Origin of the sequence: Pleomorphomonas sp. PLEO (genome assembly GCF_041320595.1) — a bacterium.
In the GTDB taxonomy this organism is placed as follows: domain Bacteria; phylum Pseudomonadota; class Alphaproteobacteria; order Rhizobiales; family Pleomorphomonadaceae; genus Pleomorphomonas.
In genome coordinates this window covers 4,768,963-4,884,305 of the sequence record NZ_CP166625.1, presented here as the reverse complement: position 1 = coordinate 4,884,305, position 115,343 = coordinate 4,768,963, and the positions used below count along the sequence as shown (strand labels likewise).

Genomic DNA, 115,343 nt, shown 5'->3' with positions numbered 1-115,343 from the left:
GCAAGTGTCACCAGACGCAGCCCCGGTTCGGTGGCACGGGTATGATGGGTAATCGCAAGCGGACCACCATAGAAACGCGCCGTCGTCACCACCGCGATTCGGCAGCGGATGGTCTCGCCATCGGTGATCACGGTCACGTCGCGTCCCGTCCTGGCCAGTGCTAGCGTCAGACCGCGCCAGCCATAGGCGAGCTTGCCCCACCGCCGCTTGAAGGGCGCATCGACGGCGTGGACGATATCGGCGTCGAAGCCGGCCGATACCATCAGTGAGAAGGGGCGATCCCCTACGGTCCCGAGATGCAGTCGTTCCGTATGACCGGCGGCGATGCGCTCAGCCAGCTTTTCGGGGGAGAAGGGCAGGCCGAGTTCGTGCGCCAGCACGTTGGCGGTGCCGAACGGTAGAATGGAAAGGGCAGGGCCGTCGCCGCCGCGTCGGACGATGCCGGTAATGGCTTCGTTGATCGAGCCATCGCCTCCGCCAACCACCAATGTGCGCACAGACGGCGAAAGCTCGGCGGCGATATCGGCAAGCTCGCCGGAATAGCGGGTGAGCCAGATGTCCGACCTGAGACCGAGCCGGTCGAGCCGCTCGGCTAGTCGCATCAGGTGGCGGTAGTTGAAATTACCGGCCACGGGATTGGCAACGACCAGGATCGGCGCAGCTTCATGCGGCATCTGCGCCTCCGTCGGGTGGTCTGTACCCAGGCTTGAACGGTGCCATGCCAAGGCGGGCAAGCTCGTCGGCCCGCTCGTTCATGTCATGGCCGGCGTGACCTTTTACCCAGTGCCATTCGACGCTGTGGCGCTCGCGGGCTGCCTCGAGCCGCTGCCAGAGATCGGCATTCTTCACCGGCTTTTTATCCGAGGTCTTCCAGCCATTCTTCTTCCAACCGAAGATCCAGCCGGTAATGCCGCCCTTCACATACTGGCTGTCGGTGTAGAGATCGACGGCGCAGGACCGTGTCAACGCCTCGAGCGCCGCGCAGGCGGCGATCAGCTCCATGCGATTGTTGGTGGTGAGCTGCTCGCCGCCGCAAAGCTCCCGTTGCTTGTCGCCATAGACGAGGATCGCTCCCCAGCCGCCGGGGCCAGGGTTTCCCGAACAGGCACCATCGGTATAGACAGTAACGCGCTTTTCCCCGGTCATGCGCCGGTTCCGGTAAGCTCGAGGCCGTAGGCGCTGGCGGTTGTGGCCGTTCGGTGGAAGCGTAGCTTCCGATAATATTCGAGCGGATCCTTCTTGCGGACAAGCGCGCCGGGCGGCGTCATCAGCCAATCATAGAGGCGGGTGAGCAGGAAGCGTAGAGCGGCCCCTCGGCATAACACTGGCAGCGAGAGGATTTCGATCTCGGACAACGGTCGGCCGGCGGTGTAGCCGGCGAGCATCGCCCGACCCTTGGTGATATTGAAGGCGCCATCCGGTTCGAAACACCAGGCATTGAGGCAGATGGCGAGGTCATAAACCAGGAAGTCGTTGCAGGCGAAGTAGAAGTCGATAAGGCCGGACAACCGCCCCTTCAGGAAGAACACATTGTCGGGGAAAAGGTCGGCGTGGATGACGCCTTCGGGCAGACCCTTTGGCCAATTCGCCTTGATGAAGGAAAGCTCGGCCTCGATTTCACTACCCAGCCCGGCGAGCACCTCGTCGGCGCGGTCCGCGCTGCCGGCGTAGAGCGGCGGCCATCCGTCCGGCCCTAGGCCGTTGCGACGGCGGATGGAAAAGCCTTCGCCAGCCTTATGCAAACGGGCGAGCGCCTCGCCCACTTGGCCGCAATGACTGACCTCCGGGCGCTTCACCCACATGCCGTCGAGAAATGTGACGACGGTGGCGGGACGGCCGGCAAGGCGGCCGAGCGCATGGCCGTCGCGATCGCGCACCGGCTGGGGACAATTGATGCCACGACCGGCCAGATGATCCATCAGGCCGAGAAAGAAGGGCAGGTCGGCCTCGTTCACTCGCTTTTCGTAAAGCGTCAGAATAAAGCGTCCTGCCTCGGTCCCGAGCAGGAAGTTAGAGTTTTCGACGCCCTCGGCAATCCCTTTGCAGGAAACCAGTGCACCGATGTCGTAACGTGTCAGGAAATCGGAAAGTTCCTCGTCGGAAACATCCGTGTAGACGGCCATTCTAGAGCTCCGGGCCGCTCTGGTCGGCCATGTCGCGCAGCGGGCGCGGAAGGGTGAAGGCGATGGTTTCCTCGGCCGTCCGCACCGTTTCGACGGATACGTCGTAACGAGCGGCGAAAGCATCGATGATCTCTTCGACCAGTATTTCCGGCGCTGAGGCGCCAGCGGTGATTCCCAGCGCTCCGATGCCGTCGAGCGCGTCCCAGTCGAGGTCGGACGCTCGTTGGATCAGGAAAGCACGCGCGCAGCCCTCGCGGGCGGCCACTTCGCGGAGGCGCTGTGAGTTGGACGAGTTCGGCGCGCCAACCACCAGCATGGCATCGACTTTCGGCGCCACTTCGCGCACGGCGACCTGCCGGTTGGTCGTGGCGTAACAGATGTCGCTCTTGTGCGGCGGCACGATATCTGGAAAGCGAACGCTGAGCGCCTCGACGATTGTCCGCGTATCATCGACCGAGAGTGTGGTCTGGGATGTGTAGGAGAGCACCGTCCCGGCCGGGAAACTGAGCTTGCCGACGTCATCGACTGTCTCGATCAGCGTCACCGCGCCCTCGGGCAGCTGCCCCATGGTGCCGATGACCTCGGGGTGTCCGGCATGGCCGATCAGGATGACGTGCCGCCCCTTTTTGTGATGAATCTCCGCCTCGCGGTGCACCTTGGTGACCAGCGGACAAGTGGCGTCTAGCTGGAAAAGATTGCGAGCCCGGGCGGCGGCCGGCACTGAGCGCGGCACGCCGTGCGCGGAAAAAATGACCGGTTGCTCCGTTTCCGGGATCTCGTCGAGTTCTTCCACGAAGACCGCGCCTTTGGCACGAAGCTCTTCGACCACGTATTTATTGTGGACGATTTCGTGCCGCACATAGACCGGCGCGCCATAACGGGCGAGCGCCAGATCGACAATCTGGATCGCTCGATCGACGCCGGCGCAGAAGCCGCGCGGCGCGCAGAGCAGGATCTTGAGCTTCGGCAGCGACACCCGTGGTCCCTCTTGCTGGAGAAGCGGAATAGAAGTGTTTGCCTGGGGACTGTCAAGGGAAAGGCGGCGATCCCCAGGGGCAATTGCTTGAAACCAGGGTCGCGTTGTTGCTGGTGCCGCCCAGGACTGCGCGGAGAGCATTCCTGGATAGGAATCGCCTCGAAATGCGTCTAGCACAGCGGAGGCGAAGGGTCGGGCACCTATGATAAATGACCGGCGTGGAACGAGTCGCCAAGGCCGGGGCCGCGTGCTATGGAAGCGGCGAAGCGGAGGTAACGCTCTCATGATTTCTGTTGGGTTCAGCGGTAAGATTTTGTCGGCGTTGGCGCTTGTCATGACGCTTTCGGCCTGTTCCTCGGGCAGCTTCTCTCCCCGCTCGTTGGTCTCGGGTGGTCCCGATCCCAAGGCGGAACAGGAGACGCTGGAAAAGTTTGCGCCGGTCGCCGTTTGTCCGGACGTGCAAGTGCGCGACGGTACGCAAATGCTGGCGGTGTTCGAGAAGGGCAAGGAGGGCGATTTTAGCGCTGTCCGCTTCCAGGGCACCATCCGCAAATTCGCCCGCGAATGCCACACCGATGCTTCCGGCACCACCACCATCAAGGTGGGCGTGGCCGGCCGCCTTCTTGCCGGGCCCAATGGGGCAGTTGGTGCCGCGACGTTGCCTGTGCGCGTCGTGTTGGTCCGCAACGGCGATGAGGTGCTCTACTCCAAGCTCTATCCGCAGAACATCACGATTGCGCCGGGCGCGGCCGCGGCCGACTGGGACTTTGTGGCATCGGATGTCGTGGTTACAGGCGACAAGAGCCAGGGCAATTTCGTCATCTACGTCGGCTTCGACGAGAGCAAGGACAAAAAGAAGAAATAGGCCTGCGATCAGGTGCTGGCCGAAGTTGCTTGAAATTCCGCTGCTGGCAGGTCATGCTAGTGGGTGTTCGGGATAGTCGTGCCCGGACGCGGAGCTGCAAGGCTCCGAGACGCTGCGCGGGAGAGACCAACGGTGGTTACCGTTGGCGCCGAAGGAGCAACCGCCCCGGAAACTCTCAGGCAAAAGGACCGCTCGCAGCGGACGACGCTCTGGAAAGCAGGCGAGGCTCAGGCTTCGGCTCACCGAAGGAGTAACCTGGACAAGGCGTCCGGGGAAATCTCTCAGGTTTCGTGACAGAGGGGGCGCGGACATGACGAATCCCGTCGTCCGCCCACCTCTATCCGGAGCTGACGCATGACGACGCCCGTCGATGCCGACCACGACCCGTATTCCGCCGCCGTGCCACTCAAGACGCCGCTCCATGACGCTCATGTGGCGCTTGGTGCACGTATGGTGCCCTTCGCCGGCTACCTGATGCCGGTGCAATACGAAGGGATTCTTGCCGAGCACGCCCATTGCCGCGCGGCGGCCGGCTTGTTTGATGTTTCGCACATGGGTCAGGCCACGCTGCGTGGACCCGACCATCAAACGGTCGCTCGTGCTCTCGAAGCATTGATACCGGCTGACATTCTTGGTCTTGAGCCGGGCCGACAGCGCTATTCCCAACTTCTCAACGAACGCGGCGGTATCCTCGACGACTTGATGGTTCATCGTGCCCATGGCGCCGAAGGTACGCTCGGTCTCGTCGTCAATGCCGCCTGCAAGGTCGCGGACTACGCTCACATTGCCGCCCGGCTGCCCGATGGCGTCTTGCTTGAAATCCACGAGGAGCGGGCTCTGCTCGCCTTGCAGGGGCCGGAAGCGGTCAACGTGCTCGTTTCGCTTGGCGCCGACGTCGCTGGCTGGGACTTCATGGATGTCGGCTCGGCGAGCATTGCCGGTATCCCGGCCTTCCTGTCCCGTTCCGGCTATACCGGCGAGGACGGTTTCGAGATTTCCGTCCATGCCGATACGGTCGCCGGTCTTTGGGAAATCCTGCTGCGTGATCCCCGGGTTCGGCCGATCGGTCTCGGCGCCCGCGACTCGCTGCGTCTAGAAGGTGGGCTCTGCCTCTACGGCCATGACATCGACGAGACGACGACGCCGGTCGAGGCCGGTCTGCTCTGGTCGATCCAGAAGCGCCGCCGTGAGGAAGGTGGCTTCCCCGGCGCCGATATCGTTCGTTCGCAGATTGCCGAGGGTGTCGCGCGCAAGCGCGTCGGCATCCGTCCGGATGGACGGGCACCGGCCCGCGACGGCGCTGAGATCGTCGACGAGAACGGCTATGCCATCGGGGTCGTAACATCGGGCGGCTTTGGCCCGACGGTGGGTGGCCCCGTGGCGATAGGCTACGTCGCCGCCGTTCACGCCCGGCCAGGCACGCGGGTGGGACTGATGGTGCGCGGCAAGGTGCTGCCCGCCGAAATCGTTTCTCTTCCCTTCGTTCCGGCACGCTTTCATCGCGCGCCCAAGTAAGAGACCGTTTGGAAATTCGCTCGGGGGAGTCGGCTGGCACGGCTTTCGAGAACCGGAGCGCAGCGGACGTTAGGGTCCGTGAGCACCGTAAGCACAGAAAGCTGGGTCAGACGGCCGCCGGAGTAGAATTTCAGGACGGTCTGTAAAACCTCCAGAGACAGCGGAACAAGAGCATGACCAAGTATTACACTGAAGAGCACGAGTGGATCGCCGTGGCCGGCAAGATCGCTACCCTCGGCATCACCGATTATGCGCAGGCCCAGCTCGGCGACGTGGTGTTCGTCGAGGTGCCGACCGTTGGTCGCAAGGTGAAGAAGGGCGAGGAGACGGCCGTCGTCGAAAGCGTCAAGGCGGCGAGCGAAGTCTATTCGCCGGTCACCGGAACGGTCGTCGAGACCAACGAGCCGCTCGCCAACAGCCCGATCACCGTCAACGAAGACCCGGAGGGTGCCGGCTGGTTCTGTCGGATCGAGTTGTCGGACCCCGCCGAACTCGAAGTTCTCATGGACGAGGCCGCCTACAAGGCTTTTGTCGAAGGGCTTTGACAGTCCAAGGCATCTTGTCGAAGCGTCGCGTCCGCAGCCTTCTACGGTGACGGCTGTCCCGGCCGGGGATGATCCCAGAAGGTGGTCGTCGCCGGTCGGACGTGGACGTTGCACGCCAGCAGAGGCGACTGCCGCCTCTCGAAATAACAGCATCGTTTGATTAGGCTATTGGAGCCCGTTCCATGCGCTATCTTCCTCTTTCCGACGCTGATCGGAACGATATGCTGGCAGCCATCGGCGCCACCTCGATCGACGACCTCTTCGCGGACCTGCCCGCGGCGAAGCGCCTTGCGGGGTTGCCGAAGTTGCCCCCGCACGCCAGCGAGCAGGCGGTTGCTCGCCGTCTCGGCGCCATGGCCGCGAAGAATATGCCGGCCGGATCGGTGCCCTTCTTTATCGGTGCCGGCGCCTACCGGCACCACGTACCGGCCACCGTCGATCACCTGATCCAGCGCTCGGAATTCCTGACGAGCTATACGCCTTACCAGCCGGAGATCGCCCAGGGGACGCTGCAGGTCCTGTTCGAGTTTCAGACGCAAGTCGCCCGTCTCACCGGCATGGAAGTCGCCAATGCCTCGATGTACGACGGGTCGACAGGGCTGGCCGAGGCGGTGCTGATGGCCCATCGCATCACCCGGCGTGATCGGGCGGTGTTGTCCGGCGGCGTTCATCCGCACTATCGCGGTGTGGTCGAGACGGTGACCCGCTTCCCAGGCCATACGGTGGAGAGCCTGCCGCCGGACCTTTCGGGTACCGAGGATATCCTCGCCGCCATTGACGAGACGACCTCCTGCGTCGTCGTTCAGTCACCATCCTTCTATGGCCATCTCTACGATCTCAAGCCGATCGCCGAAAAGGCACATGCCGTCGGCGCGCTCTTGATCGCCGTCTTCACCGAGGTGGTGTCGCTCGGCCTGATCGAGCCACCGGGCGCGCAGGGCGCCGACATCGTCGTTGGCGAGGGACAGTCGCTCGGCAATCCGCTCAGCTTCGGCGGTCCCTACGTCGGCCTCTTTGCGACGCGCCAGAAATATGTTCGCCAGATGCCCGGCCGTCTCTGCGGCGAGACGGTGGATGCCGATGGCCGGCGCGCCTTCGTCCTGACGCTGTCGACGCGCGAGCAGCACATCCGTCGTGAGAAGGCCACGTCCAACATCTGCACCAACGCTGGCCTTTGCTCGTTGGCCTTCTCGATCCACCTGACGCTGCTGGGCGGCGCGGGGTTGACCAAGCTCGCCCGTATCAACCACGCCAACGCGGTGAAGCTCGCCGATGGGCTGGCCACGCTGCCGGGTGTCGAGTTGCTCAATCGCGCTTTCTTCAACGAGTTCGCCCTGCGCTTGCCGAAGAGCGCCGTCGGCATCGTCGAGGCTCTGGCCGCCAAGGGCATCCTCGCCGGCGTGCCGGCGAGCCGGCTCGAACCGAACCGACCGGAGCTTGAAAACGTGCTGGTCGTCGCCGCCACCGAGGTCAACACCGACGATGACAGGGCGGCGCTGACGACGGCCCTGCGGGAGGCGCTGGCATGACCGATAGGCGACCGACAGAGAGCGGTGAGCCGTGGGGCAAGGAAAATTTGCCTGTCGCTCAGCGCCGCTTCTTCAGCGACTGCCCGGCGAAGACGCCAAGCCGCTACCGCAGTTTTCTGCTTTCGACGCTGTTCACCTTTGGAGGTGACCAATGATCATGAATAACGTGGGCCGCCCGACCGCGCCCGTCGCCACCGGCACGGACGCTGCCACATCCACCTTCACGGGCAATCAAGGGCTCGCCATCGAGGAGCCGTTGCTGTTCGAGGTCGGCCGTCTGGACATCACCGGTGTCGATTTCGATGACGTCGATACCTTCGAGCCGCGCCTTGGCGGCCTCGGCCGGACTGCGCCCGTCGATCTTCCTGGCCTCACCGAGCCGGAGACGATGCGTCATTACGTTCGCCTCAGCCGCCAGAACTACGCCATCGACCTTGGCCTCTATCCGCTTGGCTCCTGCACCATGAAGCACAACCCACGCCTCAACGAGGTGATGGCGCGGCTGCCGGGATTTGGCGACGTGCACCCGCTGCAGCCCTTGTCGACGGTGTCGGGCGCAGTCGAACTGGTCGCCGAGCTTGGTCGCTGGCTGCTGGAACTCACCGGCATGGCTTCGGTCGCGATGAGCCCCAAAGCCGGCGCCCACGGCGAGATGTGCGGCATGGCGGCGATCAAGGCGGCGATCGTCGATCGCGGCGAGGCGCGGGACGTGGTGCTGGTGCCCGAATCGGCCCATGGCACCAATCCGGCAACGGCTGCCCAGCTCGGGTTCCGCGTGGTTGGCGTGCCGGCGCGCGCCGACGGCACGGTCGATCCTGAGGAGGTCAGGAAACGCCTCGGGCCCGACGTGGCAGCGATCATGCTGACCAATCCCAACACCTGCGGCCTGTTCGAGCGCGATATTGTAGAGATTGCCGAGGCGGTGCATGCCGCTGGTGCCTATTTCTACGCTGACGGGGCGAACTTCAACGCCATCGTCGGCAAGGTTCGTCCGGGCGACCTTGGTGTCGACGCCATGCACATCAATCTGCACAAGACCTTCTCGACGCCGCACGGCGGCGGCGGTCCCGGTGCCGGTCCGGTCGTACTTTCCGATCGCCTCGCGCCTTATGCGCCGGTGCCCTTTGTTCGGTTTGGCGAGGATGGCGCGGCCGAATTCGTCGAGACGCGCAAGGCGGCCAGCGAGCGGGGGCTGAAGCCATTCGGCCGCATCACCGCCTTCCACGGCCAGATGGGCATGTTCGTCAGGGCGGTCGCTTATATGATGAGCCACGGCGCCGACGGTCTCAGGCAGGCGTCGGAGGACGCGGTGCTCGCCGCCAACTACGTCAAGGCATGCCTCAAGGACGTCATGACGGTCGCCTTCCCGGAGCGGCCCGCCATGCACGAAGTGCTGTTCAATGACCATTTCCTGGAAGGGACCGGCGTCACGACTCTCGATTTCGCCAAGGCGATGATCGACGAGGGGTTCCATCCGATGACCATGTATTTCCCGCTGGTCGTCCATGGCGCTCTGCTGATCGAACCAACCGAGTCGGAATCGAAAGCGAGCCTTGACCAGTTCATCGGTACGCTGAGGCATCTTGCCGAAAAGGCAAAGGCGGGTGATGTCGCTGCCTTCAAGGCGGCGCCACAGCTGGCACCGCGCCGCCGTGTCGACGAGACACTAGCGGCCCGCCAGCCGAAGCTCACCTATCAGGGCTGACGAGACGCGGAAACGGCGGCCGAAGTCGCCGTTTCCGCCTGAAAACCGCGCCAGATCCAATGTGACGGCTTGCCAGACGGACCGTTTCGAAGCACCCTCCCGGATACCCTTTCTCCGGGAGCACGCCTATGGCGATCGGCCCGCTGCCGCCGGTGATCAGTGAAATCCAGGCGAACTCCGGTCAGCCGGGAAAGACGCTCGCCCAACAGTCAGCGGCAAGTTCGCTTATCGACCTCCAGGCCGCGGCAACGACCGAACCGACAACCGCCATCCTTCCAGAAACCACTTTAATTGAAAAAGCTGTGGCCGAGGCGCTTGGCCACCAGGGCGGGTTGGCGCAACTTTACGCCACGCTGACCGAGCTCGCTGGCGCTTCTGACTTGCCTGACGCGGTGAAATCGGCCGTCGAGACCATAATGGCCTTCCGCCTCGGTGATGGCGACGTGACGCCAGCGCGGGTAGCCGAGGCGATCCGTTCGTCGGGCGTATTCCACGAGGCGGTGGCAGCTGGCAAAATGGCTGCGTCGCCGCCGCCGGCCGTCCGGCAGGCGCTCGCTGGCGCAACTGGGGACGGGCGATTGGCGACGGCACCGCCTGCGATATCCGCCTCTGTGCCGGCGACCTCGACTACCGCCTCGATGCCGGTTTCGTCTGCCGCACCTTCGCCGTCAACCGATGTAAGCCCTCGCCCAAATCTCGGCACATCGGCATCAGCCGCTCAAGCCTATGGGCGACAGAGAGCCATGCCCGCGCCAACCGCCACGACGATCACTTCTCAAGTCTCAAGCGTTGTCAGTGCCGTCGGTGCTCTCACCCTATCGAGTGCTCCGAACGAAGCGGTCGTGACCGTTCCGGCAGCCGGCACCGTAGCGCCGTTGGCAACCGCTTCAGTGACTTCCAAAACGGCCGCTGTCCCGCTATCGAGCAACGCCGTGGCCGCGGCGCCGACAACGGTGGCTGGAGAAGCACCGCCGAGTGTCGCTGCGACAACGCTTGCCTCCACAGCACCCTTGCTGTCAGTTGCCGGAAACGCGCCTGAAGGGGCGGCATCCATCCCTGCTCAAATAGTCTCGACCGGCGATGGCGAGGCCGTGGCCGTGCCGTCGGCCAGCGGCGGTGCTGTGCCTTCCTCGCCCTCAACCTCGCCTGGAAGTCCGGCGATGGCCGCCGTTGCCGGTCGGCTTGCTGATCATCCGGCAGCGGTTTTCGAAGGTCTCGCCCAACCAGCAGTGTCGCACCCGGCACGCGCTTCCGAACCGTCGGGGTCTGGTGCACCAACTCAAATCGCACCGACAGTTCCGTCAGCTCCGGCCGCCGGTACATTGACCTCTTCGCGCTCCTTCGCGCCATGGACACCCGGCCGACCGCTGACGCCCACGATCTCCGCGATTGTCACGGAGGCACCGACCGGGACGTCCACCGCTGCCGACCATCCGGCCTCGCCTTCGGTGGCTGTTGCCGCCGGTAGCGAAGCGGTTGTTCCTCGTCCTGCCGGCGAACGAGCTCTCTTTGTTCCTTCCGCCGTGGAGAACTTGCCGAATTCGCCACCGGGATCGGCGGCGCAGCGAGTGCCGACCGGCCCGGCAGTGACGGTCAGTCCGGCAACACCTGTCGCCGCATCCGACGCGCTAGCGCAGCAAGGCGTCACCCCGTCTTCCGGCGTGCAGGCTTCATCGGCGCCGCCTCAACCGGGAACTGGTGCGGCACAGGAAGTTGCACAGTCCGCACCGCAGGTCGCGCCGCAGCCCCGTCCGGTTGCGCCAATCGGCGTCGAGATTTCCGGGGCGCCCGCGCCGCAGGTCCCGCTACGAACGTCCCCGCCAACCGCCGCGCCATCGCTGACGGCCGGCGTCGATCTCAAAGGTGCGCTGGAGATGTTGCGCCGCGAACTGACCGTCTGGCTCGGTCGCAACGCTGACGTGATGGCGAGCCTTGAGGGGACTGGTGATGACGCGGCGCCTTCGCGCGCTGACCGCCCGGCGCCGCCGCGCAAGAGTGGTCCAGTTCGTGGCCAGCCGGCGGTGCCGCTTCTCAATGACGAGGAGAGTGAGGCGGTCTCGACCGAAACGATGGCCGGTCGCGCGCTCGGCGAAACGGAACGTTCCTTGTCGCGCGTCTTTCTGCATCAGGCGGCATCCGCCGAGAGCCGAGAGGCGAAAGTTGCTCAGCCAACGCCGGTGTTGATGCTGGAAATCCCCATTGTTGGGCCGAATGGCACCTCGATTGCCCAGCTTCGCATCGAGCGCGACGACCATGCGCCGAACGAGCCCGGCGCACCGCCGCGCCGCGTCTTTCAGGTGGATATCGCCTTCGATATTGCCCCCCTTGGTTCAGTCGCCGTTCGCGTTGGATTGATGGATGGGCGGCGTGTTGCGGTGGGCGTCTGGTGCGAAAGCGACGACGGCCTGGTCCGGATGGAGGCGGAGCGCGAAAATATCGTACTGGGCCTCGAGCAGGAGGGCATGGTCGTGGCCGGCGTCGATCTTCACCGAGGACATCCGTCCGAAGGCCACGACGAAATGGCGATTGCGCCCAGCCATCGCTTGGATCTTCAGCTATGAGCGACAAGGACATCCGCAAGGCCGTGGCACTGCAGTATGCAGCGCCGGGAGCGCCGAAAGTGGTCGCCACTGGCAAGGGCGCCGTCGCTGAGGCGATCGTCGAGAAAGCTCGGGAGGCCGGCGTGCCGGTAGAGGAGAACCCGGCACTCGCCGATGCGCTGTCGACGCTGAAACTCGACGAGACGATCCCTATCGATCTTTACAAGGCCGTCGCAGCGGTGATCGCCGCCGTGCTGCGGGCGGCAAAAAAGGCTTGATGATGCCGAGGCAGGGACGGACATGACGGCCTGAGGGGCGCCCCGAACATAGCTTAAGTGAGTGGTGGCGGCGATTGCGTGGCCAGCGGTAAATGCCTAGTATTGCTTCGATTTCATGAAGGGCGAGGTTTAATTTCTCGATGCTGAAGTATCTTCTTGTCGCTGGTTTTCTTGCGCTCGTCGGACCGGCCAACGCTGCCGATGCCACAACGCCGGTACATGCCATTATGGACGTGGCAACGGCACTTTGGTCCAACACCGACGGTGAGGTGGGCGACTATTTCGACGAAGCCCACATCGGCAACTTCAGCAAGAACACGCGGTCCCTTTATACCGAGGCGACCAAGCACCCCGCCTATGACACGGAAGATGGGGTGGGCAGCCCCTTCGACTATGATCCGATCATCCTCGGGCAGGATGGTTGCCCGTTGGAAGGCCTCACCCTTCAAGTCGGGAAGACGGACGGAGCGGCCACCGATGTCGTCGTCCGTTTCAAGCGTTTCGCCTGCATGGAGGACGCCTCCGACGAGGAGCGCAACGCTGTTTCAGAACTGCACTTCCGGGTGATTTCGGAAGGAGGCCGGCCGGTGATCGCCGACGTCGTCTCGGGGGAGGGGAGCGACCGCTATTCGCTCGTCGAAGCGCTGAAGGAAATTCAGGCACAATGACACCGACACTTGATCGAGGCTTGTGGCAAGCGAACGATCAAGTGTCAGTCAGTGTCACGAACTGCCATTCAAACGCCTCGACCGTCCCAGCTTCCCAAAGCCTCGATCACGGCGAGAATATCGGCGTGCCGGCGAACCACCGTTTCAGCGCCGGCGTCCATCAGGGCCTCGGCATGTCCTGGCCAAGAGTGTGCCCCACCGGTAAAGCCGATCGCTCGCATGCCGGCGCGTACGGCGGCTGTGACTCCGGCAAACGAGTCTTCGATGACGATCGCTTCGGCCGGGTCGACCCCGAAATCCTGGGCAGCATGGAGGAAGACGTTGGGGTCTGGCTTGCCTTTTCGAGTTCCAACTTCGCCTGCCGAGAACACGTAGGGTTTGAAACGGTCGTAGAGCCCGGCGCTGGTGAGCGCCCGCTTGAGATAGGCCGAGTCTGCGTTGGAGCCGATGCAACGCGGACCGTCGAGCGCATCGAGCAATTCGGCGGCACCGGGCACCGCCTTGACGTGCACGATGCGCCGATCGAATTCCGCCTGGATGCGCTCCTTGATGCGGCCGCTAACCGGCAGTCCGGTCTCTTCGGACAGAATCGCTTCCATCTCACCGCTGGCGAGGCCCGCGAAGCGGGACGTCACTTCATCGGCGGTAATGGCGAAGCCCTCCTCGTTGAGCACTTCCGCGGTAACCGCGGAGGAAATGATCTCGGAATCGATAAGCACGCCGTCGCAGTCGAAAATAGTGAGCATCAGATAGTCCAGGTTCGGTTCGGCCCGACAGGGCCGGAGCTTGAGTGGAAATGGCGGGAACCTATTGGAAGGCCGTTTCCATGAAGGAGCGCAGCTTGCGCGAATGCAGCCGCTCCGGTGCCATGTCGCGCAGTTTCTCCATCGCGCGGATGCCGATCGTGAGGTGCTGGCTGACCTGTCGCCGATAGAAGGCACTCGCCATGCCCGGCAGCTTCAGTTCGCCATGCAGGGGCTTGTCGGAGACACAGAGCAGCGTGCCGTAAGGCACACGGAAACGGAAACCATTGGCGGCAATCGTCGCCGATTCCATGTCGAGACCGATGGCGCGCGATTGCGAGAAGCGCTGCACGGGTTCGCGCTGGTCGCGCAGCTCCCAGTTGCGGTTATCGATGGTGGCAACGGTGCCGGTGCGCATGATGCGCTTGAGTTCGAGATCCTTGAGGCCGGTGACCTCGGCGACCGAGCCTTCGAGCGCCACCTGGATTTCGGCCAGCGGTGGAATCGGGATCCACAGCGGCAGATCGGCGTCGAGCACATGGTCGTCGCGCACATAGCCGTGGGCAAGCACATAATCGCCGAGTGCCTGGCTGTTCCTGAGGCCGGCGCAGTGTCCGAGCATCACCCAGGCATGCGGACGGAGAACGGCGACGTGGTCGGTGATCGTCTTGGCGTTCGAGGGACCGACGCCGATGTTGACAAGCGTGATGCCGGAGTGGTCCTCGCGCACCAGATGGTAAGCTGGCATTTGCGGCAGGCGCTGAAGTTCCTCGCCCTCGGTCGGGGCTGATTCTCCGAGCGGTGTCACCTGATTGCCCGGCTCGACGAACGCAATGTAATCGCTTTGGCCGGAAGCCATCATCTCGCGAGCACGGGCGGCGAATTCGTCGACATAGAACTGGTAGTTGGTGAAAAGCACGAAGTTCTGGAAGAACCGCGGCGAGGTTGCCGTGTAGTGCTGCAGACGGTGTAGCGAGTAGTCGACGCGCGGGGCGGTAAACGGGGCAAGTGGCAGAGGGTCGCCGATCTTAGGATCGAGCGTGCCGTTGACGATGGCGTCGTCGGTCACGGCGAGATCGGGCACATCGAACATGTCGCGCAATGGACGCGGCAGCGTGTCCATCAGCGCGCCCTCGACATAGGCTCCCTCGTAAAAGGCAAAGTGCAACGGGATAGGCAGCGAACTTTCGCCGACTTCGATCGGCGCGTCGTAGTTGCGGATGATCACCGTCAGCTGGTCGACAAGATAGGCGCGGAACAGTTCGGGCCGCGACACGGTAGTCTCATAGACGCCGGGACCACTGAACTGGCCGTAGGAGAGACGCGAGTCGGCGCGGCCGTGCGTGTCGGTCGACACTCGGATGAGGGGGTAGTAGGCGCGAATGCGCCCATCGGGAACGGCACCCTGTACCACTGCCTCGAAGGACGAGCGGAGGAAAGCGGTGTTGCGGGCGTAGATCTCGACCAGACGATCGACGGCGGCTTCAGCGTCGCGGAAGCTCGTCATGGGAAGGCGTGGAGGACTATCAATGAAAACGGGAGCCGGGCGCTCGGATGCGATCATGTCGGTCTCTTGCGGTACGTGCCCGTCAGGTTGCACACCCTCGGGCTAGTACCGCAAGGTCAATACCACAAGATGACGGCGAAGAAAGTCCCGTTTGTTCGGTGCGCGGGACAATCGCCTGAAAGGCGCGCCAAGCCAATCCCGGCGGCAGACGCCTCCTCAGCCAAGGTCTGGGCGGCGGCCATTTCGGATCATCGGGACATGCGGACCGGCGCTTTCGTCAAGTCGCCCGAGAAGGCGAACATCATCATGCACCTCGACGGCGCGGGCGTAGGGCGCAAAACCCATGTGCATATAGAAGGGCAGGGCCTGTGGACTGTCGAAATGGCACGTATGCAGCCAAAGACGCTTCATACCCGGTCGCCCAAAGGCAAGGTCGATCGCCTCATCCATCATCCAACCGCCAAGGCCGCTGCCGACTGCGTCCGGGACCAGGCCGAAGAAGGAGATCTCTGTCTCATGCGGCTCGGAGAGGTCCATTTCGACGATCCCCATGCGTCGACCATCCTTCACGGGGCACCACGAGCGCATATGCGGCGCGGCGAGCTTGGCTTCGAGCTTCTCGCGCGACATCAAAAGGCGTGAGCTCCACAGCCACTCCCAGCCGATCTCCCGGTAGAGATCGAGGAAGGCGCTGGTATCCCAGCGGTCGATGGGCTCCAGCACATAGCCGGACGGTGCCGGACGGCGCGGCTTTTCGGGGCGCTCCTGCATCTCGAGAAACGTGACGAGATTCGCTAGCTTGCCAGGAGCGAGGGGGTGATAGCCGTCGGGGAGAAAGGATGTGTCAGTCATGGCTTCCGTATTTAGCGGAAGCGCCCGCAGGCCGGAAGGGTGGGCATTCGGAATCCGAAGACGAGCCGAATAGTTTGTCGACCTTTACGCCGCCTGCCGGGTGATGGCGCTATAGGCGGCATTGATGGTGGCCACCCGTTCTGTGGCGACGCGAATGAAGTCGGCCGGTAGGCCGCGCGCCTGAAGGCGGTCGGGGTGATGCTCGGAAACGAGCCGTCGCCAAGCCTTCTTCACCGACTCGTCGTCGGCGCCCGGTGGTAGACCGAGCACGGCATAGGGGCAGCGCGCATCCTCGCCGACGTGGCGTGCGAAGACGCGATGGAAAGCCGCCTGCGGCAGTTGGAAGATGGTCGCCACCGTCTCGAGGAAAGCGAGTTCAGCCTCGTGCAGGCTGCCGTCTGCGGTGGCGATCACGAACAGACCATCGAGGATATCCTCGAGCGTCTCCACGTCAGTCTCATAGAGTGCGTGGATCCGTTCAGCATAATACTCGTAGCCGGCGATGTCCTGCTTGGCGAGATTGAAGAGGCGAGCGACGTGGCGCTTTTCTTCCGGCGGCACCTGGAAAAGCCGCTCGACAACGGCCACTTCATCGGCGGTGACGACACCATCCGCCTTGGCCATCTTGGCAGACAGCGCGATCATGGCAGAGGTGAAGGCGACCCCGCGGCGTGCTTCTGGCGACAGCGTTTCACGCAGCACGTCGACCACGCATTGGAAGACGCAGGTAACCGCATCGGGAATGCGGGAGATGACGGCTGAGAATTGCTGCCAGAAGGTCATGATGGAGGAACCATACGGCATAACCACTATCCTGGCGAGGCCGGAGGCGGCCGATCACGTCCTTAACACTAGGATTTGACCGGTTCGGTCAATGAAACCACCTGCCGGCAGGGTGTACTCGGTCAGGGCGCCGGCACAAATTCGATGTGCCCGCCGTCGAGCCGGAAATAACCATCCTGCGACACGGGCAATGCTAGCATTTCTTCGTGTCCAAGGCCGGCGTGAAGGCCTCTCACCAGACGGCTGATGACGCCGTGGGTAATGATGACGGCTGGCGACTCCGCCTTTGCGTACCACGCGCCGACGCGGGCGAGCACGACGTCGAGCGTCTCTCCGCCCGGCGCCTGGAATTGCCAATCGATCGGGCGGATGGATTGGTCGCTGCCGAAGCGAGAAAGAATGTCCTCTCGCGTCAGCCCTTCCCAGTCGCCGAAATGCACCTCCATCAGGTTTGGCTCTTCGACGATATCCATCGCCAGTGATCGTCCGATCAGTTCCGCCGTGGCGCGGGTGCGGCCGAGCGGACTGACGTAGGCGCGGATTGGTTCCGCGCGTAAGCCAATCTCGCCGGCAAGCGCCTTGCCAATGCGTGTCGCCTGGTCGCGGCCAAGGTCGGTGAGTGGCGAATCGAACTGCCCCTGGAAGCGGGCCTCCGTGTTCCAGATCGTTTGGCCGTGTCGTACCAGATAGAACATGCGAGGGGTCCAGTGCGGTCTGTCAGGCGATCCTGACGCGGTTGATGAGGTGAACGGCGATGCCGGCGATCAGCCCCCAGAAGGCGCCGGGGATGCCGAGGAATCCAACACCGGAAGCCGTTACCAGAAATGTGACGACGGCCGCTTCGCGCGTTTCGGGCGCCGATAGTGCCGTCGACGTGGAGGCGCCGAAGGCTCCAAGCAGCGCAAGGCCAGCTACCGCCTCGATGAGAACGGGCGGCGCGGCTGCGATGAAGGCCGTGGCGGCACCGGAGATCAGTCCGACGACAACATAGGCCACGCCGCAGACGACGGCCGCCCAGTAGCGGTTGTGTCTATCGGGGTCTGCGTCCGAGCCGGCGCAGAGAGCCGCGGTGATGGCCGCGAGATTCACCGCGTGGCCGCCAAACGGTGCTGCGAGAAGGGTGAAGGCGCCGGTGTTCCGCAGGATGGGGCCGAACGCCGGTCGATAGTCGTTGGCGTTCAGCACGGCCATGCCTGGGATATTCTGCGCCGCCATGGTCACGACATAGAGCGGCAACGCTGTACCAATCAGTGCGGCGAAGCTGAAATGAGGAACAATAAGCAGCGGCGCTGGCACCAGCCCGGCCGTTACGGCTTCTGGAATGGGTGTTGTCAGAGCGATAATAATGGCGGCAACGATAACGGCGGCCGGTACGGCTAGCACCTTGCGCCAGAGGCCGACGATAAGCCACGTCAGCACCACGGCAAGTCCGGCGACCGGCGAGATGGCCACCGCTTTTACTGGTGCGAGGCAGAGCGTCAGCAGCACGCCGGCCAGCATCGCCGAAGCGATTGGCGTCGGAATGGCAGCGACCGCCCGGCCGAGTGGTTTGACGACGCCCGACAGCATCAAAAGAGCGCCGGTGATGAGAAAGGCCCCAACCGCATAGGAATATCCGCCAGCAACGGCTCCTGAAGAAGCAAGGAGAGCCGCGCCCGGGGTCGACCATGCCACTGAGATCGGCATGCGGAACCTGAGGCTGAGAAGGATGCCGGAAAAACCCATGGCAACGGTGACAGCCATCAGCCCAGAGGCAACTTCAGCAGGTGATGCGCCCGCGGCTGATAAACCGCGCACGACGACGGTAAAGGCGCCGCCGAACCCGACAAAGGCGGCAATCAGGCCTGCGGCAATGGCGTGCGGCGAAGGACGGGACGACATGGGGTGATTCCGGAGAAATGTTTTGGACGAGCTGCGCCATCCAATCGGAAAGATCCTCTGCCATCAAGCCCCAGGGCTCCGACGGCATCGCTCATCGGTTCTGACGCGAGGTGGCGTCTTGAAGCCAGTCGCTCGATTCTCTTTCGCCTTGGCGTCCCTTGCTCTGCCGATTCCCCTAGGAGAGATTCGTCGTCGGTGAACGGTCCGCTTGGCTCCGTGGCTGTGGAAAGCTCGTTTGCTCCCTAGCCGTTTGGTTATGAGTAAGTTCCCTGGGGTCTGTGGAAAATTGACGGATGCTAATGGGTTGGAAACCGACAATTTCCTTTTGAAGCAGCATCTTAACCCTTCATTAATCTTCGTATTGCCGGGGGTAGGGAGGGGAGTGACAAAACTGCAACATGGATTTTCGATTAGCCGTCGAGGGCGGATTGCCAGCGTCTTTACCGTTGAAGACCGGCTCAGGATCGGCCATCACTATCACCGTGAGATTTCGGGAGACGGAACTCACCGCCAAGTGAAGTCGATCTGCCTGGGGTGGTTAGGCGGCGGACCAAGGCGGCAAAGAACCGGAACCGGTTCCACGCCAGAGATGATAACGGTCAGGCCGTTTGTTGTCAGGCAGGGAAGGGTTCTTTCTCTAGATGACTTTTGGAGGTCAGGAAATGAACATGAAGACGCTGCTCGGCACCGCCGCCGGCCTGATGGTCGCCACGGGCGCTTACGCCGCCGACCTGCCGGGCGATGCTGCTCCGGCCGCTGTTGACTACGTGAAGGTTTGCGACGCCTACGGCGCCGGCTTCTTCTACATCCCCGGCAGCGAAACCTGCCTCAAGATCAAGGGCCGCGTCCGTGCTGGCGTGACCTACACCAACAATGGTGGCAGCACGAACAATGCTGCTGACAACGTTGCTCTCCGCGCTGATGCCTACGTTGGCTTTGATGCCCGCACGGCTTCGGACCTCGGCACCGTTCGTTCGTACTTCGAAATCGAGACGAACTCGACCAACGGCATCAACCTCAGCCAGGCCTTCATTCAGGTCGGCTACGTGACGGTTGGTCGTCAGGACGAAGTCGCCGACGGCGACGGCCTCTATGGCATCAACGACTCGACCTGGGGCCCCGGCGACTTCACCGCTGTCGGCGCCAGCGTTCTGGTTGACAACCTCGGTGGTGGCTTCTTCGTTGGCGCTGGCGTTTACAGCAACGACGACAGCAACAGCCGCCCGACCATCTGGTCGGCTGGTTCGCAGGCTGGCCTGCAGGCTTCGGGTATCGTCGGTATCACCGGCCAGTCCTGGGGTAGCTTCGACGTGTCGGGTATCTACCGGACCTATGATCACGACGATAACGACATCTTCGGTGTCAAGGCGACTGCCAACCTGAAGCTCATCGACAAGCTGTCGCTGCGCGCTTGGGCTGCCTACACGGATGGTGGTCACGGCACCCGCCTGACCAACCTCGCTGGCAAGGCCTCGGATAACATCACCGATCTGGCTCTGGCCGCTTCGTATCAGGTTACCGATCCTCTGGCTGTGTACGCCGGCGTTCGTTACCAGATGGTCGATGCTTCGACTGCCAGCGCTGCCGATGACTTCATCTACGGCAACCTCGGCGTTGACTACGCTCTCGCCCCGGGCCTCAACCTGCAGGGTGAAGTTGACTACGGTTCTCAGGACGACTGGAACCAGTTCACTGCCGTTACCCGCCTCGTTCGCGTGTGGTAATATCATTCCCTTCGGGGTTTGAGGAAAAGGCCCGGCTTGTCCGGGCCTTTTCTATTTGAAGACTGCTGGTCTTGTGTCACTGGCCACGACTTTTTTTGCCTTATTCGTCATTTGTTTGGCGACTGTGCTCCCCGGGTAATTGCTTTTCGCAATTGCCATTTCGTATTCTTCTTTCCGCGAACGGACGCGGTGGACGTCCGGGCTTCCGGAGACGGGAAGATGGTTCGCTGGCAGATCTCGGCGATACTCGGAGTGGCTGCGGCGGTTGCCGTCACAGCGGCGGCACTTATTACCAAGAAGACAGACATCTCGATCGATCTTGGAACGCGTAGCGGGCAGGTATTGGCCGGTGAAGCGACCAGCTGGGCGTCCGTCGACATTCGTGGTCGTGACGTTTATCTCCGGGGCGATGCGCCGTCGGAAGAGAATCGCCAACTGGCGATAGAACGGTTGGGCCGGCTTTACGGGGTCCGTATGGTCGATGCCTCCGCGGCCGGGCTGTTGCCCGAGATTCGCCCTTATGTCACGGCGCTTGAGCGCAATGGCGATACGGTTGTCCTGACAGGCGCCGTGCCATCGCTGCCTGACAGGGCGCGTATTCTCGGCGCCTTGGCGACCGCGGCGCCAGGGCTCGGCGTTGTCGATCATAGCCTCTTGGCGCGTGGCAAAGCCGACGATCGCTATTTTGACGTTCTGCGCCCTCTCTATGGCGTGCCGGCTCTCCTTTCGCATGGCAAGGTGACGCTGACCGACAAGGCTGTGGCCGTCGCGGGTGAAGCGATCAGTAACGCTGCCTACGATCGGTTGAAGACGTTTTCGCCCGCGCTGCCGGAGGGCTACAGCTTGGCTGTGAGCGTATCGCGGCCGCTGGCCTCGCCTTTTGTCTGGTCGATTGACCGCGACGACAGTGGCGTTACGGTTTCCGGCTTTGTGCCGGATCCGGCAACACGGAATACCCTGCTCGACGTTGTTCGACAGGCAATCGGACCGCGTAACGTATTCGACAATCTCGATTATGCATCAGGCGCGCCGGATGGCTTTGCCGAAACTGCCGCCGCGGCGGTGGATTATCTTGATCTTTTGGCCTCGGCGCATATCGCGCTCAATGACCATGTGCTTGTCGTGTCCGGTCGAGCTGCGAGCCCGGAGGCTTACCGAACGCTCAATGCCTATCTCGAGACCTGGAACCCGCCGGGTTTCGTCCTTCAGAAGTCCATTGCCCTGCCGATCGTCGAGCCCTTCACGCTGGCCATCTCCAAAAGTCATGGCCGCGTGACGGTTACCGGCTTCGTGCCAACGGACGATGCGCGGGGCGATATTGCTGATGCGGCCCAAGCTGTTGCAAGCAATAAACCGGGCGATAGCGAGCCGGTGGTCGAGACGACGCTTGCCGATGGTGCCCCCGCCGGGTTCGACAAGGCCGCCCAGTTTGCGATCGGCCTTCTTGCCAAGCTTGATGAGGGGACCGCGCTCTTGTCGGGCACTCATCTGACACTGTCGGGAGCAGCGGCGACATCGGGTGATTTTCTCGAGCTGGAAGCTGCCATCGCCAATCCGCCGGCCGGCTACGATGTCGGCAATGGCGTCACTCCGCCAATGATCACCCCTTATGTCTGGTCAATGGTCAAGGACGCCGACCAACTGACCATTGCAGGCTCTGCCCCGTCGGAAGCCATTCGCGGAGCCATCCGCGCGGTCATCGACGGCTCGTCGAACGATCTCGGCCTCGTCGATCGGTCTGGTCTCGGCTCGGGTCTTGATCCGGCCATCGACCTGGTCGCCGTGGCACGTAAGGCGGTGGCGATTCTGACCGAGCTCGATTCTGGCGAAGTGCGCCTCGTTGGCAATGCTCTGTCCGTGACTGGCAAGGCGTCGACGACGGAAGGGAGCACGACGATCGGGACCGAACTTGATGCCCTCCCGACTGGCGTCATAAAAGGAAACATAGAGATCTCGGCGGCGACCGCGTTTCGCTTTTTCGTCGAACGCGGGCTCGATACCGTGACTCTCGATGGCGATCTTGCGGACGACGCTATGCGCAAAGCGTTAGCCGCGGCCGCCGACCGGGCATTTGGCAAGGCCGACATTCTCGATTCGTCGGAGGTGGCCAAGAGTGCCCCGGCAGGCGCGCGCGACGCGGCCTTGTTTGCGATCCGCGCCGCTTCGCTTCTCGCCAAGGGCAACGTCAGTATCGAAGGGACAGTCATCAGAGTAACGGGCAGCGCCTTCACGGCCGTTGGTGCGGCGCGCCTGTCCTCCGAGCTCTCGGCGGCGGTACCCCCTGGCTTCAGTTTGGAGATCGCTGTCAACGCCATGCCGGCTGAGCCGCCGCTCGAGGCTGCCGCCTGCGCAGAAGCCATTGGAGCGGTGCTCCTTCGAACGCCGGTTCGCTTCGACGACGGTGCTGCCACGGTTGCTTCAGACAGCCGCGGTGTGATTGACCGGCTCGGAGCGTTGGCGCTCCGCTGTCCCGCGGCCCGTTTCGTGCTAACCGCGACGGCAAGTGGCGCCGACGCAGCTCGCGCTCAGACTCTCGGCGAGGCGCGTGCCCGCAGCATAGCGGGTGTCTTTGCGGAGATTGGCATTGATCCCGCTCGGCTGACGGCTAATGGCGCCGCCGGCGTGGCGGACGGACTTTCCGTTGTTTTGGCTACGCCGTGATCAGGAGGTCGCGATGCTTTATCTCGCTATCACGCTCTGGCCTTATCTTTTGATCGCCTTCGCAGCCGGGTTGATCATCGGCTGGTTTGGCTCCGATCGCATCGAGACCTAACCTCTTAGATCGTCGATTGCTTTCCTTCCTGTGGGATTCACCATGGCCATTCTGATCATCGAGACCTTCCTCCTGACGGCAATAGCCGTTGGTGCCGGCGTTCTTGTTGGCGTCCTGGTCAAGCAGTGGTTTGGTCGCCGTACGGTCGGCAACGAGCGCCTGACCGAGGTGATGGCCGCCGCCGCCGAAGCGGAAGAGGGTTACGCGATCGACAGCCGAAAGACCGAGGAGAGGCAGACCCCGCCATTGGAGGAAATGCCCGAACCCGCGATACCCGTTCAGGCCGAATTTGAAGCGGAGATTGCGGGACCGGCGGTTGCCGAGGTGTTGACCGGGCCTGCCGCCGAAGTTTCCGCTGGGCTTGATCGCATCGCCGCCGCCGATCGGTTGGGCGAACGGCCGCCTGCTTTGCCGGGAGCCCGCTCAGGTATCGCCGACGATCTTCGCCGTATTCGTGGCATTGGCCCTCAGAATGCGACACGACTCAACGCGCTCGGTATCTATCATCTCGATCAGATTGCCGCTTGGACGCCGGCCGAGGCGCGTTGGATTGGCGCCTATCTGGCCTTTCCCGGTCGCATCGAGCGCGAGGACTGGACCGGTCAGGCAAAGGCGCTGATATCCGGCGATGGCGCGGAGAGCGCCGAGGTTTGATCTTTCTGTTGCGTTGAGGGGCTGGGCACAGGCTCCGAACACCCGTTTTGCTGAAGTCGAGGCAAGGGAGACTGCTTTATTCCGCGTCTGGGATTACGGGTCCTTGCGGCACGGTCTTCGGTTTGCGAAGCAAGAACACCAACGGCAGCGCAGCGATCGACACATACATCATCAGCTTGAAGTCATCGACATAAGCAATCATCGTTGCCTGAAGCGTTGTTATCTGGTCAAGGATTGCGACAAACTGGCTGGAGCCGGTAGTCATGCCAACCGCATGGGCTGTCGCGTTGAGGCCAGGCGAGAAGGCTGTCAGCCGCTCGCCGAGCACGGCGTGGTTGACCTGGATATTCCGGGTTAACACCACCGATACAACGGAAATGCCGATCGACGAGCCTATGTTGCGCACGAGGCTATAGAGCGCGGCGCTTTCGGTTCTGAGCTGCGGGGGTAGTGTTGCAAAACCTACCGTCGACATCGGCACGAATACGAGGCCGAGTCCGAAGCCCATGAGTATACCGCTGTGGATGATGGGCCATGAGTCCATGTCAGCGGTAAAGCCCGTCATCTGCCAGAGCCCCCAGGCGGTCAATCCAAGCCCGACCACGATGATGAGGCGAGGATCGACGATGCGCAATAGGCGTCCAACCAGGAGCATGGCGATCATTGTACCGATACCGCGCGGTGCCAGAACAAGGCCGGTGGTAACCGTCGGATACCCCATGATGCGCTGCAGAAGCGGCGGCAACAGCGCGGTGGTCGCAAGCAGAACGACTGAGACCGAAAAGCTGAAGATGCTGGCCGCGACGTAGTTCCGGTCGCGGAAGATCTGGGGCGGAATGAAAGGATGTTCGGCTGTTGCCGAATGAATGACGAAGCACCAGAGCGCTGAAACGGCCAGCGCTGTTTCGAGGATGATTTCAGGCGAGGAGAACCAGTCGAGTTGTTCACCGCGATCGAGCATCAGCTGCAAGGCGCCGACGAATAAGCCGAGAAAGGCAAAGCCGACGAAGTCGAAAGACCGGGGATGGCGCGGCGAGGCCGGCATGGCAAAGGCGATGCCGAAAAAGGCGAGCAGGCCAACCGGAACATTGATGTAGAATACCCATCGCCAGTCGAAGCTGTCGGTCAGCCAGCCGCCCAGCGTTGGTCCGAGCACCGGTGCTACCATGATGCCGGCGCCCCATAACGCCATCGCCTGCCCATGCCGCTCGCGCGGATTGATGTCGAGCAGGACAGCCTGCGACAACGGGGCGAGCGAGGCGCCGAATACGCCCTGAAGCACGCGAAACGCCACCATCTCGGTCAGGCCGTTCGCCAAGCCGCACAGGCAAGAGGCGAGCGTGAAGCCGGCGACCGAAATGAGGAATAGCCGGTTTCGGCCGATAGTATCCGCCATCCAACCGGTGAGGGGCATGACGATGGCCGAGGCGACGATATAGGAAGTCAGCACCCAGTTGATGGTGTCCTGCGCCGCGCCGAGGTTGCCTTGCATCGACGGCAGGGCAACGTTGGCGATCGTCGTGTCGAGCACCTGCATGATCACCGCCAGCATGGTGGCAAGTGACAACAGGCCGCGATGCGGCACATTGGTGAGATCGGCGGCGGCTGTCATTTGATCGCAAGCTTTTCCGGCGCGGAAGCGATCCCCAGCGTGTCGAGAGCCGTGCGAAGGAAGGCAGGGAGTGGCCGGATGAAGCCTGTGTCGACATCCACGCCGACGCTGAGGCCAGCTTTCAGCGGCATCGAAGTTGGCTCGTCGAGGGCGATGCGGACGGGTATGCGTTGCACCACCTTCACCCAGTTGCCCGTAGCATTCTGGGCAGGAAGCAGTGAGAAGATGGCCCCGGTGCCGCCGCCAAAGCTTTCGACGTGGCCTTTGATCGTCGTGTCGGGGTAGGCATCGAGCGTGAGTTCGGCCGCCTGCCCGCGGCGCATGTGACCGAGGTCGGTCTCCTTGAAATTGGCCTCCACCCAGGCACTGGTGGTGTCGATGATGGCCATTACCGGGCTGCCGCTGGCTATGTACTGACCGATTTGCAGGTTGCCCACCTGACTGGCTGTGCCGATGGTCGGCGCACGAACAAGGGTGCGCTTGAGATCGAGCCGGGCGCTGTTTTGCGCGGCCAGAGCGCCAAGCACGGAGGGATGCCTGTCTGTCTCGATGTCGGCGTTACCACCGAGGGCGACAAGGGCATCGGTCACGCCTTGGTCGGCCACGGCCACCGCCTGCTGCGCAAGGTCGAGTTCATGGCGGGCGCTGTCGTATTGCGCCTCAGTGTTGTTGCCCGTCGTCCGGAGCTTCTCTTGCCGGCCGAATTGCACGTCTTGGAAGGCAAGAGTATTGCGCGCCGTGTCGGCTTTTAACTGAGCGTCTTTGAGACGCGTGCGCAGTTCTTCCACTTGCAGACGGGCGAGCGCCACGGCGCCATCGGCCTTCTCGAGGGCGATTCGGTAGGTGGCATCGTCGATACGGAAAAGAACGTCGCCGGGCTTCACCGCCTGATTCTGGCCTACAAGCACCTCGGCGATACGTCCCTCCACTTCGGGTGCAACCAGCACCTTGTTTTGCTGCACATAGGCGTTCTCGGTGGAAGCCCAGCGGCTGCCGGTTATCCAATACCATCCCCCCGCCGCAACGAGCGCAAGCGGTAGGGCCGCCATCAGAGGATAACGGATGAAGCCGCGCTGGCGTGATCGGCGGGCGCGGGTGGCCGGAGCGGAGGCAACGGGAGGTATCGTGTCTTGACTATCGGACATTCTGATCAGTCTTTCTGGTCCGGCGTGGTCCGGGCAGCTTCGATGTCATTGGTTGGAACGGGAAATGGCGCCGGAGGTTCCTCGCCGGTAACGGCGAGAAGGTTGGCGTGTATATGGCCGAGCAGCCGGGAAAGGATGGCCTCCTCTTCCGACGTAATGCCGTCAAGGGCTTCGCTGAACAGCGCCTGCGCTGCCGCCTTCATACGTTCGAGCCCGGGGCGCGCCGCCTCGGTCATGTGGATGAGCCGGGCGCGGCGGTCGTTAGGGTCGGGCCGACGCTCTACGAGGTTGAGCGCCTCAAGGCGGTCAACCATGCGGCAGATGGTGATCGGCTCCACGCCAACGAGATCGGCGAGGGTCGCTTGATTGATTCCCTGCCGCTTGGCGACGCGGGCGAGCACTTGCCATTGCGCGCGCGACATACCGGTTGTCTCGGCGAAGCGGTCGAAACGCTTCTTCACGAGGCGGTCGATCTCGTGGATCAGACCTCCGACGGTGGGAGTCCAATTGCTCATGCGATGAGCGTATATAGTAAGCGTGCTTATGATGATAGATGCATATCGTGAGCTACGTAAACTCACAGTAAGCTTGATGCGATAGACCTGATACCGCCGGATCGTCGGAAAAGGCGCGTTTCAGCCCAACCAGCCATGTTGGCTCTTGCCATGCCGGGCTGTTTCCCCTATATCCCGCGCCATTCCACACGCGGGGGCCGCGGGTGCGCTTTGGCGTTCCCTCCGGTCGGTTTGGGCAAAGTTTGCCCGGCTGATTCCCTCGCGGAGGCCAAACCGGAAAAAGGTAATATCCCATGGCTCTTCCCGAGTTCACCATGCGCCAGCTGCTTGAGGCCGGCGTTCACTTCGGTCACCAGACGCATCGCTGGAACCCGAAGATGAAGTCCTACATCTTCGGCTCGCGTGCCAACGTCCACATTCTCGACCTCGCCCAGACCGTTCCGCTGATGCACCAGGCGCTGAAGGCGGTGTCCGACACTGTCGCTCGCGGTGGTCGCGTGCTCCTGGTCGGCACCAAGCGCCAGGCCCAGGAAGAGATCGCTGAGGCAGCTCACCGCTCGGCCCAGTATTATGTCAACAGCCGCTGGCTCGGTGGCATGCTGACCAACTGGAAGACCATCTCCGGTTCGATCCAGCGCCTGCGCAAGCTTGATGAGACGCTCAACTCCGAGCAGTCGGCTCGTCTCACCAAGAAGGAGCGTCTGGTGATGACCCGCGAGCGCGACAAGCTGGAGCGCGCGCTTGGTGGTATCAAGGACATGGGCGGCACGCCCGACCTGATCGTCGTCATCGACACCAACAAGGAAAAGAACGCCATCGACGAGGCGCGCCGCCTGGGTATTCCGGTTGCCGCCATCCTCGACTCCAACAGCGATCCGGATGGCATCACTTTCCCGGTTCCGGGTAACGATGACGCTGGCCGTGCCATCACCCTCTATTGCGACCTGATCTCGCGCGCTGCCATTGACGGCCTGTCGCGCGCCATGGGCGCCATGGGTGAAGACATCGGTGCCGCCGAGCAGCCGATGGACGAACCGGCGCTGGCCGATGTGGCGGCCGCCTCCGAGGCCACCGCCTGATCCACGCTTCGGCGGTATCTTGCCGACGCTTTTAGGGCGGGTCCTCGAAGGGGTCCGCCCGACCTGTTAGGAAGCCCGCCTGTTGGCGGGCGGTTTGAATCGCGAATGCCAAGCCGGTGTCGGGTCGCCGCCAAGGGCTGCCCCTCATCCGTTCATCGGCCCGTCAGGACGGGTCGCTATTAATCCGGTTGCGGGCGTTCGAGGTTTCACGAGAAAAGACGAGGGTCACATGAACATTTCTGCCACACAGGTGAAGGATCTCCGCGAGAAGACCGGCGCCGGCATGATGGACTGCAAGCACGCCCTGGCCGAGAACGCCGGCGACATCGAAGCTGCCATCGACTGGCTGCGCGCCAAGGGCCTCTCCAAGGCTGCCAAGAAGGCTGGCCGCGTCGCTGCCGAGGGGCTGGTTGGCGTTGCAACTGGCGACAAGATCGCCGCCGTCGTTGAGGTCAACTCCGAGACCGACTTCGTCGCTCGCAATGAGGCCTTCCAGGCGCTGGTGCGTGCCGTGGCCGCCGTTGCCGTTGACAAGGGTGGCGACGCCGCCGCCATTGCTGCCGCCACCTACCCGGGCAAGGCGCATTCGGTCGAGGCCGAGGTCAAGGAACTGATCGCCACCATCGGCGAGAACATGGGCTTCCGTCGCGCCGCCGCTCTAAAAGTGTCGGCCGGTGCTGTCGCCACCTATATCCACTCCGCCGTTACTGACGGCCTTGGCAAGATCGGCGTCCTCGTCGCGCTTGAATCGACCGGCAATGTCGATGAGCTGATCAAGCTCGGTCGCCAGATCGCCATGCACGTCGCCGCCACCTCGCCGCTGGCTTTGTCTGCCGAGGAGATCTCGGCTGATGTCGTCGAGCGCGAGCGCGCCATTTTCACCGAGCAGGCCAATGAGTCGGGTAAGCCGGCCGCTGTCATCGAGAAGATGGTCGAGGGCCGCATCCGCAAGTTCTACGAGGAATCGACGCTGCTGAAGCAGGCCTTCGTGATTAACCCCGACCTTACCGTCGAGGCCGCCGTCAAGGCCGCCGAGGCGACCGTCGGCGCGCCGATCAAGGTCACCGGCTTTGTGCGCTTTGCCCTCGGTGAGGGTATCGACAAGGGCGAGAGCGACTTCGCGGCCGAAGTGGCTGCCGCCGCCGGCCAGGGCTGAGCGTTATTTTGCCGTGATTCCGATGAGGGCGCCGACTAGTTCGGCGCCCTTGTCATGTCCGCGCATCAATCGCATGACTACAGGCGTGATTAAGCCGGTCATGGGGGTTTTCAATGGCGCCGATGCGCGTTAGTTGGAACGGATTGGGAGCCTTTCCTTTTCCTAGAATCACCTTTTCTCGCTAAGTCGGAGTTTTGCCCATGACCGAGCTCAAGTACCGCCGTGTCCTGCTCAAGCTGTCGGGTGAAGCCCTGATGGGCGATCGGGGTTTTGGCATCGATCCCAAGGTGGTCGATCGTCTGGCCGGCGAGATCGTCGAGGCGCATGGGTTGGGTATTCAGGTTGGTGTGGTGGTCGGCGGCGGCAATATCTTCCGCGGCGTTTCGGTGGCTGCCGATGGCGGGGATCGGACGACCGGCGACTATCTTGGCATGCTTGGTACGGTGATGAACGCACTTGCCATGCGCACGGCCATCGAGCGGCTGGGGGCCCCGGCTGTCGTGCTGTCGGCCATTGCCATTCCGGCCCTGTGCGAAACCTTTACCCAGCGTGAAGCGATACGGCACTTTGCAGCCAACAAGGTGATCGTCTTCGCGGCCGGTACCGGCAATCCGTTCTTTACCACCGACTCGGGCGCTGCGCTTCGCGCCGCCGAGATGGATTGCGATGCGTTGCTCAAGGGCACGCAGGTTGATGGTGTCTACACGGCCGATCCTAAGAAAGATCCTACCGCGCGCCGCTACGAACGCCTGACGCATCAAGAGGTTCTTTCGAGAAACCTGCAGGTCATGGACGCGGCGGCGATTGCTCTTGCCCGCGACAATAAGATTCCGGTAGTGGTGTTCTCCGTTCACGAGCATGGCGCATTCGTCAATGTTCTGAAGGGCAAGGGTGTCTGCACCGTCATTGACGGGTAACAACAGCAGGCGCCGGCGGCCCGCCGCTCATCCGTAGCGAAAGGGCCGTACGGTGCCGGTCAGTTCTGGAAGGTTGGCAAGATGGCCGAAGAAGAATACGACATCAACGACCTGAAGCGCCGCATGCAGGGCGCGCTCAGCGTCTTCAAGAACGATCTCGCCGGCCTCCGCACTGGCCGCGCCAGTGCGAGTCTTCTCGATCCGATCGTCGTTGTGGCCTACGGCAGTACCATGCCGCTCAATCAGGTGGCGACCGTGTCCGTTCCCGAGTCGCGCATGCTCTCCGTCCAGGTCTGGGACAAAAGCATGGTTCACGCCGTGGAAAAGGCGATCCGGGAATCGAACCTTGGGCTCAACCCGATCATCGAAGGCACCCTTCTGCGCCTGCCGATCCCCGAGCTCAACACCGAGCGCCGCAAGGAACTGGTGAAGATCGCCCATAGATATGTGGAGGCGACCAAGGTCGCCATACGCCATGTGCGCCGCGATGGTCTCGACGAACTGAAGGATCTTGAGAAAGAGGGCCTGATTTCCGAGGATTCTCTGCGCATCTATTCCGACCGCGTGCAGAAGGTCACCGACGAGGCAATCACCGAGGCGGACCGAATGCTGGCCGCCAAGGAACAGGAGATCATGCAGGTCTGATCCGAAACGGCGGGCTGGCGGATCTTCGGGCTTTTAGGGGGGGCAAAGCGGACATGATGCGGCTCGGATCGGTGCCGACGGAAAAGCCTCGGAAAGTGGGCTTGCCGCGCCATGTCGCGATCATCATGGACGGCAATGGTCGCTGGGCGCGCTCGCGTGGCCTGCCGCGCGCCGAAGGACACCGGCGCGGGGTCCAGTCGATCCGTGACATCGTCAGACACGCCACTGATATTGGCATCGAGTGGCTGACGGTTTTCGGCTTTTCGTCGGAGAATTGGTCGCGGCCGGCCGATGAGGTCAGTGAGCTGATGGGGCTCTTGAAGCTTTTCATCCGCCGCGATCTTAACGAGCTGAGACGTGGTAATGTTCGGGTACGCGTCATCGGCGGTCGCGACAATCTCTCCGGGGATATCGCCGGGCTCCTGATCGAGGCCGAGGAGAAAACCGTCGGTAATACCGGTCTCAACCTCGTCATTGCATTCAACTATGGTAGTCGTGACGAGATCGCTCGCGCAACACGAACCATAGCCGTTGAGGTGGCTTCCGGTCGTCTCAGGGGCGAGGATGTTACCGCGGACCTTATCGCAGCCAAGCTCGACACCGCCGGCATGCCCGATCCGGATCTGATCATCCGAACCAGCGGCGAGCAGCGACTTTCCAACTTTTTGTTGTGGCAGGCGGCTTACGCTGAATTTGTTTTTGTTCCGGATTACTGGCCCGATTTCGACGGAGCCGCATTTGATCGGGCGATTGACGAGTATCTTGCCCGTGAGCGACGCTTCGGTGGATTGCCGCAGAAGGGCGAGACCGTATGAGTGCGCCGACTCCCGCGCCCGGAAAGGCCGGCTCCGAGTTGATTTTGCGAGTGCTGTCGGCCATCGTGCTGGCCGCTCTAACCGTGGGAACGCTGTGGGCTGGTGGTTGGGTCTTCGCTGCGCTTTCCGCGGTTGCCGCCGTGCTGATCCTGCGCGAATGGATGGCCATGAGCGGACCGTTCGCCTTCCGTGCCGCTCCCTGGGCGCTGATGGCATTCCTTGCCGTCACGGTGATGATGGCCCGCGAGCAGCCGCTCCAGTCGCTTGCCTTTTCGGCCTTGGTGGCGGCAGCGCTGATGTTGGCGCGGGTCACTGAGCCACGCGTCGCCTGGTTGTCGCTCGGCGTGCTCTATGCCGGCGTGCCGGCAATAGCTGTGGTCGCTCTGCGCGGGGCGGATACGCAGACCTTCGCTTCAACCGGCGCTGTGGCGGTAATTTTCGTCCTCGCGGTCGTCTGGGCAACCGATACTGCCGCGTATTTCTCGGGCCGGCTGATCGGCGGGCCGAAGCTGGCTCCACGCTTCTCCCCAAAGAAGACTTGGTCGGGCGCAATCGGTGGCGCCGTTGCCGGTGTTATCGCTGGAAGTCTTGTGGTGGTGGCTGCGAATATCGGCTTCAGCGTGCCGGTGGCTCTGGTCGCGCTGTTGCTTTCGGTGGTAGGGCAGGCGGGCGATCTCGCTGAATCCGCCATGAAGCGACATTTCGGCGTCAAGGATTCTGGCGTTCTCATTCCGGGCCACGGTGGAATCATGGATCGCGTCGACGGCCTCGTGGCAGCTTTGGCCGTGGCCGCAGCCATCGGCCTCGGGCGCGACTGGCTTGCGGGCGTAGGCATTGCCGGCGGTCTCCTCATCTGGTGATAGCGATGACAGCGAATATGGACCCGGGCCCTGGTGCCGGCGGATCGGCGAGCCCGGCCCCGAGACGGCTTTCGATTCTGGGTGCTACCGGGTCGATCGGTCTCAACACGCTCGACCTGGTCTCTTCGGAGCCTGGGCGCTTTGAGATCGAAGCCCTCACCGCCGGGCGCAATGCCCGTGAACTCGCTGAACTCGCGGTCCGTTTCTCTGCCCGGATCGCTGTTGTCGCCGATCCCGCCGCCTATGCCGAGCTTCGCGACCGCCTCGCCGGGACCGGTATCGAAGTTGCGGCCGGTTCCGAGGCGGTAGCCGGCGCCGCCGCCCGTCCGACTGATATCGTCGTATCGGCGATCGTCGGCTTCGCAGGGCTGGCGCCCAGTCTGGCCGCGCTCGGTTCAACACGGATTCTGGCACTTGCCAACAAGGAGACGCTGGTTTCCGCGGGTCCCCTATTCCTGGGGGCGGCAACGCGCGCCGGCACGCGCATCCTTCCGGTCGACAGCGAACACAATGCCATTTTCCAGGTCTTCGAGGCCGAAAATGCCGACACTATCTCCGAGGTGATCATTACGGCCTCCGGCGGACCATTCCTGAGGACGCCAAAATCGGAACTGGCGGCGGTCACGCGCGAGATGGCGTTGCGGCATCCCAAATGGAGTATGGGGCCAAAGATCACCATCGATTCGGCAACGCTCATGAACAAGGGACTGGAGCTGATCGAGGCCTATCGACTTTACCCCGTCTCGGTCGACCAGCTTTCGATATTGGTCCATCCTCAGTCGGTGGTGCATGGTCTCGTTCGCTACAAGGACGGTTCTCTGCTGGCCGAACTCGGAGTGCCCGACATGCGCACGCCGATCGGCTACTGCCTCGCCTGGCCCGAACGTCGGCCGACGACGGTGAAGCCACTCGATCTTTCGGCGGTTGGGACGCTGACCTTTGAAGCCCCCGATCGCGACCGCTTCCCCTGTTTGCCCCTTGCAGAAGCGGCGATGCGACGAGGCGACGGGGCACCCTGCGTGCTCAATGCCGCCAATGAGGTTGCCGTCGAGGCTTTCCTTGCCGATCGCATCGCTTTCCTCGATATCGCCCGTGTCGTCGAAGCAACCCTCGGCAAGATTGATGGGGAGGGCGGTCTTATGGAGCCGGATTCGCTGGCCGAAGCGACGGAACTCGATGGGCGGGCTCGCAAGATTGCCTTGGCCTGCCTATAGTAGGACAGGGCGGAGCGTCCATTGAAGCGACATAGCAGCGTTCGGCGCCAAGTGGTGCCGCGCGCGCAGCGCGGAAAGCCAAGGGCCGGAAGTCGCCGTTGGCTGAGGCAAGCTGGATCACGAGAGGATGAGGCCTTGGATTTTCTCGCGACAACGGGCAGCACGCTGGTCGGGACAGTCATCCCCTTCCTGATCGTATTGACCGTGGTGGTCTTCGTTCACGAACTTGGGCATTTCTGGGTGGCGCGCCGCGCGGGCGTCACCGTCAGCGTCTTCTCGATTGGCTTTGGGCCAGAACTCGTGGGCCGGATCGATCGCAAGGGCACGCGCTGGAAACTGTCTGCTATTCCCCTTGGTGGCTATGTGCGTTTCATCGACGACGCCAATGCCGCCAGCGTGCCGGGCGAGAAGTCGTCTGATCCTGGTGCGTTTCAGTCGAAGAGCCTTGTTGCCCGCGCAGCCGTTGTCGCTGCCGGACCGGCCGCCAATTTCCTTTTTGCAATTGCGGTGCTAGCGGTCCTTTTTTATGCCTTTGGCAAACCGATGATTGCGCCGGTCGCCGGTACCGTCGAACCGGGGAGTCCTGCTGCCGAGGCTGGCTTTGTTGCCGGTGACCGCATTCTTGCGATTGACGGCGACCCGGTCGAAAGTTTTGCCGACATCCAGCGCGTCGTCATGTTGCAGAATGGCGTCGAACTGGCCATCGATATTGACCGTTCGGGCGATCGCTTGACGTTGCACGCGACGCCGCGCTCCCGTGAGATTGTCGATGGCTTTGGCGAGAAGCAGACCGTACCGGTTCTCGGCTTGAGGCAGACCAATCCCACCGTCGAGCTGCGCAGCTTCGGGCCGCTCGGTGCGGTGCATGAAGCGGTGCGCGAGACTTGGTCGATCGTCGATAGCACACTGTCCTCGGTGGCCGGCATGTTCTCCGGACGGACATCGACGACGCAGATCAGCGGTCCTATCGGTATCGCTCGTGTCAGCGGCCAGGTTGCCGCGATGGGGCTTATACCTCTTATTAACCTTGCTGCCATTCTGTCGATTTCGATCGGTCTCATTAACCTCTTCCCAATCCCCATGCTGGACGGTGGACATCTGGCATTCTACGTGATCGAGGCGTTGCGTGGACGGCCGCTGCCGGAGCGGGCTCAAGAGATCGGCTTCGGCATCGGGTTTGCTATCGTCTTGGGACTGATGGCCTTTGGCGTACTGAATGATATCGCCAAGATCGCATCGGGTTAGGCTTCGCAAGTGACCTTCGGGTCACGCACGGCATGGAAAACGGCATTAGCCATGGCAAGGTCGCTTGCGCATCGTGGCAAAGACTGTAAAAACCTCTTGATCGGAATCTGTAATAAGGGTTCCCAATCGGCTTTGGCCGCAGAACTTCGGGTACGAGATTAAATGCGCTCATTCAAGGAATGGACGAAAGTCGTCGCCGCCGCCGCTGCCTTGCTTGTCGCGGCACCTTTGTTGGGCGGATTTGTCCCGGATTTGGGCGCAATCTCAGCCGAGGCGGCGCCCGCCGGTCGAGTGACGGTGGTTGGCAACACGCGTGTGGAGCCCGAGACCATCGCTGCCTACATCAAGGGTACGCCAGGCAAGCCGCTTAGCGCCGCCGAGGTCGACGAATCGATCAAGGCGCTTTTTGCTACCGGCATGTTCTCAGACGTGCAGGTGAGCCAGTCCGGCGGCCATGTTTCGGTGAAAGTGGTGGAAAACCCGGTCATTGCCCGCGTCGCGTTCGAGGGCAACGATGTTCAGTCCGACGAAGTGCTGAAGGGTGTCGTTGAACTTCAGTCCCGCTCGGTGCTGACCCAGGGCAAGGTCGAGTCCGATACCCAGCGCATCCTCGAACTCTATCGCCGCAGCGGCCGCTATGACGCCACCGTCGAACCCAAGCAGGTCGATCTTGGCAAGGGGCGTGTCGATCTCATCTTCCAGATCAACGAAGGTCCGCGCACCGAGGTCAGCCAGATCACGTTTGTCGGCAATAAGACCTTCTCCAATTCTCGCCTTTCCAACGTCATATCCACCAAGGAATCCGGGCTGTTCGGCTGGTTCAAGACGTCGGATAACTATAGCCCGGAGAAGCTGAACGCCGACCAGGAAGCGCTTCGCCGCTTCTACTACAATCACGGTTATGCCGATTTCCGCGTCGTCTCCGCTACTGCGGATTTCGACCGACAGCAGAACTCGTTTTTCCTGACCTTTACCGTCGATGAGGGCGAGCGCTACAAGTACGGCGACGTTAAGGTCGAGACGACGCTGTCCGACATCAATCCTGAAAATCTCAAGGCGTTGGCTCTGACCCGCACCGGTGACACTTATTCGGCCGCTGATGTCGATAAGTCGCTGGAGGCAATAACCACGGCTGTCGCCGCCAAGGGCTACGCCTTCGTGCAGGTTCGTCCGCGTGGCGATCGGGACTATGCCAACCGCACCATCGCCGTCACCTATTTCGTTGACGAGGGTGCCCGGGCCTATATCGAACGCATCAACATCATCGGCAACGATCGTACGCGGGACTATGTCATCCGTCGCGAGTTCGATATCGGTGAAGGCGACGCGTATAATCAGGTGTTGATCGAGAAGGCCGAGCGCAAGCTGAAGAACCTCGGTTACTTCAAGACCGTTCGCATCTGGTCGGAGCCGGGCTCGTCCTCTGACAAGGTTATCGTCAACGTTCAGGTCGACGACAAACCGACGGGTGAAGTCAGCATTGGTGCCGGCTATTCCACATCGAGCGGCATCCTGGCCGAACTGTCGATCACCGAGAAGAACTTCCTCGGTCGCGGCCAGTATGTGCGCGCTTCGGTTTCCAAGGGCATTACCACTGACGGAAACTCTGGCGACTCGTCCTACGAGCTGTCGTTCACTGAGCCCTATCTGTTCGATCGTCGACTCGAGGGTGGCTTTGACGTCTATCGGCGTAATTACAGCAACTCCGATGACAGCGTTCATCCGTACGACGAGACCAATACCGGTGGAAAGATTCGCTTCGGTGTACCGCTGAATGACGATACGATGTTGGGCCTGTTCTACGAAGGCTATCAGCAGGAAATTTCCGGTGCGGATGCAAAGTATAGCAAGTTTGTCACCAATGGAGATCGCTTCATCTCAATCGTTGGTACGAGCCTGACGTATAATACGATTGACGACTTTGCTTTCCCGCGCAACGGCGTCTACGCGCAGATCAAGCAGGAGTTTGCTGGTGTCGGTGGGGACGCAACCTTCCTTCGCACCACGGGGCGCGTCGAGTACTACAAGGAACTGGTTGAAGATTGGGATTTGATCGGTCACGTCGGTGCCAAGGGCGGCGCTATGTTCGGCGTTGGCGATGATGTCGCTTACATCGATCAGTTCCAGGTTGGCGGGTCGATCATTCGTGGCTTCCAGTCCAATGGCATTGGTCCGCGCGATCCGGCGACGGGTTACGCCTTGGGTGGTCAGTATTACGTTGCGGCCACCGCCGAGAGCCTGTTCCCGATCCCGATGCTGCCGCAGGAATACGGCGTCTGGGGCTCTCTGTTCGCCGACGCCGGTACGCTGTGGTCGTCCGACAATCCGACCGCCGGTGTCGACAACGGTCTTGCCCTGCGTGCCTCGGTTGGCGCCGGTATAGTGTGGCAGTCGCCATTTGGCCTGCTTCGCGCCGATTTCGCCTATCCGGTCGTGAAAGAGGACACCGACAAGACGCAGATCTTCAAGTTCTCTGGTGGTACCAAGTTCTGATACTGCCCTCGTTTGAGCTATCAACCGCCGCGCCCAAAGCGCGGCGGTTTTGTTTTGTGGCGTCGGTTTGAGAGAGTCCAAGCGGTTTGGAGGTTTGCTCCGCCGCGCGGCTCAATATCCGAGGCGAAACGACGAATTCGATGCCTCGCAACGCCATGACCGCAGAACAACTCATCCTTCCGGGTTGCTTGCCGCGCGCGGTCGGTTGACACCGGGCCGGCGCAGTGGCTAATGCCTTCCGTTCCGGGAAGATCGCAGCCGGCCGCGACGGAATGCCGGGCGGCCGTCGAGTTTGCGGTGCTTGAGCCGAAACGGATAAGGAAGGCGCGCGTCTGTTGCGGTTTGTGACCGGATGGACGGGCGAGTGTAGTCATGACCGATCCAGTATTCTTCGCGCCTTCTGGCCGGCTCACTCTTGCCGAGATAGCCCGTATCGCCGGTGGCGAGGTGGTGCGCGGCGACGCTGAAGTCACCATCGGACGCGTCGCGCCCCTCGATCAGGCTGGTCCGGGCGACCTCTCCTTCCTGGACAACCCTCACTACATCGCCGTTTTCCGGGAGACGCGGGCGTCGATCGTCCTCTGCTCCGCCGCCCATGCTGTCGACGCTCCGGAGGGGGCAGCCGTCGTTGTGGCGCAGCAGCCGTACAGGTCCATGGCGCTGATCATGCAGGCGCTGTTTCCCGATGCTTTCCGCCTGAAGGGACCGTTTGGTGAGGCAGGAATATCGCCCGAAGCGAGCATCCATCCCACCGCCCGCCTTGAAGATGGCGTAACCGTCGAGCCTGGTGCCGTTATCGGCGCCGGGGCGGAGATCGGGGCCGGCACGGTTGTCTCGGCAAATGCCGTGATCGGGAGAGGCGTGCGCTTCGGCCGCGACGGCTATATCGGTGCCGGCGTCACGCTGCAGTACGCGCTTGTTGGCAACCGTGTCATCATTCACCCAGGTGCCTGCATAGGGCAGGACGGCTTCGGTTTCGCAATGGGCCCGCGCGGTCATCTCAAGGTGCCGCAGATCGGTCGTGTGGTGATTCAGGACGATGTCGAGATTGGCGCCAACGTCATGATCGATCGCGGCTCGAACCGTGACACGATGATCGGTGAAGGCACCAAGATCGACAACGAAGTGCAGATCGGACACAACGTCGAAGTCGGCCGTCACTGCGTGCTCGTGGCGAAGGTCGGTATTTCCGGCTCATCCAAGCTTGGCGACTATGTGGTTGTCGGTGGCTATAGCGGCATTGCGGGCCATCTCACGGTCGGCCAAGGCGCGCAGCTTGCTGGCGGATCGATGTTGAAGGACGATATGCCCGCGGGAGCGCGCTGGATCGGAACGCCGGCCAGGCCAATCCGCGAATGGACAAAGGAACAGATGGCCCTGAAGCGGGCCGCGAAGCAGACGACGGGAAGGGACGAAACGTGAGCGAGACCGATACCGCAACGGCACCGGCCGAAACCGGAGCGTCAGGCAAGGGCACCCTGGGCGTCATGGACATCCAGGCGCTCCTCAAGGCGTTGCCGCACCGTTACCCTTTCATGATGATCGACCGGATCATTGAGATCGATGGCGACAATTCAGCCATCGGCATCAAGAACGTCACCATCAACGAGCCACAGTTCCAGGGGCATTTTCCCAACGCGCCGGTGATGCCCGGCGTGTTGATGATCGAGGGCATGGCTCAGACGGCCGGTGCCATCTGCGTTCACGCCTCGGCCGACGGTGCCGCCCCGAAGCTGGTCTACTTCATGACCATCGACAAGGTGAAGTTCAGGAAACCCGTCGGCCCCGGTGACGTGGTGGAATATCACGTTCGCAAGCTGAAGAAGCGGGCCAACATGTGGTGGTTCGAGGCGACCGCGATCGTCAGCGGCATTAAGGTGGCCGAGGCGGAACTCAGCGCCATGTTGGTGAATGCCTGACGGCTCCCCGTTTGCCGGTATGCCGTAATACGCTGAAACATAAATTGCGGCCCTTCGCCGGCAACGGAAGCTATAGGGAAACGAGCGGCCACCTGCCGCGTCGCCGCCGAGGATCATCCGCATGCGCACCATTCATCCCTCCGCTGTTGTCGACCCGGCCGCCGAGATCGGCGAAGGCGTCAGCATCGGCCCCTTTAGCGTCGTCGGCCCGAATGTCAGGCTCGGCGATGGTGTGGTGTTGCATGCTCACACCGTGGTGGATGGACGTACGACGCTTGGAGCCGGCGTCACCGTTTTTCCGCATGCCACGGTCGGCATGGTGCCGCAGGATCTCAAATATCACGGCGAGCCGAGCCGACTTGAAGTGGGCGAGAGGACAGTGATCCGCGAGTGCGTGACGCTGCATCTCGGAACCGAGGGCGGCGGAATGCTGACGTGTGTGGGGTCGGGCTGTCTTTTGATGGCCAACGCCCACGTCGCCCACGATTGCGTGGTCGGCAACAACGTTATTCTGGTCAACTGCGCCACGCTCGGTGGCCACGTTCACATCGGCGACAATGCCATTCTTGGAGGGCTCAGTGCCGTGCATCAGTGGGTGCGCATCGGTGAGGGCGTGATGGTTGGCGGCATGACCGGTGTCGAAAACGACGTCATTCCGTTTGGTATGGTGACAGGCAACCGCGCCCGCCTTGGCGGCTTGAATCTGGTTGGCCTTCGGCGCGCCAATTATCCGCGTGACGATATCCATGCCTTGCGCAATGCCTATAAGCTGTTGTTCGAAGGCAATGACCCGTTGTCTGTACGTCTCGGCCGTGTTTTGGAAACCCATGGTGGCAGTCCGCTGGTCGACCGCATGATCGAATTCATCAAGGCAGGCGGTGATCGCGCCATCTGCACACCGCGAAGCCGGGATGGCGAGGCCGAATGAGCTTGGTAACCGCCGCTCCCAACAGGCCGACCTTGGGTGTCATCGCCGGCGGTGGTGGCGTTCCCGCTGTTGTGGCGCGAGCGGCTGAGGCGGCTGGCCGACCCGTCGTTTTATTCGGCATCGTCGGCGAAGCCGATCTGGATATCGAGGCCTTCCATCACCACTGGCTGCGCTGGGGCGAGATCGGCCGGCTGTTCGATCTCCTGGCGCGCGAGCGTGTCGGCGAAGTCGTGATCTGCGGTGCTGTCAATCGGCCGGACTTTTCAGCGATCCGCGTCGATCTCGGTGCCGTGCTGAGCCTGCCCAAAATCCTGTCGTTGATGGTCGGCGGTGATGACAGCGTGCTGAAGAATGTGGTTCGCTTCCTTGAGGATCGGGGCTATCGGGTCGTCGGCGCCCATCAGGTGGCGCCGGAACTGGTGGGAGGTAGCGGCAACCTCGGACGCTATAAACCCAATGATGACGCCGATACCGACATTGCCAAGGGTGTCGAGGCGTCGCTGGCCCTCGGTCGTCTGGACATCGGTCAGGCGGTGGTGGCGATCTCCGGCCGTGTCGTCGCCGTCGAGGGCATAGAGGGCACGGATGAACTTCTGCTGCGTGTCGCCGACCTTAGAAAGCGCGGTCGACTCAAGGCGGCGCACCGCTCCGGCGTGCTAGTGAAGGCGGCCAAACCTCAACAAGATCTGCGCGTCGATCTACCGACCATCGGTCCGCGTACCGTTGAAATGGCTTTGGCCGCCGGTCTTGCCGGCGTTGCCGTGGAGGCCGGCCGGGTCATGATCGTCGATCGACCGGCCACCCTCACCGCCGCCGACGCGGGCCGGTTGTTCCTGCAGGTTCGGCCTTTTCCGGACGGCGTGTCATGAATGGATATCCGCCGCTCCGGGTCGCCATAGTCGTTGGCGAGGAATCCGGTGACCAACTGGGTGCGCGGCTGATGATCGCCCTCAAACGACTGGCGGAACGGCCGCTGGAGTTTTTCGGCGTTGGTGGCGATCGGATGGCCGCCGAGGGCATGTCGAGCTTCTTCCCCCTCCATGATATCGCCGTCATGGGGTTCGCACCGGTGGTCAAGCGGCTGCCGCTCATCCAGCTTCGCACTGCCGAGACCGTCGGCGCCGTCATCGCCGGCCGGCCGGACGTATTGCTCATCATCGATAGCCCCGACTTTACCCATCGCGTGGCGCGTGACGTCAGGGCGGCATTGCCGAGCCTGCCGGTCATCGACTATGTCTGCCCATCCGTATGGGCTTGGCGGCCCAAGAGAGCCCTCAGGATGGCCGCCTACATCGATCATGTGCTGACACTCCTGCCGTTTGAACCGGCTGTCCTTGCTCGCCTTAAGGGGCCTGAAGCCACCTATGTTGGCCACCCGCTGATTGATCGGCCTGAGTTGCTGACGCCGGCGCCGGGCGAGCGTTCGCCGTTTGATGGGGGCGAGCCGCCGCGGCTGCTTGTGCTGCCCGGCAGCCGCTCTGGCGAGATCGATCGTATGCTGGCGCTCTATGGCCGTGTACTCGATGTCCTGTCGGCGCGTGGGCTGATGTTCGTGCCGGTCCTTCCGGCTGTCGAGCGGCTCAGAGAGCGTATCGAAAGGGAAACGGCCGGTTGGGCAGTGCGGCCGAGGATTATCATCGGCGAAGACCAGAAATGGGCGGCGTTCCGGTCGGCGCACGCGGCGCTTGCCACGTCCGGGACTGTGACGCTGGAGCTGGCACTCGCCGATGTGCCCGCTGTGATCGCCTACGCGCGCGACCCGTTGTTCCGCCTCATCTCGGAGATTGCTCGTCGCATTCCGGGGCTTGTAAACCTCACCATGTTTGGTCTCGCCAACATCATTCTTGGCGAGAAGGCGAGTCCGGAATTCCTCGATCCCGATTTGGAGCCGGAGCGGCTTGCCGATGCGTTGGCGCCTCTCCTGTCTGACACCCCAGTTCGTGCCGCGCAGCTCGCCGCTTTTTCGCGTCTGCGCCACATGATGGCACTTCCGAACGGCCGCCCCGCCGCCGAGACGGCGGCGGGCGTGGTGTTGCGGCTCGCCGGCAACTGAACTTTTTACACTTCCTTCAATGAGAAAACCCCCGACGTTGCCGTCGGGGGTCGGGTCTTGTCTCGTTCGATGACGCGGCGTTTAGCCGCGCTTGTCGAGCTCCAGATAATCGCGCTGCGGCGCGCCGAGGTAGAGCTGACGCGGACGACCGATCTTCTGGCTCGGATCCTCGACCATTTCCTTCCACTGGGCGATCCAGCCGACGGTGCGGGCGACGGCGAACAGCACAGTGAACATCGAGGTGGGGAAGCCCATCGCCTTCAGGGTGATGCCCGAATAGAAATCGATGTTCGGATAGAGCTTCTTCTCGATGAAGTAATCGTCGCTGAGCGCGATCCGCTCGAGTTCGACAGCCACGTCGAGCAGCGGGTCGTCCTTGATGCCAAGGGTCTGCAAAACCTCGTGGCAGGTCTGCTGCATGATCTTGGCGCGGGGATCGTAGTTCTTGTAGACGCGGTGACCGAAGCCCATCAGGCGGAACGGGTCGTTCTTGTCCTTGGCGCGAGCGATAAATTCAGGAATGCGGTCGACGCTCCCGATCTCGGCCAGCATGGTAAGCGCCGCCTCGTTGGCGCCGCCATGCGCCGGTCCCCAAAGGCAGGCGATGCCGGCGGCGATACAGGCGAAGGGGTTGGCACCCGACGAACCGGCAAGGCGGACCGTCGAGGTCGAGGCATTCTGCTCATGATCGGCATGCAGGGTGAAGATGCGGTCCATCGCCTGAGCGAGGATCGGGTTGACCTTGTAGTCCTCGGCCGGCACCGCGAAGCACATGTGCAGGAAGTTGGCCGCGTAATCAAGGTCGTTCTTCGGGGAGATGAACGGCTGGCCGATCGAATACTTGTAGGCCATCGCAGCGATCGTCGGCATCTTGGCGATCATGCGATGCGAGGCGATCATCCGCTGGTGCGGATCCGAAATATCGATCGAGTCATGATAGAAGGCCGACAGCGCGCCAACCGTACCGACCATCACCGCCATCGGATGAGCGTCGCGACGATAACCCTGGAAGAAGCGGGTCATCTGCTCATGGATCATGGTGTGACGGGTGATGTGGGCGTCGAACTGCTGCTTCTGCGCCTTGGTCGGCAGTTCTCCGTACAGTAGCAGATAGCAGGTTTCCAGATAGTCGCCCTCAAGCGTCAGCTGCTCGATCGGGTAGCCGCGATAGAGCAGAACGCCCTTGTCGCCGTCAATATAGGTGATCTTGGATTCGCAGGCGCCGGTCGACGTGAACCCCGGATCGTAGGTGAAGTGGCCGGTCTTGCCATAGAAGGCTGAGATGTCCATCACGCTCGGGCCGATGCTCGCGTCCTTGAGCGGGAACTCATAGGTCTTGTCATCGATGGTGACGGTCGCGTTCTTCGTGGTCATTCGGTCGGATCTCCAGCAGGTGATCGGGTGGACCAGGCCAATGAGGGGTAGGACAAAGCGATTACGTTTACGTAAACTGCCGGCCAACCTCCCAGTTGCATGTCGTTCTTCACGTAGCGGAAAATCCCTACTCCGGCAAGCCGTCGAATTGGTGGTCAGCCTTGCCATTTCGGCGGAGGCTCGGAACCTCATTCTGGGGCTCGAGTTATTGTTTCGGTGTGGTTTTCAGCGCTTTGATCGACGTGTCTGGGTGTGCGAATAAAGCAAGTTTTCGCCCGTTCACTCACCTCCTCGCAAGGATGTGAAAACCCCGCCGCGGTCTGACCGGGCGGGGTTGGCAATTTTCTTAAAGAGTTTGCTTGCTTCAGTCGATCAGCGCATCGCGAATGCGGCCAAGCGCCTCATCGCGGCCGAGTACGGCGAGCACATCGAAGATCGGCGGCGAAGTGGTGCGCCCGGTGGCGGCGGCGCGGAGCGGCTGCGCCACCTTGCCGAGCTTGAGGCTGGTCTCGGCGGCATAGGCGCGTACCACCTCCTCGGTGGAGGTTGCCGTCCAATCGTCCAATGCGACCAGCCGCGGCAACAGGTCGGTAAGCGCCGCTTTGCCCGCCGGATCAAGCAGGGCAGCTGCCTTCTCATCGGGGACCAGAGGCCGGCTGGCGAACAGGAAGCCGGCATTGTCGATCAGCTCGAGGAGCGTCTTGGCGCGCTCCTTGAGGCCCGGCATGGCGGCGGCCAGCTGTGCCTTCTTGCCGTCGTCGAGCTTTGCCTTCAGAGCCGCGCCTTGGGGAATGTGGTCGAGCAAGGCGACAACGTGGCCCACCAGCTCATCATCCGGCATCTGGCGGATGTAGTGACCGTTGAGGTTCTCAAGTTTGCCGAAATCGAAGCGCGACGGAGAACGACCGATACCCTCGAGGTCGAACAGCGTGATCATCTCATCGGTAGAGAGGATCTCAGCATCGCCATGTGCCCAGCCAAGGCGAACAAGGTAGTTGCGGAGCGCCACCGGCAGGTAGCCCATGGCGCGGTAAGCCTCGACGCCCAGCGCGCCGTGGCGCTTGGAGAGCTTGGCACCGTCCGGTCCGTGAATCAGCGGGATGTGCGCTACCTTTGGCATGATCCAGCTGAGGGCGTCGTAGATGATCTTCTGGCGCGCCGTATTGGTGAGATGGTCGTCACCGCGGATGATCTGGGTGACGCCCATGTCGTGGTCGTCGACCACCACGGCATGCATATAAGTGGGCGTCCCGTCCGAACGCAGGATGATGAAGTCATCGAGATCCTTGTTGGGGAAGGTGACGGTGCCCTGAACCGCATCCTCGATCACCGTCTCACCGTCCAGCGGCGCCTTGATGCGCACCGACGGCTTGACACCGGCCGGCGCCTCGGACGGATCGCGGTCGCGCCAGCGGCCGTCATAGCGCGGCGGCAGACCATTCGCCTTGGCGCTCTCGCGCATCTCGTTGAGCTCATCGGGCGTGCAGTAGCAATAATAGGCCTTGCCGGCGGCGACGAGTTCACGCGCGACGTCGGCATGACGGTCGGCACGCTGGAACTGCGAGATCGGCTCGCCTTCCCAGGTGAGGCCCAACCAGGTCAGCCCGTCGATAATCGCATCGACCGCGGCCTGCGTCGAACGTTCGCGGTCGGTATCCTCGATGCGGAGCAGCATCTTACCGCCATGTCGCTCGGCATAGAGCCAGTTGAAGAGCGCCGTCCGCGCGCCTCCAATGTGCAGAAAACCAGTGGGGGACGGCGCAAAACGCGTGACGACGGGTGTGGACATCGACGATAGTTCCAAAAATGTCAGGTTGGTCCGGAAGGGATGGCGGATCGTCGCCGGCCGGACCATTGCGTGGACGGCGTCTTACAGGAAAGCCGTACGTTTCGCAAAATAAGATCGCGGCGCGGACAGAGTAAGTAACGAAATAGGCGACGACTGTGACGGTCCGGGCGGAGATGAAGAGCGAGACTCCTGTCCGTCACCGGCCAACAGCCGGTGCGGGATGGCGCCATACGCTATCCGCTCTGCGAAAATCCTTTGTCCAGGATCTCGACGACGGCCGCGGCTTCCTGTGGTGGCCGGTGGCCGCCGCCGTTGGCGCGGCCTTTTATTTTGCTCCGGCCAGCGAGCCTTCGTCGATCGATCTGGTGCTGGCCGGCATCGGCGCTCTCGCCGCGCTTGTGCTGATCGCCCGTCGCCCCCTCGCAGTCTCACACTTGGCGATCTTCGTCGGCCTCGCCTGCCTCGGCTTCCTGCATGCTGGGCTGATGACTCGTCTTGCTACCCACCCGATATTTCCGTTCGAGCGGACCGTGACGATACGCGGTCATGTCGTGGCGGTCGAAGATCGGGGAAAGGGAGCTGCCCGTCTGCTTGTTCAGCCGGTCGAAATTGAACCGCGTCCCAAGAGCGGCCTGCCGCCGCGTGTTCGTGTGACGATGCGCGGCGAGGTGCCGGTGCCAGGCGAAGCGGTTACCATGCTCGCTCGGCTCGCCCCACCTATGCCGCCGCCGCTGCCGGGTGGTTATGACTTTGCCCGCGTCGCATGGTTTTCCGGAGTTGGTGCCAGCGGCTTCACCTATGGCGCGGTCAAATCGTGGCCGGAGGCACCTCCTGCCGACACTTGGCTTACCCTTCTGAGCGGCATCGAGACTGTGAGAGTGGCGGCGGCCGGCCGCATCCGCGCCGCGCTTCCCGGCGACACCGGTGCCATCGCAGCGGCTCTGATTGTCGGCGACCGCGCCGGCATATCCGACGCCACCAACGAGGCGATGCGCATCGCCGGCGTTTCGCATGTGCTGTCGATCTCCGGCATGCACATGAGCCTGGTTGCCGCCTTCCTGTTCGGCGGCATCCGCCTGATGTTGGCGCTGATACCGCCGCTGGCGCTCACGCTACCGATCAAAAAGATCGCCGCCATGCTGTCGATGCTGGGCACCGGCACTTATTTCGTCGTGTCGGGTATGGACGTGCCGGCAGAGCGCTCGATGATCACGGTGGCAGTGTCGCTTTTGGCGATACTGATCGATCGCCGCGCCCTGTCGCTTCGCGTTATTGCCGTGGCAGCCCTCGTCACGCTGGTGCTCTCGCCTGAGGCGGTGATGGAGCCGGGTGCGCAGATGTCGTTTGCCGCCGTGGTCGCGCTGATGGCAGGCCTGGAGGCATGGCGCACCAGGCAGGGCGAGCCGATGGATGGAGGCGACGTCAGCTTGCTTGCTCGCATGGCGCGCCGCTTCGGTCTCTGGCTGGTGGCAGCCCTGGCGGCGACCGTGCTGGCTGGCCTCGCTACCTTGCCGATGGCCCTTTATCATTTCGGCCGTCTGGCACCACTCGGCATGATCGCCAACCTTGTCACCGAGCCGCTGGTATCATTGCTGATCATGCCAATGGCGCTGGGCGCCGCGTTGATGATGCCACTTGGCCTGGAGGGGGTGCCACTTACCGTTATGGGCGCTGGCATCGATGCGATGATCGCCGTTGCCCATGCCGTTGCCGAATGGACACCCGGTGGGGGCCTTTATGGCCGCCCCATGGGCTGGACCATGCTCGCCGTTGTGGCAGGTGGCCTCTGGATCTGCCTGTGGCGTGGCCGCAAGCGTTGGCTCGGGCTTGTCCCGGTGCTCGCTGGCCTCGCCTTCGTCGGTGCCGGTTCGCCCCCAGGGCTCATCGTCGCTGGTGACGGCTCGCTGGCCCTTGTGCGACAGGAGGATGGAACATGGCACAAGGTCGGCGGGAAAGGTGGCTTTATGCTGGGAGTCTGGATGGCGGCCGTGGGAATCGACCCGGGCGAAATGCTCGATCTTGATCGCGATGTCGCTTGTGATCCGGAGGCTTGCCTACTGGAAGCCGTGGCTGGACGGCCGTCAGTGTCGGTCGTCAGTCGACCGCTCGCCTTCGGCGACGATTGTGCCACTGTGGCGATCGTGGTGTCCGGGCTGGAGGCGCCGCCATGGTGTCATCCGGAAGTCACGCTGCTCGACGGGAGCAGGCTCGCCGAAGCGGGCACGCTCACCTACGAAATCCAGAGGAACGATAACGGCACGTTGCGTTTGCGGGAAACCGGCCGGGTGCTCGGCTTTCCTCGCCGGCTATGGCTCGCCCCGGCGCGCTGAGGCTACGCCTCTTCTTCGTTTTGCACGGCGAGCATCGTCTCTGTGCAAACCCGGTTGCGGCCAGCCCGCTTGGCAAGATAGAGGGCGGTATCGGCACGTTCGATCAGCGAGACGGCCGTATCGCCCGGATGGTAGGTCGCGACTCCGACCGAGACTGTGACGAAACCAAGAGTTTCCCCGGTGGAGCGCTTCTTGAGCTCCTTCTCCTTGACGCTCTCGCGGATGCGTTCGGCTATTACCTCAGCTCGTGAAAGGTTTGCCTTCGGCAGGATGATGGCGAATTCCTCACCGCCGTAGCGGCAGGCAAGATGATGCCCCTTGATCGCCTGTTTGACGGACAGAGCCACCAGGCGCAGCACCTGATCGCCGGTCTGATGGCCGAAGCTGTCGTTGAACGACTTGAAATTGTCGATATCGGTGATGAGGAGTGAGAGGACTCCGTCCGTCTCGGCGGCGTTGGCCACGGCCCGCTCCAGCGACTGGTCGAAATGCTTGCGATTGGCCAGCGTCGTCAGTTCATCGGTCAGGGTTTCGAAGCGAAGAGACTCGAGGCTTTCCTTGAGTTCGGAGATCTGCCTCTGACTGTCGGCGAGCTGTCCCTCCAGCTCGCGGTTGACCTTCTCCGTCTCGTGCGTTGCAACCAACAGTTCGCCAACGATTCCCTGCAGCCGCGAAAGGTCGGGTCCGGCGGTCAATTCCGTCGAGGCTCCGGACAGCGTGCCGGCATAGGTGGCATTGGCGGCCATGGTCTTGTTCACCGCCGCCATGACGCCTTCGATCTCGCCGGAAATACGGCCTCCCACATCCTCGATCCGATCGGAGAGACGTGAGGGAGAGATGAACTGGTTGTAGATGGCGTTGAGCTCGACCGTCTCGATGCGGCCTTTGGTGCGCAGAATGTCGTTCACGGCACGGTTGAGGGCGTGATTGAATCCTGCACAATAGTTGTACCAGAGCTCGTAGTTTCTGGGATAGGCGGCATTCTCGTTGCGCCGCAGCTGTGCCACGGCTGCTTCACCATAACCGATTGTCCGCAGAAACTCTTCCCGGTGCGTCATGGTCCCGCCCACTGCCCTCGCATCCCTTGCACGTTGATAAACGGTAGGCATGAATTGAGCGTTAAGCAAAGGTGCATGCGTTTGGTAAAATTCGAGCTTTCCGGTCGCGGCGAAGCGCGACGCGGCTGATTTTTCCGACTAGCAGATGCGATTTGCGACGCCGTCCCAAACGAAAACGGCGGCTAAAGCAGCCGCCGTTCGATGGAAGATCCGATATATAAATGGTCAGTTCGCGGTTTTGGCGATCCGCACCGGTCGCAGCAAGAAGGCCGGGACATGATCACCGAGCCCAACGACGGCTGGGCCGTCATCGACATCGCGACGGGGCATGGGGCGCGGACGCTCGCCAGCACGGACAGGCTGCCGCTCGGCGCCTCTTTCCAATCTCGGCTCACGCTCGGGTCTCGGCTCACGCTCGGCTCTGGCCTCGCGCTCCGGCCTCGGCGCGCGCTCCGGCCTTGCCTCCTGTTCGGGCCTGGGCTCACGCTCTGGCCTGGCCTCGCGTTCGGGTCGGGCAGCGCGGCTGCGACTCGGGCGCGGTGCCTCTTCGGTCGAGGCTTCGGCCGTTTCAGTTGGTACGGCTTCCTGGCGGGTGCGGCGCGAGCGAGACGGCGCCCGGGCTTCTTCGCCATCCGTCGTCTTGGCACGAGAGCGGCGCGGCTCCTTGCTGCTCTCGGCACCCTTGCGGCCGCGTGACCGCTTGCGCGCTTCCGGATCGAAAACGATAGGGTCGCCGATCCATTCGATGTCGGTGATGATCAGCTTCTCGATGGCGGAGAGATGCTTTTCGTCGTCTTGGGTGACCAGCATCACAGCCGTGCCTTTCCGGCCGGCTCGACCGGTACGACCGATGCGGTGGACATAGTCCTCGGCATGGATCGGCACGTCATAATTGAAGACATGGCTGACATCGGGGATGTCGAGGCCGCGAGCGGCGACGTCGGAAGCAACAAGCAGCGTCAGCGTGCCCTTCTTGAAAGCATCCAGCGTTGCCATGCGGGCTCGCTGATCCATGTCGCCATGCAGTGCCCCGACGTTGAAACCATGCCGGACGAGGCTGCGGAACACCACCGCCACGTCGCGCTTACGGTTGCAGAATACAATGGCGTTCTTCAGATCCTCGGCGGCGGCGATCTGGGCGCGCAGTGTCTCGCGCTTCTCAAAATCCTCGGTGCCGGAGACTGTGAGACGCTGGGCCACCGTCGTAGCGGCGCTCGCTGGCTTCGAAACCTCGATCTGCACCGGGTTGTTGAGGAAGTTCTCGGTCAACGCCTGGATCTCTGGCGGCATGGTCGCCGAGAAGAACAGCGTCTGATGGTTCTTGGTGACGAGCTTGCAGATGCGCTCGATGTCCGGAATGAAGCCCATGTCGAGCATGCGATCAGCTTCATCGATCACCAGGATCTCGACACCGGTGAGCAGCAGCTTGCCGCGCTCGAAATGGTCGAGCAATCGTCCGGGCGTGGCGATCAGCACGTCAGCACCGCGATCGAGCTTACGCTCCTGATCATCGAACGACACGCCGCCGATCAGTAGAGCGATGTTCAGCTTGTTATTGAACGAATACTTGACGAAGTTCTCCTCGACCTGCGCAGCGAGCTCGCGCGTCGGCTCGAGGATTAGCGTACGGGGCATACGCGCACGGGCGCGACCGCTCTCAAGGAGCGTCAGCATCGGCAGCACAAAAGCGGCGGTCTTGCCAGTTCCCGTCTGGGCGATGCCGATGACGTCACGGCCAGTGACAGCGTGCGGAATGGCTTCCGCTTGGATTGGCGTCGGAATCGTATAGCCAGCCGCTTCAACAGCCGCCATTACGTTGGCGCTCAGTCCGAGATCAGAAAAATTCATGTGGTGTGCGGTCTCTTGGATTGAGGATTCGAACACTGAGGCAGGCGAATCCACGCGCTTCCGGGTCGAGTTTGTATGATCCGGATATCGTCGGAGACCATATGTGGAATCGACGGTATGTCAATCAATTCCTGCCGAATTCAGCGTTTATTGTTACTTCAATCAACTCGGAAGCGGTCCCTGAGGCTTTCAACGTACGTTTCGGTCCGTTTGGACGCCAGATGAACCTAGCCATCACTCCGTCCGCGATAGTTAAGCGGCCGATCTTCTTGGCAGGGAAGGAGTTCTACGTGCTCTCTCCTAGGCTCAGGACTCATTGATTGATCCAGAAGATGACGGTGGCTGCGATGCAGATCGCTGACATGAAGGTGTGGGCGCAGCGATCATAGCGTGTGTGGATTCGCCGCCAATCCTTGAGCCTGCCGAACATGATTTCGATCTTGTGGCGCTGGCGATAAAGCGCGACATCGTGGGGGATCTGGATCTTACGGTTGCGCCTTGAAGGGATGCAGGCGGCAATCTTGCGCTGTGCAAGTGCCGCGCGGAACCAGTCGGCATCGTAGCCTCGGTCGCCGAGCAGGGCCTTGGCCCTGGGCAGGGCGTCGATCATGAGCGCCGCCCCTTTGTAATCGCTCATCTGGCCTTCGCTCAGGAGCATGACCAGCGGCCTGCCCTTTGCGTCACACACGGCATGGAGCTTCGAGTTCAGGCCGCCTTTGGTGCGTCCGATACGTCGGGGAACAGCCCCTTTTTGAGCAAGCTGGCTGCGGTCCGGTGCGCCTTTAGGTGGGTTGCATCGATCATCAGTTGGTCGGGTTTCCCGCCCTTTGCGGCGAGCCCGGCGAAGATCTTGTTGAACACGCCGAGCCGGCTCCAGCGGATGAAGCGGTTGTAGATCGTCTTGTGCGGACCGTACTCAGCAGGTGCGTCGCGCCACCGCAGGCCGTTGCGGATCACGAAGATGATGCCGCTGATGATCCGCCGATCATCGACGCGCGGAACCCCGTGTGACAACGGAAAATAGGGCTCGATCCGGCGCATCTGCGCCTCCGACAGCCAGATCAGATCACTCATCGCAACGCCTCCTCACGCTGCTATTGAATCAACCAATCTTTGCGACCGCAACCAATTTAATAGGTCCTGAGCCTAGAAGGGGCGATGAGCGGCACGAAAAGGATGGTCGAGCGAGGCTCAAGATATCACGCCGACAAAGTAACAGCCGCCAGGTTTTTCCACGACTGGTCATAAGAAAAACTGCCGATGTTGGAGGGCTCAGCCTTCCAGCAATTGACAACACCATTTGCCGGCGGCGCGATGATTGGTCGCGCTGCCAGCCCAATCGCACGCCGTGGGGCGGCATCTTGACGTCAGATGTCCAGATCCTCGGCGAACTCGGCGTTCTCCTGAATGAACTGGAAGCGGCCTTCCGGTTTGTTGCCCATCAGCCGCTCGACCGAATCCGCCGTCCGCTCCGCCTCGTCCTCCACCATGACGACGCGCAGCAGCGTGCGCGTCTTCTTGTCCATGGTGGTTTCCTTGAGCTGCGAGGGCATCATCTCGCCAAGACCTTTGAAGCGGCCGATCTCCGGTTTCTTGTTCTTGAAGGTGGTGCGCAGCAGCTCTTCGCGGTGGGCATCGTCGCGAGCGTAGATGGTCTTGCCGCCATGGGTCAGGCGATAGAGCGGCGGCACTGCGAGATAGAGATGGCCGCCACGGATGAGCTGCGGCATCTCGCGGTAGAAGAAGGTGATCAAGAGCGATGCGATATGGGCGCCGTCGACGTCGGCGTCGGTCATCACGATCACCTTGTCGTAGCGGAGATCGTCTTCGTGATAGTGCGAGCGGGTACCACAGCCGAGTGCCTGCAACAGGTCTGACAGGAGCTGGTTGGCCGTCACCTTATCGCGGCCGGCACTCGCGACGTTGAGGATCTTGCCGCGCAACGGCATTACCGCCTGACTGGCGCGGTCACGCGCCTGCTTGGCGGAGCCGCCGGCCGAGTCACCCTCGACGATGAACAGTTCCGACCCTTGAGCGGCGTTTTGTGTGCAGTCGGCGAGCTTGCCCGGCAGGCGCAGCTTGCGCACCGCGCTCTTGCGCAGAACGTCCTTTTCCTGTCGGCGACGAAGGCGCTCGTCGGCGCGCTCGACGATCCAGTCCAGAAGGCGTCCCGATTGCTGGGGTGAAGCGGTCAGCCAGTGGTCGAAGGCATCCTTGACCGCCGTCTCGACGATGCGGGCCGCCTCGGCGGTGGAGAGCTTGTCCTTGGTCTGGCCGACAAATTCCGGCTCGCGCACGAAGACCGAAAGCATGGCGCCGGCGGACGTCATCACATCCTCGGGCATCACCTGAGCCACACGCTTGTTGCCGGCCATCTCGCCGTAGGCCTTGAACGAGCGGGTGAGGGCGAGGCGCAGGCCTTGCTCATGGGTGCCGCCATCCGGCGTCGGGATAGTGTTGCAGTAGGAGTTGACGAAACCGTCGCCCGCGAACCAGGAAACGGCCCATTCGACGGTACCGTGACCGCCAGTGCCGAAGCGGCCGGCGAACAGGTCGTCAGCGACGCGCTTTTCGCCCTCCAGCGTCTCGGCGAGAAAGTCCTTGAGGCCTCCCGGAAAGCGGAACACCGCCTCGGCCGGTGTTTTCGAACCCTCGACCAGCGACGGATCGCAAGACCAGCGGATTTCGATGCCACCAAACAGGTAAGCCTTGGAGCGGGCCATCGTGAAGATGCGCGCCGGCTCGAAACGAGGGTCTTTTCCAAAAATCTGTGGGTCCGGCCTGAAGCGCACCTTGGTGCCGCGCCGGTTCATGGTCTCGCCGAGGCGCTGCAAATCGCCCTGCGGTACGCCACGCGAAAAGCTTTGCTTGTAGAGTTGGCGACCACGCGCCACCTCGACATCGAGCCACTCGGAAAGGGCGTTGACCACCGAAACACCTACGCCGTGCAAACCACCGGATGTCTCGTAGACCTTGCTGTCGAACTTGCCGCCGGCATGCAGGGTGCACAGGATCACCTCCAGTGCCGATTTGCCTGGAAATTTCGGGTGCGGATCGACCGGAATGCCACGACCATTGTCGTTGACGGTGAGGAAGCCGTCGGCATCGAGCCGCACTTCGATCCACGAGGCGTGGCCGGCCACCGCCTCGTCCATCGAGTTGTCGATCACTTCGGCGAACAGGTGATGCATCGCCTTGTCGTCGGTGCCGCCAATATACATGCCGGGGCGCCGGCGTACCGGTTCGAGTCCTTCCAGAACCTCAATGGTCGATGCGTCATAGACCGCTTCCACCGGCGCGGCGGCCTCGACACGGGGACGCGCTGGCTTGGGCGCACGAACGGGCGCCGCCACCGGGGTCGCCGTGCTCGCCGGCGGGGGGAGTGTTCCGAACAGGTCGTCCTTTTCCATGCGTTCCGTCTTCGTCCATTGACCGGCATCCCCGGCCATTCCGCCGCCCGCCGGGAAGGGCGGAGCTGATTCGCGCGCCCCGCAGTTTGCCACGCTGGCAACGGGAGCGCCAATCTCGTTCTACATGTGTTCCGGCTCATGCACTGTCGACCCAGATGCCATCGACGCCGTTGAGGCGTTCTTAACCCTGGTGGCGGCAAGCTCCGGAACGTTCATTGGTGGTTTGTCATGCGTCGAAACCAGTATCAAGATGCCGTGCTCCGAGAACTCGGAGCCGTCCACACCCGTGCCTTCGTTGCCGGCCACCGCCTCGGTGGCATGCGGCGCCATCTTCAGGAGGTCGCGGCCGAGCCCCCGCTCACCGGCGGCATCTTCGCGCTGCCAGCCGTGCTGGTGCTGCTGTCGCTGACGTCGCTGGTCTTCCTGCTCGCCTGATTTTGCCGCTGGCAATCGTCGCCGCGAAGCGCTAGGGAAACCGCCCCCAGTTATTCGGAGAGCGGTCATGGCAGCGGCAGGCCTCGATTTCGGCACGTCCAATACTACGCTCGGCGTCGTTACCGACGGCCGAGCCGATATGGTGCGCCTGGAAGATAACGAGGATACGCTCCCGAGCGCCATCTTCTATCACCAGGACGGTTCCATTTCGGTTGGCCGCGCCGCCATTGCCGCTTATATCGGCGGCGAGCACGGTCGCCTGATGCGGGCGCTGAAATCGGTGCTTGGCTCGGCGTTGATGGAAGAGACGACGCTGGTCGGCAAGAGCCGCGTCAAGTTTCGCGACGTGCTGAAGCGCTATCTGGCGGAAGTGAAAAAGCGGGGCGAAGCGGTGGCGCGCGCGCCGCTCACCCACCTCGTCCATGGCCGCCCCGTGCATTTTGTCGACGGCAACGCCGAGGCCGACCGTCTCGCGGAGGCAACGCTGCATGCCATTGCCCACGATCTCGGCTTTCAAGAGGTTTCTTTCCAGTACGAGCCGATCGCCGCCAGCCTCGATTATGAACAGCAGCTATCCCGCGAGGAGCTGGCGCTGATCGCCGACATTGGCGGTGGCACCTCCGACTTTTCGATCGTCCGTCTCGGACCGGAGCGAGCAAAGAAAGCCGAGCGCGCCTCCGACGTGCTGGCCAACGACGGCGTCCGCATCGGCGGCACCGACTTCGACCGCCACCTCAGCCTCGGTACGGTGATGCCGCTCCTCGGCTTCCGGTCCAAGCTTGCCCGTGGTGAGATCGACGTACCTTCGGTCTACTATCACGACCTCGCCACATGGTCGGCGATCAACCGTCTTTACGAGCCGCGCATTCATCGCGAACTCATCGACCTCGAAAAACGCGCAGCGGAGCCAGATCTCATTCAGCGGCTGATGCATGTGGTCGACGACGAGCGCGGCCATAGCCTTGCCATCGAGGTGGAAGCGGCCAAAATTGCCGTTGCCGAACAAGGCGCTGTTACCGTTGCCTTCGAGTGGCTGGAACGGGGCCTTTCCACCCATGTCGACCACGCTGGTCTCGTTCGCCATACCGGCGACCTCGCCAGCCGCATCGGCGCCCGCGTCGATACCTGTCTTGCAGAGGCCGGTGTCGCTGCCAACGATATCGACGCGGTGTTTTTGACCGGTGGCTCCACGCGGCTCGAGCACGTGCGGACCGCCATCCTGGCATCGGTACCGGAAGCGCGCGTTGTGACTGGCAACGTCTTCGGCTCGGTTGGCACGGGGCTCGCCGTTGAGGCGGCGCGCCGTTACGGCTGATACCAAAAGTCGAGCTTGCAGGCGCCGCGGTCGGGGTGCCTGATGCCCCGGCCCGATGGGGAGGGGACGCATGAAAACCTTTTGCGCGGCGGCGCTTGCCGCCATCCTGGCGACGCCGGCGTTGGCCGGCGATTGTCAGGCCTGGAAAGCCGGCATCCAGCAGGACGAGGGCGGGCCGACGATGACCGCTTCTATCTGCTCAACCGACCGACCGGATGACGTCTTGCTGATCACCTGCGGTGGCGAGGACAAGATCGGCTTGCGCTTCGTACCCGCCGTTGGCGACGATTTTCCGCCGCATGGCGACATGAACTATCGCTCACCCTTCGTTTTCGCGAGCGGCCAGCTCAGCGCCGAAATCACCCTCCGCTACGAAGCGATGGATGGGGTCATGGCGGCGACACCGCGTCGCGACAGCGCTCTTGTCCGTCTCCTGAAATCAACGGAACCGCTGACCGTCACTGACAAGACCGGTGTGCTGCCGACCGCGACCTTCCAATTGAAGGGATCATCGAAGGCGATCGGCAAGGTGGAGCGGGCCTGCTACAGCTGATCGCTCAGGCGTTCCCTGCGAATATGGCGGCGTCCTTCACCTGCTCTTCGCTCGGATGGACGCCAGTGTAGAGAACGAATTGCTCAAGCGCCTGCAGCACGGCGACGTCAGCGCCGGAGATGCGCTTGCGCCCAGCTACCTTGGCCGCTCGCATGAGAGGGGTCTCAACCGGCAGCGCCACTACGTCGAATACCGTTTCCGCCGCTTCGATCGCAGAGGGTGGGAAAGCCAGCGTCTCCGCTTCCGCGCCACCGGCCATGCCAATCGGTGTGGCGTTAATGATCAGCGGTGCTGTCAATCCCTCGGCGGTTGCTGTCCAATCGAAGCCGTAGAGGTCGGCGAGCATTTGGCCAGTTGCCGCGTTGCGCGCGATGATCACTCCAGAGCGATGGCCCCGGTTGCGTAACGCCGCCATCACGGCCTTGGCCATGCCACCAGAGCCGGCGAGCAGGAAGGGGGTTGAAGGGGCGATTTCCGCATCGTCCAGCAAGTCTAGCACCGCGCTGTAATCGGTGTTGTAGCCGGTCAGCCAGCCATCGTCGTTGACGATCGTATTGACGCTGTCGATGGCCGCCGCTGATCCCTCGATATGGTCGAGAAGCGGAATAACCGCCTCCTTGAACGGCATGGAGATGGCGCAACCGCGAATGCCCAGCGCCCGAACACCGCCGATCGCCGCCGGCAGATCCTTGGTGGTGAAGGCTTTATAGATGTAATCCAAGCCAGTCAGTTCATAGAGCCTGTTGTGAAAACGCGAGCCGAACTTTCCCGGCCGACCAGCCAACGACATGCAGAGTTTCGTCGATGGGCCGATGGAGGATTTGTCGGGCATGTTCTGGTCTCCCGTTGGAAAGTCCGGCGATCATAAGCGCGCGGCGGCTTGACGGAAAGCGGCGGGCGACAGGCTATCCCCCGTACCGCAAAGAAAAAACCGCCCGGCCTTGCGGCGGGCGGTTCGTTGAAACCGGACGCCTGAGAGGCGTCCGGTGTTGTCCAAGGACGCGCCTCAGACCGAGTAGTACATGTCGAACTCGATCGGATGCGGCGTCATCTCGTAGCGCATGTTCTCTTCCATCTTCAGCGCGATCCAGCTGTCGATGAAGTCGTCATCCATGACACCACCGGCCTTCAGGAAGTCGCGGTCGGCGTCGAGCGAGGCCAGGGCTTCGCGCAGCGAGCCACAGACGGTCGGGATGGACTTCAGCTCTTCCGGCGGCAGGTCGTAGAGGTTCTTGTCCATGGCGTCGCCGGGGTGGATCTTGTTCTTGATGCCATCCAGGCCGGCCATGAGCAGCGCGACGAAGCAGAGATAGGGGTTGGCTGCCGGATCCGGGAAACGGGTCTCGACGCGCTTGGCCTTCGGGTTCGTCGTGTAAGGAATGCGGCAGGAAGCCGAGCGGTTACGAGCCGAATAGGCCAGCAGGACCGGCGCTTCATAGCCCGGTACCAGACGCTTGTAGCTGTTGGTCGACGGGTTGGAGAAGGCGTTGATCGCCTTGGCGTGCTTCAGGATACCGCCGATGTAGTAGAGGCAGGTCTCGCTGAGGTCGTTGTACTGGTTGCCCGCGAACACCGGCTTGCCATCTTTCCAGATCGACTGGTGAACGTGCATGCCCGAACCATTGTCGCCGAACACCGGCTTCGGCATGAACGTGGCCGTCTTGCCGTAGGCGTGGGCAACCTGATGGATCGCGTACTTGTAGATCTGCAGGTGGTCAGCCATGCGGGTCAGCGTCGAGAACTTCATGCCGAGCTCGTGCTGGGCAGAGGCCACCTCGTGGTGATGCTTCTCGACGACAACGCCCATCTCGGCCATCGCCGAGAGCATCTCGGAGCGCATGTCCTGCAGGCTGTCGATCGGCGGCACTGGGAAATAGCCGCCCTTGGTGCGGACGCGGTGGCCGAGGTTGCCAGACTCATACTCGGTGTCGCCGTTGGTCGGCAGCTCGACCATGTCCAGCTTGAAGCCCGTGTTGTAGGGTGTCACCGAGAAACGAACGTCGTCGAACACGAAGAACTCGGCTTCCGGGCCGAAGAACACGGTGTCGCCGATGCCGAGCGAGGCAACGTAGGCCTCGGCTTTCTTGGCGATCGAGCGCGGGTCGCGGCTGTAGGACTGGCCGGAGACCGGGTCGACGATATCGCAGACGATGACCAGGGTGGTCTGAGCGAAGAACGGATCGATGAAGGCCGTTTCCGGATCCAGGATCAGCGTCATGTCGGATTCGTTGATCGCCTTCCAGCCGGCGATCGACGAGCCGTCGAAGGCGGTGCCATTCTCAAGCATATCCTCGTCGACGAGGCCGATGTCGAACGTGACGTGCTGCCATTTGCCGCGCGGGTCGGTAAAGCGCAGGTCAACGTACTTGACGTCGTTGTCCTTGATCATTTTCAGAACATCAGCACCAGTAGTCATTTGCCCTTCCTTTCAGGGTTTTCTGGTCTTGTGGGGTGCTTCACGGCCGAATGTATGATCCGCCGGGATCCCCCAATTTCTCTGTATCGTTCTTTGCTGCCGGCCCGGAATCCGGGCACCGCGTCAAATTGCGTCGTTGCCGGACTCGCCGGTACGGATACGTATGGCATCCTCCACCGGCGACACGAAGATCTTGCCGTCGCCGATGCGGCCGGTCTGGGCAGCGTTGCGGATCGCATCGACGGCCTTGGCGACCATGTCATCGGTCATGACGACCTCGATCTTCACCTTCGGCAGGAAGTCGACAACGTATTCGGCACCCCGATAGAGCTCGGTATGGCCCTTCTGACGGCCGAAGCCCTTGGCTTCGGTGACGGTGATACCCTGGAGCCCCACTTCTTGTAGAGCTTCCTTCACCTCGTCCAGCTTGAAGGGCTTAATGATAGCCTCGATTTTTTTCATCGACCCCTTGTCTCCGTTGCTCCTGGCGCCGCGCGAGGCGATTTTTCCACCCTGCGCCGACCGAGACGCACCCTCTCAAGCATTCGACGTGCCAGTTCCGTCCCCTGCCGGTTCCTGGCGAAAAATGAGGCGACCACCGAGCGGTGAGCGACAAACATATCGAGGAATGCCCAACGGAGCGGCCTAAATATTATGCAACTGGAGTCCAATTGAGCAGAGTGCTGGGCGGTTAGGTGAATCTTCAATGGTTCGAGGTCGGTTGTCGGGGCTCCTCCAACCGCAGTTCCACACCGCATTTGTCGCATTCCGCCCAAGGGTGTAGACGGAAAGCGGCTGTCGATAGACGGAGCGATGGGCTCAAAAAGTCGAGGGAGCGAACCGGATGCATGGCGAACTACTGCTCACCCCGGCCGAGATGGGCCGAGCTGACGCTCTGACCATTGCCGGCGGTGTTCCCGGTGAACGGCTGATGGAGAGCGCGGGCTACGCCGTCACCGACGTCATCTGCGCGCGCTTCAGCCAGGGTACCCGCGCCGTCGTGCTATGCGGAATGGGCAACAACGGCGGCGACGGCTTCGTCATCGCCCGAGTCCTCAAACAGCGCGGCTTCATCGTGCGTGTCGCTCTCGCCTTGCCGGAGGGGATGACCGCTCGTGATTTGAAGGGCGATGCCGCTGGTGCCGAACGAGCTTGGCGCGGCGAAACGCTTCCGGCGACGCCAGACCTGTTCGATGACGCGGCGGTGATTGTCGACGCGCTCTATGGCGCCGGCCTCAGCCGCGACGTTTCCGGCCGCGATGCCGAGCTGATCGCCGCCGTCAATGCCGCCCGTGTCGAGGGGGCTCGCGTTTACGCCGTCGATCTGCCGAGCGGCATCGACGGCCGTACCGGCGAGATAAGGGGAACGGCGGTCGTTGCCGATGAAACCGTCACCTTCTTCCGCCGCAAGCCCGGGCATCTGCTCCTGCCCGGACGGACGCATTGTGGTCGGGTACGGCTCGCTCAGATCGGGATCGGTTCCGAGGTGCTGGCGGAAATTGGCCCGATGACGGCCGCCAATGGGCCGGCAGTATGGACCGGATGCTGGCCGGACTCCGCTGTCGACAGTCACAAGTACAGCCGCGGCGCGGCATTGGTGGCATCGGGACCTCTCACCTCCTGCGGTGCTGCCCGCCTGGCGGCCGAAGCGGCGCTCCGGGCAGGGGCCGGCATCGTCACCGTGGCAACGCCTCCGGACGCCATTGCCACGGTCGCCGCCTGGCGAGCGGCTTTCGTCGTCAAGCTAGCCGCCGACATGACGGTCCTTGCGACGCTCCTTGCCGAACCGCGTCTGCGTTCGGCGGTGCTGGGGCCTGGTCTCGGTCTTGGCGATGAAGTGTGGCTGGCGATCCGCGCCGCGCTTGAGGGGAATGTGGCGTTGGTACTCGATGCCGATGCCATCACTCAGGCCTCGCGCCGTCCGGACGAGGCTTTTGCTCTGATGAAAGCTCGCAAGGTCGGCGTTGTTCTCACACCGCACGAGGGCGAGTTTGCCCGCCTCTTTCCTGATATCGGCGGTTCCAAGCTAGACCGCGCTCGAGCGGCGGCTGCGCAGTCTGGCGCTGTCGTGCTTCTCAAGGGTGCGGACACGGTGATCGCCCATCCGGATGGCCGCGCGGTGATCAATGAGAACGCGACGGCGACTCTCGCTACGGCTGGTTCGGGCGACGTTCTGGCGGGGATCATCGGCGGTTTGCTGGCTGGGGGGCGCCCGGCCTTCGAGGCGACCGCGCTTGCGGCATGGATGCATGGCGAGGCGGGACGAATCGCCGGTCGAGGATCGATTGCCGACGAAATCGTGGCGGCGGTGCGTGAGGTGCTTGCCAAAGGGCGCCCAGAGATTCCCGGAGATTGAGGATCGCCGGCATGGCTTTCTCGAGGAAAACCGCCGTTGCCCCGGAAAGTCCAGGTATTCTGCCGGACAGACGAGGCAGCAAGCCAAGTCTCGCTCAATGAGAGGTGTCAGGGCGCGGACAGATATAGCCTGATCCCATCGTCAATTTTGGGGTCGCTTTGTCGGAGCCTTCGGATTTTTATTCTGTCTTCGGGTCTCAAGAAATGGCGGTTTTCTCTGCCTTCTTGGAAGGACTTTGGGGGGCTTGGCACAAAACTCCAAAAAAAAGCCGGCAAGGGGTTTCCCTTTCTCCGGCAACTCGCTATATACCGCCCGTCGCCGCAAACACGGCGCGTGACGCGGGGTGGAGCAGCCCGGTAGCTCGTCAGGCTCATAACCTGAAGGCCGCAGGTTCAAATCCTGCCCCCGCAACCATCTTTACTTGCGATTGACCCCGCCCTCCGGCGGGGTTTTTCGTTTGTGCGGAAAGCGTAAGGATTCCAGCAAGATCGCCGCGAACGTCGATCTCGACCTTGCCGTCCACCGGCGTCAGGATGATGTCCTCGACCAGCGATCGGATGATGTCGGCAGCCTCCATCCGCTTCTCCTCGCAATCGTCCTGAAGGGCATCATGGAGTTGCTGCACGCGCAGCCGATACTGCTTCGCCATGGCCGGATGCAGGAGCGGCGGAGGTTCGTCGGCCGTCGCCAGAAAAGAGGCGAGCTCCGCCTTGCGCGCCCGGAGCTTGTCACCGCGCTCCTTCACGGCGTCGATCGAGATTGCATCCTTGAGATAGAGATCCATGAGGCGCTCTTCCTCACGGCCTATCCGCTCGATTTCGGATTGGGCAGCATCGATGTTGGCGCTGCTCGCCATGCGTAGCCGGTTCATCTCCTGGGTATAGGCGTCGCAGAACTCGGCAAAGATCTTCGGATCGAGCATTCGGTTGCGCAGCGCGTTCAGCACCCGCGACTCCAACTCGTCGCGCCGGATGTTCACACGGTTGCCACAAGTACCCTTGTTGCGAGCTGTGGCGCAGCCGATCAGGGTCGTCGAGATCGCCGAATAACCGCCACCGCAGCAGGCGCATTTGGTCAAGCCCGAGAAGAGGTATCTGGGACGACGGCGGGCGTTGATGGCCGCAACATCGGCCTGACCGTTCTCGTCGCGCTCGATCTTGTTCTTAGCCTGTCGCTCCTTCACCGCCTGCCAGAGATCGTCCTCTAGGATACTCAGTTCGGGCGCCTCCTGGGTTACCCATTCCGACTCGGGGTTGGGGCGGGCCTGACGCTTGCCGGTGTCCGGGTCCTTGACGAAGCGCTGGCGGTTCCAGACGATCTTGCCAACATACATCTCGTTGTTGAGAATGCCGTTGCCACGTTTCGGGTTGCCGTTGATCGTACTGAAGCCCCATTCGCCACCCGAGGGAGCGGGGACGCCCTCCTTGTTGAGAACGAACGCAATGGCTTTTGCCGATTTGCCGGCAGCGTAGTCGCGAAAGATCCGGCGGACGACCTCGGCCTGGACCTCGTTGACGGCGCGATCGCCGCGAATGGGTTCGCCATTGCCGTCGAACTTCTTGACCACGTCGTAGCCGTAGGAATTGCCACCTCCGGACTTGCCGGCCTCGACGCGGCCGCGTTGACCGCGACGAGTCTTGTCGGCCAGGTCCTTGAGAAAGAGCGCGTTCATGGTGCCCTTCAGGCCGACATGCAGATGCGACACTTCCCCCTCGGAGAGGGTGAATATCTTCACGTCGGAATAGGACATACGCTTGAACAGGCCGGCGATATCCTCCTGGTCGCGCGACAGCCGATCCATTGCTTCGGCCAGAATGAGCTCAAACCGACCACGCGTCGCATCGGAGATCAGGGCCTGGATGCCGGGGCGGAGAAGAGAAGCGCCGGAGATCGCGTGGTCAGTGTATTCCTCGACAATATGCCAACCCTGTTTCTCAGCATCGAGCCGGCACAGGCGGAGTTGGTCGGCGATCGAGGCATCGCGCTGGTTGTCGGAGGAATAGCGGGCGTAGATCGCGACCTTCATGGAACGTCTCTCCTCAGCGGGAGCCGTCCGAGCTCCGCTTGGTTCTCTGCGCCTCGAAGGTTTGACGCGCCAGCTGCCGGCCGAGCAGGCGGGCAAGTCGGACGAGGCGCGGGTCCGGATCGCCGCGCGGTGTGAAGGTGAGTTCCGGCGTGTCGGTAAGCATCGCTTCGAGCAACTCTTCGCGCTCGCGTCGCGTAATCGTCACCTTCGATTTGCGGGGCTGTGGGTTCATACCCCGCACGATTCATGCGGGATGGAAGACAAGCAACTGAATTCAAAGAGAAATAGTCGGTGGTAATGGGAATAGATGCGCGTGCACCCGAAAGCGCCAGCGCAGAATGGGATACGCTGGCATAGCGAAATGACCTATGAGAATTCCACTCCCGGCACATTTGAGCCTCTGTGCAGCGCTCCCAATATGATCTCTCTGTCAGGGAAGGTCGAGGGCACAATAGCGTATCGCGTTTGGCTGCGGAGAGCGAAAAATACGCGATGACCGTGGACATTGTTCGCCAGATCGCCCTCACGGGTTTTGTAGGGTGACAATTCTATCAGAAGCAAACTCGACCCACAGCCGCTCGCTGCCGTAGGACTCCGTCCTAACAGGCTGTTGAAAAAGGCCTCGCCTCGTCAATACTGGCATGATTCACTCTGTCCGAACGGTGATTTGGAGGGTGGTGGATGCGGGGTGGAGACGAGCGGAGCGGCGAGCTTTTCAGCTATGTCGATCTTGAGGCGCGGGTTCGGCGGGATCATCCGCTGCGGGTGATCCGGGAGATCGTGAACGCGGCCCTGACGAGCCTGGCAGCAGATTTTGCAGCGCTTTACTCGCCGATCGGGCGGCCCTCTATCCCGCCGGAGAAGCTGTTGCGGGCGATGCTGTTGCAGGCCTTCTATTCGATCCGCTCGGAGCGGCTTTTGATGGAGCGGCTGGAATACGACCTTTTGTTCCGCTGGTTCGTCGGGATCGGCGTGGACGATGCGGCCTGGGATCATTCGGCGTTCTCCAAGAACCGCGACCGGTTGCTGGCAGGGGCCGTCGCGGCGAAGTTCCTCAGGGCGGTTCTGGCGCAGCCCAAGGTGAACAAGCTTCTGTCCACCGATCACTTCTCGGTCGACGGGACGCTGATCGAGGCGTGGGCCTCGATGAAGAGCGTTAGGCCCAGAGACGGATCGGACACGCCGCCTTCGGGTGGTGGTGGCCGCAATGCCGAAGCCGATTTTCATGGGCACAAGCGGACCAATGATACCCATGTCTCCACCACCGATCCGGAGGCGCGGCTCTACAAGAAGGGCAAAGGCAAGGAGGCGAAGCTGTGCTTCATGGGGCACGGCTTGATGGAGAACCGCCACGGTCTTCTGGTCGATGCCAGCCTGACCCAAGCCGATGGCCATGCCGAACGGGTGGCGGGCCTTTGCATGGTCGAACTGCGTGCCGACCGGCCGGAGGCGATCACGCTGGGTGCCGATAAGGCCTACGATAGCGAGGACTTCGTCAACGAGTTGCGGTCGATGAACGTGACGCCGCACGTGGCCCGGAATACCAGCGGGCGAAGCTCGGCCATCGACGGGCGCACGACACGGCATGAGGGTTATGGTGTCAGCCTGCGCATTCGCAAGCGCATCGAGGAAGCCTTTGGCTGGATCAAGACGATCGGCGGGCAGCGCAAGACCAGGTTCCGGGGCATCGACCGCGTCGGATGGGCCTTCACCTTCTGTGCCGCCGCCTACAATCTGGTGCGGTTGCCCAAACTCCTGGCGGTACCCACATGAGCGTGCCAACGGACTGCCAGTTGATCGGCCGCTGGCGCATCATCGAAGCCGACATCTGGGATCGCGATTATCTCGATCTGTGTGGCCCGGCCACAATCACCATCGGGGCCAACAGCCGTGGCGAAATCGCCTTCGGCGCCATGCAGGCCAACCTCGAACTCGGCTGCAGCCGCTCGATGGTCGTCTTCACATGGGCCGGATCAGACGAAATGGACGAGGTCACCGGCGACGGTGACGCCGAATTGCTCGACGATGGCTCCATCGAGGTCACCTTCGCCTATCACAACGGCGACCAAGCCACCCTCAAAGCCATTCGGGTGACTTCTTCAACAGCCTGCTAAACCCAGTCAGGCAGCGCAAGCCGATCAGGTATTTTGAGACTTTCCAGCGGAGGATGCGCTGCGCTGCTGTTTTCTACAAGTTTCCGAATGCGGCAGTTTAGTCGTCCCATTTCGAGCACAAGAACCTCGTCGAGTACCTTCGGGTACACGAACCTTTCAAAACGGAGCGGTTCATTATCCAGCTTTCCTTCCTTAGCAAGCTCAAGCATCGAAAAATGCAAAGCCGCCCGCGATAGGTAAGGTAAAATCGCGGCATCAACGAGCCCCGATTTCTCCCGAATTAGTGTCCGCAGTACATTTCCGTTGTCTACTAGACTTTTCACAATAGCCTCGTCGGACGGCGATAGAGTCTCGCGCCATACCGGGTCTAGGAGCCTCAATAATGTGCGCATGGCAGGATCACCGTGGTGGGCCTTGAACTCACGCGCGATTAGATGGTTCTCGTCAGCGACCTGCTGAAAACGCCCATAGAATTCATTGAGTCTGGTCTGAATTTCTTTGATTTCTAGTTCGTTAGCCTTCTGATTAATGCTGGCAACAGTATTGGAGCGCCCAACCCATGCGCCTATTAGCGCACCGCTCAAACCGGCTAACGCAGCCACGATTGGCTGGAGTAATGGCTCCCACCAAGGTTTGGGCGGCGCGTTCTCTTTTTGCGACGCATTTGTCTGCTCAATGGGCACGATCTGTGGCTGCTGTCCTGTTGTAGCCGTATCGATCTGCGGGCGATTATCCTTGCTAGTATCCGGTCGCTGTTGCGTTACGGCGAGTGTGTTATCGGGCGTCTGGGCGGTCTGAGCGAGGACGTCTCCTGAGAAGGTCAAGATGCTCGCAATCACCAACGCTAGCAATCTCATTCACCCCTCCCGTAAGCATCGCTGTTGCGTTTTGCCAAACAGCTAATCCATGTACTATTATCGCTGGGTTCAGTGATTTGCGCACCTACCTTCAGGTCCAGTACGGCAAATCCTGCTTCTTCGATCCGGCCTCTCCATTCATCCTCCTCGTAGTAGGTAAATAACCGACCGTCGACATCTCGGAAGCTGCCCCGGCCCGCTTTGACAGAGCTAAAGAAGACGCCGAGCGGTCTAACAATTCGAGCCACTTCCAGAAGAGCCGGGGATAACTCTCGAGCCCCCAAGTGAAGTAATGAGGCAGATGCCCACGCAGCGTCGAAGGAGGCCGCCGCAAAGGGAAGGGAACTCAAGTCTCCGATGACGACTGGGCAGTGTGACACCCCAGCTGCGATCTCAGCAAGTTCTTTGGATACGTCGAGACCAATCGGTCTGAAGCCCAGCCGAAGAAGCGAGGTCAAATCGCGCCCGCTTCCGCAGCCAAGATCGATTACTGCGCCGCCGGGTTTCACAAATTTGGAGAAGGGTATAAGCGCATGGTCCATCGAGCGAGCGGACGTCGATCGCGAGTAATCGAGAGCGTTTTCTTTATAGAAACGCTGAGTATCGCGATCGATCATCACACTTTCCCGACCTGTGTTGCCCGTAACGACAAATTCACCGCCTAACCTCCAGAACTCGGCTCACAACGTTTGCAGCCCAAACCCGAGCCCTGCCTATGGTTTTTTGCCATAAATGGGCTTGGATCGAATCAGATAATACGGATAACGCGTGACAGATAGTTAAGACACTAGCTTTCGCAAGGCGCCCTTCGGCCCTGATATCGCTTACGGGGAACGCTTCGATTCCAGGTGGAACGTCCACTTGCTTGCACGGTTCAACTGATGTCAGAGACTGACACGCATCCTACCTCCCTGGAAACCCAGCGATCCGGCCCGGTATCCTCTCCCGCGCTACGCACGGGCGTGCTCGGGGCCGTATTCCGCGACACAACCTCCTCGTATAAATTCTTCTGGTTGCTTGCGATCGTTGATCTGCTGCCGGAATTTGATCGGCCATTGCCTACAGCCCAGTTGGTAAAGGCGATGATCACCCGCGCATGGGCGGCAGTAGCTCTTTTCCGTTTGTCGTTGGGCAAGGTCGACCGACTGCAGGACTGCGTGCGCGCGCTCCATGCTAGTTCGGGCCTGCAGGGGCAAACTTCGGCCGCGCAGCTCTCTCGAGCACTCAACGCTTGGCCGGCACTCCACGATTGGGTTGACGAGCTTGCCCGCTTTGTGCCCGGCCGCTTCTTGGGCAGTTGGTTCCCTCAGGCGGCACGCGCAACCCCATACGATCGACGCGGCTCGCGCGAACTCGTGGCAGTCTCGGATAATGCCTTTGGCCGAGCTGACAGTGGCCCCTACCGGCTAATCGAAACGCGCGATGCGATACTGGTGGAGCTCGCTCCAGGCTGGCGCGATTGGCTTGAGGCGAACCGAACGCTTGTAATCGGCTTCGCCGAGCAGCAGCTCACGCGGTACCTTCAGACGCGCAACCCAAATGTTCCCGGCATCGTCAACAAGCTCGAGCTGCCGCGCCGTCGCTCGCTTGGCTTGGCTCATACGTGGTGGGCTGAGATCATCGCTCATGATGCCGAGGTGGCATTAGCGGACATATTCAGCGGCAAGACGCTCGACGACCGTTTCGAGGTTGATCATTTCTTGCCCTGGTCGTTCGTAGTCCATAATGAATTTTGGAATCTGGCACCAACCGCGCCTGAGGTGAACCGCAACAAATCCGACCACCTTCCGGCACTCGACCTTTATCTGCCGCGACTCGCCACGTTGCATGCCGGCATTCTCCGCCGCCCCGGCCTTCCGCGCGGTCTAGCCCAGACCTATGCTGAATTTCTCGGCGTCGACCCGTCGCAACTCATCGAGCTTACTCCGCAACGGATTAAGGACCGCTATCAACAAGTAGTCCGCCCCCTCGCACAAATCGCCGTAAACCAAGGATTTCCAACAGATTGGCAATATCTCTACAGCGCGTGATACACGGAATTTATCACCGATGGTGGTGGCAAGGCAAAGAATCTGCTAACGTCACTAAGGTGTAAAATGAAGGGTAAAGCGTGAACAAAGTAGCGGCGGGTTCTCAGATGTACCGCTTTGGCGGGCACCAGAGCTTCGCGCTCCGGACCGCGTGGCTGCCCAAGGCTGCGCAAGCGGTACATGAGGGCGATGACGTTTTCAGCGATCCTTTGCATGGGGTAGTTCGGTTAGGCCTTGGCAAGAACATGGTTGAATCGCTGCGAGTTTGGATCGAGGCCTATGGAATCGCCAGCCGTAAGGACGGCAAGTGGACGCTGACATCGCTTGGCGAGGCATTGCTTGGCCCCGGCGGCTATGACCGGTTCCTAGAGGACGAACAGACGCTTTGGCTGCTCCACTGGAACATCTCCACTCTACGCGAAAATCCGTTCTTCGCCTGGGAGTTACTGATCAACCGCTGGAGCGAGCGGTTTTTCACTACGTCCGAAGTCATGATCGCGTTTGCACGCGAAGCTGAGCGCGCTGTCCGACCGCTATCGAGTGTCAGCGCTCGACAGCATTTCGATGTTTGGCTGCATACCTATTTGCGTGGCCGCAATGGCAGCGGCGAGGAAGGGATTGATAGTCCCCTGTCGTCGCTCGGGCTGATCACGCGCGCTGGCGACAGAGAGACCGCGCAGGGTCGCCGCGAACCAGTCTTTGCTTTTGATCTTGATCCCAAACCAATGATAAGCGACGCTTTATTCGCCTATTGTCTACACGACTGGTGGAACAGCACCTTCGAATTCGAAGAGACCGTTTCGCTTTCCTCAATTGCTTTTGGCCATGGCGCACCCGGTCGTGTTTTCCGCATGCCTGAAGATGAGGTGCTGGCGCGTGTGATGCGATTGGCAGCGGACCGCAGTCCTCGAATTGAGCTCATTGAGAGCTTCAACCAATTTGTGTTGCGTCGCCCCGCGAGCCCGCCCGCGACGCAGTTACTGCGTGATCTGTTCCGCCAGCAATCCGCTGCGGAGTTGATCGATGCTTGATGCCGGAACCCGCCTCCCGGACCCACGCTTCGCGGCCCTGCTGCAGGTGCGCCCGCACCACCTGCGCTCAGTACAAATCGAGCGCGATTTCGCCGACCCCCACGCCAGTCTCTATTATGTGGTGACGCCGTTCATACGCGCCACCGCACAACGGTTGTCCGACGGTTTTCGCAGTGGCTCGACGCAACGCGCTTGGCGGCTGACCGGCGACTATGGCTCGGGTAAGTCGAGCTTCGCACTGGCGCTCGTGCGGCTTGGGCTGGCCGAGAAAAAGCTGCTGCCCCAAGAGTTACAGGACTATAGCGCCACGCGGCGGCTTGAGCCTGTGCTCGTGGTAGGCGAGCGCGAGCCAGTAGGCCAAAGCGTGCTGCGCGCGTTGCGCGCCACGGCTAAGCGATGCTTCGTGCACATCCCACGCACTCTTGACATCGCGCTCAATGCGGCACCCGAACCACCTAATGTGGTGATGGCGCTGGACGCGCTACGCGCCGCGCTTATCGCGGACGGCAAAGCGGCTGGCCTACTCGTAATTCTCGATGAACTTGGCAAGAATCTGGAATTCGCCGCAGCCCAGAATGAGACGGACGATACCTATCTTCTGCAACATCTAGCCGAGTTCGCTGCACGCAGTGGTGATCAGCCGGTGATGGTGGTTGCGATTGTGCATCAGGCTATTGCCGGGTATGCGAGGCAGCTGACCAGCGTGCATCGCCGCGAGTGGGAGAAAGTGGCGGGCCGTTACGAGGAGGTGGTGTTCTCACCGCCTCTCGAGCAGGCCGCAACGCTAATCGCCGCCGCGCTAGACGTGGATGTCAACGCTTGTTCTGCGCAGTTAGTGCGTGCTGCTGAGCGCACCATGGCGAGCGCGCTCGACCTGAACTGGTATGGCAGCGGCGTCAGCCGGGCCCCGATGGTCGACCTTGCACCGGCATTGCTTCCACTCGATGCGACCGTGCTGCCCGTGATCAGCCGAGCAATGCGGCGCTTCGGCCAAAATGAGCGGTCGCTGTTCGGCTTTCTCTCCTCCAATGAGCCGTTTGGGCTCATGGCGCATGCCCAGCGGCCAGTAGACGGTTTCAGACCGTATCGGCTGCACGATTTCTACGACTATATCACCGCCAATTTCGCCAGCCTGCTCGGCTCGGGCGCGCAAGCCACACGCTGGAATCAAATTCGGGAGATCTTACGCTCGGCCGAGACGCGCTCGGAGGACGAGGAGGCCGTGCTCAAGACGGTGGCACTCCTCAACCTCATCGATGACCCATCGCTCGCCCCCACGCGCGAGGCGGTGCTCCTCGCTGTGGCCGGTGTAGACAAGCGTGCGAACGACCGCGGCATGGCGGCGATCACACGGCTCTCGCATGAAGCGCGCATCCTTTATGATCGCGGTGCCGCAGGCGCTTTGTGTCTGTGGCCGCATACCAGTGTTGATCTAGACCAGGCCTTTGCTGCGGCCGAACGGTCGATCGGTCCGATCGACAAGACGTTCGACCATTTGAAGCGGCTGGTGCGCACCGATCCTATCGTCGCGCGGCGCCATTATGTCGAGCGCGGTGCGCTTCGACATTTCGAGCTTATCTGCCTCGACAGCGCTCGTTTCGAAGATGAGGTCCAAGCGGCAATCGAACCCAACACACATGCTCCAGATGGACGAGTTGTACTGCTGCTCTCCGCCACCGAGCAGGCGCGCGAAGATGCCTGGAACCGGCTTTCGCACTGCACCCTTCCCAAAACGACGGTCGTAGGTCTGCCGCGCCCCACGGCTGGTTTAGACCCGCTCCTGCGCGATGTGCTCGCTTGGCGCTGGGTGCGAGATCATGTCCCGGCGTTGGCCGGCGACCGCATCGCCCGCACTGAGGTTTCGCGGCAGCTCACACTCGCCGAGGAACGTCTCGCCCGCACTCTCGGCGGCCTGCTCGATGTACGCGGCAGCGCTGCGGCCGGCATTCGATGGCGCGATCGTGATGGTGAGCGCCAGTTCGCCTCGTCGCGTAGCTTTATCTCGCATCTCTCCGATCTGTGCGATCGCGCCTTCTCGCTGTGCCCACGGGTCAGCAACGAGCTCATCAATCGCCGGACCTTGAGCACGGCTGCTGCGCGCGCGCGCAGTCTGCTGATCGAAGCGCTCGCTACCAACGCCGATCAGCCCGGCCTCGGCCTGCCAAGTGAGAACACCCCACCCGAGCGCGCGATCTATCTGTCTGTGCTGCAGAAGGGCGGTATCCATGTTCAGCGTCGGGGCCGGTGGGAAGTTCGCATCCCGGAAGGGGATGAGGACCGGCTCAATTTCGCGCCTTCACTCAACGCAATCGCGCAAATCCTCAAGACCGCGGACAAGCCAGTGGGCTATGAAGTACTGGCAACCCACCTGCGCGGTGCGGATTTTGGCATGCGTGACGGGCTCATCCCTCTGGTGGTCGCAATCTATCTGCGTGCAAACTGGCACGAAACCGCAGTCTATGAGGACGGTACTTATCTCGAGCAGGTGGGCGGTCCCGAATTTACCCGCATCACCAAAGAGCCCGAGCACTTCGAGTTTCAGCATTGTGCGATCGAGGGGGTGCGGGCTGAGCTTTATGTCCAGCTTGGCATGGCGCTCGAGACCCGGCTAAGCGAACGTCCGGCGTTGCTCGACATCGTTCGGCCGCTGATGGCCTTCGTCGGCAAACAGCTCCCTGACCATTCGCGTCGAACCCGCCGTCTGTCCCCCGCGACGCTTGCTGCGCGCAGCGCTCTGCTCAGCGGACGCGACCCAAGCGCCCTGCTGTTCACTGATCTTCCCAAGGCGTTCGATCTCGAAGCTATTAGCCTGCAAACGCTTCCTGGAAGCGAGGCGGTGGCCCGCTATGTGAAGGCAATGGCCGGGGCGATCCGCGAACTGCGCGACGCCTATCCACTCCTTCTCAAGCGCCTCGCTGCTGCGCTCGGCGCGACGCTTGAGACCGATGAGGAGTTGGAAAAGCTACGCCCGCCAGTCCTGCTACGCGGGCGTGCGCTTGTCCCCGCGCTGGTGGAACCTGAACTGCGCGCGTTCGTGCTGCGGCTCGCCGATGAAAAGCTCGACGACCCCGCTTGGCTCGAGTCGATTGCTAGCTTTGTGGCCCGCAAGCCGCCCGAACGCTGGACCGACAGCGACGAAGAGGAATTTCACCAGCGGCTCACCTTCTTCACCCGGCGCTTCCGTCAGGTGGAGACAATCCACTTCCCGGGCCAGGGCGATGACGACAGTGCCTATCGGATCGCAGTGACCTGCGCCGATGGACGTCAGATTGAGCGGATCTTCCGCACCACTGCCGAGCAGGAAACCGCAATCAAGCACGCCGAGACTGAACTCGCCCCGCTGCTGGAGCGCACAGGTCGGATCGGACGGATTGCGGCTGCGCGGTTGCTTCTGGCCGCCGCGGGCGACGAAGACGCAGACGTAGAGACTTCACCAAAAACAGGGTCGACATCGTGATCAATTGGGACGGCCCCTCGGTTCGCCATATTCTGAGCCTTTCGGGCGGCAAGGACAGCACAGCGCTTGCCATCCACTTGCGCGACCGCGTGCCCAATATGGAATATATCTTCCATGATACAGGCAAGGAGCTGCCCGACACGGTTGCCTATATTGAGCGGCTCGAATCCTATTTAGGGCAACGCGTAATCCGCACTACGACGCGTCAAGGGTTCGACGACATCCTTCGCACCAAGGGGGGCGTGCTTCCCTCCGGGCGGCGGCGCTGGTGCACCGATTACCTCAAGCTTAAGCCGTTCGAAGCCTATATCGGCGACGAGCCCTGTATCAATTATGTCGGCATTCGAGCCGATGAAGATCGAGTGGGCTACATCAGCCACAAGCCTAATATCCGTGCGGTCTTTCCGTTTCGCGACGATGGGATCGACTATGCAGGCGTGGTGCGCATCTTGACCGATTCTGGACTTGGCATGCCACCCTATACTGAGTGGGGTCGGACCCGCTCGGGCTGCTTCTTCTGCTTCTATCAGCAGAAGATCGAGTGGGTACGCCTAAAGCAGCATTATCCTGAGCTGTTCGAGCAGGCCAAGGCCTATGAGAAGCCTAACCGCGTTAACGGCCAAGTCTTTTATTGGACCGACGAGCCGCTAGATCAGCTCGAGCGGCCCGAGCGTATGGCGGCGATTGAGGAGAATTGGGAACGCAGCCAGGAGCGCAAACGCGCGCGGCGCACCCAGCGACCGCTTGTCGACGTGCTGGGCGGCCTGGAGACCGAGCCCACATCACGCGAGGGCTGCATGATTTGCCAACTATGAGCAATTTATCTCGAGGGCATGCCACGCCGGGCGAGCGCTGGATTTCATTTCTGCGCAGCTACGGTCCGATCAACAAGATCGAAGGCATGTACGCCGAGACCGTGTCGCTGCAGGCGTACGCTCACGGCGTAGATCCGCTTGCCTTCAAGCATCCCGAGGCGGAAATGCTCGCGAGAGCGATCGTGCCGGCAGAGGGGCGGCTCACCAACGTTATCCTGACGGGCACCGCAGGCGATGGAAAAACAAGCCTGTGCAACGAGCTGTGGTACCGGCTGACCGGTGACGAGAGTCGAAAGGCCGGGCGGGATCGCAGAAATTACGGTAAGGTTGCGCTCGATACGCCGGATGGCCAGCGTACACTTCACTTCATCTTTGAATTCAGCGGATTTACGCCCGAACAACACCAGCCCTGGATGCCTGGGCAGATTGACTTGCTCGACCGCTTCGCGCAGTCGGTGTTTGATCCTGAGCCACGCGAGTATTTCGTGCTCGCCGCCAATGACGGCAAGTTGATCCAAGCATTCAATTCACTGCCGAATGGCGCCGACACGCGGCTCAAACCCCTGATCGAGGTGCTGCTCACTCGCGACCACCGCAGCCAGGCGGGCGCAGCGTTACTGTTTCTCAATCTGAGCCGCATGTCGACGCGAGTGTTGCTGGAACGCGCGCTCGATTGCCTACTCGACCGCGCGGAATGGGTCTGTTTTGACGACGAGGCGAGCGACCCTGCGTTTAGCTCCGCGTCGCCCCTCACGAGAAACTTTCAGCTACTCCATGAACCGCGCATCCGAGAACGGCTGCAGGCGCTCGGCGAGTTGTGCGACAGCAATGGCTTTCACGTCTCAATCCGCGAGATCCTTCTGCTCCTCGTAAACAGTTTGCTTGGCTACAAGGGCGGCGACGGGTTGGCACGCCCCGATGCACTTCGCGACATGGTGCGCGACGGCCGGCATCATGATGCGTGTCTTTACGACAATCTGCTCGGCGCCAATCTTACCGAAGCGCAGCGCGAGCGCTTCGCAGTCTTTCGCTTCCTAACCGGGTTTCGCATCGGTCTCGAGACGAGCAATGCACTCGATAATCTTCTAGTGTTCGGACAGAACGACAGCAATTTCCAGCCGCATTATCAACGGCTGCTAGCCGACGACACGCAGTATGGCGCCAACCCAGGGTTCGAACGGCTGCGCGAAGCCTATCTTGAGGCCGAGGATGACCGCAGCGCGGCAGTTGAGTTCCATGACGGCCTGATCGCGGAGCGTCGGCGATTATTCTTCCGACTGACCGAGGAGGATCCGAGGTTTGATCCTTGGCAGTTAAGTGTCTTCCAGTCGGCCGGCGCCTATCGAAGCCAATTGCTCGCTCCCTTGCGCGCGAACCGCGCTATCAATCCGACTCTACTTGCCCGGCTTGTCCAGGGGATGAACCGTGTCTGGACCGGCATGCTTGCCGGCTCTCTCGACCGGCTCTATCTCACCACTGGCCTAGACTTCACCACCGCACGAGTGAGCGATCTCTATCTCAGTGACGTTCCGATCGAAGTCGATTTTCACGGTGCAGGACTGCGCATAAGCTTCGATCCTGATCGCCATGTTCCAGTCCTGCATGTCCATCTGCGCCAGGATCACGACGCCGCGCTGCCGCTTACTCTGATGCGGTTCGAATTTCTGATGCGCGTGGCAAACGGCGCTCTGCCTTCAAGCTTCTCGAAAGAATATTATGAGGATATAATCTCATTCAAAACTCGAGTGCTTTCTGACTTCTACCGGATCAACCAGGGTCGTTCGGTGCCGCTATCGATCCTAACTACCGGCCCAGATGGCGCGCTCGCCACGAGGCAGCTTGGGATGCGGCTATGAACTTTCTGGCGCAAGGCAATCGGGCCAATGTGGCCAGTGCATCGGGCGCGCCTGGACAAAGCACCGTCTGGTTGGAAGAAGCGCTGTTCGGCCACCGCCTGTGGCCCCGCCAGACGCCATGGCTGCTGTTCCTGGAATTTTTGAACGTAGCGGAGGCCTTTCATCGCACCGATGCCGAGACAGCCTTCGCGCCGCGTGCGCCCGACACGCTCCATCCCTACAAGATGCGCTTCCGCTTGGGCTTGCGTGCCATCCTCTTCACCAATGATGAAATTGAGCGGATCGCAGCAGCGCCCGTTGACAGCGAGAGCCAATGGGCCGAATGGCTCGAAACGATGCAGGGCCTGAGCGCCGGCACCGATTTTGGCTACCTGCGCGACCGCTTCAGCAGCTTTCGCGACTTCGCCGAATTGGTGGGTCTGGTGCGTCAGACCACACTTGAGAATGAATCGAACCGCCGCAGCTCGTCGCGCTTCATCTTCCCATTCGGCGTGGACGCGCTCTTCAGCGACGCCATTTATAACGAGAAGACTGGCGCCGTCAGTGCCGACTTCAACAATTTTGGCCGCACCGGGGAAATCCTTTACATGATGGCGAGTCGCGCCGAGCGCGGCGCCGACCTCCGCGCGCCGTTCGCCGCGCTGTTCGATCCCACTCAGCCCAAGAACCAGCTGATCGCGCGGCTTTCCGCACCTAGCGACGATGATCCCAACCGTGACCAGAAGGGCGAGACTTATCTCCCCTACCGACAACATCCCGCGTTCAATCGATTGGCGGAGGACTGGCTCGCGATTTTCGCGCTGGACCTTCCCGCGCAGGATGCGTTTGCGCATCTCGTCCCAATAGGGGCGTTCCACGTGGTCCTCTATCAGCTCGAGACTGCTGCGGCGCTGGCAGGGCGTGCCGTGCGGCCTCCACTGGTATGCGAGCTCATCGCACTAAAGCGGGAATTCGTGCGCCAGCGCTCGATCATCTCTTATCAGGATAATGACAGCCTGACACTGCGTGCGCTCGATGCGGCGATCGACAGGTTTGTGGAGGAACCGGAATGGGTGGCGCTGCTAAATGACGACGTCTCTGATCAGGAACGCGCCGATCGCGCCTCAGACCTGATCGAGGCGCGCTTCCATTACCGTGATCAAGCAAGCCGCGGCGCCGCGCCTCACGACCTCATCGCCAATCTTCGCCGCGAAGTGGAAGAAAAACATGAGGTGGGGGCTGGGCGGGTTCACAGCAGCTATTCACGGCAAATCGGTCTCGCCTCGTCGCGTGGCACTAACCGCATGCGCTACGCGCCCAATGATGCGCTGCTCAAGACGCTGGTCATAACCCGTGTCGCCCAGCGTCTCGAATTCAAACGCTTTCTCGCCGACCTCCACGAACACTATGGCCTTGTATTCGGTGAGACCGAAGCACGCGCCGCGCTCGACCCTGTCGAATTCGACGCCGCGGCATTCGAACGCAACCGTGCTCGACTTGAGGCGCGGCTCGCCAGTATGGGGCTGTTGCAGCGTCTGTCAGACGGCTGCGCCTATGTTGTAAATCCCTTCTCGGTGGAGCGCTGACGTGATCGATGGTCTGAACCTCATCGGCCGCGTGGGTCGCGACATCATCCGTGCAGGGATGGATCGCGCGTTCCAGGATCGCGGCACAGCCCGCTATGTCCTCTATGGCCTCGAGCATGCCGAGATGGCGGCGATCGTCCTTGCCATCCAGGAGGACAAGGGCCTATGCCAGCGGCTAGACATCTGCCTCCCGGCTTATGCCTTTGCCGATGTAGAGGGAATCGCGCCCGAGCACCTTACCGAAATCAACACCACCGATCTGCGTCACGCCGAATGCGACAAGGAAGCGCGGCTGCTAGTGCTGCTCGATGAATCACAGGCGCAATCTCTTTCGCAAGTGGAACCACTCGACGCGGGTACTCTGCTTTCACTCGATCATCTCGACCTCTGGTTTGGTCATAGCGGCGCAGCCGCCGAGATTCTCGACGAAGACCGTGCGATACAATGGCGTGCCGCAATTAAGGCGCTGGTGGAGCTCGACCGCGTATCGATGCGCCAGTTGGCCGACTATCTTGTGGCCGTGGCAGGCAATCTCCGCGCCGGCGCCCCCTTGCCTGCCGCGCTCGGCAGTGCACTCCCGAAATTGCATCTTCCACGCTTCGACCAGCTATTCGACGATATTTCGCCCGCAAAGCGCGGTCATTATTCGCAGTGGCGCACGCGCTTCGTTGCGCACTGGAAGCGCGATTGTTACGTCTACAAGCGCGATCAAAGTCAGACTCCCTTTTCCACCACGCGGCTGCGCGAAAAACTCGACGGCATGTCCACGGTCCTGCCGGGCAGCGTTTATGCCGTGCTAGCCGCTTATGTCGATGCGCCGCCGGGTATCGGTCCTGCGTCCTTCGCTCCATTCGAGCTCGACTGGCCCGATGTTCGACCATTCTTCGAGGAGGCGCAGCGTGCCGATGCCAAATCGATCGGCGCAGAGACCCGGGCTTTCTACAAGCTGGTGCGTGAAGATCGGTTAACCCAGAACGAGTGGCGTTATCTTGACGAGCTCGCCGATGAGCGCGGCCGAAACCCGAGTAAGGATGAGCGAGACGAAGAGTTCTACAGCGACCACATTGTCGAGATTCGTCAGGAACCGCGACTTGCTGCATTGTGGGACCGATTTATTTTCGGTCCTGAAGTCCCTTGTACTGATATTATCGAGGGGCTGCTTCAATGCGTGCGCCGGCTCTATCGCCCGGCCGCCCCTGGGCGACAGACTCTAGTAGTCGAGGCAGTGGAGGACGAGAAGCGAGCCTTTCTTTCGCTCAACGAGGATATCTGCGCGATGTTCGCCGCGCGTTATCGCGGGCTCGAGGCGGCTCTCGAAGGCTTGGTGAGCTTCAAGCGCGTGCTTGCGTTTCGCCATGACAAGTTCGCCGAAGAGATCGCTGGCCGGCGGCGGGGCGCGCAGAGTACCGCGCGCAAGGCGCGGCAGTTGCGTTTCAAGGTGCGCGTAGAGGAAGATGGCAGTAGTGGTGCCTCGATTCGGCTAGTATGGGAAGGATCGCTAGACGCCGTAGGCATCGGCCTCGCGAACGACCTTGAGCGCCTGCAAGACAACAGAGCGCGAACCACGTTCGTGCGGTGTTCTGCTGGCTATAGGCAGCGCGCCCGCGGCGGTCAAGCCGGGATCAATCTGCGGGATCTTTCGGGGCTCGACCCGGCTGCCCAACGCAATCGCGGGTCGTTCGTGCCTGCGAGTTCGCGTTGCGAATCGCTTGCGCTGAACTGGCGGCGGGCGCTCGGCGAGGCTCGCAAGGCTGGTGTGCTTGAGATGGGCGCGGCCGATCAGCTCGCCAGCGCTTTCGACGCTTTTGAGCAGGCCTATAAAGCCGCGCTCGCCGACTGGACTTCGCTCGGCGTCCATTCGCCGTCACTGACCGCTCAGGCGCAGGCCTACGGCGCGCTCATCGAAGCCGTCTGTGCACACCTTGCCGGTCACCCGATCGTGGTGGAAGGCCTGCTGCGACCCTTGTTCGAAATTGGCGTGGCACCGATCCAAGGCGCGACCAGCGCTCGCTCATCGGTCATCCTTTGCCCGTGGCATCCGCTGCGCCTCGAGGCGCTCCACTCCCAGCTCGCAAAGTTTCGTCGCGCGCTCGAAGCGCTGTTTGCTCCACAAGCTCCCGAGTTCGCCGACGGCGGCGCGCTGTTCTTCGAGGAGCTCTCGCGCAACCTTCGCTATCCCGCGTGCCCCGATGTCACTATGACTTGGCCGGGCGCGCAGCCCGTACTCATTAGCGAGGTGGATGCGCTCCACGGCTATTCGTTGCTTGAACGCCCGGTTACCCGCGCCGGCGCTAGCGCACCGAGCAACGAGAACGTGCTCCCCACCGCGCGGCAGATCGCTGATCTTGCGCAGGTCTATCTCCAGCTCCAACCGCACGAACGCGACAATCTGTCGATCGTGCTATTCAATTGCGACGCCGCCGCCTTGCCCCAGGCGGTGGTAGATGCGGTTCGCAAGGACGCCGAAAAGGAAGGCGAAGAGGCGATGTGCCAAGTGGTGCTGCGGCACACCGATGGCAAACAGCTCCGCGCGCTGTACCAGCAGCTCGTCCACCGCGAACTCCAACAGGACGGCCTGCACGCGAGCGAAGCGGCACGCGATTTCATGTCACGGCTACGCATCTCGATACTGGTCAACGAGCAACGCCCGTCGCAGACCAGCGAGGGTCCGCCGTTCGATATCGTCTTCTGCCACGATGTGATCTCCCGCCAGGCTGAGCTCGGATGGTCGGATGTGCCACGGATCGAACGACCGGCGATCGACATCGACCCGGCGCAATGGTCGCGGCGCAAGGCGATCGGGCGTTTCGACCGCGACGCGGTGTTGCATCTTACCTGCCCTGTGCAAACACGAGCGGGCTGGAACTATCTCGATGGGCTGGCTGTGCTCACCGACGCAGGGCTGGCGCTTGCCGCGCGCGAGCGCGGCTTCTGCCGCGTACCCGATCGGCGCACGGTGCTCCAGTCTGACGAGACCCGGCAAGTGCTCGACGAGACACATCGGCTCGGCACGTGGGTCGTCAATTTCGACGACCTGCTCGACCGGCGGCAGCTTCTCAACAGTGGTATCTCGGTCATTTGTTACAAGCACGCCACCGGCAGCAATCGCTCGCTGATCATTTCGTCAAAGGCATCCGACACACTGCTCCGCGCGACCTTATGCAGCCGGTTGCGCGGGGTTGATGCCAACTACGATTCCGAGACCGCCGGCGCGCTCGCCGGCAGGCTTATCGACGACGCCAATTCAGTATCTGGCGATATCGTCCTGCGCGCGGCGCGGCGCGGGACAAGTGCAGGTGAGCTAATCGGCGTTGTCCTCAGCAAATATCTGGTGGATCATGAGCTAGGCGCTCGGCCGCGGGCATGGCTGTTCCTCGACGATTATGCGAGTTGGCTCGGCCAAGTGGAAGGTCGGATGGCTGATCTGCTGTGCCTCGCTCCCTCGACCGACATTGACGGCAACCGTTTCCTCGACGTAATCGTCACCGAGGCCAAGTTTGTCTCCACGACTAAGCTGCGCGATAAGGCCGATCACAGCCAGATCCAGCTCAAGGCTAGCCTGCGGCGTTTCGAGAAGGCGCTGGCGGCCGACGGCGAGCCAGCCGACGCCGCGATTTGGAGGGCACGACTGGCCGAGATGCTGCAGGACGCGCAGCGCGACGGCACAAGCCTCGATCCGAGTTGGCGCACGGCAATACGGGACGGCGAATGCACAATCCGCGTAGCGGGCTACAGTCATGTCTTCAGCCACGGCTTTGCTGACGCCGAGATCGGCTCGGCCGACCACGTGATCGGCGTGGAGGGGACGCAGTCGGGCTATCAGGAGCGATTTACGCCCGCCACGGTCCGCGAAATCATGCGGACCTATGCTGACAATCGCGATCCCACTCCTCTCCGCAAGCAACTTGGGGCAATTTTGCTCAACGAGACTCTGGAGCGCCGGCGGCCGCAGCAAACGCAGGCGCCATCCATTCCCGATCCCGCCTGCGCTAGCGAGTTGACTGAACCCGTCACTCCGTTCGGAAGCGGTAAGGTATCGGAAGCGGCCGTTCCGCCCCCCATTCTGGATTTCGCTCCTGGAGCGGACGCGACTCAAACATCGCGATCCTCGCTAGACTTCAGGGCATTGCTCCAGCTTTGGGCGCAAGACCGGCCCTCGCAAGAAAGCGACACGCTATGGCTCGACGATACGGCGCAGCGCTGTCGTGCAGCGCTGCTGCGCTACGGCATGTCGGCTCGGCTTGAGCAACGGGTGCTCACCCCCAATGCAGCATTGCTACGGTTCCGAGGTTCAGACGATCTCACAGTGGCGAAGGTCGAGAACAAGCGCGAAGAGCTTGAGTCGACCCATGGCCTGGAGCTGATCGGCGTGCGGGCCGAACCTGGGTTCGTGGTGGTCTCGATAAAGCGACCGCATAGGATGACGCTCGGTCTTCCCGAGGTCTGGGCTAGCTGGGAGACGCGTAACGATGCCGCCAATGCAAGGCTGCTGATCGCCATCAAGGAAGATGACGGCAGTCCATTGTTTCTCGAACCGGAGCCCGCACCACACACGCTCGTAGCCGGAAGCACCGGCAGCGGCAAGTCTATCCTCATCCAGAACATCATTCTCGGGATAGCTGCCACCAACCGCCCCGACCAAGCCCGCATCATCCTCATCGATCCCAAGGCCGGCGTTGATTATTTCGCTTTCGAAACGCTTCCGCATCTCGATGGGCCAATTATCGATCGGGAAGAGGACGCGCTCACCCGACTCGATACGCTAGTGGCCGAAATGCAGCGCCGCTATTCGCTATTCAAGGAAGCGAGAGTCTCGAACATCGCCGCCTACAACAAGGCGGCGAGCGAGCCTTTGCCGCTCATCTGGCTGATCCACGACGAGTTCGCCGACTGGATGCAGCTCGATAGCTACCGCGCGGGCGTGGAAGCAGCGGTCAACCGGCTCGGTGTGAAGGCGCGTGCGGCAGGCATCTATTTGATCTTCGCAGCTCAGCGCCCCGACGCCAGCGTCTTCCCAATGCAGTTGCGCAGTAACCTAGGAAACCGTCTCATCCTGCGGGTAGACAGCGCCGGCACCTCAGATCTCTCTCTGGGCATTAAGAATGGTGGGGCCGAGCGCCTGCTCGGGAAGGGCCATCTCGCCGCGATCATCGGTGGCGGGACCACGCCGATTTATGCGCAAGTTCCGTTTATCGACACCGACCGTCTCGAGCAGTTGGTAGCGGTGTTGGTGCGTGATCTAGGGTGACTCGCATGGAGATTAGCGCCTATCTAGACAACAATGCGACAACCCGCCCCCACCCTGAGGTGCTGGAGGCGATGCGCTACTACCAGGAGACATTGTTCCTCAACGCCTCGTCAACTGCCGGCGAGCTCCTCGGCGCGGCGCGACCGCTCGATGATGCACGTATCGCGATGCTCGACCTGCTTGGCGGCGTGACCGAGGCCGATCAGATCGTCCTCACCTCGGGAGCGAGTGAGGCCAATAGCTGGGTCATGTTCGGCGCGCTCGCGCCGGCATCACACGCGGTGACTTGCGCAAGTGAACACTCGTCGATCCTGACTGCCGCGCGATCAGCGCAGGCGCGCGGGCAGCAGATCGATGTTCTGCCGGTCAATGAGCATGGTGTGGTCGACCAAGAGAGCCTAGCTACAGTCCTTCGGCCAGAGACGCGTCTCGTCTCTATCCACCTCGCCAACAACGAGACCGGAGCGATCCAGCCACTCAGCGCCCTTGCAAAGGTGGTCCGGGAGCTGTCCCCGGGGGCTTTACTCCACACCGACGCCACCCAGGCGGTGGGCCGCATTCCGATCGATCTCGTCGGCGCGCTCGCGCAGGTCGACCTTCTCTCCTTTTCCGCTCATAAATTCCATGGCCCCAAAGGGATTGGCGGGTTGTTCATACGCGACGGCGTGGCAATCAAGGCGCTGATTTCGGGCGAGCAGGAAAAGGGCCTTCGTGGTGGGACGTCGAATGTGCCGGGGGCGGCCGGCCTGGCGGTCGCGGCACGCCTGGCTACGCTGGGGCTTAGCGAAATGGCAAAGGTGGCCCAGCTGCGCGATCAGCTCGAAGCGCGACTTCTGGCCTTGCGGCCCGATGCGATAATCCATTCGCGCTCGACGGTACGCCTGCCGAACACGAGTTCGATTGCCTTTCCCGGTGTCGCGGCTGACGATGTCACCGAGCAGCTCGCTCTACGCCGCATCTGCATTGCCACCGGATCAGCCTGCACGGCGGGCGCTACCAAGCCGTCACACGTACTGACAGCGATGGGTGTCTCCTTCGACGATGCGCGCGCTACGCTACGTTTCAGCTTCTCAGTCCAGACGACCCAGGACGAGGTTGATCGAACGATAACCGCAATCGAGCCCTTGCTACGCTCTACTCAATAAGCCTCAACCGCGATCAGCGCCAGCATTCCTGAGCGTCGAGGGCAATTCGAAAGAGATAAAGCCGCGCATATTCAAAGAAGGCGCGCCATGCGGTGGCTCACCCTCCGATACTTTTGCGCAACATCAAACGTGGTATTCTGTTCATTCATCTCCCTAGCTATTTGGCGGTTAGTGCCAGGAGATAGGGTCTGATGACCGTGGTGACCGTTCCTCGTTCCGCCTGTCGGGCAATCCCACTCGGCGCCGTCTTGCGCTGACGCAGTGCTTCCTGAAGGCCTTCGATAGCCACTGACAGGCCAATCTTGTTCCGATACCGGAAACAATTGGCGATCGTCCTTGCGACGCCGAGGACCTTCACAGGTAGCCCCTCGCCAAAATGGGTTTCAACACTCTCCATCAGCAGACGATCTGTGAAACGTACCATCCGAATGGGCGTGCCTTTGGGTTTCGGAGACCAGTCCTTCTGACCCACGGCGAGCCTAACCTGCCTCGGCAGTTGATCGGTCAACCGCATGGAACGCGACGGCGAGGAGCTTCAGCTCGCGCGAGGACTTTTTTAGTTTTCCGACGCGCCCCTCGACGTTCACCACAGCCTTGCAGAGGTCGCCAAACGATTCCCAAGGGCGTCGTTTGCCTCGTTTCCACCGTGGCGTTCCATGGGCTCATGGTGGCGGTTGTTACGCCTGCTTCGCGCAGCTCTGCCAGGCGCGAAATTCCGCGCGCGGTCAGCACCTAATGGGTGATCTGGCGTTGGGACATGACGCGCTCCGCGATACGAAAATTCGAAATACAGGACCTATTATCCGAGGATTTGCATCATTCTTCGTATTGCAAACAAAGGGACCAGATCACAGGAGGCCGCCGCTTTACGAAACGCGTTCGCCTCAAGCGGACCTGAGCAAACAGCAACGACCGACCTTCGGATCACTTCTACATCCGCACCGTGAGGGAGGCCTTCCCCTGCGCCCAAGCCCCCTAGTCTCGGCCGCCTCCTTCTGTGGGGCGGCTGCCCCGCAACGCCCCGCTGAGAGTGAGAGAGGGGATCGGTTTTCAGTGACGGGTTGAAAGTTGGAGAAGAGATCTCCGACGCCTGTCATGGAGTTTGGTCCCATGAACATGCCGGTTCTCGATGCACACCGTGACACCAGCAGCGGTTACAAGGTCGATGTCGGCCGTGGCGAGCGGGTCGGCCGCGTCTCGTCGGAGTGGTTCTCGCGTCCGACCGACGAGCGCTACCTCTCCCTGTCAGAGTTGGCCCACGCGGTCCGAGACCGCACCGAACGCAGCCAGACGCGGGTGATGGAGAGCGCGCTCATCCACGTTGAGGCAAACCGCAATGATTCAGGGCGACTGGCCCTTATCCTGCCGGGCACGGACACTCCTATCGCGCCGACGCACTGGTCCTTCGGGCAGCTCGCCAGCCTGGTCGGAGCGCCCGTCGCCTATCTGCGCCAGCTTCCGGCTGCACTTGCCGGCATCAATCTGCAATACGGCCTGACCTCACACCGCGGCGAGCAGATCAAAACACTCGAAACCGACGACGGCCGCTTCGAACTGCGCGCCGTCACCGGTCCGGACTACGGCCGCATCTACGACCACGAACTGGTCGAGGCGGTGCAGCGTCTCGCCGGCAACGGCACTGGTGATACGCGGTGGAAAATCCCCGGCGTGCTCGACTGGTCCACCGGCGTCTACAACCCTCGTATTGACATCACCAAGGACACCACAACGCTCTATGCCAGCGATCGCGATGTGTTCCTGTTCCTGGTCGACGACCTCAACCCTATTGAGGCCGGCAAGCTGCCCGACGGCTCGCCCGACCTCTATTTCCGCGGCTTCTATTGCTGGAACTCGGAAGTCGGCGCCAAGACGCTCGGCATGGCGAGCTTCTATCTTCGCGCCGTGTGCCAGAACCGCAATCTCTGGGGCGTCGAGGAGTTCGAGGAGATCACCATTCGCCACTCGAAATACGCCGCCTCGCGTTTCGCCTATGAGGCGGCACCGGCGCTCCTGAACTTCGCGAATTCCTCGCCGGCGCCCTTCGTCAAGGGCATCAAGGCGGCGCGCGAGCGGATCGTGGCGAAGACTGACGAAGACCGTGGCGACTTCCTGCGCCGGCGTGGCTTCTCCAAGTCGGAGACGGCGAAGATCATCGACACTGTGCTTGCCGAGGAGGGGCATCCGCCGGCGAGCATCTTCGACTTCGTACAAGGGATCACGGCCGTCGCCCGCGACAAGCCGCATCAGGACGCCCGTCTCGACATGGAGGCGAAGGGGAAGAAGCTGCTTGATCGAGCCGCCTGAAACCCGCCGAACCGGCGATACGGCTTTCTGAATCTCCGGTTCGGCGTATCCGTGCCTTTCCGGCTTCGTGGCGCCGTCCTCAGAGAAAGAGGGCGGCGCTTCGCTTCGTGACGGATTGGGTTCGAGAGAGAGGCTCTCGGCGTCCGTCACGGAGTAGGTTCCATGGCAACTGCCATTCAGAAGATCACCCTCGCGTCGTCTCGCGATATCCCCTTTAACAAGCTGGTGCTCAGCCAGTCGAACGTCCGGCACGTCAAGGCCGGCGTCTCGATCGAGGAACTGGCCGAATCCATTGCTCGGCGCGGCCTCATCCAGTCCCTGCACGTTCGTCCCGTCCTCGACGCCCAGGGTAACGAGACCGGCATGTTCGAGGTGCCCGCCGGCGGCCGGCGTTATCGTGCACTGGAATTGCTTGCCAGGCAGAAGCGTTTCTCTAAGACAACGCCCGTGCCCTGTGTTGTCGGTGATGCGACGAGCGACATCCTAGTCGACGAGGTTTCGCTCTCCGAGAACATCGACCGCGCGCCGCTGCATCCCCTCGACCAATTCCGGGCGTTTCAGGCCATGCGCGACAAGGGCATGACCGAGGAAGCGATCGCCGCCGCTTTCTTCATCGGCGTCAACGTTGTGAAGCAGCGCCTGCGCCTTGCGTCCGTCTCACCCAAGCTGCTCGACATCTATGCCGAGGACGGCATGACGCTGGAAATGCTGATGGCCTTCACCGTCTCGCCGGATCACACCCGCCAGGAACAGGTCTGGGAGACGGCCCGCGATGGCTGGCAGAAGGAACCATGGCAGATTCGGCGCATGTTGACCGAGACGACGGCTCGCGCGTCCGACAAACGCGTTGTCTTCGTCGGAGTCGACGCCTATGAAGCCGCCGACGGCATCGTGCTGCGCGACCTGTTCCAGTCCGACGATGGCGGTTGGCTGCAGGATGTTGGTCTGCTCGATCGCCTGGTCGCAGAGAAGCTGAAGACGATCGCCGACGAGATCGCTAATGAGGGCTGGAAGTGGGTCGAGGCCGCCGTCAGCATCCCCTATGGCGTAACCCACGGCCTGCGGGCCCTTGCCGGCAAGCCGCTCGACATGACCGAAGAGGAACAAGCGACGCGCGACGCCTTGCAGGCCGAATACAACCGCCTGTCCGAAGACTACGAGAGCGCCGAAGAGCTGCCGGAAGATGTCGACCAGCGCCTCGGCGAGCTCGAGATGGCGATGGAAGCGCTCGATAAGCGACCTGTCCGCTATGACCCGGCCGAGATCACCATCGCCGGCGCCTTCGTCACCATCGATGCCGATGGTTCGCTGTCGGTCGACCGTGGATATGTCCGTCCCGAGGATGAACGGCCGGTGGAGTCCGAGGGCGACAACATGCAGGACATGGTGCAAGGCGAGACCGTCGAACCCGCCGCTCCCGCCATCCCGCGCGCCGTCATCACCACCGACGGCCAGCCGGCTCAGTCCGACGATGAGGAAGAGGATGGCATCAGGTCGCTGCCCGATCGGCTCGTCACAGAACTGACCGCGCATCGCACACTGGCACTGCGGGACGCGGTGGCGAACCATCCGCATGTCGCCATGACGGCCCTGCTGCATAAGCTGGTGTCAGATACCTTCCTGCACCGCCCGGCGACAGGCGTGCTCGAGGCCAATGTCCGGCACGTCTATTTCTCCGCCGAGGCCGAGGGGTTGAAGGACAGTTCCTCGGCGAAGTCCGTTGCCGATCGGCACGAACGCTGGAGCGACCACATTCCAGCCGATGACGATGCCCTGTGGAATTGGCTCGTCGCGCTCGACGACGACAACCGTATGAAACTGCTCGCCCATTGCGTCAGCTATGGGATCAACGCGCTCTATGAACGACCGAACCCCTACGGCGGCTCCGGCGTCAGCGAGCATGGGCTGAAAGTCCGTCTCTCGCAGGCCGACCGGCTGGCGCGGGCGACGAAACTCGACATGGTGGAGGTCGGATGGCGGCCGACAGCCGCCAACTACCTTGGCCGCGTCACCAAAGCGCGCATTCTTCAAGCCGTCCGCGAGGGGGCCGGCGAACGGGCTGCGCAACTTATCGACCACATGAAGAAGGGCGACATGGCCAAGGAGGCGGAACGCCTTCTTGCCGACACCGGCTGGCTGCCGGAACAGTTGCGCATCCCGGCTGCGGACTCGTCTGTCGTGGAGACGGCGGCGAGCGACGGTGAATCGGCCATGGGCGAAAACGACACTTTGGAGAATGATGACTTGGCCGACGAAGCGCACCAAGCGCTGGCGGCCGAGTAATCCAACCCAGGAAACCCCGCGACCACTGGCCCGTCAGCAATGGCGGGCCTTTTCTTTGGAAGTGCGTCATGGTGGAAAAATCGCATGATCTGGCACGCCGTCTTGCCGACCACGCCGAAGCGGTATGCCGGCACTATCTCGACGCTGGCCGTCGTCAGGGCAACTATTGGCAGGTTGGCGATGTCCGCAACTCACCCGGCCGCTCGATGTTCGTGCGACTGAGGGACGGCCCCAAAGGTCCGGCTGGCAAATGGACCGACGCCGCCACCGGCGAGCATGGCGATCTGCTCGACGTGATCCGGGAATCCCTCGGTCTCATCGACTTCGCCGATGTCGTGGAAGAGGCCAGGCGCTTCCTCAGCTTGCCGCATCTTGAACCGGAGCCGACATCGAGGCGGCACCGCAGCACATCAGCGCCGTCAGGTTCGGCAGAAGCGGCACGGCGGCTGTTCGCCATGTCGCAGCCGATCGGCGGCACGCTCGTGGAAACGTATCTGCGCCATCGCGGCATTACGGCTTTGCACGCAACCGGAAACCTCCGCTTTCATCCCCGATGCTATTATCGGCCCGATGAGCACAGCCCGACCGAAGTCTGGCCGGCGATGATCGCCGCCGTCACCGATCTCGACGGCAGGATTACCGGCGCGCATCGCACCTGGCTCGCACTCGACGGTTCCGACAAGGCACCAATCGACACGCAGCGGAAAGCTGTGGGCGATCTCCTCGGGCACGCCGTCCGCTTCGGTATATCTGACGAAGTCATGGCGGCAGGCGAAGGCATCGAAACTGTCCTCTCAGTTAGCGAAGCCATGCCCACCATGGCGATGGCAGCCGCTCTTTCCGCGGTCCATCTCGCCGCCATTCTATTCCCGGCGGCACTCCGACGCCTCTACGTCGTCCGCGACAACGATCCAGCCGGCGATGGAGCACGGGACAACCTGATCGAACGGGCGAACGCGGCCGGCATCGAGGCGATCGCGTTGTCGCCCAAGCTCGGAGATTTCAACGAGGATCTCCGCCACCTCGGCATCAATGCCCTCCGGGCCAACATCCGGGTTCAACTCGCCCCGCAGGACGTCGCCCGCTTCATGATGCAGGCAGCGTGACCGGAAACGGGGAAGAGGCGGTGGGGACCGCCGCCAACATGCCCGTCCGAATGCACCAGCATCGGAGAGGACCGCGTCCGGCCTTCGAGAGGGCGATCGGCCCACGGCCGGGTCGGCCCGGCAATGGCGGCGGCCGGCTATTTTCCGGCGCGGCCTTTGGGCCGCTTTCCATCGCGAGGCAAAATAGCCGGCCTCTGCCATCCTCCGCTGACGCTCCGGCCCGGTCGCGTGCCGCGTCCGGGTGCAAGGCCGTCCCGCCCGTGGGCTTTGTCGCCATGAAGGCCCGCGACGGTCGCGGTCCATCCGATGGAGCACCCTAATGAGCGAGTACGATGACTTTGAGCCTCATCACGGCTCTTCTCCAACCGACCACGTTCTGCAGGAGCTTCAGCTCTACGGCTACCGCCCCTTTGAGGAGGAACCCGATCCCCGGCCGCTCCCCGAAGGCAACCATGTCGCCGGTGCCATCGCCGACATCTTCGACGCCCTGATCTCGACACTCGCCGACACCCGCCTCGAGCCGGACCTCGACGATCTCCTGTGGTCGACCGTCAATCTCTTCCACCGCGCCACCGACCGGATCGAACGCGAACTGGACGACAACGAACAGGCGCAGCGTCGCAACCAACGCGAACAGGACGGCAGCGAGGTGAAATCGGTCGAACTTGAGCGCCTGACCGCCGAGGGCCAGACGCTGATCGAACGCCGGAACGCCTTCGAACTGATGCGCGACCAGGCCGCCGATCACTTCGAGCGTCACACCGGATCAAGCTGGCGCCCTCGCACCGGCTCGATGGTCAACCATCGCAACCTGACCGCCGCAATGATCGACAGTCGCGATTTCCTCGCCGCCAAGCGTCGCGCCGAGACCGAAGTCTTATTACCGGCCGGGCCGAAGATCGCCTTCACCGGCGGCGACAGCACTGATCACAACCTCATCTGGGCCAAGCTCGATCAGGTCCATGCCAAGCATCCCGACATGGTGCTGCTGCACGGCGGTTCGCCGAAAGGCGCCGAGAAGATCGCTGCCCGCTGGGCCGACCATCGCAAAGTTCCTCAGGTTGCCTTCAAACCCGACTGGACCAAACACGCCAAGGCGGCGCCGTTCAAGCGCAATGACGCGATGCTGGCCGTCCTGCCAATCGGCATCATCGTCTTTCCCGGTACAGGCATTCAGGACAATCTCGCCGACAAGGCCAGGAAGCTCGGTATCCCGGTCTACCGTTTCGGAGGCGGCGCTTGAGCGCCGCCACTACGGCACAGCCAACCCAAGCTCGATCCGCTTCTTCTTCGACACCCCCTTCGAGACGATGGAGTGCGATGCACGGATATAGTCCCGCAGCGCACCGTCATCGAGGCCGGGCTTGGCGAAGTGCTGGATCCACTTCATCCCCCGGGATGCAAGATAAGGTGCGGGACGCAGTCCCGGCTGCTCCTTGAGTATCTCGTAGGCGATGTCGCTCACTTTGAAGGTGAAACCTGGTTCGTCACCCTGCCACCCCCCGATCGCGAAGACCTTCCCGCCGACCTTCCAGACATGCGATCCACCCCACTGGACCACATAGCTCGTCGCCGGCAGCGCGCCGCAGAACGCGTTGTACTCTTCGTAGGTCATGCACACTGTCTCCGCCCGAGCCTCGATCGATTGGCCCCTCTTGCGCCGCCGGTAGCAGGTTCCTAGGTCCGCATGACGGCGGCGCCCTCGGCCTGGCTGTAAGTCTCGGCCGAAAGATCCTGCACCGAGGATATGCCGCGCCCGAGCCAGAAATCGCGGAACAGCCGGCGGCGACCAAGCGCCGTCGACAGAGTCTGTGGCCCAGCCATGAATCCCGGCCGGCGATAGGGCTTCGTTGCCAGATAGCCGCAGATCTCGGCCATCGCCACGTCGGCATCGCAGGTGATCGCCGGTACGCCGTCGATCTGGCTGTCGCGGGCCAGAACGAACATCGGTGGCGTTCCTGGCCCGAGACGGGAGTCGGTCAGCATTTCGTCGCGAAAGGCGGTGCCGCAGAGCAGCACGGCGTCGATCTGCCGTTGGTCGGCGCTGAGCAAGGCATGGATATGGTCGAAGTGCGTGTTGATGTTGATGATGCTTACGACGAGTTCTTCCGATTGCATGATCTCGGTCAGCGCGGCGATCAGCGGCAGCTTGTGCGGATTGCTGAAATCGTCGACGAAGGCGGCCACCTGACGGTAGCGCTATGGCGCCGACGCTCAAGCCCGGCGATGCCGTCTTTGTGCTTCCGACAATCGGCTACGAGGGGGAAGGGATATATCTGGTTGAAGACGGGGGCGACATTCCGAGCCTTTTCAGGGCAATGACTGCGGCAACCCGCGAGGAGATCTGCCTGTCGTTCGACGCTACACTGCACTCCGCATTTACGATGCCGCGAGACAGGTTCAACGAGCGGGTTCTTGGGTTGGTCGTGGCGGAGCTCAGGGTGACCCAACCAAGCAAAGCTGGGAAATTGTAAAAAAATTGTGATCAATGAAAATGAGAACCTATTTTGACTAGTATAGAAACTCACAGGAATAGTTTAACTCCGCCGAACCAAACGTTTCTGAACTAGCGAAAATTACTGAGAACTCGAATCGTAAGCAGTTAAACGCATTGCGTCTCCTCGAACTTCGTATGGTTTCTTTAGCCCTAGTTTTCCAGGTGCTTTTCCCACGTAAGTCGCAAATAAATGATTATCCATGTACGATATATCTAAAGTATAATTACGCCTATCGCACAGTGTGATTAAAATATCAAGTAATCCATATCCGTTTGGCTCGATGTCAAACAAACTAAGTTCCCTATCTGGATTGTGGTCTAGCGCTGAAGACGGCGTGTGCTCCAACGTGGTGCACTTGTATCGGAATTTATCCCCAAAATACGAGATATCCATTCTAAGTACACGTAGATATTCTTTTATAACCGTATATTGTAAATCGACAATTGATGGATATCCGGTAAGAGTGAAAATTGGGCAAAATATTTGTTCTCCTGAAATAAGTATATCTGATACTTCTTGAGCTGTGCGCCATTTGTTGTTTATACGAATGCGTATTGTATCTGTGATATCGCCGGCGAATATTGATGTAGTACTTGAAATTAAGTTGAGCGTTTTCGGGGCGAAATTGGCCTGAGTTGCTAGGTGTGCTTGGAGAGACGCCCATTTTGCCAAGGCATCAGCGGGTGCGAGAATGGGGCCTACATGGCGCGTCGCCCCTGTTGGGACGTGGTCAATGACTCCGGACCACTTTTCTTCAACAGAGCCAAATGTTAACTCTGTCCGAAGCCCCCCAACGGTGGATAGTGAGTAGCCGACGGAGCCAATTATGCAGGCAGCGCCAAACTGAGGGTGTGTATCGCAAATCAGCCTAATATGTTGCGACATTTTCCCCATGACGCCATCATAGTCCTGATCTAAGGTATTTGTGAGCGAAGATCTCTCTTTATCATTGAAGGCGTCAATATAAACTCGTCCAGGAAATATGCTGAGAAGCCAAGAAGTCAGATCGCCTTTATGCCAGTCGCGCTTGTGAACGTTCATCTTTCTCCCTGACTCCACGACGAAAATATCTACGTCCGCCATCGGACATAAAGCGCCAATCGCCTCGGGTAGGGATACAATGTACTCTTTGAGAGAGAAACTAACGGTGCGTAACTTATCAAATGTCGTGCGGTTAACACGGAGACGGACTCGAGTTGATATGCGAGCGCCCGGTAGTTGCTCGCCAGTAGTTTTTAATATGGGTCTGTTCAAGAGGCCATTTTTAAACTTTAGCGTCAGGAACGAATCAATTCCTGAGTCAAAGTTTCGAGAGGTAACTGATACATCGCTTGAAATCATGAATACTGAAAAGAATCCAATCCCGTAGCGACCAATTCGCGGAGCTCTTCTTGCCATTAAGCCGGGGCGCTCTTTTCTCATCAAAGTTGACCCGGCATAGCTAGCGCCGAAATCGATGAGTGGTCCGGTAAGTACAGCTTCAGACATTCCGATGCCGTCATCATCAACAATTATGAAGATGTGCTCACCATCCCCGTCTGGCTCAACTTGAATTGTTATCGAACCTTGAAAATCATCGTCCAATTTTCGCCGCTGTTGAATAGCGTCGATACTGTTTTGAATTAGCTCACGTAAAGCAACGATTGGATTATAGCCATAAAGTGCGGCGCCACCAAACATTGAAACGACGTGAGACACGTTTGAAATCCGTACCTCCGCAGATATCGGTCTCCATCCGTCAGTCAATATTTGGCTTGAAATCCTTTCTGTCGATGAAGCATCGCGGATGTGATCAATGGCGAAGGGGGCAAGGCGAAGGTCACGAAGTAATTCATCCGACTTTTTAAGCTCGAGGTCCGCGACTGCGAGGGCGTCTCTGGCAACCCACCATGCGGCGACGTCCTCCTCGGAAAATGATTTTGTCGACGTGAAGCAAAGCGCTTTGGGGTCCTCTGGAAGGACAAACGGTATCGATAATCTGTTTTGACCCACCCAATGATCACGAGAAACACCACGAATATTTAGTAAAGCAAGTAGGAAGTCTGGCGCACGTGATTGGTCAACTTGAACGGCATCTGCACACCGAAGTAAGCAGGCTAGCACGATCGGGCGCACACTCCACTCGCTAGGCATGCCATCAAGAGCGCCTTTAAATTTCGGAAGCTTTTCAAGGTCAGAACTGTTCCAGTGATGACTTGCGGCAATCAGGCCGATGATCTCGCCGCAATGGTGCCTAAGCCTCTCATCCTGCAGGAGGTGGCGTTCTTCGGGGCCTGATCCGACTTTTAGCCATGCTAGACTGGTGGCTCGCTGAGCATGGAGTTCTCGAAGCGTGTTAAAGAGAATTTCATCCTGAGCCGAGTTGGGAATCTTCTCATCCCAATTGTGCTCATGTTTGTGAGCCCAATCTGCCTCTGCATCCTGCCAAATAACGTTAGCCTGAATTTCAGACAGACCACCCGGAAATGCGGCTACGGAATTTGCTGCGTCGTGAAGCAAGATAGCCGAACCGAATACAAATGCCTCAAGTGGAGTGATCAAGTAATTCGGCCCAGCGATTACATCCGCACGCTGCCATAGTGAAAAGAAATGCTTCTCGTCGTGGAGGGTTAGGGATGGCAGCGTTCTGGCTATCTGGGCCGATAACTTGCAAGCGTTCTGCCAGAAAATTCTATATTCAACAATCAGTTCGTCGAGTAGGGCGTGGGAATAGGGCTCCCATCGGGTCTTGTCCATGGCTCGTGCCCAGAGGCCAACATTTTCCCACTGCACTTCACACCTCCAATTACGAATGAGCCTCGCTGGCTTGGGGCGGTTCATCGACTAGAAGACGGATCTGGTCACTTCATTCTCAAAGGGCGTATCAATTGGCTTGTGCCTACCTCATATCGCTAAGCTGGAAAGGCGCGGGTTACCCCGCGCCTCCCTGTCGGTGCCGCTAGACGGCAGGCGGGATTTCAGCGAAGCGCTTTCCCGTCTTGATCTCGCTGATCCGACCAGGGTTCACGTCGAAGTCGGCCGCAATGCGGTTCAAGAACTCGCCCTTACGGATACGAGCTTTGATGATTGCGGCATCCTCTGCCGTGAGCATGTAGGACGGGGCTCGATCGCCGCGTCGCGGCGTCTCAGGTTCAGCCATAATGGTTATCCTTTGTAATGGCTGTTGGCTGAACCAGCTTGCATGGGATACCCAAATCAGTTTATCACCAATTTGGTTATCCAAAGAGCGACGGTAGTTCAGACAAACGTCGCTGCTGATCCAATTCAAACGGCCTAGAGTTGCACCTCTAGGCTGTTCGTTTTTTGCGAATCAGCCAATAACCGATTGAACTCTTTGTGTTGTGTAACCACAACCCCGGCCGGATTAACCCTACAGTTTTCAACAGACACTACTGACGAACGATGTCAGTTGTTCACTATTTGTTCTGAACGTATATTCGGGACATGGAAGACGAGACCATCATCCTCACGGTCACATTCAAAGCCGCCCTACTGGAGCGCTGGCAACACCTCGAATTGAGCTGTGAAGCCTGCGGGGTGTCCGTGCGCTTGCGTGCCCCACATCTGATACGCCGATATCACCTACATCCCGATGCGACGGGGCTTCCTCTACCTCGTCGCCGTAATGGATTGGGCGAGCCTGCGGGTATTGGCGTGGCGGCTGTCGAACACGATGGATGCCGACTTCTACATCGCCGCGGTCGAGGAGGCCATGGCGAGACATAGGAGACCAGAAATCTTCGACACGGACCAGGCAGCCCAGTTCAGCGGCCCACGGGTTTACGGAGCTCCTGACCGATGCAGGTATACGAATCTCCATGGACGGGCGGGGTCGGCGGATGGACAACGTCTTCATCGAGCGGCTATGGCGTTCGATGAAGTACGAGTGCATCTATCTCCACGCTTACGAGACCGGCTGGGAAGCCCGTGCCGGCATCGGACGGTGGATCGACTACTACAACTTCGAACGACCTCATTCGACACACAGTGGGCGTACACCCGTCGAGGTCCACGTGGAGGCCGGCGACATCAGACTGGCGGCGTGACGGACCATCGGCCCAAGCTTACGAAGGCCGACAAGCTGTCCAGTCCGGTGGAGCCACCTCACTCATGAACAATGCGTGTTCAGGCACTCGGCGCGGAGCTTGCCGTTGAAACTCTCGATGAAGCCCGTTGTCCGTTGGCTTGCCGGGCCGTGAGAAGTCCGGGACGACGCTCTTATGGTCGGCCCAGAGGTCGAGATCCCGACTGACGACTCCGAGTACTGACCGATCCGGATTGTCTTCGGGTAGCCGACCTCGGCGCGGACGGGCTCGAGCGTTGCAACAAGATCTTCGGCCCGATCGCGAGTTCCGAGGTCACCGTCTCTGCAGTGCCCGTAACGCGACAACAACGTCATCGAACGGGAACTTCTTCCCCTTGATATCCTGGTAGTCTTCGTGCCCCTTGCCGGCAATCAGGAGGATACCCGCCTTCGGTAGATTCGAAACGGCTTGGGAGATCGCGACGTCACGAGGAGCTACCGAGGCAGCTCTTCTTTCCGCTCCCGCTTCAACGATGCCACCCATGACCTGGGCGCGAATAATACCAGGATCTTCACTTCGTGGATTATCGTCTGTGACGAATATCTGGTCCGCTAGTTCTCCGGCGACCCGACCCATTCGCGGACGCTTTCCTACGTCGCGATCGCCGCCAGCACCAAAGACGATCGAGATTGGTCTTCCAGGAAACGCCTCACGCGCGCCAGTTAAAATCGACCGCAGTGCATCGTCCGTGTGAGCATAATCAACATAAACACGCCCGCACGTGTTGGTCTCCCCAACGAACTCCATCCTTCCTCGCACCGGCCGGACGCGACCCAGCGCAGCCACAGCTTCGCCAAATGATACGCCTGATGCGACTGCCATTCCGACAGCCAGCACCGCATTGTATCGCTGAAACGCGCCATACAACGGCATTGCGATTGCCACAACCTCCGGGCCGTGGTGCATTGTCAGTTCAACCCCGACGTCACTTTGGGTCGCCGATGCTACAAAGAAGTCGGCTGTTGCGTGCTCACACGAGCAGGTCAGTATTTGGACATCCGGTCTCTGTGCCGATATCGAAGTGATCAGATCGACGCCGTAACGGTCGTCGATATTAACAACAGCAACACCCTCCTTCTTGAGGCGATCGAGGAAAAGCATCCGTTTGCATTCAGCGTATCTCTCGAACGCCCCTAGATCGTCGTCCATAGTCCGCTTCTTGCGGTTGTAGCTGTGGTAGTTCAGGTGATCCCGTGTAAGGTTGGAGAAAGCGGCGACATCGACCTCAACGCTCGACAACCGCTCCTCGTTTAGCCCTTGGCTCGAAGCCTCAACAGCGAGGTACGAGCGTGTGTGCTTCTCCGCCACTGCCTTAAGTAGCTTGCAGAACGCGTCGGGTTGAGGAGTGGTCAGGCCTGTTACAAGACAATTATGAGGCTCATCCGAAATCAACCCCAATGTACCGAGGGAGTATGCATCTCGCCCGACGGCCCGCCAAATGTCGCGTAGGATCGATACGGTCGAGGTCTTGCCATTGGTGCCTGTTACCGCAGCAATGTGGTGGGGTCTCTTCTGTATAAAGCGAAAGGCGACCTGCGCAAATGCGAGCTCAGGGTTCGCAACCTGCACAAAAATCACCTTTGACCGAGCGTAATCATCAACAGGAAGGTCGTCAAGGTTGAGGCCTGGCTCAAATACGACAACCTGCGCTCCACTCTCTATCGCGCTCGCGATGAACCTTGGGCGATCATCCTTTGGAACATCCCCGCTCGGTGTTGGGGCCTTGGCCTCAAGCGAGAAGAAGATGTCGCCGGGATCCACCTTTCTGCTATCCATTGTAGCGCCATACAAAATTAACGCCTGTGCCTTTAGCGTTGATGTTACGTAAATCGGATCAACAATGTCGACAAGTTCAGCAAACGTCATTTTGATCCCTCCGGACCGGCGCTCTTTCCACTAGAGATCCCCTAAGGGACCACGACCTCTTCGGGGCGTTCATGGGACAGGAAATCGAGATGACTCATCGAGTATCCATAGGCCCCGGCTAAACCGACGACAAAGATGTCGCCGATACGTGCGTGCTGAATAACGATCGGCTCCGCAGTAAGCTTGTCGGCCGAGTTACAAAGCGCCCCTCCAATGAACGCCTCCTCGTCGACCACCTCTTCTTGCTCCTCAAACACAGGCGGACGACCGATTGAGACGATAGATGTGGGGTGATTGATCTTTAGCGCGACAGGTCGTCGGAAGTGATGCGAGCCACCCTGACAGACGACCTGCTTAACCCCCAAGCTCGACTTGATGTCGAGTATCTCGCTGCAATACCAGCCACTATCAGCCGCCAGATAGCGCCCCAACTCGAGGACAAATTGTCGATCTTCATAGCCGTATCGTGCGATAAGGGCCTTTAGTCCTGAGGCATACTCAGGCAACGAAAAGTCAGCCCCGGTTTCAAGATAGTCGATGCCGAATCCTCCACCGAAATCGATGACCTTACAGAGGTCGACATGGTGTCGTTCCGAAACTACGGAAGCGAGTTCAAACACCCTACGGCAGTTCTCCAGTAGATCGCTGGCGACCAGCACGCCGCTCGCCGAATAGACGTGAAGACCTTGTACGCTAAGGTTACTTAAGGCAATTATAAGATGCAGTTTGTCGAGGAACTGGTTCTGATCTATCCCAAACTTCGAACTGTCACCGGAAAAGGTCGCTTGGGCGCCGTGAACCTGAAAATTTGGATTGACGCGGATAAGAATATTCTGCGTAGTTCCCAACTCGGAACAGATGCTGTTTAGCCGATGGGCCTCGGTCAGAGACTCGATGTGGACTAACCGGATGCCGGTTGTTGCCGCCCATCTTAGTTCTTCTGGCGACTTTCCTGGCCCCGTGAACACAATCTGCTTAGGTGAAAATCCGGCCTCTATAGCCTTTTTTCCTTCTCCTATACTCGCGATCTCAACTCCCCCGATCCCGGCATCCAAAGCGGCTCGCAGGAACGCTGGGTGTGGGTTCGCCTTCATCGCGTAAAAAATCTCAACGCGTTCCGGGAGGGCGCTTCTGAGCCCCGCGATCTTCGACACCATAGGAGTCAATTCGTAGACATAGAAGCTTCGTCCCGAAGATCCGCTGGCTGCAATGTCCCGAATGACCTTTTCAATATTGCTTGATAGTCTCATTTGCGGTCTCCCGGCGTTGAATTATGATGACGTATCGTCGTAAGCCTCCAATTCCCGTCTCATTAGGTCGTCCAGAGTGCCTCTACGCTCGATTACTCGCAGATGGCCGCTTTCTTCAATCAGGATGGACGCGGGAAGATTCATGGAGTTGTACTCACTCTTCATTGAATGCGAGTAGGCACCAACTCCGGCCATTACCATGATGTCGCCAACACGTACTTCCGGAAATACTCGCGGAGCCAAAGTTCCATCATTCTCGGCGGTGACGGTGAATACATCGCCTGATTCACAGAGGTAACCGGCAACAACATAGGGCTTGCTTACGGCCCGAGAAACCCCGTCGCGCGGTACAAACCGGATCGGATGGAATGCTCCATATAGGGACGGGCGGATATTGTGATTCAATCCTGTGTTGACAATTACAAAGTTGTAACCGGCCGAGCGCTCGTCAGGGTCGGTCGTCTTTACTGCTTGCGCTTCGGCGAGCAATACCCCTGAGCCGGCCACCAAGAAGCGGCCCGGTTCGATTTGCAGGTCCACCTTTCTTCCTATCTGGCGAGAGAACTCGTCCATGGAAGCCGAGAGAGCGTTCCCCCACCCCTCTAGTGGCATTCCGTCATCTTTGTCGTCATCGTAAATTACTGGAAAGCCGCCGCCCAGATTGACAATCTCTAGGTCGGGAAACCGCTTTGCCATTTCCAGCGTTTTGTCCTTGATGAACAGCCATCGGCTCAAGTCCGTTCCGGAGCCGATATGCGAATGCACTCCGACGACCTTGATTCCGTTCTCTGCGGCGACGCTCCTCGCATCGTCAATTTGCGTGAAATAGATCCCGTGCTTGCTGCTGGGCCCTCCAGTGTTGGTCTTATGGTTAGCCCCATGCCCTTCGCCAGGATTAAGTCGCAGTGAGCATCTGGTGGCACCAGCTCGGCCGAGGAGCCGAATCTGATCGATCGAAGTACAGTTTACGAGAATGCCGCGCTGGACGAGCGTGCTATAGACCTCCAGAGTGGCCCCTTCTCCGGTATAGTAGATCTCCGCGGCTTTGAACCCAGCACGCAGCGCCCGATCGACCTCATTGATCGACGAAGCGTCGATCCAAAAACCTTCCTCCCTAACGATATTGAGGATGGCACCGATCGTGAGAGCCTTGCAAGCATATCGAGGGTGGAAAGGGCGATACGCGATCGAATTCATGATCTCTCGCGCATTCATCCTGACTGTTTTCTCGTCGAATACGTAGGTTGGAGTGTGATACTTCTCGACGATTTGGAGAGTGAGCTGGTCATCGCGGTATAATGGGTGGTCTGAAACTCTGTTTCCCTTGATCATGACCGTGACCCTTTGCGAAGGGGGCAGGTTGCTCCCTCTGAGGCTTGAATTATGGCGCGAACGCGCTACAACTGGCAGGTGAAAATTTGGGTTAAAATGGAGCTGATCTTGCAGGGATTTGACCAGGACGGCCAGAATTCGCGGTTCTTCGCCCGTCTCTGTCGCTCGAATTAGCCCGTCCCGCAAATGGCAATCATAGACAGCATATTCGACTTGGCCCGACGGTCCATTCAGGAGGCCATTGCCGAGAAGCGCACTTCTAAAGAGCGATGGCGTCGCGACACCGGCTTGGCGAAGGCGACTGTCGAAGCGGTGATTTCTGGAAGGGATGCGCACGAGCACACGAAGGTCCAGGCTATTAACGCGACCTTTCGCGACGAGGACGCCCTGCTGTTAGCGCTGCTTATGAGTATGACTAGCACAAGCTCTGCTGAACAATTGCCGCTTGCAGCATACGTTGGCAGATCGCGATATGTGCGACGAAGCTCGAGCGGAGAAGTGGTTACCGGTGATCTTGATATAGATGAGGCCAGAGGGGGCTTCGTGTTTCGTAGTATTCCAGATGTTCTTCCGGATGGGTCTGCAAACGCGATACGAAAGGCTCTGCATAAAGGACCGGTAATCCGACTTGGTGAAAGGGTAATATTGTTTGGAGTCGGGGAGCGATATTTGCGCCTCGTTATCTCTCACAATCCGGATTCGCCGAAGAGCGCTGTATCAAGAGCTATTATTTTGACGACGGATCAGACGCGCCTGGACCCAATGGCGACCGTGATGTTCCACGCTCATTCGTCATATCGAAGCTTCGGGACATTCGAGGAGGACTATCGGCGCAGTTTCGATAGACATCTAGTGAACGTGGATCGACAGCCCTCCACCGGATTGCTGAGGGTGTAATCCTAGCTACATGTCTGAGCTGTGGGGATGAATGTTAATGAGCGTCCCCGGCAGGAGCTTGCTTGTCAGGTGGAATATGTTGCGTCGCTCCACGGCAATGCAGCCGGCAGTGGAGGCGAGGTTGGGACGCGGAATATGGAGGAAGATCGCGCTGCCCTCTCTAGAACAGGGACGGATCGGCGTCGTCTGCGGGGGACTCGTGGATCGGCGGCAGGTCCTTCAGGCCGGCGAGACCTTCGAGCTGGAACCCCGTTTCCACTCGTAGAAGCTTGTCCGGTTCACGCCGCGGCGGCGACAAGGCTCCGCAGCGTTCCCTAGTTGCTCGGCAAGTTCGAGAACGCTCAGCCGCCTCACACCATCAAATATGAGGAGGTCTACCTCCACGCCTACGACACGGTCCGAGAAGCTCGGGCGGCCATCGGCCGATATCTGAGCTTCTATAACGGACGACGCCCACATTCATCGCTTGACCGGAAAACACCCGATCAGGTCTACTTCGACCAGCCGCAGCCTTCTCGGCTTGCGGCATGAAAGATGCCAAGAACCACTTATAAATCGGCCGAAAACTGTTCAAACAAACCGAGCCGCCTCAAGATGCCCACTTCGCAGCATCTGGAATGAGTATGCGAAGATAGCCCAACTCATACACAGCAATTTTTGCGGTGATTGGCTTTGTCGATGTTGGCGTGGCCAAAGAAGCGGGATGGAGAACCCGCCTAGAGTATTCAGCTAGATGGATACGCGTAGCGAATGTCGGTCTCGTAGGTTGCCTGCCCCCGCAACCAAAACAAACGAAAAGCCCCAGCAAACTCAATGAGTTGCTGGGGTTTTGTTTTGGTGCGATTATCCTGAACTAAGAAAATCAGTTAGTTAGCATCGCAGGTTCAAATCAGGTGGTGTGCCCCTGCAACCAATATGCTGAGCGGAAAGCGGCCACAGCCCGATCGAGTCATTCTTATTCGAAAGCGGGAGTTGCTAGCCGAAAGCCGATGGCTGCGTCTCCGATCAACCACATTTGCTCGCAACGCAAATCCTCGCTCAGCGCTCTTGGGCCGAAACCCAATCAGCCAATTAATTAATATCGGCTGTCATGATTCACTTTGTCGAACGATGGAGCCTGGATCATGGCAGGAGAGTTCTGGCTGGATGAAGAGCAGCGGGCAGCGATCGAGCCGCTAACGCATCGTTGACCCGATAGCTGGCGGTAGCCAATGCAGTGCTGTTGTCGTAGCCGTCGGCCTCGGTGTTGCCGTTGTCGCTGGTGGTGGAAGAGAATCCCGAAGTTTGGAAGCGCTGGAACGAAGCGGCCATTTCGAGCGCATCGGTGGTGGCGGAAAGGCCGTAGCGGGCAACCCCGGTGCCATAGGAGCCGCGCCGAAGACAACGAGGCGATCAAGGCCCGACAGATCGGTGGCCGGGCGCTTCGCAAGCACCAACCGGTTGCCGCCTGCGACACTGGGCAGGCAATCGACTGGGATATCGGAGGGCGCGTCCCCCCAGGCCGAGGCCCCCGATGGCCTCTGGCGGCTGGCTATCTCGCTGGATCGGCAGGTGGCTTGCGGTGGCGAGATCGGCGAGCAGGCGCGATTTACTCATAACGGCCACCGCCTCGATCAGGATGACGGGCTCGGCGTGCGCCTTGATGAGGCGAAGCAGACGCTGCTTCCTGATCTCGCCGATATCCACGCCTTGGGGCCCATCGTGTCCACGCAACAGGAAAGATCAAGTCCGTTCAGGGGGCATGAGGGATTGTCTCCGGCCAAGGACCACTTCCAAGGTGTGTTCAAGCCTCTGGGGGGTAGGGGCGCCGTAAAAGCTCTCGATGACGGTGTTATCGATTGGCTTGCCTGGACGGGAAAAGTCGAGGATGGCGCCGTCCCTGTGGAGCGAGGTCACGGCTGAAGAGTTAGCTGCCCCGGTCGATACGGATCGGCGTTGGGTCCCGACGTCCCGGCAGATCCTTTCGGGAGCCTGAATCACGTCCTCGTCACGGTAGCCGAACCGGGGGAGTGGCCGTCGGCGACCGGTTCCTTGGCTGGCAATCGCTACGTATTACGTCGCATTGAAAGGCTCTTGCCGATATTTCCGATATTTGTAATACATATCATATATTACAAAGCGGAGGAAACCTTAATGTCGGATGCCAGCCTTCCCAATCAGCTGGTCGAAGCGGATTTCGACCAGGCCAGTGGCACGCCTTATGTGGCGGGTGCGCGCAAATGGACCCTCTTGACCTCGCTTCTGGTCAACAATTTCGTCCTGCTGGGGCTCTATGTCGGCGTGCTTGGCGTGTTGCTGCCCAACCAGATTGCCGCGCTTGATCCGGCGAACAAGGCGAACAATCTCGCCATCGTCTTCGCCATCACCTCGATCTTCTCGACGCTTGCGACGCCGATCGCTGGCGCATTGTCGGATCGCACGCGCAGTCGCTGGGGGCGTCGCTCGCCGTGGATCGCTGTTGGCGCGTTGGTGGGAGCCGCGGCTCTGTTCGGCGTTTCCTTCATGACCAGCCTGGTGTCGATCACGGTTATCTGGGTGATGGCCGCCGTGGCGCTGAACTCGATGCAGCCGGCGCTGACCACTGTGGTCGCCGATCGGTTTTCCGAAAGCAATCGCGGCCTTGCCGGCGGCTTTGTCGGCGCCGGCATGACGGCCGGTGTCGCGGCGGGCGCCGTGGTCGCCGGGCGCATGGCGGGCAACATGGTGACCGCCTACGGCTTCTTCGCCATCGCCATTGCCGTCACCTGCCTCGCCTTCGTGTTCGTCAACCGGGAGGCGCCATCAACTGACATGAAATCGGAGAAGTTCGATTTCGCTTCCTTCCTCAACGGCTTCTGGAGGCCGCTCAAATCGCATGACTTCGCCTGGGCCTTTGCCGGCCGCTTCGCGATCTACATGGGCTATCAGGCGGTTGCCACCTATCTGCTCTACATCCTGCAGGACTACATCAAGCTGTCCAACGAGGATGCCAACATCAGCATCGGCAACATATCATCGATCACCTTCGTCTTCGTGGTGACGGCCTCGCTGCTGGGCGGGTACCTTTCCGATAAGTGCAAGCGTCGCAAGCCCTTCGTCTTCTTCGCCAGCCTGATCATGGCGCTGGCCATGTTGGTGCCGTTGTGGATGCCGAACATGAACGGCATGTACATCTACGCAGCGCTGATCGGTATCGGCTACGGCGCCTTCATGTCGATCGACCTCGCACTGATGACGCAGGTATTGCCCAAGACCGTCCAGGGCGAAGCCGGCAAGGACCTCGGCGTGCTGACCACCGCCATCAACATCCCGCAGATCATCAGCCCGCCGATGGCCGCCGTGCTCCTTGGCATGTTCGGCCACGATTACAAGGTGCTGTTCATCGCCGCGGTGATCTTCGTCGGTCTTGGCTCCTTCTTTGTCCTGCCGATCCGCTCGGTGAAGTAAGGCCGTCACGGTCAGCCACTCCACCCGCCCTGACGCGCATCGTCGGGGCGGGCGCTCGTTTCTAAAGGGAGGTATCCATGACAACCACGCGTAAGTGCTTCGCGGTCGATCTTCATGACGACCCCGAACGCGTCGCTCTCTATCGCCACTGGCACCGCGCCAGTGGACCGCCGGCGGCAGTGACCGCCGCGATCCGCGCCGACGATATCCGCGAACTCGAGATCTATCTGATCGGGAACCGCATGTTCATGATCATGGAGCAGGGCGATCGCTTCGATCCGGCGGCCAAAGTGGAGCGAGACGCTGCCAACGAGGACGTCAAAGCCTGGGATGCGCTGATGCGGACCTTCCAGAAGACGCTGCCCTGCGGCCCGGAAGGATCGACATGGCTCGAGATGGAACGCATCTATTCGCTTGCCGAGCAGCCCTGAAAAGGCGTGCTCTCTGGAGAGCCAGAGGCACGTCGGCCGCGCCGGTTACGAGGCGCTGGATGTTCCTGGCGCCTGACGGCGATGTTTCCAGGCATCAGCGATATGGGTGCCCATTGCCGCGGAAGCCGCGACGGCGTCGTGGCGGGCGATGGCCGAGACGATGGCAACATGCGCCCGATGGGTCTCGGCGATGTCGGTGATCGTCGGGTGGCCGCTATAGCCCCGAGTGGTCAGCGCCTGCCCCTGGAGGCCTGTGACAATGGCCCTGCCGAGTCGGTCGCCCGACAGGCTCATGATGAAATTGTGGAACTCGATGTCGCCGGCGGCATAGGCCACCGGATCGTTCATCATCGCCTCAAGGCGGCCGAGCAAGCGGCCAAGTTCGCTGATCTCGAGGTCGCCGATGCGTCGCGCCGCCTTGGCGGCCATGGAGCACTCGAGCTGGGTGCGGATCTCGATCATGTTGTCGAGAAACTCGACTCCATCGTGCCGCTGGAATAGCGCGGAGAGCACTGTCGGGTCGAGCATGTTCCAGTGAAATTGATCGAGGACGATGGTCCCGCGTCCTTGCTGGCTGTTGACCAGCCCCTTCTCGGCGAGCGTCGTCGATACCTCGCGAATCACCGTGCGGCTGACCTTGTAGATGTCGCAGAGCGCGCTTTCGGTCGGAAGCGATGTTCCCGCCGGGTAGACCTCAGTGACAATGGCGTGGGTGAGGTGGTCGACCACCGCGCTGGCGAGGCGTGGGCGGCGCACGAACGCGGCCTGATCGGGTGCTGTCAGCTCACCCGCCGTCTCTTGCCGATCGATCACGTCTGCCCCTCGCTTACCGTCGCCAAATCCGCAGCCACCCTGCATTGCTCCTCATAACACGCCCATCGAATCGTCAACAACTGGACGCCTGTCGGCAGTGGCCAGCTGAAGATTGCGTGGGTCCGGCAATCTACGCGCTCTGACGTATCGGGAACTTTCGGGATTGCCGACATGAATCATAATACATATTATGTATCATGTTTACAGCGTGTGAAGTCAGCCTGCCATCCTGTTGCTGCACGCGAGAGGGAAGTTCATGAAGATCACCGGCTACCGCAGCCTGACGACGGTTTGCGACTGGAAACGCCCGATCGGCGACGTCAACGGGGTGATAGCCTCGGGCGTGACCGAAGTTCCCATCCTCATACTGGAGACCGACGTAGGGGTCGAGGGCGTGGGGCTCGGCGGTCACGCCGATATCGACCGCGTCTTTCCGGCCCTCGAAGGGAATGACCCGCGCACGGTTGCCGCGCTCTACGACCGCATGCAGGCCCATGTTTTCAAAAGTGGTCATTGCGGCAGCGTCTTTGGCGCCATAGGTGCCGCCGACATGGCTTTGTGGGACATCAAGGGCAAGCTGGCCGGTGAGCCGCTGTGGCGTTTGCTCGGCGGCGCCGACCGGTTCGTTCCCGGCTACGCCTCGGTGCTCGATGGAGGGCTCGACGACGAAGTGCTTGTGGCACTCTACCGGACCTGGGCCGAACGAGGATTTACCGCCGCCAAACTCAAGGGTGGTCGCGACGTCGAGGCCGACATCCGCCGTCTGCTGGCGGTGCGGGACGCGCTTTTGGTCAACAGCCACAAACCGGCTCTGATGTTCGATGCCAACGAATCCTGGTCACGTAAGCAGGCAGTCCGCCACGTTGCCGCCATCGAAGAACAGGTTGACCTTACCTGGATCGAGGAGCCGGTCCGACGATGGGACGTCGACGGCCATCGGGCCGTGACCGAATCCGTCCGTGCGTCCGTTGCCTCCGGCGAAAACCTGACTGGCCTGGAGCAGTTCCGGCCTTTCGTTGCCGCCGGTGCCATCGACATCCTGCAGCCCGGCAGTTGCTGGGGCATCACCCACTTCCTGCGCGTGGCCAACCTGGCTCGGGCCTTCGATCTGCCGGTCAGTCCCGTCGGCTACAACGGCAATCCCGTGTCGCACGCCGCCGCCTCGGTGAGCAACCATATTGGCCACGAGATCCAGAATCTCGAACCGCCCTTTGGCATCACGGTCGACCAGGAGATCGAGAACGGCGGCATCCGGCTCGGCGACGAACCGGGGCTCGGCATCAAAATCGACGAACCTGGTATCGGTGCCAGTCGGCGCGCCGGAGCCTGGACAGTTCCTCAAGGCCCGCACGTCAGGCCGGAGAGAGCCGGTTTGCGGCTCGTTCCTGACGGCAGGGAGTAGGGCCTGAAGCGAAATCACATCAAGGAGAGGGAAGACAATGAGACGCCATGATCTGGGGAGGACCGGGATTGAGGTTCCGGCTTTGGCGATGGGAGCTGCGTCGCTGGGCAGCATCTACCATCCGGTGTCGCAGGACGAAGCGGATGCCACCGTGGCCACGGCACTCGAATGCGACCTCAATTACTTCGATGTCGCGCCCTACTACGGCCTGACAACGGCGGAAACGGCGCTTGGCAAAGCGCTGAAGGGCTTCGCTCGCCAGAGCTACACGCTGGCGACCAAGATCGGCCGCTACGGTGACCAGGACTGGGATTTTTCCGCCGACGCAACCAAGCGGTCGATCGAGGCCAGCCTCGGGCGCCTTGGCACCGATCATATCGATGTCATCCAGTGCCACGACATCGAATACGGCGACCTTGCCCAACTCAGGAACGAAGCGTTGCCGACGCTGCGCAAGCTGAAGGAAGAGGGCGTGGTCCGCTTCATTGGTGTCACCGGTTACCGCCTCGACGTTGTCGAAAAGATAGCCGTCGAAGAGCAGGTCGATACGGTGATGGCCTATTGCACCTATACCCTGCAGGATCGGCGACTGGCGCCGGTGGCCGAGCGCCTCGCGGCGGCGGGCATTGGCGTGCTCAACGCCAGCCCGCTCGGCATGGGATTGCTGACGACGCGCGGCGCGCCCTCCTGGCATCCGGGCAACGAGCGCGTTTTCGAGCTGGTGGCCGCCGCAGCACGCCTTTGCACCTTGGCGGGAACAGATATCTCCGAACTGGCGATGCGCTTCGCGCTGACCACCGGCCACGAGCACGGCATCGCCACCACCGTGGTCGGCACCGCGAACGCCCATAATGTCCGGGAAAATGCCCGCTGGGCCGATAGCGAGCCGGACGCCACTCTGCTCAAGCAGGTGGAGGCGATCCTGGCGCCGGTGATGGATGCTGGCTGGGACGTGCTGCCCGGTAATGGCGGCAAGGCCGGCGGCTGAACGGGACGGAGCCTGCCAAGCAGCATCCGCCGCGCCGATCGGGCAGACAGGCGGATGCTTATTCATTCCGATCCGGAGCGTTCGCCCGCCGGTCTGATGCATCCATCAGGTCGACGGGTCCCCCGGCTGAAGCCGTCCCGGAGAGACATTTCATGCTTCCGATTATCGATGCCCATTTGCACCTTTGGGATATGGCAGACTTTGTGCCGCCTTGGCTTCCGGAGGCGCCCTCGCTCCTGCGAACCTTTACTTTGGATGATTGGCGCTCCGAGGCTGGCCCTTCAAATGGTGAGTGGCAGCTCGATCGCGCTATTTACGTGGAGATCGACGCTTCGCCGCAGGACAGGGCGCACGAGAACCAGCTGATCCTCGATCGCATCCGGAAGGGCGACAGTCCATTGGCGGGCGCGGTTGTCGCGGCCGACCTCTTGAGCGAAAACGTGCGCGACGAACTGGCGCCCTGGCTGGGAGACGCCGGCCTCAAGGGCGTTAGGCATGTGCTGCATACGCCTGCCAGCCCGGCGGGAGTCTGCATCAAGCCGGAGTTCGTGGCTAACATCAAGCGCCTCGGAGAGCTGGACCTCGCGTTTGACGCTTGCATGCGCCAAGGCGAACTTGGTGATCTCGCGGCGCTTGCCAAGGCAGCTCCTGAAACACGGATTGTCCTTGACCATTGTGGCAACCCCGGCCCCGCCTTTCTGAGCGAAGGGCCTGACAGCCCGAAGTTGGCAACCTGGCGCGTCGGATTCTCCCAGTTGGGCGAGTGCCCGAACGTGGCGTGCAAGCTGTCTGGTCTGGATCTCGGATCGGCCAAGGAGTCGATTCGGCGCGCCATCGATTTCTGCTTCGAGGTTTTCGGCGAGGATCGTCTGATCTGGGCGTCGAACTATCCCGTTTGCAAACTCGGAACGCCGCTTCGCCCTTGGCTTGATGCCGTCCACGGCGTGGTCGCGCAATGTGGGGAAACTGCTCTCATGAAGATTTTTGCGCTCAATGCGGCGCGCGTCTACCGGATCGCCAACTAGTTCGGCGGCAACAAGGAAAATCCCAATGTCCCATCGCATGATTCTCAACGAGACGTCCTATTTCGGCGCCGGCGCCCGTGCCGAGCTGGTCGGTGAGGCGCAGCGCCGCGGCTACAAGAAGGCGCTGGTGGTTACCGACGCGGTGCTGGTCAAGGCCGGCACGGTTGCCAAGGTGACGAGCCTGATGGACGCGGCCGGTCTGGCTTACGAGCTGTTCGACAAGGTCATGCCCAATCCGACTATCGGTGTCGTCAAGCAGGGCGTCGCCGCCTTCGCAGCCGCCAAGGCCGATTACCTCGTCGCCATCGGCGGCGGTTCGCCGCAGGATACCGCCAAGGCGATCGGCATCATCACCAACAATCCGGAATTCGCCGACGTGCGCAGCCTCGAAGGCTTCGCCCCCACCAAGAAGCCGTCGGTGCCGATTATCGCGCTGGCGACGACCGCCGGCACCGCCGCCGAGGTGACCATCAACTACGTCATTACCGACGAGGAAAAGCGCCGCAAGTTCGTTTGCATCGACCCGCATGACATTCCGCTGGTCGCCATTATCGACAGCGAGCTGATGGCCACCATGCCCAAGCCGCTCAAGGCCGCCACCGGCATGGACGCGTTGACCCACGCCATCGAGGGCTACATCACCAAGGGGGCCTGGGAGCTGACTGACGCGCTGCATATCAAGGCGATCGAGATCATCGGCCGGTCGCTGCGCGCTTCGTGCGCTGGCGATCCCAAGGGCGTGGAGGAGATGGCTCTCGGTCAGTATGTCGCCGGCATGGGCTTTTCCAACGTCGGCCTTGGTCTGGTGCACGGCATGGCCCATCCGCTCGGCGCCTTCTACAACACGCCGCACGGTGTCGCCAACGCAGTGCTGCTGCCGACGCTGATGGCCTACAATGCCGACTTCACTGGTGAGAAATATCGCGCCATCGCCGCCGCGCTTGGCGTCAAGGGTACCGAGGCCATGTCGATTGCCGAAGCCCGCAAGGCGGCTGTCGCCGCCGTCCAGAAGCTCTCCACCGATGTCGGTATTCCCGCCAAGCTGAGCGAAGTCGGCGTCAAGGCCGACGACATTCCGGCGCTCGCCAAGGCGGCGTTCGCCGACGTCTGCACCGGTGGCAACCCGCGCGATACCAACATTGCGGACATCGAGGCGCTCTACCGCTCGATCCTCTGATCCGGGCTGGTTTTCACCCTCATGCCTATCGAGGGCGTGGCCGAGGGTCACGCCCTGCCAATGAACCAGAGGAGATTTTCTATTGTCACGTTTTCACGGCGTCATCCCGCCCGTCGTCACCCTGTTTACCGCCGACGGTAAGTTCGATCGTGAAGGTCAGGGCCGTCTCATCGACCGCCTCGTCGGTAGCGGCGTCCATGGCCTGTTCTTTCTCGGCAGCGCTGGCGAAACGGCCCACATGTCAGCCGAGATGCGTCTTGAGATCGCCGAATTCTGTCTGGAGAAAGTTGCTGGTCGCCTGCTGACCCTGATTGGGATTTCCTGGCCGAGCACGACAGAGACCATTCGCTTTGGCCTTCACGCCAAGGCGCACGGAGCCGATGGCGTCGTGGCGATCAATCCCTATTATGCCGCTTTGTCCGAGGCGAATATCTACCGCTATTTCCGCGACACGGCGGAGGCGGTGGAACTGCCTCTGATGATCTACAATTTCCCCGGTGTCACCAAGCAGGACTTGTCGCCGGATCTGCTGAAGCGTCTGGCTGTTGATTGCCCTGTTATCGCCGGCCTCAAGGATACGGTCGACACGCTGAGCCATATCCGTCGCGCCATCCACGTCATCAAGGACGCCCGGCCCGACTTCCTGGTCTTCGCCGGATATGACGAATATCTCTACGGCACCCTGATCATGGGCGGCGACGGTGTCGTGCCGGCTTCGGCCAATTTCGCGCCTGAACTGACGGTGGGCATCTACGAGGCCTATCGCAAGAGTGATCACGCCACGGCGGTGGCGCTGCAGCAGCGGCTCGTCCACGTCCCCAATCTCTACGCCATCGAGAATCCGTTCTACGCGGTGGTAAAGGAAGCGATGCGCCTGACCGGCCAGGATATTTCCGTTGCGGTACTGCCACCGGCCGCCCCCATCGATCCGGCAAACAAGCCGGTCGTCGAAGCCGCGCTCCGAAGAGCAGGTCTTCTCTAAGGACCTTCCGGCGGACGACGGTACTTGCTGGCCGCACAGGTGTCGTCGTCCACTTTATTTCAATCTCCGAAATCGGCGGGAATATTCTCACTGAATACCGGCAGCACCGGCAGGGGTGATAAAGGCGCAAGCACCTCGCCGCGAACGGCGGCGACTAGGCGTTGCACCGAGAGACGCGCCAAAGCTTCCGGATTTTGATCGATCGCCACGTCCATCACCCCGGAAAGCAGCAGGCGCCGCGTATGCTCGGACAGATCATGGCCGACAAAGACGATATCCCCAGCCCGACCAGACTCGCTCAACGCTTGCCCCACCCCCCGGTTTCCGGCGCCGATGTTGTAGAGGCCCACTAGATCGGGCAACTCGGACAGAACCGCCTTCGCCTCAGCGTAAGCGCGGGTAGGGTCGTCCTGGATTTCGCGATGCACGGCAATGACGAGGTTCGGGTAGCGCTCCTGCAGCACATGGCGAAATCCCATTTCGCGCTCTTCGTGACCTCGGTAGGCAAGCGCACCAGCGAACAGAGCTACCGATCCGGCCCGCTTGCCGACGAAGCGGCCGAGCAGATGGCCAGCGAGGCGCCCCGCCGTGCGGTTGTCGATGCCGACATAGCCTGCGGTCGCCACGTTTGAGATGTCGGAGACCAGGGTGAGAACCGGCACGCCCGAGCGGGCGACGTTGCGAATGGCCTCCCGCACCGCCGGATGGTCGACGCCAATCACACCAATTCCCTGCGACTGACCGGCCAGGCCCGATAGTACCTCGGCCAACGCCTCGGGATCGAATCCCTTGATGGAGCGAACGCGCGCTTCAACGCCTTCCTTTTGGGCGGCGCGGGTGAGGCCTGCGGCCAACATCGTGATGAACATATTGGCGCCGCCCGGAAGGACGAAGTCGAGAACGAGCGGGCGCGCGGGCTCCGCGGCGGGCGGGGGCGCCGGCAGTTCTTCCACGTCGATGACCCTCGGCACCCCAGCCTCATCTTGGGAAAGGTAGCCAAGCGAGATCGCCGCCGACAGCACTTGATTCCGCGTGCGTTCCTTCACGCCGTCCCGGCCATTCAGCACGCGGTCGACCGTCGTTTTCGAGACCTTGGCCTTGGCGGCGATATCGGTCAGCGTGGCTCGTCTGTTGTCCAATTCCACCCCCGTCGGGTCCGCGCCCGGCATTCCCGAGCGAGCCCGAATGATGTCCGAAGTTCGCGCTTCGCCCACAGGTGAGCGCAAACCACAGCGACGACCGTCTCAGCCTTTAGGCTTAATGGCTTTCATCGAGATTTTTCAATTCGGCAGCTTTGACAAGGTGTTGTCACTCAAGCTCGATGATTTCTGCATAACACCAAAAAACACCATTTCGCAACACATAAGATTCCATAATTGACACCATTTTGCGTCGAATGTAGACGTCAGTTCCAGAGGGGATTTGGTCCTTTCTGGGCAATAGACGCCAAAATACATCATTCAGTCCCCGGGGTTGCGCATGGCGATCCCTCATGCAGGACTGCGCAAGGAGAGCCAGATGATCGACTTCAACGATCCCAAGCAGGTCGCCAAGGCCATTCAGTTCACCAACGTCAACCCCGACCTCACCCGCGAGGACCTGCTGAAGCATCTGGAGATCTGCCAGAAGTACGGTTTTGATGCTGCGATGATCGGCCCCTGCTGGGTGAAGCTCGCCAAGGAAGTGCTGAAAGGCACAGGCGTTCGCGTTGCCACCACCTGCAACTTCCCGATTGCCAACGACACCACCGCCATGAAGGTGGCTGTTGTGCGCGAGCTCGCCAAGGAAGGCGCCGACGAATTCGACTTCCCGCCCAACCCCGGCTTCCTGCTCGGCGGCATGGAAAAGGAATACTTCGAGGAGCTGAAGGCCGTCACCAAAGCCGCCCACGACGGCGGCATGAGGGTCAAGGCCATGCTCGAGTTCGGTTACATCACCACCGAGGAACTGAAGATCAAGGCGGCCCGCTATGCCTTTGAAGCCGGCATCGATTGGGTCAAGCAGTCGAGCGGCTGGGGCAAAGGCGGTTGCGCGGCGACCGTCGAGGATGTTCGGATTCTCAAGGCCAACATCAAGGCGCCCTGCCGCGTCAAGGTGTCCGGCAAGGTCAACACCATCGAGAAGATGAAGGCGATGTTCGAGGCCGGCGCCGAACTGGTCGGCACCAGCTCCGGCCCGGAAATCGTCGAGAGCCGCGCCGGCAACCTGGCGAACTACTGAGTTGGCGTAAGAGACACGGGAGGACAGCCATGTCTGTTGTCGTCATCGGCAGCTATGCCAAGGCGCTGGTCATCACCGCCGATCGTATCCCCGGAGAGGGCGAGACGCTGCTCGGCAGTGACTATCGTGAAACCTATGGCGGCAAAGGGTCGGACATGGCTGTGCAGGCCGCCCGTCTTGGCGCCTCTGTCGCCTATGTGGGTGTCGTCGGTGACGACACCCACGGTCGTGAGTTTACCGAGCTGATGCGATCCGAAAAGATCGATGTCAAAGGCCTTCGGGTCGATCCTGGCAAGCCGACCGGCGTCGGCATCATCATCAAGGACACGCGCGGCCATAACGCCATCGTTGTCGACATGGGTGCCAACAGTCTGTTCGGCAAGGCGGACATCGATGCGTCAGCGCTGCTTCTCAAGGGAGCCAAGGTAGCGCTGGCGCAGCTCGAAATTCCCTTGGAGACGGCGCTCTATGGTCTTGCCAAGGCCAAGGCAGCGGGCGCGACCACCATCCTCAATCCGGCGCCGGCCCGGGATCTGCGCAACGCGGACCTCTCGGCGGTCGATATCGTCACGCCGAATGAGACCGAGGCCCGCATCGTCGCGGGGTTGCCACCGGAAGCCGATGTGCCGCTCGCCGATATCGCCGCCATTCTGCTGAAGCGTGGTTGCCGGGCTGTGGTGATGACTCTCGGCGCCGCTGGCGCCCGGGTTTTCACGCGCGACGGCTCGACCACGATCGCCCCGTGCCCGGTCGACGTGGTCGATAGCAACGGTGCCGGCGATAGCTTCAACGCTGGCCTTGCCGTCGCATTGTCGGAGGGCAAGCCTTTGCCGGAAGCGGCGCGTTTTGCCAACGCTGTTGCCGGGCTTTGCTGCACGCGCTGGGAAACAGTTCCCTCCTACCACGGCCGCGCGGAGGTGAACGCCTTCCTGGCTGCTCAGTGAGCGCGATCAACACTTGAAATGGAGGTGGAGTGCCGCGCGCGCTCCGCTGGGAGAAAGACAAATGAGACCAGGACGCATTCTTCATCCGGCCCTCGCCGAGGCCATTGCCACGCTCGGCCATACTGACGTCGTGATGGTCACTGATGCCGGCTTCCCGATCCCGCCGGATGCCAACCGCATCGACCTCGGCTTCTGGGAAGGCATTCCCGACGTGCGCGATATCCTGCGGGTAATCGTTGGCGAGGCCTTCTTCGAGGAGGTGCATTTCGCAACCGAAGTGCGCGACTGCTATCCCTCACTTTACGCTGACGTGCAGAAGATCTTCACTGGTTCCGGCGCGGTCTTCAAGGGTACCACCCACGAGACACTGTGTGGCGACTTTGCCCATCGTGCCAAAGTGGTGATCCGCTCCGGCTCCTTCGCGCCGTGGGCCAACTTCGCGCTGGTCGCCAGCACCGATCCCTTCGCCTGGTTTACGGCAGAGTCCGACGTCAAACCGCTGCCCGCCTATGTGGAGCGCCGCGCCCGTATGACGGCCAAGGAGGTGCCCGCGCTCGGCTGAACCGCGACAAGGACAAGACAGCGGAGCCGGTGGAGGCCGGCTCCGACCAGAAAATGGGAGGAGATGAGCATGACCCTGGATCTCGACTTCGGTATTGCGCCGCCGATGCCGCGTGACCGTTCGATGCGCATCGGCTGCATCGGTTCCGGCTTCATCATGAACGACTGCCACCTGGAGGCTTATGCCCAGGTCGGCTTCAATCCCTACGCCATCGCCTCCCGTAATCGGACCCATGCCGAGGCGGCAGCCACGCGGCACGGCATCGGCGTCGTCTATGACCGTTGGCAGGACCTTGTCGCTGACCCTGAAGTGCAGATCCTCGACATTGCCATCCCGCCAGATCTGCAGATCGAGGTTATCCGCGCGGCTGCAAGCCAAGCCTCGCACATTCGCGGCATTCAGGCACAGAAGCCGCTCGCCATGTCACTTGATGAAGCGCGTGAGGCGGTGAAGATCGCCAATGACGC

92 protein-coding genes, 1 tRNA gene, 7 pseudogenes and 1 riboswitch (2 of these 101 only partly in view) are annotated in these 115,343 nt (G+C 61.3%); of the genes and pseudogenes, 60 read left to right on the top strand and 40 right to left on the bottom strand.

Annotated elements, in window-relative coordinates; translation table 11 throughout:
• The 4 genes in view from AB6N07_RS22570 to ispH are tightly spaced (at most 1 nt apart) and all read right to left on the bottom strand, a layout consistent with a single transcriptional unit that may run on beyond the window.
• Positions 1-674, bottom strand: the 5' portion of a protein-coding gene (locus AB6N07_RS22570) for a diacylglycerol kinase family protein (protein WP_370675287.1). The gene continues 202 nt to the left of window position 1, outside the view; the window shows 674 of its 876 coding nt (coding positions 1-674); it begins with the start codon at positions 672-674; its stop codon lies beyond the left edge, outside the window.
• Entirely contained in the window at positions 664-1,146 is a 483-nt protein-coding gene (rnhA, locus tag AB6N07_RS22565) for a ribonuclease HI (RefSeq protein WP_370675286.1), read from the bottom strand. The genes AB6N07_RS22570 and rnhA overlap by 11 nt, the downstream gene beginning before the upstream one ends.
• A complete protein-coding gene (locus AB6N07_RS22560) occupies positions 1,143-2,123 on the bottom strand; it encodes a homoserine kinase (protein WP_370675285.1) in 981 nt (326 codons plus the stop codon). Before AB6N07_RS22560 ends, rnhA begins: the two co-directional genes overlap by 4 nt.
• 1 nt (position 2,124) lies before the next feature.
• Positions 2,125-3,099, bottom strand: a complete 975-nt coding sequence (gene ispH / locus AB6N07_RS22555; RefSeq protein WP_370675284.1) for a 4-hydroxy-3-methylbut-2-enyl diphosphate reductase — start codon at positions 3,097-3,099, stop codon at positions 2,125-2,127.
• A 283-nt stretch (positions 3,100-3,382) separates the two neighbouring features.
• Between ispH and AB6N07_RS22550 the strand changes: the two genes are divergently transcribed.
• The 9 genes from AB6N07_RS22550 to AB6N07_RS22510 all read left to right on the top strand — a co-directional run bounded on the left by AB6N07_RS22550 (position 3,383) and on the right by AB6N07_RS22510 (position 12,744).
• Positions 3,383-3,964: a hypothetical protein gene (locus AB6N07_RS22550; RefSeq protein WP_370675283.1), complete on the top strand. Its 582-nt coding sequence runs from the start codon at positions 3,383-3,385 to the stop codon at positions 3,962-3,964.
• 107 nt (positions 3,965-4,071) lie between these two features.
• Positions 4,072-4,165, top strand: a riboswitch (glycine riboswitch).
• Between the two features lie 153 nt (positions 4,166-4,318).
• Positions 4,319-5,479, top strand: a complete 1,161-nt coding sequence (gene gcvT, locus AB6N07_RS22545) for a glycine cleavage system aminomethyltransferase GcvT (protein WP_370675282.1) — start codon at positions 4,319-4,321, stop codon at positions 5,477-5,479.
• 173 nt (positions 5,480-5,652) lie between these two features.
• Entirely contained in the window at positions 5,653-6,024 is a 372-nt protein-coding gene (gene gcvH, locus AB6N07_RS22540) for a glycine cleavage system protein GcvH (RefSeq protein ID WP_370675281.1), read from the top strand.
• A 182-nt stretch (positions 6,025-6,206) separates the two neighbouring features.
• Entirely contained in the window at positions 6,207-7,553 is a 1,347-nt protein-coding gene (gene gcvPA / locus AB6N07_RS22535; protein WP_370675280.1) for an aminomethyl-transferring glycine dehydrogenase subunit GcvPA, read from the top strand.
• Positions 7,550-7,708, top strand: coding sequence for a hypothetical protein (locus tag AB6N07_RS22530; RefSeq protein ID WP_370675279.1), 159 nt, complete (start codon positions 7,550-7,552; stop codon positions 7,706-7,708). Before gcvPA ends, AB6N07_RS22530 begins: the two co-directional genes overlap by 4 nt.
• Positions 7,705-9,258: an aminomethyl-transferring glycine dehydrogenase subunit GcvPB gene (gcvPB, locus tag AB6N07_RS22525; RefSeq protein ID WP_370675278.1), complete on the top strand. Its 1,554-nt coding sequence runs from the start codon at positions 7,705-7,707 to the stop codon at positions 9,256-9,258. The genes AB6N07_RS22530 and gcvPB overlap by 4 nt, the downstream gene beginning before the upstream one ends.
• A 128-nt stretch (positions 9,259-9,386) precedes the next feature.
• Positions 9,387-11,819: a hypothetical protein gene (locus tag AB6N07_RS22520; protein ID WP_370675277.1), complete on the top strand. Its 2,433-nt coding sequence runs from the start codon at positions 9,387-9,389 to the stop codon at positions 11,817-11,819.
• Positions 11,816-12,076 (top strand): EscU/YscU/HrcU family type III secretion system export apparatus switch protein, encoded by a 261-nt coding sequence (locus AB6N07_RS22515; protein WP_370675276.1) that lies wholly within the window; start codon positions 11,816-11,818, stop codon positions 12,074-12,076. Before AB6N07_RS22520 ends, AB6N07_RS22515 begins: the two co-directional genes overlap by 4 nt.
• 140 nt (positions 12,077-12,216) lie before the next feature.
• Positions 12,217-12,744, top strand: a complete 528-nt coding sequence (locus AB6N07_RS22510; protein WP_370675275.1) for a hypothetical protein — start codon at positions 12,217-12,219, stop codon at positions 12,742-12,744.
• 68 nt (positions 12,745-12,812) lie between these two features.
• On the opposite strand, the gene AB6N07_RS22505 is transcribed toward AB6N07_RS22510, so the two are convergent.
• The 6 genes from AB6N07_RS22505 to AB6N07_RS22480 all read right to left on the bottom strand — a co-directional run bounded on the left by AB6N07_RS22505 (position 12,813) and on the right by AB6N07_RS22480 (position 18,510).
• Positions 12,813-13,490, bottom strand: a complete 678-nt coding sequence (locus AB6N07_RS22505; protein ID WP_370675274.1) for an HAD family hydrolase — start codon at positions 13,488-13,490, stop codon at positions 12,813-12,815.
• 61 nt (positions 13,491-13,551) lie between these two features.
• Positions 13,552-15,051: an AMP nucleosidase gene (locus tag AB6N07_RS22500; protein ID WP_370675273.1), complete on the bottom strand. Its 1,500-nt coding sequence runs from the start codon at positions 15,049-15,051 to the stop codon at positions 13,552-13,554.
• A 159-nt stretch (positions 15,052-15,210) separates the two neighbouring features.
• Positions 15,211-15,846, bottom strand: coding sequence for a GNAT family N-acetyltransferase (locus AB6N07_RS22495; protein ID WP_370675272.1), 636 nt, complete (start codon positions 15,844-15,846; stop codon positions 15,211-15,213).
• An 84-nt stretch (positions 15,847-15,930) separates the two neighbouring features.
• Positions 15,931-16,629 carry a TerB family tellurite resistance protein gene (locus tag AB6N07_RS22490; RefSeq protein WP_370678303.1) on the bottom strand — a complete coding sequence of 233 codons (699 nt, stop codon included), beginning with the start codon at positions 16,627-16,629 and terminating at the stop codon, positions 15,931-15,933.
• 122 nt (positions 16,630-16,751) lie between these two features.
• Entirely contained in the window at positions 16,752-17,324 is a 573-nt protein-coding gene (locus tag AB6N07_RS22485) for a histidine phosphatase family protein (protein WP_370675271.1), read from the bottom strand.
• Positions 17,325-17,346: 22 nt separating this feature from the next.
• Complete coding sequence (locus AB6N07_RS22480; protein WP_370675270.1) at positions 17,347-18,510, bottom strand: benzoate/H(+) symporter BenE family transporter; 1,164 nt, start codon at positions 18,508-18,510, stop codon at positions 17,347-17,349.
• Between the two features lie 668 nt (positions 18,511-19,178).
• Here AB6N07_RS22480 and AB6N07_RS22475 point away from each other — a divergent pair.
• From AB6N07_RS22475 to AB6N07_RS22465, 3 genes are all read left to right on the top strand, one after another.
• Entirely contained in the window at positions 19,179-20,234 is a 1,056-nt protein-coding gene (locus AB6N07_RS22475; RefSeq protein ID WP_370675269.1) for a porin, read from the top strand.
• A 219-nt stretch (positions 20,235-20,453) separates the two neighbouring features.
• On the top strand, positions 20,454-22,895 hold the full coding sequence (locus tag AB6N07_RS22470; RefSeq protein ID WP_370675268.1) for a BON domain-containing protein: 2,442 nt from the start codon (positions 20,454-20,456) through the stop codon (positions 22,893-22,895).
• A gap of 154 nt (positions 22,896-23,049) precedes the next feature.
• A complete protein-coding gene (locus AB6N07_RS22465; RefSeq protein ID WP_370675267.1) occupies positions 23,050-23,661 on the top strand; it encodes a hypothetical protein in 612 nt (203 codons plus the stop codon).
• Positions 23,662-23,737: 76 nt separating this feature from the next.
• On the opposite strand, the gene AB6N07_RS22460 is transcribed toward AB6N07_RS22465, so the two are convergent.
• Genes AB6N07_RS22460 through AB6N07_RS22450 form a run of 3 tightly spaced genes read right to left on the bottom strand, consistent with a single transcriptional unit; the run spans position 23,738 to position 26,933 of the window.
• On the bottom strand, positions 23,738-25,273 hold the full coding sequence (locus AB6N07_RS22460) for a DHA2 family efflux MFS transporter permease subunit (RefSeq protein ID WP_370675266.1): 1,536 nt from the start codon (positions 25,271-25,273) through the stop codon (positions 23,738-23,740).
• On the bottom strand, positions 25,270-26,418 hold the full coding sequence (locus AB6N07_RS22455) for an HlyD family secretion protein (RefSeq protein WP_370675265.1): 1,149 nt from the start codon (positions 26,416-26,418) through the stop codon (positions 25,270-25,272). The genes AB6N07_RS22460 and AB6N07_RS22455 overlap by 4 nt, the downstream gene beginning before the upstream one ends.
• Positions 26,419-26,423: 5 nt before the next feature.
• Positions 26,424-26,933: a MarR family winged helix-turn-helix transcriptional regulator gene (locus tag AB6N07_RS22450; protein ID WP_370675264.1), complete on the bottom strand. Its 510-nt coding sequence runs from the start codon at positions 26,931-26,933 to the stop codon at positions 26,424-26,426.
• 293 nt (positions 26,934-27,226) lie between these two features.
• Between AB6N07_RS22450 and rpsB the strand changes: the two genes are divergently transcribed.
• The 14 genes from rpsB (at position 27,227) to lpxB (ending at position 42,257) form a co-directional block, all read left to right on the top strand.
• Positions 27,227-28,012, top strand: coding sequence for a 30S ribosomal protein S2 (gene rpsB / locus AB6N07_RS22445; RefSeq protein ID WP_370675263.1), 786 nt, complete (start codon positions 27,227-27,229; stop codon positions 28,010-28,012).
• Between the two features lie 229 nt (positions 28,013-28,241).
• Entirely contained in the window at positions 28,242-29,168 is a 927-nt protein-coding gene (tsf, locus tag AB6N07_RS22440; RefSeq protein ID WP_370675262.1) for a translation elongation factor Ts, read from the top strand.
• A gap of 200 nt (positions 29,169-29,368) precedes the next feature.
• The gene (pyrH, locus tag AB6N07_RS22435; protein WP_370675261.1) at positions 29,369-30,085 is read left to right on the top strand and encodes a UMP kinase; all 717 of its coding nucleotides are present in this window, start codon (positions 29,369-29,371) and stop codon (positions 30,083-30,085) included.
• A gap of 81 nt (positions 30,086-30,166) precedes the next feature.
• Positions 30,167-30,730, top strand: a complete 564-nt coding sequence (gene frr / locus AB6N07_RS22430) for a ribosome recycling factor (protein ID WP_370675260.1) — start codon at positions 30,167-30,169, stop codon at positions 30,728-30,730.
• A gap of 56 nt (positions 30,731-30,786) precedes the next feature.
• Positions 30,787-31,545, top strand: a complete 759-nt coding sequence (locus tag AB6N07_RS22425) for an isoprenyl transferase (RefSeq protein ID WP_370678302.1) — start codon at positions 30,787-30,789, stop codon at positions 31,543-31,545.
• A complete protein-coding gene (locus tag AB6N07_RS22420; RefSeq protein ID WP_370675259.1) occupies positions 31,542-32,405 on the top strand; it encodes a phosphatidate cytidylyltransferase in 864 nt (287 codons plus the stop codon). The genes AB6N07_RS22425 and AB6N07_RS22420 overlap by 4 nt, the downstream gene beginning before the upstream one ends.
• Positions 32,406-32,410: 5 nt before the next feature.
• Positions 32,411-33,619, top strand: a complete 1,209-nt coding sequence (gene dxr, locus AB6N07_RS22415) for a 1-deoxy-D-xylulose-5-phosphate reductoisomerase (protein WP_370675258.1) — start codon at positions 32,411-32,413, stop codon at positions 33,617-33,619.
• Positions 33,620-33,754: 135 nt separating this feature from the next.
• On the top strand, positions 33,755-34,864 hold the full coding sequence (gene rseP / locus AB6N07_RS22410) for an RIP metalloprotease RseP (protein ID WP_370675257.1): 1,110 nt from the start codon (positions 33,755-33,757) through the stop codon (positions 34,862-34,864).
• A 162-nt stretch (positions 34,865-35,026) separates the two neighbouring features.
• Positions 35,027-37,357 carry an outer membrane protein assembly factor BamA gene (bamA, locus tag AB6N07_RS22405; protein WP_370675256.1) on the top strand — a complete coding sequence of 777 codons (2,331 nt, stop codon included), beginning with the start codon at positions 35,027-35,029 and terminating at the stop codon, positions 37,355-37,357.
• Positions 37,358-37,729: 372 nt separating this feature from the next.
• Entirely contained in the window at positions 37,730-38,779 is a 1,050-nt protein-coding gene (lpxD, locus tag AB6N07_RS22400; protein ID WP_370675255.1) for a UDP-3-O-(3-hydroxymyristoyl)glucosamine N-acyltransferase, read from the top strand.
• A 65-nt stretch (positions 38,780-38,844) separates the two neighbouring features.
• Positions 38,845-39,276: a 3-hydroxyacyl-ACP dehydratase FabZ gene (fabZ, locus tag AB6N07_RS22395; protein ID WP_370678301.1), complete on the top strand. Its 432-nt coding sequence runs from the start codon at positions 38,845-38,847 to the stop codon at positions 39,274-39,276.
• A gap of 121 nt (positions 39,277-39,397) precedes the next feature.
• Positions 39,398-40,204 carry an acyl-ACP--UDP-N-acetylglucosamine O-acyltransferase gene (gene lpxA, locus AB6N07_RS22390; protein ID WP_370675254.1) on the top strand — a complete coding sequence of 269 codons (807 nt, stop codon included), beginning with the start codon at positions 39,398-39,400 and terminating at the stop codon, positions 40,202-40,204.
• Positions 40,201-41,073, top strand: a complete 873-nt coding sequence (locus AB6N07_RS22385; protein ID WP_370675253.1) for an LpxI family protein — start codon at positions 40,201-40,203, stop codon at positions 41,071-41,073. Before lpxA ends, AB6N07_RS22385 begins: the two co-directional genes overlap by 4 nt.
• Positions 41,070-42,257: a lipid-A-disaccharide synthase gene (gene lpxB, locus AB6N07_RS22380; protein ID WP_370675252.1), complete on the top strand. Its 1,188-nt coding sequence runs from the start codon at positions 41,070-41,072 to the stop codon at positions 42,255-42,257. The genes AB6N07_RS22385 and lpxB overlap by 4 nt, the downstream gene beginning before the upstream one ends.
• An 81-nt stretch (positions 42,258-42,338) precedes the next feature.
• Here the strand turns inward: lpxB and gltA are convergent, their stop codons facing one another.
• Both gltA and gltX read right to left on the bottom strand, forming a co-directional pair.
• Positions 42,339-43,631 carry a citrate synthase gene (gene gltA / locus AB6N07_RS22375; RefSeq protein ID WP_370675251.1) on the bottom strand — a complete coding sequence of 431 codons (1,293 nt, stop codon included), beginning with the start codon at positions 43,629-43,631 and terminating at the stop codon, positions 42,339-42,341.
• 364 nt (positions 43,632-43,995) lie between these two features.
• Entirely contained in the window at positions 43,996-45,420 is a 1,425-nt protein-coding gene (gene gltX / locus AB6N07_RS22370) for a glutamate--tRNA ligase (RefSeq protein WP_370675250.1), read from the bottom strand.
• Between the two features lie 155 nt (positions 45,421-45,575).
• Here gltX and AB6N07_RS22365 point away from each other — a divergent pair, with 155 nt between their 5' ends.
• Positions 45,576-47,750 (top strand): ComEC/Rec2 family competence protein, encoded by a 2,175-nt coding sequence (locus AB6N07_RS22365; protein WP_370675249.1) that lies wholly within the window; start codon positions 45,576-45,578, stop codon positions 47,748-47,750.
• 2 nt (positions 47,751-47,752) lie between these two features.
• On the opposite strand, the gene AB6N07_RS22360 is transcribed toward AB6N07_RS22365, so the two are convergent.
• The 4 genes from AB6N07_RS22360 to parE all read right to left on the bottom strand — a co-directional run bounded on the left by AB6N07_RS22360 (position 47,753) and on the right by parE (position 54,066).
• A complete protein-coding gene (locus AB6N07_RS22360) occupies positions 47,753-48,808 on the bottom strand; it encodes a GGDEF domain-containing protein (RefSeq protein WP_370675248.1) in 1,056 nt (351 codons plus the stop codon).
• 225 nt (positions 48,809-49,033) lie between these two features.
• Positions 49,034-50,656, bottom strand: a complete 1,623-nt coding sequence (locus AB6N07_RS22355; protein WP_370675247.1) for a DEAD/DEAH box helicase — start codon at positions 50,654-50,656, stop codon at positions 49,034-49,036.
• Between the two features lie 313 nt (positions 50,657-50,969).
• Positions 50,970-51,730, bottom strand: a protein-coding gene (locus tag AB6N07_RS22350) for an IS5 family transposase (RefSeq protein WP_370675053.1) whose coding sequence is annotated in 2 segments (ribosomal slippage) — positions 50,970-51,397 and positions 51,397-51,730 — 762 coding nt in all. Because the reading frame shifts where the segments join, the coding sequence is not laid out codon by codon here.
• A gap of 293 nt (positions 51,731-52,023) precedes the next feature.
• On the bottom strand, positions 52,024-54,066 hold the full coding sequence (parE, locus tag AB6N07_RS22345; protein WP_370675246.1) for a DNA topoisomerase IV subunit B: 2,043 nt from the start codon (positions 54,064-54,066) through the stop codon (positions 52,024-52,026).
• Between the two features lie 228 nt (positions 54,067-54,294).
• Between parE and AB6N07_RS22340 the strand changes: the two genes are divergently transcribed.
• The 3 genes from AB6N07_RS22340 to AB6N07_RS22330 all read left to right on the top strand — a co-directional run bounded on the left by AB6N07_RS22340 (position 54,295) and on the right by AB6N07_RS22330 (position 56,369).
• Entirely contained in the window at positions 54,295-54,501 is a 207-nt protein-coding gene (locus AB6N07_RS22340; protein ID WP_370675245.1) for a hypothetical protein, read from the top strand.
• 67 nt (positions 54,502-54,568) lie between these two features.
• Positions 54,569-55,816 (top strand): Hsp70 family protein, encoded by a 1,248-nt coding sequence (locus AB6N07_RS22335; RefSeq protein WP_370675244.1) that lies wholly within the window; start codon positions 54,569-54,571, stop codon positions 55,814-55,816.
• Between the two features lie 70 nt (positions 55,817-55,886).
• The gene (locus AB6N07_RS22330) at positions 55,887-56,369 is read left to right on the top strand and encodes a hypothetical protein (protein WP_370675243.1); all 483 of its coding nucleotides are present in this window, start codon (positions 55,887-55,889) and stop codon (positions 56,367-56,369) included.
• A gap of 4 nt (positions 56,370-56,373) precedes the next feature.
• Here AB6N07_RS22330 and AB6N07_RS22325 read toward each other — a convergent pair whose 3' ends face one another.
• The 3 genes from AB6N07_RS22325 to AB6N07_RS22315 all read right to left on the bottom strand — a co-directional run bounded on the left by AB6N07_RS22325 (position 56,374) and on the right by AB6N07_RS22315 (position 59,247).
• Positions 56,374-57,201: a shikimate 5-dehydrogenase gene (locus tag AB6N07_RS22325; RefSeq protein ID WP_370675242.1), complete on the bottom strand. Its 828-nt coding sequence runs from the start codon at positions 57,199-57,201 to the stop codon at positions 56,374-56,376.
• 174 nt (positions 57,202-57,375) lie between these two features.
• On the bottom strand, positions 57,376-58,785 hold the full coding sequence (glnA, locus tag AB6N07_RS22320) for a type I glutamate--ammonia ligase (protein WP_370675241.1): 1,410 nt from the start codon (positions 58,783-58,785) through the stop codon (positions 57,376-57,378).
• 123 nt (positions 58,786-58,908) lie between these two features.
• Positions 58,909-59,247 (bottom strand): P-II family nitrogen regulator, encoded by a 339-nt coding sequence (locus tag AB6N07_RS22315; protein ID WP_026790983.1) that lies wholly within the window; start codon positions 59,245-59,247, stop codon positions 58,909-58,911.
• Positions 59,248-59,629: 382 nt separating this feature from the next.
• Between AB6N07_RS22315 and AB6N07_RS22310 the strand changes: the two genes are divergently transcribed.
• Both AB6N07_RS22310 and AB6N07_RS22305 read left to right on the top strand, forming a co-directional pair.
• Positions 59,630-61,141, top strand: coding sequence for an NAD(P)H-hydrate dehydratase (locus AB6N07_RS22310; protein WP_370675240.1), 1,512 nt, complete (start codon positions 59,630-59,632; stop codon positions 61,139-61,141).
• A 337-nt stretch (positions 61,142-61,478) separates the two neighbouring features.
• Positions 61,479-61,555 (top strand) — tRNA-Met (locus tag AB6N07_RS22305).
• Here the strand turns inward: AB6N07_RS22305 and AB6N07_RS22300 are convergent.
• Together AB6N07_RS22300 and AB6N07_RS22295 are read right to left on the bottom strand one after the other, a co-directional pair.
• The gene (locus tag AB6N07_RS22300) at positions 61,512-63,167 is read right to left on the bottom strand and encodes a recombinase family protein (RefSeq protein ID WP_370678300.1); all 1,656 of its coding nucleotides are present in this window, start codon (positions 63,165-63,167) and stop codon (positions 61,512-61,514) included. The genes AB6N07_RS22305 and AB6N07_RS22300 overlap by 44 nt on opposite strands.
• Positions 63,168-63,180: 13 nt before the next feature.
• Positions 63,181-63,399 (bottom strand): hypothetical protein, encoded by a 219-nt coding sequence (locus AB6N07_RS22295; RefSeq protein WP_370675239.1) that lies wholly within the window; start codon positions 63,397-63,399, stop codon positions 63,181-63,183.
• 449 nt (positions 63,400-63,848) lie between these two features.
• Between AB6N07_RS22295 and AB6N07_RS22290 the strand changes: the two genes are divergently transcribed.
• Positions 63,849-64,940, top strand: a complete 1,092-nt coding sequence (locus AB6N07_RS22290; protein ID WP_370674004.1) for an IS5 family transposase — start codon at positions 63,849-63,851, stop codon at positions 64,938-64,940.
• Entirely contained in the window at positions 64,937-65,281 is a 345-nt protein-coding gene (locus AB6N07_RS22285; RefSeq protein WP_370674005.1) for a hypothetical protein, read from the top strand. Before AB6N07_RS22290 ends, AB6N07_RS22285 begins: the two co-directional genes overlap by 4 nt.
• Here the strand turns inward: AB6N07_RS22285 and AB6N07_RS22280 are convergent.
• Positions 65,278-66,138, bottom strand: a complete 861-nt coding sequence (locus AB6N07_RS22280) for a hypothetical protein (RefSeq protein WP_370675238.1) — start codon at positions 66,136-66,138, stop codon at positions 65,278-65,280. The genes AB6N07_RS22285 and AB6N07_RS22280 overlap by 4 nt on opposite strands.
• Positions 66,135-66,755, bottom strand: coding sequence for a methyltransferase domain-containing protein (locus tag AB6N07_RS22275; RefSeq protein WP_370675237.1), 621 nt, complete (start codon positions 66,753-66,755; stop codon positions 66,135-66,137). Before AB6N07_RS22275 ends, AB6N07_RS22280 begins: the two co-directional genes overlap by 4 nt.
• Positions 66,756-67,019: 264 nt before the next feature.
• On the opposite strand from AB6N07_RS22275, the gene AB6N07_RS22270 reads away from it, so the two are divergent.
• From AB6N07_RS22270 to AB6N07_RS22235, 8 genes are all read left to right on the top strand, one after another.
• The gene (locus AB6N07_RS22270) at positions 67,020-68,168 is read left to right on the top strand and encodes an HNH endonuclease domain-containing protein (RefSeq protein ID WP_370675236.1); all 1,149 of its coding nucleotides are present in this window, start codon (positions 67,020-67,022) and stop codon (positions 68,166-68,168) included.
• An 80-nt stretch (positions 68,169-68,248) separates the two neighbouring features.
• Positions 68,249-69,199: a DUF4007 family protein gene (locus AB6N07_RS22265; protein ID WP_370675235.1), complete on the top strand. Its 951-nt coding sequence runs from the start codon at positions 68,249-68,251 to the stop codon at positions 69,197-69,199.
• The gene (locus AB6N07_RS22260) at positions 69,192-72,656 is read left to right on the top strand and encodes a hypothetical protein (RefSeq protein WP_370675234.1); all 3,465 of its coding nucleotides are present in this window, start codon (positions 69,192-69,194) and stop codon (positions 72,654-72,656) included. Before AB6N07_RS22265 ends, AB6N07_RS22260 begins: the two co-directional genes overlap by 8 nt.
• Positions 72,653-73,471: a phosphoadenosine phosphosulfate reductase family protein gene (locus AB6N07_RS22255; protein ID WP_370675233.1), complete on the top strand. Its 819-nt coding sequence runs from the start codon at positions 72,653-72,655 to the stop codon at positions 73,469-73,471. Before AB6N07_RS22260 ends, AB6N07_RS22255 begins: the two co-directional genes overlap by 4 nt.
• Complete coding sequence (locus AB6N07_RS22250) at positions 73,468-75,327, top strand: hypothetical protein (RefSeq protein ID WP_370675232.1); 1,860 nt, start codon at positions 73,468-73,470, stop codon at positions 75,325-75,327. The genes AB6N07_RS22255 and AB6N07_RS22250 overlap by 4 nt, the downstream gene beginning before the upstream one ends.
• A complete protein-coding gene (locus AB6N07_RS22245) occupies positions 75,324-76,892 on the top strand; it encodes a hypothetical protein (RefSeq protein WP_370675231.1) in 1,569 nt (522 codons plus the stop codon). The genes AB6N07_RS22250 and AB6N07_RS22245 overlap by 4 nt, the downstream gene beginning before the upstream one ends.
• Position 76,893: 1 nt before the next feature.
• Complete coding sequence (locus AB6N07_RS22240; protein ID WP_370675230.1) at positions 76,894-82,140, top strand: FtsK/SpoIIIE domain-containing protein; 5,247 nt, start codon at positions 76,894-76,896, stop codon at positions 82,138-82,140.
• A gap of 5 nt (positions 82,141-82,145) precedes the next feature.
• Positions 82,146-83,285: a cysteine desulfurase family protein gene (locus tag AB6N07_RS22235; protein ID WP_370675229.1), complete on the top strand. Its 1,140-nt coding sequence runs from the start codon at positions 82,146-82,148 to the stop codon at positions 83,283-83,285.
• Positions 83,286-83,442: 157 nt separating this feature from the next.
• On the opposite strand, the pseudogene AB6N07_RS22230 reads toward AB6N07_RS22235, so the two are convergent.
• Positions 83,443-83,812 (bottom strand): annotated as a pseudogene (locus AB6N07_RS22230) (transcriptional regulator); the annotation flags it as partial.
• Positions 83,813-84,395: 583 nt separating this feature from the next.
• On the opposite strand from AB6N07_RS22230, the gene AB6N07_RS22225 reads away from it, so the two are divergent.
• From AB6N07_RS22225 to AB6N07_RS22210, 4 genes are all read left to right on the top strand, one after another.
• Positions 84,396-85,589 carry a DUF932 domain-containing protein gene (locus tag AB6N07_RS22225; protein WP_370675228.1) on the top strand — a complete coding sequence of 398 codons (1,194 nt, stop codon included), beginning with the start codon at positions 84,396-84,398 and terminating at the stop codon, positions 85,587-85,589.
• Between the two features lie 162 nt (positions 85,590-85,751).
• Complete coding sequence (locus tag AB6N07_RS22220; protein ID WP_370675227.1) at positions 85,752-87,872, top strand: ParB/RepB/Spo0J family partition protein; 2,121 nt, start codon at positions 85,752-85,754, stop codon at positions 87,870-87,872.
• A 68-nt stretch (positions 87,873-87,940) separates the two neighbouring features.
• Complete coding sequence (locus tag AB6N07_RS22215; protein ID WP_370675226.1) at positions 87,941-88,978, top strand: toprim domain-containing protein; 1,038 nt, start codon at positions 87,941-87,943, stop codon at positions 88,976-88,978.
• 319 nt (positions 88,979-89,297) lie between these two features.
• Entirely contained in the window at positions 89,298-90,221 is a 924-nt protein-coding gene (locus AB6N07_RS22210) for an SLOG family protein (RefSeq protein WP_370675225.1), read from the top strand.
• Between the two features lie 9 nt (positions 90,222-90,230).
• On the opposite strand, the gene AB6N07_RS22205 is transcribed toward AB6N07_RS22210, so the two are convergent.
• Both AB6N07_RS22205 and AB6N07_RS22200 read right to left on the bottom strand, forming a co-directional pair.
• On the bottom strand, positions 90,231-90,593 hold the full coding sequence (locus AB6N07_RS22205) for an MmcQ/YjbR family DNA-binding protein (protein ID WP_370675224.1): 363 nt from the start codon (positions 90,591-90,593) through the stop codon (positions 90,231-90,233).
• A gap of 68 nt (positions 90,594-90,661) precedes the next feature.
• A pseudogene (locus AB6N07_RS22200) lies at positions 90,662-91,168 on the bottom strand (LacI family transcriptional regulator); the annotation flags it as partial.
• An 11-nt stretch (positions 91,169-91,179) separates the two neighbouring features.
• Here AB6N07_RS22200 and AB6N07_RS22195 point away from each other — a divergent pair.
• Positions 91,180-91,452 (top strand): hypothetical protein, encoded by a 273-nt coding sequence (locus tag AB6N07_RS22195; protein ID WP_370675223.1) that lies wholly within the window; start codon positions 91,180-91,182, stop codon positions 91,450-91,452.
• A 102-nt stretch (positions 91,453-91,554) separates the two neighbouring features.
• Here the strand turns inward: AB6N07_RS22195 and AB6N07_RS22190 are convergent, their stop codons facing one another.
• Together AB6N07_RS22190 and AB6N07_RS22185 are read right to left on the bottom strand one after the other, a co-directional pair.
• The gene (locus AB6N07_RS22190) at positions 91,555-94,212 is read right to left on the bottom strand and encodes an ATP-binding protein (protein ID WP_370675222.1); all 2,658 of its coding nucleotides are present in this window, start codon (positions 94,210-94,212) and stop codon (positions 91,555-91,557) included.
• A 202-nt stretch (positions 94,213-94,414) separates the two neighbouring features.
• Entirely contained in the window at positions 94,415-94,615 is a 201-nt protein-coding gene (locus AB6N07_RS22185; protein ID WP_370675221.1) for a hypothetical protein, read from the bottom strand.
• Positions 94,616-95,047: 432 nt separating this feature from the next.
• Here AB6N07_RS22185 and AB6N07_RS22180 point away from each other — a divergent pair.
• Positions 95,048-95,522, top strand: a pseudogene (locus AB6N07_RS22180) (transposase); the annotation flags it as partial.
• Between the two features lie 71 nt (positions 95,523-95,593).
• On the opposite strand, the pseudogene AB6N07_RS22175 reads toward AB6N07_RS22180, so the two are convergent.
• The 5 genes and pseudogenes from AB6N07_RS22175 to AB6N07_RS22155 all read right to left on the bottom strand — a co-directional run.
• Positions 95,594-95,684, bottom strand: a pseudogene (locus AB6N07_RS22175) (integrase core domain-containing protein); the annotation flags it as partial.
• Positions 95,685-95,834: 150 nt separating this feature from the next.
• The gene (locus AB6N07_RS22170; RefSeq protein WP_370675220.1) at positions 95,835-97,427 is read right to left on the bottom strand and encodes a Mur ligase family protein; all 1,593 of its coding nucleotides are present in this window, start codon (positions 97,425-97,427) and stop codon (positions 95,835-95,837) included.
• Positions 97,428-97,468: 41 nt separating this feature from the next.
• A complete protein-coding gene (locus AB6N07_RS22165) occupies positions 97,469-98,677 on the bottom strand; it encodes an alanine racemase (protein WP_370675219.1) in 1,209 nt (402 codons plus the stop codon).
• A gap of 21 nt (positions 98,678-98,698) precedes the next feature.
• Positions 98,699-100,351, bottom strand: coding sequence for a diaminopimelate decarboxylase (locus tag AB6N07_RS22160; protein ID WP_370675218.1), 1,653 nt, complete (start codon positions 100,349-100,351; stop codon positions 98,699-98,701).
• A 690-nt stretch (positions 100,352-101,041) separates the two neighbouring features.
• Positions 101,042-101,254 (bottom strand): annotated as a pseudogene (locus AB6N07_RS22155) (helix-turn-helix domain-containing protein); the annotation flags it as partial.
• A 6-nt stretch (positions 101,255-101,260) separates the two neighbouring features.
• On the opposite strand from AB6N07_RS22155, the pseudogene AB6N07_RS22150 reads away from it, so the two are divergent.
• Positions 101,261-101,437, top strand: a pseudogene (locus AB6N07_RS22150) (integrase core domain-containing protein); the annotation flags it as partial.
• A gap of 591 nt (positions 101,438-102,028) precedes the next feature.
• Here AB6N07_RS22150 and AB6N07_RS22145 read toward each other — a convergent pair.
• Together AB6N07_RS22145 and AB6N07_RS22140 are read right to left on the bottom strand one after the other, a co-directional pair.
• Entirely contained in the window at positions 102,029-102,217 is a 189-nt protein-coding gene (locus tag AB6N07_RS22145) for a hypothetical protein (RefSeq protein WP_370675217.1), read from the bottom strand.
• A gap of 449 nt (positions 102,218-102,666) precedes the next feature.
• A pseudogene (locus AB6N07_RS22140) lies at positions 102,667-102,781 on the bottom strand (IS3 family transposase); the annotation flags it as partial.
• 258 nt (positions 102,782-103,039) lie between these two features.
• Here AB6N07_RS22140 and AB6N07_RS22135 point away from each other — a divergent pair.
• The gene (locus tag AB6N07_RS22135) at positions 103,040-104,332 is read left to right on the top strand and encodes an MFS transporter (RefSeq protein WP_134183831.1); all 1,293 of its coding nucleotides are present in this window, start codon (positions 103,040-103,042) and stop codon (positions 104,330-104,332) included.
• A 77-nt stretch (positions 104,333-104,409) separates the two neighbouring features.
• The gene (locus AB6N07_RS22130) at positions 104,410-104,763 is read left to right on the top strand and encodes an L-rhamnose mutarotase (protein WP_370675216.1); all 354 of its coding nucleotides are present in this window, start codon (positions 104,410-104,412) and stop codon (positions 104,761-104,763) included.
• A gap of 45 nt (positions 104,764-104,808) precedes the next feature.
• Here AB6N07_RS22130 and AB6N07_RS22125 read toward each other — a convergent pair whose 3' ends face one another.
• Positions 104,809-105,576, bottom strand: coding sequence for a FadR/GntR family transcriptional regulator (locus AB6N07_RS22125; RefSeq protein ID WP_370675215.1), 768 nt, complete (start codon positions 105,574-105,576; stop codon positions 104,809-104,811).
• 256 nt (positions 105,577-105,832) lie between these two features.
• Here AB6N07_RS22125 and AB6N07_RS22120 point away from each other — a divergent pair, with 256 nt between their 5' ends.
• The 5 genes from AB6N07_RS22120 to AB6N07_RS22100 all read left to right on the top strand — a co-directional run bounded on the left by AB6N07_RS22120 (position 105,833) and on the right by AB6N07_RS22100 (position 111,150).
• A complete protein-coding gene (locus tag AB6N07_RS22120) occupies positions 105,833-106,978 on the top strand; it encodes a mandelate racemase/muconate lactonizing enzyme family protein (RefSeq protein ID WP_370675214.1) in 1,146 nt (381 codons plus the stop codon).
• Positions 106,979-107,015: 37 nt separating this feature from the next.
• Positions 107,016-107,966, top strand: coding sequence for an aldo/keto reductase (locus tag AB6N07_RS22115; protein ID WP_370675213.1), 951 nt, complete (start codon positions 107,016-107,018; stop codon positions 107,964-107,966).
• Positions 107,967-108,118: 152 nt separating this feature from the next.
• Positions 108,119-108,991, top strand: a complete 873-nt coding sequence (locus tag AB6N07_RS22110; protein ID WP_370675212.1) for an amidohydrolase — start codon at positions 108,119-108,121, stop codon at positions 108,989-108,991.
• 25 nt (positions 108,992-109,016) lie between these two features.
• Positions 109,017-110,168 carry a lactaldehyde reductase gene (gene fucO / locus AB6N07_RS22105; protein ID WP_370674318.1) on the top strand — a complete coding sequence of 384 codons (1,152 nt, stop codon included), beginning with the start codon at positions 109,017-109,019 and terminating at the stop codon, positions 110,166-110,168.
• Between the two features lie 82 nt (positions 110,169-110,250).
• Positions 110,251-111,150, top strand: a complete 900-nt coding sequence (locus tag AB6N07_RS22100; protein ID WP_370675211.1) for a dihydrodipicolinate synthase family protein — start codon at positions 110,251-110,253, stop codon at positions 111,148-111,150.
• A gap of 59 nt (positions 111,151-111,209) precedes the next feature.
• On the opposite strand, the gene AB6N07_RS22095 is transcribed toward AB6N07_RS22100, so the two are convergent.
• Positions 111,210-112,289, bottom strand: coding sequence for a LacI family DNA-binding transcriptional regulator (locus tag AB6N07_RS22095; protein WP_370675210.1), 1,080 nt, complete (start codon positions 112,287-112,289; stop codon positions 111,210-111,212).
• Positions 112,290-112,629: 340 nt separating this feature from the next.
• Here AB6N07_RS22095 and deoC point away from each other — a divergent pair, with 340 nt between their 5' ends.
• The 4 genes from deoC to AB6N07_RS22075 all read left to right on the top strand — a co-directional run.
• Positions 112,630-113,370: a deoxyribose-phosphate aldolase gene (gene deoC, locus AB6N07_RS22090; RefSeq protein WP_370675209.1), complete on the top strand. Its 741-nt coding sequence runs from the start codon at positions 112,630-112,632 to the stop codon at positions 113,368-113,370.
• A gap of 29 nt (positions 113,371-113,399) precedes the next feature.
• Positions 113,400-114,314, top strand: a complete 915-nt coding sequence (locus AB6N07_RS22085) for a ribokinase (protein ID WP_370675208.1) — start codon at positions 113,400-113,402, stop codon at positions 114,312-114,314.
• A gap of 61 nt (positions 114,315-114,375) precedes the next feature.
• Positions 114,376-114,876, top strand: coding sequence for an RbsD/FucU domain-containing protein (locus tag AB6N07_RS22080; protein WP_134183849.1), 501 nt, complete (start codon positions 114,376-114,378; stop codon positions 114,874-114,876).
• A 69-nt stretch (positions 114,877-114,945) separates the two neighbouring features.
• Positions 114,946-115,343, top strand: the beginning of a protein-coding gene (locus AB6N07_RS22075; RefSeq protein ID WP_370675207.1) for a Gfo/Idh/MocA family protein. It continues 700 nt past the right edge of the window; the window shows 398 of its 1,098 coding nt (coding positions 1-398); its start codon is at positions 114,946-114,948; its stop codon lies beyond the right edge, outside the window.

Bases quoted from the DNA above. Each gene is read 5' to 3' on its own strand.
- pyrH (WP_370675261.1), top strand. From the start codon at position 29,369: ATGACCGAGCTCAAGTACCGCCGTGTCCTGCTCAAGCTGTCGGGTGAA.
- AB6N07_RS22510 (WP_370675275.1), top strand. From the start codon at position 12,217: ATGCTGAAGTATCTTCTTGTCGCTGGTTTTCTTGCGCTCGTCGGACCG.
- AB6N07_RS22245 (WP_370675231.1), top strand. From the start codon at position 75,324: ATGAACTTTCTGGCGCAAGGCAATCGGGCCAATGTGGCCAGTGCATCG.
- AB6N07_RS22285 (WP_370674005.1), top strand. From the start codon at position 64,937: ATGAGCGTGCCAACGGACTGCCAGTTGATCGGCCGCTGGCGCATCATC.
- AB6N07_RS22500 (WP_370675273.1), bottom strand. From the start codon at position 15,051: ATGATCGCATCCGAGCGCCCGGCTCCCGTTTTCATTGATAGTCCTCCA.
- gcvPA (WP_370675280.1), top strand. From the start codon at position 6,207: ATGCGCTATCTTCCTCTTTCCGACGCTGATCGGAACGATATGCTGGCA.
- gltA (WP_370675251.1), bottom strand. From the start codon at position 43,631: ATGACCACGAAGAACGCGACCGTCACCATCGATGACAAGACCTATGAG.
- AB6N07_RS22425 (WP_370678302.1), top strand. From the start codon at position 30,787: ATGCGGCTCGGATCGGTGCCGACGGAAAAGCCTCGGAAAGTGGGCTTG.
- AB6N07_RS22205 (WP_370675224.1), bottom strand. From the start codon at position 90,593: ATGACCTACGAAGAGTACAACGCGTTCTGCGGCGCGCTGCCGGCGACG.
- AB6N07_RS22185 (WP_370675221.1), bottom strand. From the start codon at position 94,615: ATGGCTGAACCTGAGACGCCGCGACGCGGCGATCGAGCCCCGTCCTAC.
- AB6N07_RS22325 (WP_370675242.1), bottom strand. From the start codon at position 57,201: ATGCCCGACAAATCCTCCATCGGCCCATCGACGAAACTCTGCATGTCG.
- AB6N07_RS22340 (WP_370675245.1), top strand. From the start codon at position 54,295: ATGCGTCGAAACCAGTATCAAGATGCCGTGCTCCGAGAACTCGGAGCC.
- fabZ (WP_370678301.1), top strand. From the start codon at position 38,845: ATGGACATCCAGGCGCTCCTCAAGGCGTTGCCGCACCGTTACCCTTTC.
- AB6N07_RS22275 (WP_370675237.1), bottom strand. From the start codon at position 66,755: ATGATCGATCGCGATACTCAGCGTTTCTATAAAGAAAACGCTCTCGAT.
- AB6N07_RS22170 (WP_370675220.1), bottom strand. From the start codon at position 97,427: ATGACGTTTGCTGAACTTGTCGACATTGTTGATCCGATTTACGTAACA.
- fucO (WP_370674318.1), top strand. From the start codon at position 109,017: ATGTCCCATCGCATGATTCTCAACGAGACGTCCTATTTCGGCGCCGGC.
- AB6N07_RS22110 (WP_370675212.1), top strand. From the start codon at position 108,119: ATGCTTCCGATTATCGATGCCCATTTGCACCTTTGGGATATGGCAGAC.
- AB6N07_RS22295 (WP_370675239.1), bottom strand. From the start codon at position 63,399: ATGAACCCACAGCCCCGCAAATCGAAGGTGACGATTACGCGACGCGAG.
- AB6N07_RS22190 (WP_370675222.1), bottom strand. From the start codon at position 94,212: ATGGACAAGACCCGATGGGAGCCCTATTCCCACGCCCTACTCGACGAA.
- rnhA (WP_370675286.1), bottom strand. From the start codon at position 1,146: ATGACCGGGGAAAAGCGCGTTACTGTCTATACCGATGGTGCCTGTTCG.
- gcvT (WP_370675282.1), top strand. From the start codon at position 4,319: ATGACGACGCCCGTCGATGCCGACCACGACCCGTATTCCGCCGCCGTG.
- AB6N07_RS22515 (WP_370675276.1), top strand. From the start codon at position 11,816: ATGAGCGACAAGGACATCCGCAAGGCCGTGGCACTGCAGTATGCAGCG.
- AB6N07_RS22450 (WP_370675264.1), bottom strand. From the start codon at position 26,933: ATGAGCAATTGGACTCCCACCGTCGGAGGTCTGATCCACGAGATCGAC.
- AB6N07_RS22455 (WP_370675265.1), bottom strand. From the start codon at position 26,418: ATGTCCGATAGTCAAGACACGATACCTCCCGTTGCCTCCGCTCCGGCC.
- lpxB (WP_370675252.1), top strand. From the start codon at position 41,070: ATGAATGGATATCCGCCGCTCCGGGTCGCCATAGTCGTTGGCGAGGAA.
- AB6N07_RS22490 (WP_370678303.1), bottom strand. From the start codon at position 16,629: ATGACCTTCTGGCAGCAATTCTCAGCCGTCATCTCCCGCATTCCCGAT.
- AB6N07_RS22530 (WP_370675279.1), top strand. From the start codon at position 7,550: ATGACCGATAGGCGACCGACAGAGAGCGGTGAGCCGTGGGGCAAGGAA.
- AB6N07_RS22475 (WP_370675269.1), top strand. From the start codon at position 19,179: ATGAAGACGCTGCTCGGCACCGCCGCCGGCCTGATGGTCGCCACGGGC.
- AB6N07_RS22505 (WP_370675274.1), bottom strand. From the start codon at position 13,490: ATGCTCACTATTTTCGACTGCGACGGCGTGCTTATCGATTCCGAGATC.
- glnA (WP_370675241.1), bottom strand. From the start codon at position 58,785: ATGACTACTGGTGCTGATGTTCTGAAAATGATCAAGGACAACGACGTC.
- AB6N07_RS22220 (WP_370675227.1), top strand. From the start codon at position 85,752: ATGGCAACTGCCATTCAGAAGATCACCCTCGCGTCGTCTCGCGATATC.
- AB6N07_RS22250 (WP_370675232.1), top strand. From the start codon at position 73,468: ATGAGCAATTTATCTCGAGGGCATGCCACGCCGGGCGAGCGCTGGATT.
- AB6N07_RS22280 (WP_370675238.1), bottom strand. From the start codon at position 66,138: ATGAGATTGCTAGCGTTGGTGATTGCGAGCATCTTGACCTTCTCAGGA.
- AB6N07_RS22460 (WP_370675266.1), bottom strand. From the start codon at position 25,273: ATGACAGCCGCCGCCGATCTCACCAATGTGCCGCATCGCGGCCTGTTG.
- rpsB (WP_370675263.1), top strand. From the start codon at position 27,227: ATGGCTCTTCCCGAGTTCACCATGCGCCAGCTGCTTGAGGCCGGCGTT.
- AB6N07_RS22385 (WP_370675253.1), top strand. From the start codon at position 40,201: ATGAGCTTGGTAACCGCCGCTCCCAACAGGCCGACCTTGGGTGTCATC.
- AB6N07_RS22480 (WP_370675270.1), bottom strand. From the start codon at position 18,510: ATGTCGTCCCGTCCTTCGCCGCACGCCATTGCCGCAGGCCTGATTGCC.
- AB6N07_RS22085 (WP_370675208.1), top strand. From the start codon at position 113,400: ATGTCTGTTGTCGTCATCGGCAGCTATGCCAAGGCGCTGGTCATCACC.
- dxr (WP_370675258.1), top strand. From the start codon at position 32,411: ATGACAGCGAATATGGACCCGGGCCCTGGTGCCGGCGGATCGGCGAGC.
- AB6N07_RS22135 (WP_134183831.1), top strand. From the start codon at position 103,040: ATGTCGGATGCCAGCCTTCCCAATCAGCTGGTCGAAGCGGATTTCGAC.
- AB6N07_RS22120 (WP_370675214.1), top strand. From the start codon at position 105,833: ATGAAGATCACCGGCTACCGCAGCCTGACGACGGTTTGCGACTGGAAA.
- AB6N07_RS22215 (WP_370675226.1), top strand. From the start codon at position 87,941: ATGGTGGAAAAATCGCATGATCTGGCACGCCGTCTTGCCGACCACGCC.
- AB6N07_RS22290 (WP_370674004.1), top strand. From the start codon at position 63,849: ATGCGGGGTGGAGACGAGCGGAGCGGCGAGCTTTTCAGCTATGTCGAT.
- AB6N07_RS22465 (WP_370675267.1), top strand. From the start codon at position 23,050: ATGGCCATTCTGATCATCGAGACCTTCCTCCTGACGGCAATAGCCGTT.
- AB6N07_RS22520 (WP_370675277.1), top strand. From the start codon at position 9,387: ATGGCGATCGGCCCGCTGCCGCCGGTGATCAGTGAAATCCAGGCGAAC.
- AB6N07_RS22550 (WP_370675283.1), top strand. From the start codon at position 3,383: ATGATTTCTGTTGGGTTCAGCGGTAAGATTTTGTCGGCGTTGGCGCTT.
- lpxD (WP_370675255.1), top strand. From the start codon at position 37,730: ATGACCGATCCAGTATTCTTCGCGCCTTCTGGCCGGCTCACTCTTGCC.
- AB6N07_RS22260 (WP_370675234.1), top strand. From the start codon at position 69,192: ATGCTTGATGCCGGAACCCGCCTCCCGGACCCACGCTTCGCGGCCCTG.
- AB6N07_RS22315 (WP_026790983.1), bottom strand. From the start codon at position 59,247: ATGAAAAAAATCGAGGCTATCATTAAGCCCTTCAAGCTGGACGAGGTG.
- parE (WP_370675246.1), bottom strand. From the start codon at position 54,066: ATGGAAAAGGACGACCTGTTCGGAACACTCCCCCCGCCGGCGAGCACG.
- AB6N07_RS22195 (WP_370675223.1), top strand. From the start codon at position 91,180: ATGGCGCCGACGCTCAAGCCCGGCGATGCCGTCTTTGTGCTTCCGACA.
- AB6N07_RS22495 (WP_370675272.1), bottom strand. From the start codon at position 15,846: ATGACTGACACATCCTTTCTCCCCGACGGCTATCACCCCCTCGCTCCT.
- AB6N07_RS22210 (WP_370675225.1), top strand. From the start codon at position 89,298: ATGAGCGAGTACGATGACTTTGAGCCTCATCACGGCTCTTCTCCAACC.
- AB6N07_RS22335 (WP_370675244.1), top strand. From the start codon at position 54,569: ATGGCAGCGGCAGGCCTCGATTTCGGCACGTCCAATACTACGCTCGGC.
- gcvH (WP_370675281.1), top strand. From the start codon at position 5,653: ATGACCAAGTATTACACTGAAGAGCACGAGTGGATCGCCGTGGCCGGC.
- bamA (WP_370675256.1), top strand. From the start codon at position 35,027: ATGCGCTCATTCAAGGAATGGACGAAAGTCGTCGCCGCCGCCGCTGCC.
- AB6N07_RS22485 (WP_370675271.1), bottom strand. From the start codon at position 17,324: ATGTTCTATCTGGTACGACACGGCCAAACGATCTGGAACACGGAGGCC.
- gcvPB (WP_370675278.1), top strand. From the start codon at position 7,705: ATGATCATGAATAACGTGGGCCGCCCGACCGCGCCCGTCGCCACCGGC.
- AB6N07_RS22165 (WP_370675219.1), bottom strand. From the start codon at position 98,677: ATGAGACTATCAAGCAATATTGAAAAGGTCATTCGGGACATTGCAGCC.
- tsf (WP_370675262.1), top strand. From the start codon at position 28,242: ATGAACATTTCTGCCACACAGGTGAAGGATCTCCGCGAGAAGACCGGC.
- AB6N07_RS22355 (WP_370675247.1), bottom strand. From the start codon at position 50,656: ATGAATTTTTCTGATCTCGGACTGAGCGCCAACGTAATGGCGGCTGTT.
- AB6N07_RS22225 (WP_370675228.1), top strand. From the start codon at position 84,396: ATGAACATGCCGGTTCTCGATGCACACCGTGACACCAGCAGCGGTTAC.
- deoC (WP_370675209.1), top strand. From the start codon at position 112,630: ATGGCGATCCCTCATGCAGGACTGCGCAAGGAGAGCCAGATGATCGAC.
- AB6N07_RS22235 (WP_370675229.1), top strand. From the start codon at position 82,146: ATGGAGATTAGCGCCTATCTAGACAACAATGCGACAACCCGCCCCCAC.
- AB6N07_RS22420 (WP_370675259.1), top strand. From the start codon at position 31,542: ATGAGTGCGCCGACTCCCGCGCCCGGAAAGGCCGGCTCCGAGTTGATT.
- gltX (WP_370675250.1), bottom strand. From the start codon at position 45,420: ATGTCCACACCCGTCGTCACGCGTTTTGCGCCGTCCCCCACTGGTTTT.
- AB6N07_RS22270 (WP_370675236.1), top strand. From the start codon at position 67,020: ATGTCAGAGACTGACACGCATCCTACCTCCCTGGAAACCCAGCGATCC.
- AB6N07_RS22080 (WP_134183849.1), top strand. From the start codon at position 114,376: ATGAGACCAGGACGCATTCTTCATCCGGCCCTCGCCGAGGCCATTGCC.
- AB6N07_RS22330 (WP_370675243.1), top strand. From the start codon at position 55,887: ATGAAAACCTTTTGCGCGGCGGCGCTTGCCGCCATCCTGGCGACGCCG.
- AB6N07_RS22115 (WP_370675213.1), top strand. From the start codon at position 107,016: ATGAGACGCCATGATCTGGGGAGGACCGGGATTGAGGTTCCGGCTTTG.
- AB6N07_RS22360 (WP_370675248.1), bottom strand. From the start codon at position 48,808: ATGACGCACCGGGAAGAGTTTCTGCGGACAATCGGTTATGGTGAAGCA.
- AB6N07_RS22130 (WP_370675216.1), top strand. From the start codon at position 104,410: ATGACAACCACGCGTAAGTGCTTCGCGGTCGATCTTCATGACGACCCC.
- AB6N07_RS22145 (WP_370675217.1), bottom strand. From the start codon at position 102,217: ATGGCCGCTTCGTTCCAGCGCTTCCAAACTTCGGGATTCTCTTCCACC.
- AB6N07_RS22470 (WP_370675268.1), top strand. From the start codon at position 20,454: ATGGTTCGCTGGCAGATCTCGGCGATACTCGGAGTGGCTGCGGCGGTT.
- lpxA (WP_370675254.1), top strand. From the start codon at position 39,398: ATGCGCACCATTCATCCCTCCGCTGTTGTCGACCCGGCCGCCGAGATC.
- AB6N07_RS22300 (WP_370678300.1), bottom strand. From the start codon at position 63,167: ATGAAGGTCGCGATCTACGCCCGCTATTCCTCCGACAACCAGCGCGAT.
- AB6N07_RS22560 (WP_370675285.1), bottom strand. From the start codon at position 2,123: ATGGCCGTCTACACGGATGTTTCCGACGAGGAACTTTCCGATTTCCTG.
- AB6N07_RS22310 (WP_370675240.1), top strand. From the start codon at position 59,630: ATGCATGGCGAACTACTGCTCACCCCGGCCGAGATGGGCCGAGCTGAC.
- frr (WP_370675260.1), top strand. From the start codon at position 30,167: ATGGCCGAAGAAGAATACGACATCAACGACCTGAAGCGCCGCATGCAG.